We start from the raw sequence: 112716 nt of genomic DNA on the forward strand, positions 1-112716 counted from the left end.
AGAGGCGCGCAAGAAGGCCGACGCCCTGCTGGCTTTCCTGACCCCGATCGCCAAAGCGTTCATGACCGAAGTCGGCTTCGAGGCCGCCAACCACGGCGTGCAGATCTACGGCGGCCACGGCTTCATCGCCGAATGGGGCATGGAGCAGAACGTGCGCGACAGCCGCATCTCCATGCTGTACGAAGGCACCACCGGCATCCAGGCCCTCGACCTGCTCGGGCGCAAGGTGCTGATGACCCAGGGCGAGGCGCTCAAGGGCTTCACCAAGATCGTGCACAAGTTCTGCCAGGGCCAGGAAGGCAACGACGCCACCAAAGAGTTCGTCGAGCCACTGGCGGCGCTGAACAAGGAATGGGGCGAGCTGACCATGAAGATCGGCATGGCGGCCATGAAGGACCGCGAGGAAGTGGGGGCGGCGTCGGTGGATTACCTGATGTACTCCGGTTACGCCTGCCTGGCCTACTTCTGGGCCGACATTGCCCGTGTGGCCGCCGAGAAGCTCTCCGCCGGCACTGGCGAAGCGGCCTTCTACACCGCCAAGCTGCAGACCGCGCGCTTCTACTTCCAGCGCATCCTGCCGCGCACTCGTGCCCACGTGGCGGCGATCCTGTCCGGTGCCGACAACCTGATGGCGATGAAAGAGGAAGACTTCGGCCTGTCGTGCTGATAGCCGAATCGGCCTGAAACGAAAAGACCGCCTGCCGTTGATCGGCAGGGGGTCTTTTTTTAGTTCAGGTCTTCAACCCGCTTCGCTTTCAGCGGTTGAACCTCCGGGGCGCCGGGCTAGTCTGTGTTGAAGACTATTCAGGAGAGATTCCCATGGACTTCATTCGCATCATCATCGCTATTCTTCTGCCGCCACTGGGTGTTTTCCTGCAGGTCGGTTTCGCCGGTGCGTTCTGGCTGAACATCCTGCTGACCTTGCTCGGTTACATCCCTGGCATCGTGCATGCGGTGTACATCATCGCCAAGCGCTGAACGAAGCCGGGGCCGTCTTGCGGCCCCGGCGTGTTTTCAGCGTTGCAGCACCCGGCGATAGAACGCCCATTCCTGCTCCAGCGCATGGGCCAGGTTGACTGCCTGGCGAAAGCCATGACGCTCCCCAGGGTAAAAATGCCCGACCGCTTCCACGCCGTTGGCCTGCAAGGCCTCAAGCATGCTGCGGGTCTGTTCCGGCACCACCACCGCATCCAGTTCACCTTGGAAGAAAATCACCGGCGCTTTGATTCGCCTTGCATGCAGCAGCGGCGTGCGTGCGCGGTAACGGTCGGCGTCGGCCTGTGGGTCACCAATCAGCCAGTCCAGATAATCCCCTTCGAACTTGTGCGTGGCCTTGCCCAGGGCGATGGGATCGCTGACCCCATAGAGGCTCGCGCCTGCGCGGAACACGTCGGCGAAGGCCAATGCGCACAGGGTGGTGTAGCCACCGGCGCTGCCGCCGCGGATGAAGGCCTTGTGCGGATCGATCAATCCACGGCCGGCGAGATAGTCGACCACGGCGCAGGCATCCTGCACGTCGCTTTCGCCCCAGCGCAGGTGCAGGGCCTGGCGATAGGCGCGGCCATAGCCGCTGCTGCCGCGATAGTTGAGGTCGGCGACGGCGAAGCCACGCTGGGTCCAGTACTGGATACGGGGGTCGAGAACCGGGTAGCAGGCGGAGGTTGGGCCGCCATGGATGAAGACCACCAGCGGCGGCAGGGGGTCGCCGCCCTGGGCGGGGTAGAAGAAACCGTGGGCCTGGTCGTCCCCACTGGGATAGCTGATCGGTTGCGGCTGGCTGATGTGCGCATCGGGCAGTATCTGGCTGCCGCCGGCCAGTACCTGGCAGTCGGAGCCGTCGCGGGCGATGGCGAGCACCGCTGGAGGCCGCGTGGGTGAGGCGGCAATCGCGTAGACGTGCTGCGCATCCAGCGCCAGGCTGCGAAAACGGGTGTAGTGCTGGGCGAAGGTACGGACATCGTCGCCCTCGCGCAGGCCCAGCACGCCGAATCCGTTCTCGAACCAGGTGGCCACGTACTGCTGCGCGCCGAGCACCAGCCAAGTCGAGGCTCCCAGTTGCCAGGGCGCTGCGGCGTGGTCGGCGGCGAGCGCTGGAAGGGCTTGCCAGCGGCCGTCGATTTCGCCCCAGGGCTGCCAGAAGCCGTGGCGGTCCGACAGGCAGTACAAGCGACCTTCGGCGTCGAAGCGCGGCTGCTGCAAGGATTCGTCCAGGCCAGCGACACAGCGTGGCGTGCCCCAATGTCCGGCTTCTTGCCGTTCGCGGCACATCAGTCGCGTCACGGTCCAAGGCTGCGCGGGGCGGTCCCATTCGATCCAGGCCAGGCGTTTACCGTCGGCGCTCAGCGTCGGCGAGGCGTAGAAATCTGCGCCTTCGGCCAGCACCTCGCGGCCCTCGACCGTCAACGCCACCAGCCGATGCTCGACGCGCTCGGCATGCCGCTCCTCAACTGCCAAGAGTTGACCGTCGTGCCACAGCAGGTCGCCGTAGCGGCAGTCCGCCATGGAGGTGAGTGCCTGCGGCGCTGCGCCGTCGAGCGCCTGTCGGTAGACTTGCTGGTCCTGTTCATTGACGAAAAACACTGCGTCATGCGCCAGGCAGAAGCTGCCGCCGCCATATTCGTACACTCGGCTGCGCACGCTGAACCCGTCCGGCGTGAGGCATTGGGCCTGGTCCTGGTGCCAGCGCCAGATCCGGCAGGCGCCATCCGCCGGCCGAAACTCGTTCCAGAACAGCCCTTGCGCGCTCACCTTGAGCTCGGCGAAGTCGGTACCAGCGGCCACGGCCTGGGCGGCGCTGAACTCAGCCACGGGCGATGACCCGGGAGTTGCGCTCGTTGCGGAAGGTCATCTGCTCGATCTCCATTTGCGCGGTCTGCGCCTCTTCGCGCGCCTTGAGAATGATGCCGTGGTCCGGCGACTTGGCGCACACCGGATCGGCCTTGCTGGCATCACCCGTGAGCATGAAGGCTTGGCAGCGACAGCCGCCGAAGTCCTTTTCCTTTTCGTCGCACGACCGGCAAGGCTCGGGCATCCAGTCGTAGCCGCGGAAGCGGTTGAAACCGAAGGAGTCATACCAGATGTGGCGCAGGTCATGCTCGCGCACGTTGGGAAACTGCACCGGCAATTGCCGCGCGCCGTGGCAGGGCAGCGCGGTGCCATCCGGGGTGACGGTGAGAAACAGGCTGCCCCAGCCGTTCATGCAGGCCTTGGGGCGCTCTTCGTAGTAATCCGGGGTGACGAAGATCAGCTTGCACGGATGACCTTCGGCCTTGAGCCGCTCGCGGTACTCGTTGGTGATCCGCTCGGCGCGTTCGAGCTGTTCGCGGGTCGGCAGCAGGCCGAGGCGATTGAGGTGCGCCCAGCCATAGAACTGGCAGGTGGCGAGCTCGACGAAGTCGGCCTCCAGGGCCAGGCACAGCTCGATGATGCGGTCGATGCGGTCGATGTTGTGACGGTGGGTGACGAAGTTGAGCACCATCGGATACCCATGGGCCTTCACCGCCCGCGCCATCTCCAGCTTCTGCGCAAACGCCTTTTTCGAGCCGGCCAGCAGGTTGTTCACTTGCTCGTCGCTGGCCTGGAAGCTGATCTGGATGTGGTCCAGCCCGGCCTGGCGGAAGGCGGCGATCTTCTGTTCGGTCAAACCGATGCCGGAGGTGATCAGGTTGGTGTAGTAGCCCAGGCGCCGAGCTTCGCCGATCAGCTCGGCAAGGTCCTGGCGCACCAGCGGCTCACCGCCGGAGAAACCGATCTGCGCTGCGCCCATTTCGCGGGCTTCGGCCATCACCTTGAACCACTGTTCGGTACTCAGTTCCTTGCCTTGTTCGGCGAAGTCGAGCGGGTTCGAGCAATAGGGGCATTGCAGCGGGCAGCGGTAGGTCAGTTCCGCCAGCAGCCAGAGCGGCAGGCCCACCGGCACTTCAGGCGAGGACGATCCAGTGTTCGGCACGGGCCACCTCCATGAACTGCTCGATGTCCTCGGCCACCTGGGGAATGCCGGGGAACTGCTGTTCCAGCTCGGCGATGATCGCGGCGACAGAGCGCTGGCCATCGATCAACCCGCCGATGAGCCCGGCGCTGTCGTTGAGCTTGATCATGCCCTCGGGGTACAGCAGCACATGGCCTTGCTGGGCGGGCTCGTACTGGAAACGGTAGCCCGGGCGCCAGTTCGGCACCTGGTTGCGGTCGAGACTCATGGCGCGATCCCCTTGTGCCAGACACGTTCGCTTGTGACGCTGTGATACGGCGGGCGGTTCAGTTCGTAGGCCATGCTCATGGCATCGAGCATGCTCCAGAGAATATCCAGCTTGAATTGCAGAATTTCCAGCATGCGCGCCTGGCCCTCGGCGCTGGTGTAGTGCTGCAGGGTAATCGACAGGCCGTGCTCCACATCACGGCGGGCCTGGCCCAGGCGCGTGCGGAAGTACTCGTAGCCAGCCGGGTCGATCCACGGGTAGTGCTGCGGCCAACTGTCCAGGCGCGACTGGTGGATCTGCGGCGCGAACAGTTCGGTCAGCGAACTGCTGGCCGCTTCCTGCCAACTGGCGCGGCGGGCGAAGTTGACGTAGGCATCGACGGCGAAGCGCACGCCGGGCAGTACCAGTTCCTGGGACCGCAGTTGGTCTGGATCGAGGCCCACTGCCTGGCCCAGGCGCAGCCAGGCTTCGATGCCACCGTCCTCGCCGGGTGCGCCGTCGTGGTCGAGCAGGCGTTGAATCCACTCGCGGCGGACTTCACGGTCCGGGCAGTTGGCCAGGATCGCAGCATCCTTCATCGGGATGTTCACTTGGTAATAGAAGCGGTTGGCCACCCAGCCCTGAATCTGCTCGCGGGTGGCGCGGCCTTCGTACATGGCCACGTGATACGGGTGATGAATATGGTAGTAGGCGCCCTTGGCGCGCAGGGCCTGCTCGAACTCGGCAGGGGACATCGGCAATGCGTCGCTCATCGGGGCTCCTTACAACTCGATGCTCATGCCATCGTAGGCCACTTCCACGCCGCGGCGCAGGACTTCGGCGCGCTCGGGCGACGCCTCGTCGAGGATCGGGTTGGTGTTGTTGATGTGGATAAGCACCTTGCGCTGGCGCGCGAAGCCGTCGAGCACTTCGAGCATGCCGCCAGGGCCGTTCTGCGCCAGGTGACCCATCTCGCGGCCGGTACGGGTGCCGACGCCGCGACGTTGCATTTCATCGTCTTCCCACAGAGTGCCGTCCACCAGCAGGCAGTCGGCGCCGTGCATCATCTCCAGCAGCGCGGCATCGACCTGGCCCAGCCCTGGGGCATAGAACAGCTTGCCGCCGGTGCGGGTGTCCTCGACCAGCAGGCCGAGGTTGTCGCCCGGGTGCGGGTCGAAGCGGTGCGGCGAGTAGGGCGGTGCGGCGCTACGCAGCGGGAAGGGGGTGAACCTGAGGTTCGGGCAGGCCGGAATGACGAAGCTGCCCTGCAGTTCGATGCGGTTCCACTGCAACCCGCCGTTCCAGTGGCTGAGCATGGTGAACAGCGGGAAGCCGGTGCTCAGATCCTGGTGGACCATGTCGGTGCACCAGACCTGGTGCGGGCAGCCCTCGCGCAGGCTGAGCAACCCGGTGGTGTGGTCGATCTGGCTATCGAGCAGCACGATGGCGTCGATGCCGGTGTCGCGCAGGGCGCGCGCCGGTTGCATCGGCGCGAAGGCCTGGAGCTGGGCGCGGATGTCCGGCGAGGCGTTGCACAGGATCCAGTGTTCGCCGTCGTCGGACAGGGCGATGGACGACTGGGTGCGGGCGGTGGCGCGCAGGCTGCCGTCACGAAAACCCTTGCAGTTGACGCAGTTGCAATTCCACTGGGGGAAGCCGCCGCCGGCGGCGGAACCGAGAATCTGGATATACATGGCTACTCTCTTGCCGGACGACCCTGTCCATGAAACGAAAACGCCCCGGCGGGCCGAGGCGTTGCACTGCAGCGCTGCTTAACGGTTGGCGAAGTACATGGTGACTTCGAAGCCGATGCGCAGGTCGGTGTAGGCAGGTTTGGTCCAGGTGGTCATGGTGGTGCTCCTTCCGGATAGGGTTGGGGTGGTGTCAGCTATCTACTTGGGCGCCGCCTGGAGCAGGAGGTTCCATTGGCTGAGATTGCGCTATCTTACAAGAAAACTTTGTACGCAATGGTTAATTCTTGGAAAAGCGCCGTTGCGTTTGAGGTAACAATCCCGGCGTGGGTTGGGTTATTGCCAGCGCTCATCCGGGGGCTCGCCGTTAGCCAGGCAAAGCCAACCATAATCGGCGTCCAGCAGGCTTTTCAGCAGTTCATCCAGTAAAGGCTGAGTGGTGTTGAGAATAGACCGCTGGAGCTGGGAAAGGTCTGTCGGCTCTGTAGCCAGATATGTCTGCCAAGCCCAGTGCGCGACCTCGGCATTGGGCATCGCCGGTTCGTCGAACTGCGCCGCCAGGGCTGCCTGGGCGGCCGTGTCGAGCGTTACTCCTTCGTTCAGCACTGTGAAGAGATGATCGAGAATCTGCGCGGGGCTCGCCTTCGGCGATTGCACGCCGAACAGCAAGCCGCCTTGGCCCTGGATCTGACGAAAGGCACTGAACACCGCATAGCCCAATTGCAACTCCACGCGCAGACGCTGGTACACCGGCCCTTGCAGCGCTTGCGCCAGCAGCCGACCAGGGCCCTCGGCGGCGCTGGGCAGCGGGCAGAACAGCACAAGGGCATGCTCGCTGCCGCCTGTGGCGTGCCGCACCCAACGCCGGCCCGGCGAGCGTGTCGGGGCAGACGGCCGCACGCCAGGCTTTCCGGGCGCGTGCTTGAGCACAGCGCCGAGCGCGGCTTGCGCGGTGAGGTCGAAGCCGATGGCGAGGCCTTGCCGAGGGGCGCTGGCCCAGAGCCGGTCGAGCATCGACTGATCCAGCCGGCTCGCCGGTTGAGGCGGCGCGGCCCTGCCGTGCAGATGATCGGGCAGCGCGCTCAGCAGCGCTCGGATCGGCATCTGTGGCGCTTTGCTGGGCGCTGGAGTGCGTAACAGTTCAGCGCTCGGCTGGCGCAGAGCCTCCAGTGCCAGGGCGACGGTGCGAATCACTGCGCCTGGGCTGCCCGCGCAACGCAGTTGCCAGTGCTCGCCCTCCCGACTGAAGTCCAGTTGCAGCGAGGCGCGATGGGCACGTTCGAGCAAGGGTCGCAGGGTTTGCGACAGGACGTGATGGAAGCGCTCGCGCAGCGGCGAGGCGATCAACCAATGCAGGTAGAGCGTCGCCAGGCCACGCTCAGGTGGCAGCAACGCGCTGATCGCCACGTCGTCGGGCAGGCCGGCACGTGCGCGCGGCAGGTCAGCCCGCAGCAGCGGCTCATCCTCAGGTGGTGGCCAGTGGCCGTGGGCGCTGGCGGGAAGATCTGCGAGTAGTGCTTGGAAGGCCTCGAGCGCTTGTGCATCCAATGCCGCGAACGGGATGTCGGCGCTGTCTCGACGCGCCAGTTCCAGGGCGCTGGCGGCTTGCTCGCGGCGCTGTTGCAAGCGCCCGAATTCGTCATTGAGTCGCGTGGCGCTCGACTGACGCAGGCTGCCGAGCCAGCCGTGCAGCAGGTTGCGGACTTCTGCTGGCGGAGCGTCATCGCTCAGATGCAATCGAATGTGCCAGAGCACCTGTCCGGCGAAGGCGTACAACGTCTCGCTGTGGACGTCCAGCAGCCAGCCGCGTTGACGCAAGGCGTCGAGCCAGCCACCGGGGCGGCTGTCGTTCAAGCAGGACAGCAACAGTTCCAACGCCTGTGCGGCGCCCGGCGGCAGAGCGTCGTGGGCAAAGAGCAGCTCCAGACAGCCCGCCGTAGCCGGGTGTTCGACCCAGGGGGCGTCGAGCAGGGCAGGAGGCGGTTGCTGTGCCTGCGCTGGACCCTCGGCGAACAGGTTGGCGAACGGTCGTGCCAGTGCTTCGAGTGCGTCCAGCGATTGCGGGCCGCACAGGCTCAAGTGAATGTGGCTACCCCGGTAGAAACGGGCGTGGAAGTCGAGCAGCGCTCGTTGGAAGGCAGGATCCTGGACGGCCAGGCTGTATCGATTGCCTGCATGAAATCGACTCAACGGATGGCGCGGCGACACACGCTGCAACAGCGCAAACTGGCGCTGCGCCTGGTCGTCGCGCGACCAGGCGATGAACTCGGCGTGGATCACCTCACGCTCGCGGCGCTGGCGCTCGACGCTCAGATCCGGCTCGGCCAGCATCTGGCACAGGCGCTCCAGTGCCGAGCCTAGGGCGCTGACAGGCACTTCGAAGAAAAAATCGGTGGTGCGCTCGCGGGTGCTGGCATTCACCTGACCCCCGACCGCCTGCACATGACGCATCAGGCCGTCCTGCAAAGGAAAGCGGGCGGTGCCGAGGAAGAACAGGTGTTCGAGAAAATGCGCGAGGCCGGGCCATCTGGCCGGGGCATCGTGGCTACCGGCATGCACCCGCAGGGCGGCGGCAGCGCGCTTGAGGCGCGGCGCGTGGCGCAAGGTCAGGTGCAGGCCGTTGGCCAGGGTCAACGTGCGGATCGGGTCGGTCATGGGCGCATGCTAGCGTATTTGCGCCGCCGCAGCTCTGGCGGCTCAGCGCTGGACGCGATGCAGGTCGTGCCGCAGGTCGGCCAGATACGGAAAGGCCTCGCGTCCTTGCCTCAGCGTTTCATGTGACAGGTCTGCCAGCAGCAGGCTTTCCTCATCCTCGGCCAGGCTCAGTTGGCTGCCGTCCGGCGCGACGATGCTGCTCTGCCCGCAATACTGGATCTCACCTTCCGAGCCGCAGTAGTTGGCGTACACCAGGTAGCACTGGTTCTCCTGCGCCCGCGAACGCACGGTCACCTGGCAGACGAAATCGTAGGGCGCCATGTTGGCGGTCGGCACCAGGATCAGCTCGGCACCGTTCAACGCCAGGCGCCGGGCGTTCTCGGGGAACTCGATGTCGTAGCAGATCAGCAGCCCCAGCTTCCAGCCATTCAACGCCACCACCGGGAAATGCTCCTCGCCGGGGCTGAACATCGTGCGGTCCAGCTCACCGAACAGGTGCGTCTTACGGTAGTTGCACAGTCGGCGGCCGTGAGCGTCGATCAACTGCACGCTGTTGTAGACCGCGCCGTCTTCGCCCTCCTCCGGATAGCCATAGACGATGGCAATGTTCTGCGCCTGTGCAAGCTCGCCCACAGCCTGGGCCGATGGGCCATCGACGGGCTCGGCCAGGCGCTGCACGGCCTGGGCGCCGATGTTGTAGCCGCTCAGGAACATTTCCGGGCACACCAGCAACTGCGCACCTTGTGCCGCCGCCTGATGTACCCGTTCGCGCAACCGGTCTAGGTTGCCAGAGACGTCCAGTGGCCTGGGCGCGCCTTGGAACAGGGCGATGCGCATGGCGTTTCCTCGCGGTTTTCAGTCGGGCAGGGCGATGGGGCCGATGTCGGCGAACACGTCGCCAGGACCTGGATTGTCCGGATGTGTGCGGCCGCCAAAGTGGTTCATGATACCCCACACCGCATTCAGCGAAGTCTGCACCGCGCCTTCCACCCAAGCCGGCGTCCAGGACACATCGTCGCCGGCGATGAAGATGCCGCGCTGCTCGGCCGGCAGATCCTGCTGCATGAAGTGCGCGTACATGCGCTGGTTGTAGCGGTAATGGCCCGGCAGTGCGCCTTTGAAAGCGCCGAGGAAGTAAGGATCGGCTTCCCAGGAAATGGTGATCGGGTCGCCGATGATATGCCCGGCGATGTCGGTCTTCGGGTAGATCTTCTTCAGCGAGTCCAGGGCCAGTTGCACACGTTTCTCGGTGGGGTGCGGCAGCATCTTCAGGGCATCGCTCATCCATGCATAGGACAGGCAAATCACCCCCGGCTTGTCGTCGCCGTTGTCGAACAGGTAGGTGCCGCGCGTGAGGCGGTCGGTGAGGGTCATGCTCAGCAGGTCGCGGCCGGTTTCCGGGTCTTTGTCTTTCCAGAACGGCCGATCGACCATGACGAAGGTCTTCGACGACTGCATGTAGCGCGTGCGGTCCAGGGCCATCCACATCTTCTGCGAGAACAGCGCTTCCTCGCAGTCGATCTGCGTGGTCAGCAGCCAGCTCTGGCAGGTGGTCAGCACTGCCGCGTAGTGGCGGCAGTCGCCGTAGTTGTCGGTGACTGCCAGACGCCCGTCACTGGCCCGCGCGATGCGCTTGACCCCCGCGCGCGGTGCACCGCCGTGCAGCGACTTGAGGCTGGTACCGGCCGGCCAGTGCGCCGCCTGCGCCGGGGCGTGCCGCCAGATGCCCTGCGGCACCTGCTCGACGCCACCGACCACCAGGTGCTGGTGATCGTCGCAATTGGTCATCACCACGCGGAAGATTTCCAGCATCGAATTGGGGAAGTCCGAATCCCAGCCGCCGGTGCCGAAGCCCACTTGGCCGAATACTTCGCGGTGCTGGAAGCTCAACTGGGCAAAGGCCTTGGAGGTGGCGACGAAGTCATAGAAGGTGCGGTCGTCCCACAGCGGAACCAGCGTATTCCACAGCGCTTTCAGACGCGGCACGTCACGCTCGCGGATCGCCTGCTGGATCTCGCCGAAGGACGCGCGGTCCTCCAGCGCGTCGGCCCAGGCATCCGCCACTTCGCGGAAGATCGGTGGCAGGTCGCCAGGGTTTTCCGCGTAATAGGTCTGGCCCTCCAGGTCGATCACCGTGCTGGGTGAGGCCGGGGTCAGCGGGTTGGGGAAGGGGCGGGTTTCCAGCCCCAGCTTGTCGACATAGTGGTAGAAGGCGGTGGAGGACACTGGAAAGCGCATGCCGCCCAGTTCGGCGACGATGGCGTCGGTGCCGTTGAAGGCCTGCGAGCGCAACCGCCCCCCGAGTTTCGACGCCTCGTACACCACCGGCTTGAGGCCCAACTTCATTAACTCGTAGGCCGCCACCAGACCGGCGATCCCGGCGCCGACGATGGCGACTTCCTCGCCCTGCCGCTCGACGGGAATACTGCCGAGCCCGGCAGGATGCTCCAGCCAGTCATCGAACGCGAAAGGAAAGTCGGGGCCGAAGATGGTCACCGGGGGCTTGCCGTCGGCGGGATGGCGGTTTTTCTTGTTCATCTGATGACCTTGCCAGAGCGGCTGCGCAGAGGGCGGAGCCTGAGTATAGGAAATGCCTGGCGATCATTTTAGGGCTAGGGATGGTCGTTATTAAGAGCAAGAGTGGCGTCGAAATGCCTGTTTTTTCGTCATAACGACTTGAGCGTCGAACGTTATGACGAGCGTTCACACCGCCTGGCCACGATCCACCTTGTGGCTGAGGATGATCGACGTGGTGGTTTTCTCGACCCCTTCAAGGCTGCCGATCTGGTCGAGTAACTGGTCGAGCTGTTCGGGGGAGTCGCTGCGCAACCAGGCCACATAGTCGAACTCCCCACTCACCGCGCACAGTTGCTGCACCTGGCCCATGGCCGAGAGCCGGCGCACCACCTCGCGTCCGGCACGTGGCTGAACCTTGATCCCGACGTAGGCTTGCAGACCGCCGCCAGCCAGACGCTGACCCAGGCGCACGCCATAGCCGGTGATCACCTTGTGCTTTTCCAGCCGCGCCAGGCGCGAGGTGACCGTGGTGCGGGCGATACCCAATTGACGCGCCAGCGTCGCCACGCTTTCGCGGGCGTTGATTTGCAGCAGGGCGATGAGCTGGCGGTCGGTGTGGTCCAGGGGGAGGGTGTCTGGCATGGCGGGGCTCTTGGTGCGGTGGACTCAGGCGATGGTACGGGGGTTTGCGGAGAGCCGCTTGGGAAACTAAACCAAGTGGAGCTCATCAGAATTTTGTATATCCCGTTGACATATCCCTGAGTGCTTAGAATTATGTTGACCGAATGAATCAGCAGAAAAGGATGGAATATGGAACAGGGGTCAGTCTTCCAGAGTAATCGAAGCCAGGCTGTCAGGTTACCTAAGGCCGTCGCATTACCCGACGATGTAAAGCGTGTCGACGTTGTCGTGCTCGGTCGCGCCCGAATCATCACGCCCGCTGGCGAATCCTGGGATAGCTGGTTCGACTGCGAAGGTGTCACACACGATTTCATGGACGAACGTGAGCAGCCAGCAGATCAAGAGCGTGAGTCTTTCTAATGCTGAAGTTCATGCTCGATACCAACATGTGCATCTTCACCATAAAGAACCGCCCGGAAGAAGTCAGGGAGGCCTTCAAACGCCATGATGGTCAGATGTGCATCAGTACGCTAACGCTCATGGAGCTTATTTATGGTGCGGAAAAGTCGTCTAGCCCTGAGCGTAATTTGGTCAACGTCGAGGGCTTCGCTGCACGCCTTGATGTACTCGATTATGACCAGGCGGCCGCTGCTCATACCGGCCAGCTTCGTGCCGAGCTAGCCCGTATGGGGAAACCCATTGGACCGTACGATCAAATGATCGCTGGACATGCCCGCTCAAGAGGTCTGACCGTCGTCACCAATAATCGTAGGGAGTTCGACCGCGTTCCTGGGCTGCGGGTGGTGGATTGGGTCACTACGGCTGATTGAGGTTCCCAGTCTGATGTCCAGGCAGCTTTGCATTTGGCATCATTCCCCATCGGTTCACGTGTCTAATGTGCTGGTGTGGACAGTGAGCTCCAGTGCCATATGAAAACGGCCGCCGCCAGAAACGACAAAGCCGCGCAATGCGCGGCTTCTCACATGGTGGGCCCACACGGACTCGAACCGTGGACCAAAGGATTATGAGTTCGCCAATGACACCGCTACGCTAGGTTTCATTGGGTTACACGAGGAAACGGTACAGTACGCGAAAGCACAGGGCAATCAGTACGTTAGCGAACGGTAGGTTACAGATGAGGACCTTCGTACTGTACCGCTAGTGTACCTGTGCGAGTGGCTTGTTTTGTACCGTCGATCCGGCGTCCCTGCCGGCGCTGGTGTCCAGGCCCCGGGCAAAAAGCCGCCCGGGGCCTGGCTCGGCATCCATGCCTCACCAGCTCAAATTGGAACGCATTTCAATGGCCTGCTGCTAAGCTGGTCTGAGGTTGCCAACGACTGCCACCGGAGAGCTTAGCCACCGTGGTGATAGCAGCAAATATGTATGCGAGAGCTGATCGTACCATTACGAGACTATGCCTACTAACGTGGTTGGGCGCACCGTCACCGAAAGGTTGAGCCGCTGCCCTAAAGGTGTGGGAGCATGCATCTGAAAACTCGCTGTGTTCTGTCACTGAGCGCACTGATAGACTGTGTCGTCCAGCGACGACGTTATATAACCTGCCGTGTCAGGAACGAGAGCGTCTCGAAATGAGTTTTGTCATTTATCTGTAAGTTAAAGGTTTGACAGTTTGCGATGCTGAACTTATGAAAACGACACTAAATGAGAAAGACATAAAAGCTGCTGTTATCGAAAAAGTTCGAACTCGTGTCGAGAAAGAAAATGCAGTCCTGATTAACGAAATGGTTATTGGCGATGGAGATCGTCGTGCTGATCTGGTCATTGCTAATGGTCATATGAACGCTTTTGAAGTTAAAAGCGACGTAGATAACTTGAGTAGGCTTTCAGGTCAGCTTGAGAGCTACTTGTCAAGGTTTGATAAATTGACGTTAGTGGTATCCTCTAAATATATTGATGAGGCTTTGAAGACAGAAGATCGCATAGGCGTTTGGGAGGCTTTTGAAAAAAATGGAGCTGTAAAAATTAGAGTCCACAGGCCTGGGCGTTTGGAGCTAGTTTCAAATAGACAGGATATTTGTGGGTTTATGCTGAAAAGCGAGCTTGTTTCTTTTCTCCGTTCTAATGATGTAGTTATGAATTTCAAAGAAGCGGACCGGGATGAGCTGATTTTGCAGGCGAAACGATTTCCATTGTCGATTATCCGCAAGGCAGCTATAGATTTTGTAAAAGCTAGATATCGCACCCTTAGTTCTAATTTTTTAAATAGCTGCTCAACTGTGGTAGCACCTTCTGATCTTATGAACTTAAGTCGGTCTAAAGTCAATAGGCTACGTCTTGAGGAAGAACTGGGGTTGAATCAATGTCGAGCCCCCTCTAGTAAGCGTCGAGAGATAAATCTTTCTAGATTCTTCCCGGAGGGGGACATTCCAGACAGTATGCCTCGCTATATTCTAGTTCCGTCAGTTTAAAGAATCCAGTCATCATCCTCTTCTGTGGGGATGTCGTTATGTAGTAAGTCTAATTGATAATTGATGTGAAGATTAACACGGACGGCGATTGCTGTTACGGGGGCGTTAATGGTGCTTCCTTCTCGGCTTACCGTGTTTTTAAGCATTTGAGCTCCCCATGAGCTGCTATCCTTTATATCAGGATGCTCGTCTAGCAGTGTCCTTGCGGCGTCTATGTAACCTTCGCTTTTAGTCTTGGGTCGCCTTTCAAAGAACCAGAAACCATCGCTTGGAACGTCTAGCCGAGGTAGGAATGTCCCGCCTTCATCGTCATAAACCACGGAATGGATTGATACATGGTCTCCGTATTTAACTATATCGGAGCCTATCTCGTCATAAAGAATGTTTTCTAGTATTTCTATCTTTCCTGATGTTTCACTCCCCTCATTCAGTGACGGTATAACTGAGCGGGGGAAGCTAGTTCCGGCCAGGACTCGAGGCACTTGTGGTACTTCTTCAACGATCGTATTCAGAGTCCTAAGAATGCTTTCGAGTACTCCTGGTTTTATATTTTTTGTAGATAGATCTCGAATATATGCTGCATCTATGACTATTAGGGAGTCTTCTGGGTTCTCGAGGGCGTAAAGAGAATTTAGAGTGCTCTCCAGATCGCTTTTAAAATCTCTTATCCTAAATACTGGGGGGCGCCCTAGTTTTTCTAGTGCTAGGGCCTGTCGAACTATCTCTCGTCCTTTTGCTCCTGGAGTAAATTGGACGGTAGGTACTATTTTCTCGTTGTTCCTAACAAAGTCAACCCAGTTCTTAAAGTCGGATTGTGGGTCGAGAAAGTTACGCACAGCTTGGTTTTGATGCTGCAGGTCACGACTGAGGTCAAGTATGAAACTTCTGTCATTTACGCATTCACTAATTTTTGCGATCGCTTTATCGCAGTCCTCAGAATTTCTCCATTTTCCCAATGTTATTAGGGGTAGGAGCTTGTCTTTTGCTTCTGTGGATAAATTGGCATATCCGTTGAGTTCTGCTTGTCTGGTTCGAATTATGGGGAAGTAATTGAAGTCTTTGAAGTTAATAGTCATCACTCGTCCTTATGATCGTTTGTGTTGTCCATGTGGGCTGAGAGTTTACTGCGGATGGCTTCTTTGATTGGTTCGGGATTGATCATTGAAGAAAGCGCAGCGGAAATGTTTCGATATGATACAAGATCATTCTGCTGAGAAATAAAGTCATTCTGATGCTTTATTGAATCATCTTTTGCCCGCACAACTTCATTTCGCAGGGACTCGATTGTGCTAGATGAGTTTTGTTGCAGCCTTTGTATTGATATAAATGCACTTACGCTAAGTGTAATGGTGATCACCGCTGACGCAAGCCACCCTGAAAGAGAAACAACATTTGCATTGCTGTTGGGGTTGGAGAGGTAAATACTCAACCCTACGCTCGCGAGCCCAACGATCAGGCTGATAATGGACACAATTCTATCCAGGTTCATTGTATTCCGAGTCCGATTCGAATGTGATGGCTAGATGCTATACGATTTCCGTGTGTAATAGTAGTCAGGCGCACCTACAGCATTTACCGCAGGGACTACTCCGAATTTTTCAGAGATTTTGGAAGAGATCAGCTCATTCAAATCGTGCTGACTATTCCCACCTTTTTGGATGTCTAGCAAGGACGCACTTTTCCAATACTGAGCAGGATTATTTCCAACAAAATGTGGATTTTCTACAAGGTTTGCAAACTCAGAAATGACTCTAGCCTTGGAAAAATAACTTTTCTCTAAAACGCCCACCAATTCTTTCAGGACATTTAGAGCCGAATCCTCAGGAAATTGAGACAACCATTTTTCGACGTGCTCTACATCGGGTGGATGTCTATCATGTGCTCTGTAATCGCTAATAATGGCCAATAAACGCTGAATTAAAGCCGCTCGCTCATTCATGTAGATCTCACTTCCAGTTGTGATAAGAGCTACTATACTGCCATTATCTAGGCTTCCGTGGTAGCCAGGCTTTTGTACGAAAAGTGCCTGAGCGACGATCATGCTGCGTTGTAAACAGGCTCGAAATGCTCATTTACAGCCAGTACACTCCGCTTCCTCGCTTGTTTTAGCCATGCCTGATCGCCGCTCGGCGATTTTTCGTGCAAAGCATAGCAATAGATCCAGCAACTCTACCTGGTTGCAGTTCTGGGTAAAAATTGCTGACATTCATGTCGCTGGTCTCCGTTTCGGGAGGGCATCCAAATCTCTAACGAGATCTTCTCCTAGCAGGTGCGTGTAGCGCTTGGATCGTGTCCCGAGAAGTGGTGTAACTGAACCAACCGAAGGCGCCCTGTGGGCGAAAGAGAGTGGTCATCGTGGTTCTTGGCTAACGTTGAGTTTGCGAAGACCTAACACTCACCAGGAAAACCACGATGACCAAGCCCACTATCGCACTGACCGAGTTGGTTGAGAAAGGGGCAGACGCTGATCTGCTCAAGCAAATGATCCAGTTCGTTGCCCAGCGCATGATGGAATTCGATGTCGAAAGCCTGTGCGGCGCCGGCTTCGACGTTAAAAGCCCTGACCGGATCAACAGCCGCAACGGCTACCGGGATCGCCTCTGGCAAACCCGCGCTGGCGATGTCGATCTCAAGATCCCGAAACTGCGTCAGGGCAGCTATTTCCCCGGCTTTCTTGAGCCTCGTCGTACTGCCGAGAAGGCCATGGCGGCGGTGATCCAGGAAGCCTATATCCAAGGCGTTTCAACGCGTTCGGTGGACGAGCTGGCCAAGGCCATGGGCATGACCGGCATTTACAAGAGCCAGGTGTCACGGCTGGCTGGCGAGATCGATGAACGCGTCCACGCCTTCCTTGATCGCCCTTTGGAAGGCGACTGGCCTTACCTGTGGATCGACGCCACGTACGTCAAGGTGCGGGAGGCCGGACGCATCGTCTCGGTCGCCGTAATAATTGCCGTGGCCGTGAACACGGATGGTGGCCGCGAGTCTTGGGCATGCGGGTTGGGCCGTCGGAGGCCGAGCCGTTTTGGACGGACTTCCTGCGAAGCCTTATGCGGCGCGGCATGCGTGGCGTGAAGTTGGTCATCTCCGATGCCCACGAAGGTCTGAAGGCTGCGGTTTCCAAGGTCTTCAACGCGACCTGGCAGCGCTGTCGCGTGCATTTCATGCGTAACGCCATGGCCCATGTCGGCAAGGGCCAGCGCACCATGGTAGCGGCGCTTCTGCGCACGGTTTTCGCCCAAGATAGCCGCGCTGAATGCCACCAACAGTGGCGCTTGGTTGCAGACCAACTGCGCGAAAAGTACCCCAAGATCGCAACACTCATGGACGGGTGCGAGGACGAGGTGCTGGCGCACATGGCGTTTCCCAAAGCGCATCGACAGCAACTGCACAGCACCAATCCACTGGAGCGGCTCAACGCAGAGATCAAGCGCCGCACCGACGTCGTGGGCATCTTCCCCAACGATCCAGCGATCACAAGGCTGGTAGGGGCGATGCTGCTGGAGCAGAACGACGAATGGTGCCTGCAACGGCGATATATGCAGTTGGAGGCCTTTGAATCCGTCAGCGATAATCCACAGGCCAAGCTGTCGGCCGTAATCAACTAAACGGCAAACTCAGTGGCCAGCGCCATGATGAGTTACACCACTTCCTGGGACACGATCAGCGCTTGAGCTGCTGCATAGATTTATGTCCGCTCAAAGCCGCTAACTTTTGGGCCGACAGCCCGCGCTCTGCATACCTGCTGATACCCTCATGTCGGAAGTCGTGAAAGCGGAAATCAGACATACCCAGTTTTCGCTTCAGCAGTCCCCAGGTTTTTGTGAAAGCGTAAGGACGTCGCTTTCCGTCCTTGCCAGGTTCTCCAAAGAAAATCAGATCGCAATCGTTCGGACGAGTCGGGTTATCAAGGGCATCCCTGAAAGCTTCGGTAGCAATCTCATTGAGGGGCACTTCCCTAGGGCTGCCGTTCTTGGTGTCTGGGAGGAATGCTACACGCTTCTGAAGGTTGACTTGGTGACACCGCAGGCCAGTAATCTCCGACGAGCGCATTACGGTTTCCAGTGCAATAACGGCGATCCACCGCAGCATAGGATTGCTGTAGTCGTTTAACGCCGCAAAGAGCCGATGTTCTTCGTCACCAGCTAGCCGGCGATCACGTTCTGGGCCAGGGCGCGGCTTGCGGATATTCAGTACGGGATTGAACGTGAGCCCTAATCCTCATTCTTTGATCGCTACGGTGTAAAGGTGACTGAGTAGCGCCAGTTCGAGACGGACAGTATTGTTGCTTATTGGGCGGCCGTGCTTGCTAGTCGAAGCGAGCCGGCTGTCCCGATAGTAAGCGATAATCTCGGCAGAAAGGGCGGCTAACGAGTATTTGCCTAGATTCTGGATGAGTTGCTTTGCCTTGGTTGCCTCAGCTTTGCGAGTGCTAGGCTTCTTTGTCGGCGTGACATCCGCCAGATAACGCTGCAGGGCTTTCTCCAGCGTCATGCGCTCTGAGCCGCTGCGCTGGATATACACACCCCGCACCATTTCATCTTCGGTGCGTCGTGACCAGTCCTCGGCGTCGCGTTTGGTGCGGAAGGTTTTGGCGTTGGTCGGCCATCCGGTCTTGCGGATGACGGCCTTCCAGGTGCCGGCGGGGGTTTTGACGATTGTAGCCATCTGAAGGACTCCAAAGGCGTGCAAGCGAAGCCGCACTGTACCTAATTTGTACCTTTAGACCATAGGACTGTATCTGAGGTGGTTCCGCCAAAAACACGAAAGCCGCGCAGTGCGCGGCTTTGAGTATGGTGGGCCCACACGGACTCGAACCGTGGACCAAAGGATTATGAGTCCTCTGCTCTAACCAACTGAGCTATAGGCCCCAGAGGTCGGCGCGATTATAACGAGGGTTGGCCATGGGTGCCATCTGAAAGATCCGTTGGTGCTATGCGAAGAAAGCGCGCGGCGAACTGCTCGGCCGGCAGCGGCAGGCTGACGATGTAGCCCTGAATCTGCTCACACCCTTCGGCCGCCAGGAAGCGTTGCTGGGCCGGGGTTTCCACGCCTTCGGCAATGATCGTCAGTTGCATGCTGCGGCCCAGGGCGATGATGGCGCGGGCGATGGCGGCGTCGTGGGGGTCGTCCGGCAGGCCGCGGATGAATGACTGATCGATCTTGAGGATGTCCAGCGGTAGGCGCTTGAGGTAGCTGAGCGACGAGTAACCCGTGCCGAAGTCGTCGATCGCCAGTTGCACGCCCAGGCCCTTGAGTTGGTGCAGGATGGCCAGGGCCTCTTCGGCCTGGCTCATGATGAAGTTCTCGGTGATCTCCAACTGCAGGTCGCCGGCCTGGAGCTGGAAGGTGCCGAGCAGGTGTTCGATGCGCCGCGCCAGGCTCGGCTGGCGCAACTGCGCGCCGGCCAGGTTGATCGACAACGGGCCGAACGGTGCGTAGGCGTGCTTCCACTGGTGCATCTGCCGGCAGGCCTGCTCCAGTACCCAATCACCTAATTGCAGGATGCTGCCGTTCTCTTCGGCCAGGTGGATGAACTGTTCGGGCGGCACTTCGCCGAAAGTGGGGTGCGTCCAGCGTACCAGCGCTTCGGCGCCGACCAGGGCCTGGGTCTTGAGGCTGAACTTGGGTTGGTAGTACAGGCTCAGTTCGTTGCGCTCGATGGCCCGGCGCAGTTCGTGTTCGAGGAAGATCCGTTCGTTGGCCTGGGTGGTGAGGTCCAGGGTGTAGCTTTCTACGCGGTTGCGGCCTTTGGCTTTGGAGCGGTACATGGCGGCGTCGGCGTTGCGGATCAGGGTGGCGACGTCGGTGCCATCTTGCGGGTAGAGGCTGATGCCGATGCTGGCGCTGGTGAAGAACTCATGCTCGCCCGCCTGCACCGGGGCGTGGAAGCAGGTCAACAGTTTGTTGGCGATGGCACTGGCATCGCTGGGGCGGTGCAGGCCGGGCAGCAGAATGATGAACTCGTCGCCGCCCAGGCGTGCCACGGTGTCGACATCGCGCACCTGCTCCCTGAGGCGCTGGGCGATGCCTTTGAGCAGCAGGTCGCCGACGGGATGACCGAGGCTGTCGTTGATGTGCTTGAAGCGGTCGAGGTCGAGAAACAGCACGGCGCCCTGGCGGTTGGGGGCCTGGGCGCAGTTGAGGGTGGCTTGCAGGCGGTTCTCGAACAGGGTGCGGTTGGGCAGGCCGGTCAACGGGTCGTGGTGAGCCTGGTAGTCCAGTTCCGCCTGGGCGTGCTTGAGGCTGGAGATGTCGGCGAAGACCGCGACGAAGTGGCTGATCTCCCCCTCGCGGTTGCGCACGGCGCTGATGGTCAGCCAACTGGGATAGAGTTCACCGTTCTTGCGTCGATTGCAGATTTCGCCCTGCCAGTGGCCTTCGGCGCAGAGCTGATGCCAGAGAGCGGCGTAAAAAGCGCTGTCGTGCTGGCCCGAGGCGAGCAGGCGTGGCGTCTGGCCGAGGGCTTCGTGTTCGCTGTAGCCGGTGATCTCGCTGAAGGCACGGTTGACCGCACTGATGCGCTGCTCGGGATCGGTGATGAGCACGCCTTCGGCCGTGTTCTCGAATACCGTGGCGGCCAGTTGCAGCTTTTCCTGCATCAGGTGGCGTTCGGTGATATCGCGGGTAATGGTCAGCATGCAGTCGGTGTCGCCGATGGGCAGCGGTCGTGCAGACACTTCGCACAGCCGAATCTGACCATCGCTGCGGCGGATATGGCAGCTGAAATCGCGCACGAAGCCGTCGCGGCGCAAGCGCTCGACCAGGCGCGCGCGCTCGTCGAGGTCGGCCCAGATGCCCAGGTCCAGGCTGTTCTGATCGCGGTTGGGGTCGATGTCGTAGCCGGTCAGGCGGCAGAAGCCCTCGTTGACCTCCAGCAGCAAGCCGTCGCGCTGGCGTGACAGCAGCAGGCCGTCGGGCGAGGCATGGAAGGCCTTGGCGAACTTCTGTTCGGAAAGACGCAGCGCCTCTTCGGTGCGCTTGGTTTCGCTGATGTCGATCATCAGGCCGCGAATCAGCGGTTTATGACCGTGGCCGATCATGCTGACGATGTTGCGCACCCACAGTGTCTGGCCGTCGGCACGTATCACACGGTAGTCCAGGCTGTGGTCGCGGCCCGCTGCCGTTTCGCTGTCGCAGTAGTGCTGCACACGGAGGGCGTCATCGGGGTGCAGAATGCCCCGCCAGAAACCGGGCTTGAGCCACTCGCGCTGTGGATAACCGAGCAGATCCTCGGCGTGGGGGGAGACGTAGCTGTAGGTGAAGTCGTTGGCATCGGCTTCCCAGGCCACTGCCGACAGGCTCTCGATCAGGCCTCGATAGTGGTATTCGCTGCTGCGCAACTCCTGCTCAAGGGCGATTCGCCGAGAAATTTCCGAAGTCAGGCGGCGATTGATCCGCAACATGGCGATGAGAATCGCCCCTACGGCGGCAAGCGCTGGCAAGCCGAGCAGCAACAGGTTGTGCCACAGGACCACTTGCTGACGATCGACGACCTGCATTGGCGCATGACTGCGGGCATCCACGGTGAGGCTGGCGTTGGTAGGCCGAATCTGCGAAGACGATTCGGACGCAGGGGGTAGGGCGGCAGCAGTGTTCTGGTCGGTCAAAGCGCTGGCAGTTGTGTTCCAGATCAGCAGGAGCAACAGCACAAGTGCCGGCAGCAAGGGCATGGCGAACTCTCGATCAAAGGGGCTGATTCGAGTGTAGACGTGCCGGGATGAACGGTGCCGAGGAATGCGGCCAATGGCCTGCAGGTTTTTGTCGCCCAAGAAAAACCCCGGCCTGGGCCGGGGTTCGTCATCACTCGTCGAGGAAGGAGCGTAGATGCTCACTGCGCGTCGGATGACGCAGTTTGCGCAGCGCCTTGGCTTCGATCTGACGGATCCGCTCGCGGGTCACGTCGAACTGCTTGCCGACCTCTTCGAGGGTGTGGTCGGTGTTCATATCGATGCCGAAGCGCATGCGCAGCACTTTCGCTTCACGGGCGGTAAGGCCCGAGAGTACGTCGCGCGTGGCTTCCTTGAGGCTTTCGACCGTGGCCACATCGATCGGGGACTGCATGGTGGAGTCCTCGATGAAGTCGCCCAGGTGCGAGTCTTCGTCGTCGCCGATCGGGGTTTCCATGGAGATCGGCTCTTTGGCGATCTTCAACACCTTGCGGATCTTGTCCTCAGGCATTTCCATACGCTCGCCCAGCTCTTCCGGCGTCGGTTCGCGACCCATTTCCTGCAGCATCTGCCGGGAAATACGGTTGAGCTTGTTGATCGTCTCGATCATGTGCACCGGAATACGGATGGTGCGCGCCTGGTCGGCGATCGAGCGGGTGATCGCCTGGCGAATCCACCAGGTGGCGTAGGTCGAGAACTTGTAGCCACGACGGTATTCGAACTTGTCCACCGCCTTCATCAAGCCAATGTTGCCTTCCTGGATCAGATCGAGGAATTGCAGGCCACGGTTGGTGTACTTCTTGGCGATGGAAATCACCAGACGCAGGTTCGCCTCGACCATTTCTTTCTTGGCGCGACGGGCTTTCGCCTCGCCGATGGACATGCGGCGGTTGATTTCCTTGATTTCGGCAACGGTCAGACCGCTTTCGGTTTCGAGGTCGATCAACTTCTGCTGGCACGCGACGATGGCCGCGTCTTTCTCGCCCAGCGCGGCGGCCCACTTGGTGCTGCGCTTGGCCAGATCACCGCTCCAGGTCTGGTCGGTTTCGTTGCTGGGGAACAGGCGCAGGAAGTCGGCGCGAGGCATGCGGGCATCACGCACGCACAACTGCATGATGGCGCGTTCCTGTTGACGCAGGCGGTCGAGGGCACCGCGCACACGCTCGACGAGCGCGTCGAACTGCTTGGGTACCAGCTTGATCGGCATGAACAGGTCGGCCAGGGCTTGCAATGCCTGGACGCTTTCCTTGGCGCCGCGACCATGCTTCTTCACCACCTTGTTGGTGGCCTGCAGCTGGTCGGAGACCGCACCGAAACGCTGTGCGGCAACGACAGGGTCCGGACCGCTCTCGGTCTCTTCCTCTTCGTCGCCGTCGGCGCTCTCTTCTTCTTCCTCGTCGGACTCTTCCTTGGCGGCGGGCGCCTTGGCACCGATGACCGGCACTTCTTCGGTCGGTGCGGCGATGTTGTCGTCAGGGTCGATGTAGCCGCTTAGCACATCCGACAGGCGACCGCCTTCGGTGGTGACGCGGTCGTACTCGCCGAGAATGTGATCGACGGTGCCCGGGAAGTGGGCAATGGCGCCCATGACTTCACGGATGCCTTCCTCGATGCGCTTGGCGATTTCGATCTCGCCTTCGCGGGTCAGCAGCTCGACGGTACCCATTTCACGCATGTACATGCGCACCGGGTCGGTCGTGCGGCCGATATCGGTTTCGACTGCTGCCAACGCAGCGGCGGCTTCCTCGGCCGCGGCTTCGTCGGTGTCGGCTTCCGCCAACAGCAGGGCATCCGCATCCGGAGCACTCTCGAATACGTTGATCCCCATGTCGTTGATCATGCGGATGATGTCTTCCACCTGTTCCGGATCTGAAATATCCTCAGGCAGGTGGTCGTTGACCTCCGCGTAAGTCAGGTAGCCCTGCTCACGACCGCGGGTGATCAACTCTTTGATACGAGATTGCTGTTGCGCTTTTCCGGACATAACACCCTATCCACTGAAGGTCTTGGCGGGCAAAAAACAAGCCGAGGATTATACCCGAGCATGGACCTCACGCGCCAGATGAGGTCGGGGTTTGTGCGGGAACATTCCTGCTCAAAAGGGCGAGAAGCTGCGATTTTTCCTCGCCGCTCAGCTCACTCTGACGTGCTTTCCTGAGCAGATGTTCCAGGCTTCGCTCGCGCTGGCGAGCAGACAAGCTAGTAATGGTGTCGAAAAACTGTTGTTCAAGGTTATCGGCATCGATGAGCCATTCCTTCTCCGCCAGTGCCCGCAACAGGCGGCCTTGGTCGGTGCCGTGCCAGCGCGCGATCAACTGCATCGAGCTTAGACCAGGATTTTTCTGCACGGCTTCGATCAAGGCCACCAACAGCTGGCTGTAGAGGTGTTCCTCGGCAGCGAAATGGCTGGCATCTTCCACCTTGCCGGCCAGCAGCGGGTAGTGCAGCAAAGTGCGCAAGGCCGCGAGAGCCGGGGGTTCCACGGGGGCTGGGGTGCGTGGCGGAGCCTCATCGCGCTGCCAGCCTCTGCCGCCTTTGCGCTGCTTGTCCCAGGGCTTGCCCTTGCCCTCCCAGGGCTTTTTCGAGCCCCCCTTGGGGGGCGTCCAGGGCCGCTGTTCGGGCTGCGCCTGGCCATAGTCGTAGTGCTGTTCGGAAAAGTCCGGGGTGTAGCTGGCCATGGCGTCATAGTCATAGCCTGGATCGTAGTCCGGTACGTTGGGGGCTGCCGGCTGCTGGGCCAGTTGCTCCATTTGCTGCATGTCCAGGCCGGTAATTTCCTTCAGCCTGTTGCGCATCAACTGACGCAAATTGGCGCCCGGAATTTTTTCGATCAACGGTGCAGCCAGGGTCGCCATGTGCGCCTTGCCTTCCAGTGACCGCGGGTCGGCTTCGTTGCTCAGTTGCTCGAAGAAGTAGTCGGCGAGCGGTTGCGCATGCTGGTGGATTCGCGCCTGGAAGGCATCGGTGCCTTCGGCGCGTACCAGGGTGTCCGGGTCTTCGCCCTCGGGCAGGAACAGGAAGCGCGCGCGGCGGCCGTCCTGAAGTGTTGGCAGTGCGGCTTCCAAGGCGCGCCAGGCGGCTTTTCGTCCGGCCTGGTCGCCGTCGAAGCAGAACAGTACGTTGGGCACCACGCGAAACAGGCGCTTGAGGTGCTCCTCGCTGGTGGCGGTGCCGAGGGTCGCTACGGCATTGCGCAAGCCTTGCTGGGCCAGGGCGATGACGTCCATGTAGCCCTCGACCACGATGATTTCGTCGAGATTGCGGTTGTGCTTGCGCGCCTCGTACAGCCCGTAGAGTTCCTGGCCCTTGTGGAACACCGGGGTTTCCGGTGAGTTCAGGTACTTGGGCTTGTCGTCGCCCAGCACCCGACCACCGAAGGCGATCACGCGGCCGCGGCTGTCGCGGATGGGGAACATCACCCGGTCACGGAAGCGGTCGTAGCGCTTGCCACTTTCGGCGTTCTCGATGAGCAAGCCGGCGTCGATCATGACTTTTTGCTGCAGGGTGTCCGCGCCCAGGTGCTTGAACAGGTTGTCCCAGCCCGGCGGCGCGAAGCCCAGGCCGAAATCACGGGCGATTTCCCCGGACAGGCCTCGGCCTTTGAGGTATTCGACTGCCGCCTTGCGCGTCGGATGATTGCGCAAGGCCTGGCGATAGAACTCGGCCGCGGCTTCGAGCAGCGGATAAAGAGGCGAGTCGGTGGGCTGGCGCGGCTTCTGCCCGCGTCGGCCTTCCTCGCGGGGTACTTCCATGCCCGCGGCGCGGGCCAGTTCCTCGACCGCCTGGGGAAACTCCAGGTTGTCGTGGTCCATGATGAAGCCCAAGGCGTTGCCCCCGGCGCCGCAGCCGAAGCAGTAGTAGAACTGCTTGTCGGGACTGACGGTGAAGGACGGGGTCTTTTCCTTGTGGAACGGACAGCAGGCCGAATGATTCTTGCCGGTCTTCTTCAGCTGGATGCGCGAACTCACCACATCGACGATGTCGGTGCGGTTGAGAAGATCATCGATGAAGCTCTGGGGAATCAGCCCGGCCATGGCAGTCTCGTTATCTGGCTACGGCAAGTCTAATCGCAGAAGTGCAGCAAAGGAGATGCGAGTGCGCGGTTCACCTGCCGCATCGGGCGTTCGAGGGTGAAGCGCTGAATAGATGCCCGATGACCGGAGTCTGGGCGCCCGAAGCACAGGGCTTGGGATTTGCAGCTACAACTGCCATTAGCCCGGCACGAGGCCGGGCTGGGCAGAAGCCTTGCGTAGAACGTCTGTATTAGTACAGACGAACGGCGCGGCGCTGTTCGCGCTGGACTTTCTTAGCGTGACGCTTCACGGCAGCAGCGGCTTTGCGCTTACGCTCGGCGGTCGGCTTTTCGTAAAACTCGCGGCTACGAACTTCAGCCAATACACCGGCTTTTTCGCAGGAGCGCTTGAAACGACGCAGAGCTACGTCGAAGGGTTCGTTCTCTTTAACTTTGACGGCTGGCATCCAGGGCTACCTTAATTCATTACCGGGGTGGACGTGCTCCTGGCAAAACAAAGGTGTGCTGGAGAACGTCAGTTTTCAAGGGTTGCGGATGTTAACCCTTAGTGTGGCGGAATGCAAAGCCTCTGATCGAAAACCGCTGGTCGGCACTGGGTACGGCGACTAGAATGCGCGGCTTCGCATTCAGCCTCCACAAGGCACGGACCCATGCTAGTACTGGGATTGGAAACATCCTGCGACGAAACTGGCGTCGCATTATACGACAGCGAACGCGGCCTGTTGGCCGATGCGCTGTTCAGCCAGATCGACCTGCACCGCGTCTACGGCGGCGTGGTGCCCGAGCTCGCCTCGCGCGACCACGTCAAGCGCATGCTGCCGCTGATTCGTGAAGTGCTCGATGAGGCCGGCAAGGTTGCCCAGGATATCGACGCCATCGCCTACACCGCCGGCCCCGGCCTGGTCGGTGCGCTGCTGGTGGGCGCGTCCTGTGCGCAGGCGCTGGCGTTCGCCTGGGACATTCCGGCCATCGGTGTCCATCACATGGAAGGTCACCTGCTGGCGCCCATGCTCGAAGAGCAGCCGCCGCAGTTTCCGTTCGTCGCCTTGTTGGTGTCCGGCGGTCACACGCAGTTGGTGCAGGTCGATGGCATTGGCCAATACGCGCTCTTGGGTGAAAGCCTGGATGACGCTGCCGGCGAAGCGTTCGACAAGACCGCCAAGCTGATCGGCCTGAATTATCCGGGTGGTCCCGAAATCGCCCGCCTGGCTGAGCAGGGCACCCCCGGACGTTTCGTGTTCCCTCGGCCCATGACCGATCGCCCGGGCCTGGAATTCAGTTTCAGCGGCCTCAAGACCTTCGCCCTCAATACCTGGCAGCAGTGCCGCAATGCCGGGGACGACAGCGAGCAAACCCGTTGCGACCTGTCGCTGGCGTTCCAGCAGGCGGTGGTGGAGACTCTGACCATCAAGTGCAAGCGTGCGCTCAAGCAGACTGGCCTCAAGCGCCTGGTCATCGCTGGCGGCGTGAGTGCGAACAAGGCGTTGCGCACCTCGCTCGAAGGCATGTTGGCCAGCATGGGCGGCAATGTGTATTACGCGCGAGCGAAGTTTTGCACCGATAACGGCGCGATGATTGCCTACGCTGGGTGCCAGCGGCTATTGGCGGGCCAGCAGCAGGATCTGGCGATCAGCGTGCAGGCGCGCTGGCCGATGGAGCAACTGCCGCCGCTTTGACGGCGGGGCTCAGAAGTGGCGCTCGCGTCCGGCGAACAGGTCGCGCAGGTTGTTGCGGTGGCGCCAGACGATCAGCACGGTGAGCACGCTCATCGGCAGCAGCGCCGCAGGCTCGCGCCAGGCCAGCAGGGGCAGGGTCAAGGGTGTGGCGATCAGCGCGGCCAGCGAGCTGGTGCGGGTCAGGTAGAAGGTCAGCAGCCAGGCTGCCACCGCCAGTAGCGCCGCGGGAAAATACAAGCCCATGAGCATGCCGGCGGCAGTGGCCACGCCCTTGCCGCCCTTGAAACGGAAGTACAGCGGAAACAGGTGGCCGAGCACCGCGCACAGGCCGATCCAGGCTTGGTCTTGCAGGCTCAGGCCGACAAAGTCGGCCAACAGCACGGGCAGCAAACCCTTGCACAGGTCGCCGAGCAGGGTGAGGATGGCCAGCTTGCGCCCTGCCAGGCGCAGCATGTTGGTCGCACCGGCATTGCCTGATCCGCTGAAACGCGGGTCCGGGTGGCCGCCGAGGCGGCTCAGGACGATGGCGAAGGACAGCGAGCCGAGCAGGTAGGCGAGCAGCGCCAGTAACCAAAACATGCTAACTATTCCGGGCGGGGACGCCCTGATTCTAACGGCGCCCGTCGCCCTTGTCGTGCTGTGGAGAGAAGTGCTTGGACAGAGTGTTCATCGAAGGGCTGGAGGTCGATACGGTCATCGGCGCCTACGACTGGGAGCGCGACATTCGCCAGTGCCTGCGCCTGGACCTGAGTTTTGCCTGGGACAACCGTCCCGCCGCAGCCGGTGACGACCTCAGCCTGGCGCTCGACTACGCCAGTGTCTCGGCGCGTGTCCAGGCGTTCGCCGAGCAGTCGCGCTTCGAGTTGGTGGAAACCTTTGCCGAGCGCCTGGTGGCAACGCTGATGGCCGAGTTCGACATCCCCTGGGTGCGACTGAAGCTGACCAAGCCCGGAGCCGTACCGGCGGCGCGGGGTGGCGTAGGTGTGGAGATCGAGCGCGGATGTCTCTGAGCACCGTTTATCTGGGCCTGGGCAGCAACACCGAGCGCGAGCGCCATCTGTGCGCGGGACTCGACGCGCTGGCCGGGATCCTGAGTGACATGCGCTGCTCGGCAGTGTTCGAAAGCCAAGCCGTGGGCATCAAGAGCGGGCCGTTTTTCAATCTGGTGGTCAGCGGTCAGACCGACATGCCATTGCTGGAACTGGACCGCCGACTCAAGTTCATCGAAGCCGACAACGGCCGCTATGCGCCGGACCGAAAAGGCTTGCCGTTGGACATCGACGTGCTGATGTTCGATGACCTGAACGGCACCTTCGATGGCCTGGTACTGCCACGCGCCGAGATCCTGAAGAATGCGTTCGTGCTCTGGCCGCTGTCGCTGCTGGCGCCTGATCTGGTGCATCCGGGGCAGGGCAAGGTCATGGCGCAACTTTGGCGTGAGGCTGACATTCAGCAGGTGCTGGCGCCGGTGCCGTTCGAGTGGCGCGGGTTGCAGTTGACGCCAAGCGGCGCCTAGCGGCTATACGCAAGGCGCAGTGGCTTTGTGCTGGGCCAGCACGTGCAGCCGCTCCGCCTTGAGCGCCTCACCCAATGCCTGCCCGGTCAGCCCTCTGGCCACCAGCGGTTTCACATCCACGCCCCGTGCCTTCGATGCCGCGCCGCGCAGATAGTCGGCTTGTGCATAGCTGCGCGCGCCATGGGCGAAGGCTGCCATCTGGCACGCCGCGATGAACTCCTCGAAGCGCTGCGGCCGGCGGTACACATCGAATTTCTGCAGCAACGCCAGCAGCGCTGAAGGTTCGAGTTCGCGCGCGCGGTCGGCCAGCGGCAGGCAGTCACCCACCAACCCTGCCAATTCCTGGCAGTCGCGCGGTGCCTTGAAACGCTGGTTCACGGCGTTGATCTGCGTGGTGTCGTGGATGGCCAGCATCAGGCAGGCCCAGCGCACCGGCAGCGACTGGTCGTGCTCGGCCGCTTGACGCAACGGAGCGAGCGCCTGGCTGGAGCCATCGAGCTCTGGCATCAACTCATGCAGCGCGCCGCAATCGCGCAGCACCTCGATGAACACCTGAGGTTGGCTTTCCATCAGCGCCCGTTCGATTTCCTTCCACGCCCGCTCGGCTGTCAGTGCCTGTAGTTCCCCGCTGGCGCTGAGTTGCCGCATCAGCGCCAGCGTGTCGTCAGCGACGTTGAAGCCCAGCGGCGCATAGCGGGCAGCGAACCGAGCGACGCGCAGTACGCGCAGGGGATCTTCGGCGAACGCCGGTGAAACGTGACGAAGAATGCGGTTTTCCAGATCCGCCTTTCCGTTGTAGGGATCCAGCAGATTGCCCTGCGCGTCTTCGGCCATGGCATTGATGGTCAGGTCGCGACGGATGAGGTCTTCTTCGAGTGTCACCTCAGGGCTGGCGTGAAAGGTGAAGCCGCCGTAGCCACGACCGCTCTTGCGCTCGGTGCGCGCCAGGGCGTATTCCTCGCCGGTTTTCGGGTGGATGAACACGGGGAAATCGGCGCCGACCGGGCGAAAGCCCTGGGCGTGCATGTCCTCGACCGTGGCGCCGACCACCAGCCAGTCAACATCGCTGACCGGGCGCCCGAGCAGGCGGTCGCGTACGGCGCCGCCAACTTTGTAGATGTGCATATACAGCCTCCATGACAGCCGACAGCATACCCTGTCGGCAGTCGTCCGAGGCTAGAGGTGATGAATCACCGACATGTCCGAACGACTGTAGTCGCCCGTCTCGCCATGCTCGCCGCGAGGCGGCATATGGTGGGTCTTGACCACTTTGTCGCCCTGTACGGTCTCCAGGTGGATGTCGAAACCCCACAGGCGGTGCAGGTGCTTGAGCACCTCGTCGGTGGATTCACCCAGAGGTTTGCGATTGTGCTGTTGATGGCGCAGGGTCAGCGAGCGATCGCCGCGTCGATCGATGCTCCAGATTTGCACGTTGGGCTCACGGTTGCCGAGGTTGTACTGCGCGGCCAGTTGTTCGCGGATCAGGCGGTATCCGGCCTCGTCGTGGATGGCCGGCACCAGCAAGTCATCGCGTTGATCGTCATCGAGAATGCTGAACAGCTTGAGATCGCGGATCACCTTGGGCGAGAGGTACTGCAGGATGAAGCTCTCGTCCTTGAAGCTGGTCATGGCGAATTTGAGGGTCGACAGCCAGTCGCTGCCCGCGATGTCTGGGAACCAGCGGCGGTCTTCTTCGGTGGGGTGCTCGCACATGCGACGGATGTCGGTGTACATGGCAAAGCCCAGGGCGTAGGGGTTGATGCCGTTGTAATAGGGGCTGTCGTAGCCGGGCTGGAACACCACACTGGTATGCGACTGTAGGAATTCCATCATGAAGCCGTCGGTGACCAGGCCTTCGTCGTACAGGTCGTTCATCAAGGTGTAGTGCCAGAAAGTCGCCCAGCCTTCGTTCATCACCTGGGTCTGGCGTTGTGGGTAGAAGTACTGGGCGATCTTGCGCACGATTCGCACCACTTCGCGTTGCCAGGGCTCGAGCAGGGGTGCGTGTTTTTCGATGAAATAGAGGATGTTCTCCTGGGGTTCGGCCGGGAAGCGGGCATCGTCACGATCCCCGGCTTTATCTGCACTTTTGGGAATCGTGCGCCACAGGTCGTTGATCTGCCGCTGCAGGTGCTCTTCACGCTCTTTCTGGCGACGGCGCTCTTCCTCCGCCGAGATGGGGTAGGGGCGCTTGTAGCGGTCCACGCCGTAATTCATCAGCGCATGACAAGAGTCGATCAAGTCTTCCACGGCATCGATGCCGTGACGTTCCTCGCACTGGGCGATGTACTGCTTGGCGAAGACCAGGTAGTCGATGATCGAACTGGCGTCTGTCCAGGTGCGGAACAGGTAGTTGCCCTTGAAGAAGCTGTTGTGTCCATAGCATGCGTGGGCGATCACCAGCGCCTGCATGCAGATGGTGTTCTCTTCCATCAGATAGGCGATGCAAGGGTCGGAGTTGATCACGATTTCGTAAGCCAGACCCATCTGACCACGGCTATAGGATTTTTCAGTGCTCAGGAACTGCTTGCCGTAGGACCAATGGTGATAGCCCAGTGGCATGCCGACCGAGGCATAGGCGTCCATCATCTGCTCGGCCGTGATCACTTCGATCTGGTTGGGATAGGTGTCCAGCGCATAGCGCTCGGCCAGCCGACCGATCTCCCGGTCGTAGGTCTGGATCAGCTCGAAGGTCCACTCCGAGCCGGTGGAAATGGGTTGGCGTCGCTTTGCTCTGGCGGTCATGTGGCTAACCTGCGCTGGAAGAGTTCACGGAAGACCGGATAGATGTCACCGGCCGAAACCAACTGTTGCTGGGCGAAGGTGTCCGGGAAGGCGTCGCCGATGCGCTCGTACTCGTACCACAACGCCTGGTGCTCGCGAGGGGTGATCTCGACGTAAGTGTAGTACTGCACATGCGGCATGATCTGGCGGGTGAGAATGTCGCGGCAGATGGGGGAGTCGTCGTTCCAGTTGTCGCCGTCGGACGCCTGGGCCGCGTAGATGTTCCAGTCGCTGGCCGGATAACGCTCGGCCATGATTTCCTGCATCAGTTTCAATGCGCTGGACACGATGGTGCCGCCGGTTTCGCGGGAATAGAAGAACTCCTCTTCGTCCACCTCGCGGGCACTGGTGTGATGGCGGATGAACACCACTTCGATGCGGTCGTAGTTGCGCTTGAGGAACAGGTACAAAAGGATGAAGAAGCGCTTGGCGATGTCTTTGGTCGCCTGAGTCATGGAGCCGGAGACGTCCATCAGACAGAACATCACCGCCTTGGAACTGGGGTTGGGCTGTTTGACCAGCAGGTTGTACTTCAAGTCGAAGGTGTCGAGGAAGGGCAGTCGGTTGATGCGTGCCTTGAGCCGGACGATCTCGGCTTCCACTTCCTGAATGTCGGTGAAGTTGGCGGGCTCTTCGACCCTCAACCGCTCCAGCTCTTTCTGCGCTGCCCGCAACAGCGCGCGGCTGCTGCCGGTCAGGGCGATGCGGCGGGCATGGGCCGAACGCAGGGTACGTACGATGTTGATGCGTGACGGATTGCCTTCGCTGGCGATGCCTGCTCGCACGGTCTTGAAGGTGTCGGCGCCGGTCAGGTGACGCTTCACCAGATTCGGCAGTTCAAGGTCCTCGAACATGAACTCGAGAAACTCTTCCTGGGTGATCTGGAAGACGAACTCGTCCATGCCTTCGCCGGAGTTGCCGGCCTTGCCTTTGCCGCCTCCACCGCCGCCGCCCTGGGGGCGGGCGATGTGTTCACCGGCGGTGAATTCCTTGTTGCCTGGATGGACGACGGTCTGTTTGCCGCCGCGACCGTGATGCAGCACCGGTTCGTCGATGTCGCGACCGGGAATACTGATCTGCTCGCCATGCTCCATGTCCGTGATGGAGCGGCGGCTCACGGCCTCTTCGACCGCCTTCTTGATGTGCTCACGGTAGCGGCGCAGAAAGCGCTGCCGGTTCACCGTGCTCTTGTTCTTGCCGTTCAGGCGTCGGTCGATCACGTAGCTCATGGGGCCTCCGCTAAGCGCAGCTGCAAGCTTCGAGCGTCAAGCTGCTAGACAACGCAGCCACCATCACCGCAAGCCGACGCGCAGCCCCTGAGGGGCTACGCGACCGCTCGCAGCTTACGGCAGACGACTGGTCGCTTTATTGCGATTTCCTGACCCGCAGGTACCATTCCGACAACAGGCGAACCTGCTTGTCGGTGTAGCCACGTTCCACCATCCGGGTGACGAAGTCGTTGTGCTTCTTCTGGTCTTCCTTGCTGGCCTTGGCGTTGAAACTGATGACTGGCAGCAGATCCTCGGTGTTGGAGAACATTTTCTTCTCGATCACCACCCGCAGTTTTTCATAGCTCAGCCAGCTCGGGTTCTTGCCGTTGTTGTTGGCACGCGCACGCAGCACGAAGTTGACGATTTCGTTGCGGAAATCTTTCGGGTTGCTGATGCCCGCCGGTTTCTCGATCTTCTCCAGTTCTTCGTTGAGCGCGATGCGGTTGAGGATCTCGCCGGTTTCCGGGTCGCGGTACTCTTGGTCCTGAATCCAGAAGTCGGCGTACAGCACATAGCGATCGAAGATGTTCTGGCCGTACTCGCTGTACGACTCCAGATAAGCCGTCTGGATTTCCTTGCCGATGAACTCGATGTAGCGCGGCGCCAGGTACTCTTTCAGGTAGCGCAGGTAGCGCTCGCGAACTTCTGCAGGGAACTGCTCCTGCTCAATCTGTTGTTCGAGGACATACAGCAGGTGCACCGGGTTGGCGGCCACTTCATGGGGATCGAAGTTGAACACTTTCGACAGGATCTTGAACGCGAAGCGCGTGGAGAGGCCATTCATGCCTTCGTCGACGCCCGCGCTGTCACGGTACTCCTGAATCGACTTGGCCTTGGGATCGGTGTCCTTGAGATTCTCACCGTCGTAGACACGCATCTTCGAATAGATGTTGGAGTTTTCCGGCTCTTTCAAGCGCGACAGCACGGTGAACTGGGCCAGCATCTTGAGCGTGTCTGGCGCGCAATGGGCCTTGGCCAGCGAGCTGTTGACCAGCAGCTTGTCGTAGATGCGGATCTCGTCGCTGACGCGCAGGCAGTAGGGCACCTTGACGATGTAAATACGGTCGATGAAGGCTTCGTTGTTCTTGTTGTTGCGGAAGGTGTGCCACTCCGATTCGTTGGAGTGGGCCAACAAGATGCCGGAGTAGGGGATCGCGCCCAGACCCTCGGTGCTGTTGTAGTTGCCTTCCTGGGTGGCGGTCAGCAAAGGGTGCAAGACCTTGATCGGCGCCTTGAACATCTCGACGAATTCCATCAGGCCCTGGTTGGCGCGGCACAACGCGCCCGAATAGCTGTAGGCATCGGCGTCGTTCTGCGGGAATTCTTCGAGTTTGCGGATATCCACTTTACCCACCAGGGCCGAGATGTCCTGGTTGTTCTCGTCACCCGGCTCGGTCTTGGCGACGGCGATCTGGTTGAGGATCGAGGGATACAGCTTGACCACCTTGAACTTGCTGATGTCGCCGCCGAACTCCTGCAGACGCTTGGTTGCCCACGGCGACATGATGGTGTTCAGGTAACGCTTTGGAATGCCGAATTCTTCCTGGAGGATGTCGCCATCTTCGTTGGCATTGAACAAGCCCAGCGGTGTTTCGAAGACCGGTGACCCCTTGATGGCATAGAAGGGGACTTTCTCGATCAACTGCTTGAGTTTTTCGGCCAGGGACGATTTACCGCCACCGACCGGGCCCAGCAAGTAGAGGATCTGCTTCTTCTCTTCCAGGCCTTGGGCCGCATGGCGGAAGTAGGAAACGATCTGGTCGATGCACTCTTCCATGCCATGGAAGTCGGCAAAGGCCGGGTAGCGACGGATCACTTTGTTGGAAAAGATCCGCGACAGCCTGGAGTTGGTGGAGGTGTCGATCAGCTCCGGTTCGCCGATGGCCAGCAACAGCCGTTCAGCCGCCGAGGCGTAGGCACTGCGATCCTCTTTGCACAGATCGAGGTACTCCTGCAGCGAAAGTTCTTCCTGGCGGGTGGACTCGAAACGTTGTTGGAAGTGGCTAAAAATGCTCATGACGTCACCTCGCTCGATACGTGGAGACGACGCCGGATCAGTCAGCTGATGCTGGCATGCAAGCGGCTTTCGCCGAATGCCTTGTACCCCCCAGAACACCCTGAAACGCTACCGATGACCCGCACGCCGGTGTACCGGCTCTCCCCTGATTTGGATGGCCTGGGCTTAAGGATAGTTGGTAATCAGCAAGGTCAAGGTCGTGGTGGCAAGAAGTTGCCTGCGACCGTTCGTCAGGTGGGGCGCAAGCCCGCAGAGCGCGCGGGCTGCAGAGCAGATGAAAAAATTATTCGGGTTGGCTTTGCTCGGTTTCACCTGGGAAGGTGGCACGCCACAACTCGAAGCCGCCGTCGACGCTGTAGACGTCGGAAAATCCTTGGCCCACCAGGTAGGCGGCCGCGCTCTGGCTGGAGTTGCCGTGATAGCAGACCACCAGCGTCGGCGCATCCAGGTCCGCTTGGCGGATGAAATCGGCCACCGAATGGTTGTCCAGGTGGCGGGCACCGGTGACATGGCCGGCGGCATAGGCGGCGGCGTCACGAATGTCGACCACCACGGCCCCTTGCTCGCGCAGGGCCAGGGCCTGCTCCGGGGGGATGCGCTTGAATTCGCTCATGGGTACGCTTTCCTTCAGGTTTGATCGTCGATTCTAGTCGGTTCGCAGGTGACGCGGACGTCCCCTTCGTCGGTGCAGGCGCAGCGGTGATACGCCCCGCTGTCGAGGTCGTACAGGGTCATGGCACCGCCCCAGACGCAGCCGGTGTCCAGCGCGATGATGTCGGGTGTGTCCACCCGCCCTTCGAGGGCTGCCCAGTGCCCGAAGATGATCTTCACATGCCGCGAACGACGGTTCTTGTGTGCATACCAGGCTTTGTAGCCCTTCGGTGCGCTGTCCAGACCTTCCTTGCTCTTGAGATCGAGCTTGCCGGAGGCCGTGCAGAAACGCATGCGGGTGAAGTAGTTGGTGATCACCCGCAACCGTTCGATGCCGGTCAGGTCCTTGCTCCACTTGTTCGGCTCGTTGCCGTACATCCCGTCCAGGTAAGGCTGGAGCCGGTTGTCGTCGCGCAGCACCTGCTCGACCTCTGTCGCCAACTCCAGCGCCTTGCCCAAGGTCCATTGGGGCGGGATGCCGGCGTGGGCCATGGCGATACCGCGTGCTTCGTCGTAATGCAGCAACTTCTGCCGGCGCAGCCAGCCGAGCAGCGCATCGGCATCGGGTGCCTCGACGATTTCGCGCAGCGTGTCGCTCTTCTTCAAGCGCTCGGGGTTGTGCCAGGCGGCGAGCAGGTGCAGGTCGTGATTGCCCAGCACACAGACCAGCGAATCCCGCATCGAATAGAGATAGCGCAGGGTCTCGAGCGATTCCGGGCCACGGTTGACCAGGTCACCCACCAACCACAGGCGGTCGCTCGCTGGATTGAAATGCACCTGTTCGAGCAGGCACTTGAGCGGTTTCAGGCAGCCTTGAAGATCGCCGACGGCATAAGTAGCCATCAGTGCAGGGCCCCGGGCACCGCCAGACGGAAGGGCGCGATGGGTGCGTCGAAGCGTGTGCCATCTTCGGCGAACATCTGGTAGCTGCCCTGCATGGTGCCGACACGGGTTTTGATGACCGCGCCGCTGCTATAAGTGTGGCTCTGCCCAGGCGCGATAACCGGCTGCTGGCCGACCACGCCGTCGCCGCGCACTTCTTCGACTTCGCCGTCACCATTGGTGATCAACCAATGGCGTGCGGTCAGCTTGGCCTTGAGGGTGCCGTTGTTCGCCACCGTGATGGTATAGGCGAAGGCGAACCGGTTGTTTTCGGGGTCTGACTGGTCTTTGAGGAAGCGGGTGACGACGCTGACGTCGATCTGATAGCGGGGGTCGGACATGCAAGGGCCTTGGCGAACGGAGCATTAACGCGATTGTCGCAGTCTAGGCCATTGCGAGGGCAGAGGGCCAGCGGTGCGGGCTGGCCGTGCCTATCATGGGCGTGTTCTAGGCGCGATCAGGCACGCGCCACGAGCAAGGCGATCAGCCTTGCTGCGCCGCCAATTGATCGGCCAGGCGGACGAAGGCTGCCAGGTCGAGCTGTTCAGGGCGCAGGCTGCCGTCGACGCCTGCCGCTTCGATGGCTTGGCTGTCGAGCAGACCTTTGAGGGTATTGCGCAGGGTTTTGCGGCGCTGGTTGAACGCTTCGCGGACTACGCGTTCGAGTAGTGCTGGATCCTTGGCCGGATGCGGCAGCACTTCGTGTGGGACCAGACGCACGATTGCCGAGTCCACCTTCGGCGGTGGGTTGAATGCGCCGGGGCCGACATTGAACAAGTGCTCAACGCGGCAGTGGTACTGCACCATGATCGACAGACGACCCCAATCACCGCCACCGGGACCGGCCGCCATGCGCTCGACCACTTCCTTCTGCAGCATGAAGTGCATGTCGCGGATCAGCCCGGCGTGCGCCAGCAGGTGGAAAATCAGTGGGGTGGAGATGTTGTACGGCAGGTTGCCGACCACCTTGAGGCTGCGCGGTGGAACGCCCAGGGTGTTGAAGTCGAACTTCAGCGCGTCGCCCTGGTGCAGGCGGAAGTTGTCACGGCCAGCGAACTTGTGTTGCAGGATGGGCACCAGGTCTTTGTCCAACTCGACGACGTCGAGTTGCGCGCCGCTGCCCAGCAATCCTTCGGTGAGTGCGCCTTGGCCTGGACCGATTTCCAGCAGGTGCTCGCCCGCCTTGGCGTGAATGGCGCGCAGGATGCGGTCGATGATGCCGGCGTCGTGCAGGAAGTTCTGACCGAAGCGCTTGCGCGCCCGGTGTTGGTAATGCTCGTTCATGGTCGGTTCTCGGCCATCTGGTAGGCGGTGTGCAGGGCGACGCGCAAGCTGCCGGTGTCGACCTTGCCGCTGCCGGCCAGGTCCAGGGCGGTGCCGTGGTCCACCGAGGTGCGGATGATCGGCAGCCCCAGGGTGACGTTGACGGCGGCGCCGAAGCCTTTGTACTTGAGTACGGGCAGGCCCTGGTCGTGGTACATCGCCAGCACTGCGTCGCAATGCTCCAGATATTTGGGGGTAAAGAGGGTGTCGGCCGGCAATGGACCGCGCAGGTCCATGCCCTCGGCGCGCAGGCGCTCGAGGGTGGGCTCGATGATGTCGATTTCTTCGCGGCCGAGGTGGCCGCCTTCGCCGGCATGCGGATTGAGGCCGCAGACCAGAATGCGGGGCGTAGCGATGCCGAACTTGTACCGCAGATCGGCGTGCAGGATGCGTGTGACACGCTCCAGACGCTCGGCCGTGATGGCCTCGGCGACGTCACGCAGCGGCAAATGAGTGGTCACCAGGGCCACGCGCAGGCCGTGGGTAGCCAGCATCATCACGACCTGGGCGGTGTGGGTGAGTTCGGCAAGGAATTCGGTGTGTCCGGAGAATGCAATGCCGCTTTCATTGATCACGCCCTTATGCACGGGGGCGGTGATCATGCCGGCGAAATCGCCGTCCAGGCAGCCTTGACCGGCGCGGGTCAGGGTATGCAGCACGAAGGCAGCGTTGCGCGCATCGAGCTGGCCGGATTGCACGGGCGCCGCCAACGGCGTGTCCCAGACGTACAGGCTACCTGCAGGAGCGGGCTCGTCAGGCCAGGTGTGTGGCGAGACCTCAAGCAAACTGATCGCCAGCCCCAGTTGCGCGGCCCGCGTCAGGAGCAGGTCACGGCTGGTGATGGCGATCAGGGGGTGGGGTTGCTGCTCTGCGGCGAGCAGCAGGCAGAGGTCGGGACCTATGCCTGCGGGCTCGCCAGGCGTGACGGCGAAACGTAGGGGTTTCACTGCGCGGCCTGTTCGGCGCCAGGCAGCTTGATCTCAACGTAGGCTTCGTCGCGGATCTGACGCAACCAGCTTTGCAGCTCTTCGTCATACTTGCGGTTGCGCAGCACGCTCAGCGCTTGCTGCTCACGCGCCTGCTCGGTGCTGTCGGTGGCGCGGCGGCCCAGCACTTCCAGCACGTGCCAGCCGTACTGGGTCTTGAACGGCTTGGTGACCACACCTTGCTGGGCATTGGCCATCTGCTCGCGGAATTCCGGCACCAGGCTGTTCGGATCGACCCAGTTGAGGTCGCCCCCGTTGAGCGCGGAGCCCGGATCTTCCGAGAAGCTCTTCGCCAGCTCGGCGAAGTCTTCGCCATTCTGGATGCGATCATAGATGCGCTGAGCCAGTTGCTCGGTCGCGGCGTCGCTACGGATTTCGCTCGGCTTGATCAGGATATGGCGCACATGGACTTCGTCACGCAGCACGCTTTCGCTGCCGCCACGCTTTTCCTCGAGCTTGAGGATGATGAAGCCATTGGGGATACGAATCGGCTGAGTGATGTCGCCAATCGACATGCTGCTGAGCATCTTGGCGAAGTCAGGTGGCAATTGACCGGCTTTACGCCAGCCCATCTCGCCGCCTTCCAGGGCATTCTCGCTGGCCGAGCGGGCGATGGCCAGCTGGCCGAAGTCCGCGCCCTTGCGCAGTTGCTGGTAAACGTCGCCAGCCTGGCGCGCAGCGGCCTGGATCGCGTCGGAGTTGGCGCTTTCCGGGGTTGGGATGAGGATGTTGGCCAGGCGGTACTCTTCCGACATCTGCATCTTGCCCAGGTCGGAGTTGAGGAAGTTCTTCACTTCCTGCTCGGAAACCTGGATGCGCTCGGCCACGCGGCGCTGGCGAACGCGGCTGATGATCATCTCGCGCTTGACCTGCTCGCGGGCGTCATCGAACGACAGACCGTCGTGGGCCAGGGCTGCACGGAATTGATCCAGCGACATGCCATTGCGCTGGGCGATGGTGCCGATGGCCTGGTTGAGTTCCTCGTCGGTGATACGAATGCCGGAGCGTTCGCCGATCTGCAGTTGCAGGTTTTCGACGATCAGGCGCTCGAGCACCTGCTGCTGCAGCGCGCTGGCCGGTGGCACACCACCGCCGCGTTTGGCGATGGTCTGCTGCACTTCATGGACGCGTTGGTCCAGTTGGCTCTGCATGACCACGTCGTTGTCGACGATGGCCACAACACGGTCCAGGGGCTGTGGCGCGGCATACACCGCACCGCTCAGCATTACGGCGCCCAGCATCAGCGGGCGCAGACGATCAATAAGCTTGCTCTTCACGGGTACGGTAACCTTGAATGCCTTGGTCCAGGAACGATTCGACCTTGTTGCCGACGACGCCGCCGAGGCCTTTGAGGACGATCTGCAGGAATACGCCATGGTCGCCTTTTTCGTTCTGTGGCGTGGCTTGGCTGAAGTCGTCGGTGTCGAGCCAGTAACGGTTGATCAGGCGCACTTTCCAGCAGCAACTGTCGTACTCGAAACCACCCATCGCTTCGAGGGTGCGGTTGCGGTTGTAGTCGTGCTGCCAGCGAGCGATGACGCTCCACTGCGGAACAAGAGGCCAGATGACCGAGAAGTCGTGCTGCTGGATCTTGTAGTAGTCCTTGATGTAGTTCGCCTGGCCTGGCGTGCCATAGTCACCACCGCCGACTTTCCAGGTGCCAGTGAGCGAATCGTAGGCAATGGTGTCGTTACGGTAGCGATAGCCGAGGTTGACGATCTTGTTCGGGTTGTCTTCCGGCTGGTAGTGGAACATCGCGCTACCCGAGCGGGTGCTGCGGCTGTCCGGGTCCCAGTTGAAGTCCGAATTGAAGCGCCAGTCGCGGTTGAAGGCGTACTGATAAACCAGCGCGTAGGGCGAGACAGTCGACTTGGCGTCGTCGCGATCGCGATAGTTGATGCCTGGCAACTGGACCCGACGGTCCTCGAAGTAATAAGCCTGGCCGATACTGAAGCGCTGACGCTCGAAGCCATTGTCTTCGATCCAGCGGGTGGTCACACCCAGCGACAGCTTGTTCTCGTCACCGATCCGGTCCGTGCCGCTGAAGCGGTTGTCGCGGAACAGCGAGTCATAGCTGAAGAGATTTTCGCTCGTGTCGAACAGCGGGATGTCCTTCTGGTCCTTGTTCGGAACATACAGATAGAACAGACGCGGCTCGAGGGTCTGGCGGAAGTTGGTGCCAAACATCGAGGTATTACGATCAAAGTACAGGCCGCTGTCGACGCTGAAGACCGGGATATCGCGGTTGATCGAGCTGCTGTAGCTGCCGTAGGCAGGGTTGCTCGACTGGGCGAGGGCTTGTGCCTTGCCCTGACCGTCCAGATCCAGGTCATAGCTGGTGTAGACATATTTGAGTTTCGGCGTGACGTAGCCATAACTGGCTTCCATCGGCAGGCTTATCGCGGGCGCGAGGTTCAAGCGAGTGCCGTTGGCGCGGGCGATGCCGGAGACGCTCTCGTCCAGGCGCCGGCCTGCAATACCGGTGCTGATGTCCGGAAAACCATCCTTGTTTCGCACGAAGTCATTCTTCAAATCACGATCAAACCGAACAGCCTCGGTATCGTAAGTGAAGTCCATCCCGGCCGGATGATACGGCAGCATGCCGTTCACGGTGATCTGCGGCAGGCGGTCGTACGGCGTGATCTGCGAGATGGTCGCCATCTCGTAGGCGTGCACGTTCAACCGTGCGGTATAGCTGTCGCCGCGGTAGCTGATAGCGCCCTGCTGATTGACGAAGTCGCGCTTTTCGACACCGATCTGATCCGACTCCAGGTCCTGGAAGTAGAACGGATCACTGATGTCGGTGTAGTCCACCTCGGTCATGATGCGGTCGTCGAGACCACCTTTGTGCTGCCAGTTGACCATCCAGCGTTCTTTCTTGTAGTCCGTCTGCAGCTTGCGGTCGTCGTCCTCGTCGTTGAGGTAGGCGCCGCCGAACTGGCCTTCGCTGGACTTGGTGAGGTAGCGGAACTCGCCTTCCATCAGCAAGCCGCGCTTGGCCATGTAGCGCGGGTACAAGGTGGCGTCGTAGTTAGGCGCCAGGTTGAAGTAGTACGGCGTGACCAGCATGAAGCCAGTGTCGCTGCTGGTGCTGAACGACGGCGGCAGGAAGCCGGACTGGCGACGGTCGTCGATCGGGAAATAGATGTACGGTGTGTAGAAGACCGGAATGTCCTTGATCCGCAGCGTCGCGTTGGTCGCGGTACCAAAACCGGTGGCCGGGTTGAGCGTGATGTTGTTGCCCTTGAGCTGCCATGCGTTGCTGCCCGGCTCACAGGTGGTGTAGGTACCGTCCTTGAGGCGGATGATGGCGTTCTCGGCACGTTTGGCGTAGAGCGCATTGCCGCGGATGTGCGACTTGTGCATCACGTATTCGGCGTTGTCGATCTTGGCTGCGCCGGTGTCGAGCTGGACCTCGGCCTGATCGCCGACGACCAGGGTGCCGTTGTCGCGGATGCGCACGTTACCCTTGAGCTCGCCTCGGTTCTCGGCCTGGTACAGGTTGGCCTCGTCGGCCTGGGCCTGCATGCTGCCCTGGCGCATGACCACGTCACCGGCCAGGGTCGCGACCTGCTGCTCCTGCTGGTACTTGGAGACCTTGGCGTTGAGGTAGGTAGGCGATTCATCTTTGGGCGTGGAGTCGTTCATGCCAGGACGGATCGGCTCGACGTAGGCACCGCCGCAATAGGGGCCAGTCTCGGCCAACTGGGCGGCCGTGAGCTTGTCACGCGGCACCCAGTCCAAGTGACTGTAGTCTTCGCTGCGCGACTTCAGGCCACGGCCTTTGCTCTCGGTGACCAGCACCGGCTTGGCTTCGGCACCGCTGCCAGCCGCCTCGGCGGTCTGGGCCTCGGTGCCGCCACTGAGCGCGGCACCGTCGTGCACAGGGCGCGGCGGCAGCGTGTTGGCTGCAGTCTTGGGCTTGCAGTCCCAACCACCGGCGGCGGACACTTGGCAGTCGAACTGCTCGGCAGCCACCACGTACGAGGTGGCCAGAGGTTGCAGGGCCAGCAGACCGCCAGTGACCAGCAACGGAAACTTTCTACGAAACGCGGGGGATTTCAATGCCATCTTATTAGTCCGGGCTTCCTGCGTGCCATCTGCCCGCGTGTGGGGGCCGCACGCCTCTCGATGGTCTGAAAAAGATGCTGGATAATAAAGCATGACCCGCTTGACGGCTAGGGGCCGTCGGAGACCCTTGTAATGCCCGATCATGATGTACGCCTGCAACAGCTGACTGTGTGGCTCGAACGACAGTTACAGAATCTTTTTCGCGACAACGCCTGGGGCGAGGTGCCGACCGGTAGCCTGACCGCCGCCAGCAGCGACGCGAGCTTCCGCCGCTACTTCCGCTGGGAAGGCGGCGGCCGCAGTCTGGTGATCATGGATGCGCCGCCGCCCCAGGAAAACTGCGCACCGTTCGTCGCCATCGATCACTTGCTGGCCAGCGCCCAGGTCAACGTGCCGGTCATCCATGCCCAGGATCTGGAACGGGGCTTCCTGCTGCTGAGCGACCTGGGCCGTCAGACGTATCTGGAGGTGATCGACGGTGACAACGCGGATGCGCTGTTCGAGGCGGCCATCGAGACGCTGCTGGCCTTGCAGCGCCTGCCGATGAAGGCACCGCTGCCCAGCTATGACACGGCGCTGCTGCGCCGCGAGCTGGCGTTGTTCCCCGAGTGGTACGTCGGCCACGCGCTGAACACTGCCTTCGATGACGCTCAGCAGGCCCGCTGGCAACGCATCAGCCAACTGCTGATCGACAGTGCCCTGGCGCAGCCCAAGGTGCTGGTGCACCGCGACTACATGCCGCGCAACCTGATGCTCAGCACCCCCAATCCCGGCGTGCTGGACTTCCAGGATGCGGTCTACGGCCCGGTGACCTACGACATCACCTGCCTGTTCAAGGACGCTTTCCTCAGTTGGCCCCAAGCCCGCGTCGACGCCTGGCTGCACCGCTACTGGGACCAGGCGCGTGCGGTCGGCATCCCGGTGCAGGCAGACTTCGCCGACTTCCAGCGCGCCAGCGATCTGATGGGCGTTCAGCGTCACCTGAAAGTGATCGGCATCTTCGCCCGCATCTGCCACCGCGATGGCAAACCGCGCTACCTCGCCGACGTGCCACGGTTCTTCGCCTACCTGCACGAGGTGATCGCTCGCCGTCCGGAGCTGGCGGAGTTGGGTGAACTGCTGGCCGAACTCGACAGCGGAGCGCGCCCATGAAGGCCATGATCCTGGCGGCCGGCAAAGGCGAGCGCATGCGCCCGCTGACCTTGCATACCCCTAAACCCCTGGTGCCGGCCGCCGGCAAACCGCTGATCGAGTATCACCTCCAGGCCCTGGCCAGCGCGGGCATCACCGAGGTGGTGATCAATCACGCTTGGCTGGGCCAGCAGATCGAAGATCACTTGGGTGATGGCAGCCGCTTCGCCCTGCATATCCATTACTCCCCCGAAGGCGAGCCGCTGGAGACCGGTGGCGGTATCTTCAAGGCGTTGCCGCTGCTGGGCGAGGCGCCGTTCCTGCTGGTCAACGGCGATATCTGGACCGACTACGACTTCACCCGCCTGCGCCAACCGCTGCAGGGCCTGGCACACCTGGTGCTGGTGGATAACCCCGGGCATCACGGTCGTGGCGACTTCCGCCTCGACGGCGTGCATGTGCTCGACGGTGACGACAGTCCAGGCACCCTGACCTTCAGCGGCCTGTCGCTGCTGCACCCGCACCTGTTCGACGGCTGCCAGCCCGGCGCCTTCAAGCTGGCGCCGCTGCTGCGTCGGGCGATGGCGGACGGGCAGGTGACCGGTGAGCACTATCGGGGGCAGTGGGTGGATGTCGGTACGCTCGAGCGCCTGGCCGAGGTCGAGCGCCTGATCGGCGAGCGTGCCTGAGATGTGGTGGCCGAGCACAGTGATCGGTGCCGGGGCCGGTTTTGCCGTGGCCAGTATTCCGGGCGCGCTGTTGGGCGCCTTGCTGGGCCAGGCCATGGATCGGCGTCTGCGCATACAGGGGTGGGAGGATGCGCGCGAGCGTTTGGGTGGACGTCCGGCGCTGCGCGACGAGGAGTTGCTGTTCCTGCTGCTGGGACGGTTGGCCAAGAGCGATGGGCGCGTCGCCGAGGGGCACATTCACCAGGCGCGGCAGGAGATGACCCGTCTGGATCTTGGCGAACCCGCCCGCCTGCGGGCCATTTCGGCCTTCAATCGTGGCAAGGCGGGCAAGGGTCGTCTGGACCGTTACCTGCGCCGCATCGGTCATCAGCCGCACGGTGCGGAAGGCGCATTGCGCGCCTGTTGGCGCATGGTCTGGGCCGATGGCAAGGCAGGGCATCATGAGCGCGAACTGCTGCTCAACTGGGGCCGGCAGTTGGGCATGACCCGCACTCAGGTGCAGGCGCTGTCGCAGGAGTACGAGCCGAGCCGTACGGCGGTGGCGAGCGGGGCGATGACCTATGCCGCCGCCCTGCGCGTACTGGGGGTCGAGCCCGACACCGACGCGGACCAGGTCAAGCAGGCCTATCGACGTTTGGTCAGTCGTCATCACCCGGACAAGCTGGTGGGCAGCGGCGCGAGCGAGGCGCAGGTGCGCGAAGCCACCGAGCGGACCCGCGAACTGCACCAGGCCTATGCGCTGATTCGCACGCGGCGGGGGATCTGAGCGATCGGTCCCCGGCCGCCGTGGCGTCTCAAGGTGCCTCTAGCGGATCTTGCGGCATCATCCAGCCCCGCACCCGACGGAACAATTGCTCCTGCTCTGCCGAGCGGTCGCCCGGCATGGCGATCAGCGAGAGTTGCCGGTACTGGCTGTCCTTCTCGCGCTTGCTGGCCTGCAAGCGCAATTGGGCGGCGTTCTGGTCGCGGGTACGGGTGACGAAATAGATATCGGCAGTCGGCACCTTGAGCGTTGGTACCAGGCTTTCCAGGTCGTGCTCGACCCGCGCCGGTGTCTGCGCGGAAATCAGCGCCAGCTTCTGCACCTGCGGTGGCTGCTTTTCGCTGACATAGCGCGCCGCCCAGTACGCGCCGCTGCCATGACCGATCAGCACGATGCTGTGGGCGTTCTGCTGCTGGGCGAACGCCACGGCAGCGTCCAGGCGGGCGAAGATGCGCGCCGCATCGGCCTGGTCGCTGTGTTCGCTGGCCTGCGCCGCGTCGGTGCCCTGGGCGGTATCCGGATCGGGCGCGGTCGCCTGGGCCACATTGGCGTTGGCGTCGTCCGGGGTGTCCTTGGCGGGGGCGCTGGTGCCTTCGCCCTTGTCCTTGGCCACGGGGGCTGGCGTATCAGCCGCGCGCGGCTGCGGGCTGTCGGCCAGCAGGTCGGGCAGGCTGACGCTCAGGCTGTGCCAGCCGACATCGGGAAAGCGATTGCGCAGCGGGGCGACGGTGACAGGCCAGTCGGCGCTTTCGCCGGCACCCGGCACGATGATCACCGCGCCTTTGGGGTTGCTGTCATTGGCGGGTTTCCACAGGGCCAGGAAGCTCTCGCCATCGGCCTGCAAGGTCTGCTGCTGCGCCTTGGGTACCAAGCGCTCCAGCGCCAGGGCATCTTCCTGGCTGCGCTCGAGCAGCGGCGCACGCACCGCCGCGGCCTCGGCGAGGGCGGCCGGCGTCTCGGCCTCAGCGGCGTGGGCGGTCAGGGGAAGGGCTGCAGCCAGGCAGAACAGGGCCAGCGACGTGCGATAAAGTGTGAACATGGATCAACCCAAGGCCAGAATATACCGGCAGCCTAATAGTAAATGCCCGCGACGGCCACGCAGTTGGCCATCATTGCCAGGACGAGCCCCCGATGAAGCGATTGCGTTGCCTGTTGGTTATCGGCTGGTTGTGCCTGCCCTTGATCGCGCTGGCCAAGGAGGCGACGCCGCTGGCGCAACTGGAGCCTGCACAGCAGCAGTGGCTCGATGGCCATCGCCACCTGCGCGTAGGCCTGGTGTTGCAGGCGCCCTACGCGCAGTTCGACCGTCGATTGCAGCAACTGTACGGGGCCAATGTCGAGTTGGTCAGCGAGCTGGCACGTGCCCTGGACCTGGACCTCTCCTGGCGCAACTACCCGGACCAGGCCGGCCTGGAGCATGCGCTGCAAATCGGCGAGATCGACTTCGCGCCTGGCCTCACCCAGACCCCGGCGAGCCTGCGCCTGTGGTTGTTCAGCGACCCCTACATGCGGGTGCCGCAGCTTGTGGTGGGCCTGCGCGGCAGCACGCGGGCGGTGGATCTGGAGAAGCTCGGGGCCGCTGACGGCGTTGCGGTGCGCTTGCCCGGTGTGCTGGCCGATTACCTGCGCAGTAATTACCCCCGGCTCGACCTGCAAGGTGCGGCCAACGACCGCGAGGCGCTGCAACGGGTGCTCAGCGGCCAGGCGCGTTTTGCCGTACTGGACGAAGCGCAACTGAGCCGGTTGTCGCGCGAAAGCGAGTTCAGCGACCTGGCCGTGGTGGCCGATATCGGCCTGCCGCAGTTGCTGCGCATCGGCTCGCGGCGTGACTGGCCACTGCTGGCCGAAGTGTTGCAACGTGGCCTGCAGGCGCTGCCGGCCAAGACCCTGGAGCAACTGCATCAGCGCTGGCTGCAGCCGCAGTATCCACGCGGTGGCGAGTCGGCAGGTTTCTGGCAGAACCTGGCGCTGCTGTTGGGCTTGCTGTTGCTGGGGGCCTTGGCGACGTTGGCCCTGCAACGGCGTCAGCAGCGACGTCTGGAGCGCGGACTGCTGGCCGCGCGCGAGGCGCTGGTGGAGCGCCAAGGCCGTGAGGAGGCGCTGCGCCTGAGCCAGTTCTCCATCGATCAGAGCACCGTGGGCATTCTCTGGGTGCATTGGGACAGCCACGTGCGCTACGCCAACCCTGCGGCCGAACACATGCTCGGGCAGGGTGAAGGGCAGTTGCTGGAGCGGCCATTGGGCGACATCGAACCGAGCCTCGATATGGACCGCTGGCGCGTGCTGTGGAACCGCGTGCGCACCGGCGACAGCGGCGCCCAGGCGTTCGAGAGCCTGTGCCGTTGCGCCGATGGCCGTCTGCTACCGGTCGAGTTGTCCTTGAGCTTTCTGCGCTTTCGCGACGCCGAGTACCTGGTGGTGTACCTCACCGACATCACCGATCGCCGTCGCGTCCTGGCCGAACTGCGCGAGCGCGAGGCGCGGCTCAAGGGCATCGCCGGCAACGTGCCGGGACTGGTGTTTCGTCTGGAGCGCGATCCCGCCGAGGGTGAGCCGGAGTTTCCCTATATCAGCGAAGGCAGCCAGGCGCTGGTCGGCTACGCGCCGGTCGAGATCCAGCAGCCGGACATGGGGCTGCGCTCGCTGGTGCATCCCGATGACCGCGCCGACTATCACCGCGTGCAAAACCTGGCATTGGCCAGCGACCGTGACTGGTCCTGGCAGGGTCGCATGGTCACCCGCCAGGGCGCCGAGCGCTGGGCCGACATCAAGGCCCGCGCCCGGCGCCAGGCCGACGGGCGGGTGGTGTGGGACGGTATCGTCTGGGACATCACCCAGAGCAAGCGCGCCGAGCTGGCACTGGCCAGTTCCCAGGAGCAACTGCGTGAATTGGCGGCGCACCTGGAGAGCGTGCGCGAGGAAGAGAAAGCGCGCATCGCCCGTGAGGTCCACGACGAGCTGGGGCAGATGCTCACCGTGCTCAAGCTCGAAGTGTCGATGTGCGAGTTGGCCTTCGCCGATCTCGACCCGGCCCTGCACGAGCGTCTGGCCAGCATGAAGCGCTCGATCGCCCAGCTGTTCCAACTGGTGCGCGATGTGGCCACGGCGTTGCGCCCGCCCATTCTCGATGCCGGTATCGCCTCGGCCGTCGAGTGGCAGGCCCGACGCTTCGAGGCACGTACGCAGATTCCCTGTCTGGTGCAGGTACCGGATAATCTGCCACCCTTGAGCGATGCCAAGGCCACCGGCCTGTTCCGTATCCTTCAGGAAGCCCTGACCAACGTCATGCGCCATGCCCAGGCGCACACCGTGCAGATCGAGCTCAGGCGCGACGGCGACCTGCTGCGCATGACGGTGATCGACGATGGCGTCGGTTTCGAGCCTGAACAGTCGCGTCCTACCTCGTTCGGTCTGGTCGGTCTGCGCGAGCGGGTGTTGATACTCGGCGGCAGCGTGACCGTGGACAGTGAGCCGGGCGAGGGCACCAGCCTGAGCGTGGCCGTCCCCCTTTCATGACAGGAGAAGCAGCGTGATCCGAGTGCTGGTAGCCGAAGACCACACCATCGTGCGCGAAGGCATCAAGCAATTGATCGGCCTGGCCAAGGACCTGCAGGTGGTGGGCGAGGCGGGCAATGGCGAGCAGTTGCTCGATGCCTTGCGCCACACGCCCTGCGACGTGGTGCTGGTGGACATCTCGATGCCGGGTATCAGCGGTCTGGAAGCGATCCCGCGTATCCGTGCACTGGCCAATGCACCGGCGATCCTGGTGCTGTCGATGCACGACGAAGCGCAGATGGCCGCACGCGCGCTCAAGGCCGGGGCGGCGGGTTATGCCACCAAGGACAGCGACCCGGCGCTGCTGCTCACCGCCATTCGCCGGGTGGCCGGTGGCGGTCGTTATATCGACCCGGCGCTGGCCGACCGCATGGTCTTCGAAGTGGGGCTGACCGAAACCCGGCCGTTGCACACGCTGTTGTCCGAGCGGGAGTTTTCCGTGTTCGAGCGCCTGGCTCAGGGCGCCAACGTCAACGACATCGCCCAGCAACTGGCGCTGTCGAGCAAGACCATCAGCACGCACAAGGCGCGGCTGATGCAGAAGCTCCAAGTCCACTCGCTGGCTGAGCTGGTGAAGTACGCCATGGCGCACAAGCTGATCTGATTGCGACAGCCATCGGCCTGACAACGATTTCTCGTCCTGCAAGGGGGCCATCGCGGCACCAGGCTCGCCCTGCAAACGTGCGAGTAGCGGCCGATGTCCCGAGTGAATGAGCATTCCATTTGCGTCATTCATGTAGGGCGATCCCTACAACGAATCTTCCATCTGGATGATGGCATTCTCTCAGCACCGCCGATTTCGGCGAGGTAACCGTTCTTCTAGTCTTTCGCCCACGCAGTCATTCCAACAAGAAGGTGCAGGGCATGAGCGAGGCGAAATCGAACGAGACGCTGGTCAGCTTTCGGGGCGTGCAGAAGAGCTACGACGGCGAATCGCTGATCGTCAAAGACCTCAACCTGGACATCCGCAAAGGCGAGTTTCTGACCCTGCTCGGCCCCTCGGGCTCCGGTAAGACCACCAGCCTGATGATGCTGGCCGGCTTCGAGACCCCCACCGCCGGCGAGATCCAACTGGCAGGCCGCTCGATCAACAATGTGCCGCCGCACAAGCGCGACATCGGCATGGTGTTCCAGAACTACGCCCTGTTCCCGCACATGACCGTGGCCGAGAACCTGGCCTTCCCCCTGACCGTACGCAACCTGAGCAAGACCGACATCAGCGAACGGGTCAAGCGCGTGCTCAACATGGTCCAGCTCGACAGCTTCGCCAAGCGCTACCCCGGCCAGCTCTCCGGGGGCCAGCAGCAGCGCGTGGCGCTGGCCCGCGCCCTGGTGTTCGAGCCGCAACTGGTGCTGATGGACGAGCCGCTCGGTGCACTCGACAAGCAGTTGCGCGAGCACATGCAGATGGAGATCAAGCACATTCACCAGCGCCTGGGCGTGACCGTGGTGTACGTGACCCACGACCAGGGCGAAGCGCTGACCATGTCCGATCGCGTGGCCGTGTTCCACCAGGGGCAGATCCAGCAGATCGCCGATCCGCGCACGCTCTACGAAGCCCCGGCCAACACCTTCGTGGCCAACTTCATCGGCGAGAACAACCGCCTCAACGGCACCCTGCTGTCGCGTCAGGGTGAGCGCTGCCAGGTGCAACTGGCGCGTGGCGAGCAGGTCGAGGCGCTGGCGGTGAACGTCGGTGCGCCCGGCGAGCCGGTGACCTTGTCGGTGCGGCCCGAGCGGGTGCGCCTCAACGGCCACAGCGCACATTGCGCCAATCGGTTTTCCGGCCGGGTGGCCGAGTTCATCTATCTGGGCGACCACGTACGGGTTCGCCTGGAGGTGTGCGGCAAGAGCGATTTCTTCGTCAAGCAGCCGATTGCCGAGCTCGACCCGGCGCTGGCCGTGGGCGACGTAGTGCCGCTGGGCTGGGCGGTGGAGCACGCACGCGCGCTCGACCCGGTCGTCGAAGCCCACTGATGGTTCGTTTCACCAACCCTGTACTGTGGAGAGAATAATAATGCGCAAGCAGTTGAAACTGACCGCCCTGGCCCTGGGGCTGTTCACCGCCGGCCAGGTGCTGGCCGCGGACCTCACCGTGGTGTCCTTCGGTGGTGCCAACAAGGCCGCCCAGGTCAAGGCGTTCTATGAGCCGTGGGAACAGGCAGGCAAGGGCAAGATCGTCGCCGGGGAATACAACGGTGAAATGGCCAAGGTGAAGGCCATGGTCGACACCAAGAGCGTGTCCTGGGATCTGGTGGAGGTCGAGTCCCCAGAGTTGGCCCGTGGCTGTGACGAGGACATGTTCGAGCCGCTCGATCCCGCGTTGTTCGGCAACGAGTCCGACTACGTCAAAGGCGCCATCCAGCCGTGCGGCGTGGGCTTCTTCGTGTGGTCCACGGTGCTGGCCTACAACGCCGACAAGCTCAAGTCCGCCCCCACCAGCTGGGCCGATTTCTGGGACACGAAGAAATTCCCCGGCAAACGCGGCTTGCGCAAGGGCGCCAAGTACACGCTGGAATTCGCCCTGATGGCCGACGGCGTGGCGCCCAAGGATGTCTACTCGGTGCTGTCCACCAAGGCCGGTGTAGACCGCGCCTTCAAGAAACTCGACGAGCTCAAGCCGAGCATCCAGTGGTGGGAAGCCGGCGCCCAGCCGCCGCAGTACCTGGCCTCCGGCGACGTGGTCATGAGCTCGGCCTACAACGGGCGTATCGCGGCAGTGCAGAAGGAGAGCAACCTGAAGGTGGTGTGGAACGGCGGTATCTACGACTTCGATGCCTGGGCCATTCCGCGTGGCGCGAAGAACGTCGAGGAGGCCAAGAAATTCATTGCCTACAGCGTCCAGCCTGAGCAGCAGACGATCTACTCCGAGAACATCGCCTACGGCCCGGCCAACGCCAAGGCCGTCGCCCTGCTCAGCGACGAGGTCAAGCAGAACATGCCGACCACGCCGGAGAACATCGCCAACCAGGTGCAGATCGACGTGGCCTTCTGGGCTGACAACAGCGAGCAACTGGAGCAACGCTTCAACGCCTGGGCGGCGAAGAAGTAACGCGTGTCGCTGGAGCGCCGGGCCGTTGGCCGGCGCTCCCCCGTTTTCCTGTTTGCGGAGTTCGTCATGGCCACTGCAGTGCCCCTCAATGAAGGCGCAGGTCCAAGTCTCAAGCAGCGCCTCAAGCGTGCCGAGCGGGTCAACCGCTGGAAGGCGCAGGCGCTGATCGCACCGCTGGTGGCGTTTCTGCTGCTGGTATTTCTGGTGCCGATCGCCGCGCTGCTGTTCAAGAGCGTCGGTAACCCCGAAGTGGTGGCCGGCCTGCCGCGCACCGTCGAGGCGGTGGCGCAGTGGGATGGCAAGAGCCTGCCCGGCGAAGCGGTGTACCGTGCCCTGAGCGACGACCTGGCGCAGTCGCGCAAGAACCAGACCTTGGGCGAGCTCTCCAAGCGCCTGAACATGGAACTGGCCGGCTACCGCAGCCTGCTGTCGAAGACGGCCCGCGCCTTGCCGTTCAAGACCGAGCCGGCTTCCTATAAAGAGGCGCTGCAGAGCCTCGACGAGCGCTGGGGTGACCCGGCCTACTGGCAAGCGATCCGCCGCAATACCAGCTCGGTGACGCCGTTCTACCTGCTGGCCGCGCTGGACCACCGCATCGACGACCTGGGCGAGTTGGCCAAGACCACGCCCGACCAGGCCATCTACCTGGACATCTTCGCCCGCACCCTGTGGATGGGCGTTGTGATCACTGCGATCTGCCTGCTGCTGGCCTATCCATTGGCCTACCTGCTGGCCAACTTGCCGACCCGCCAAAGCAACCTGCTGATGATCCTGGTGCTGCTGCCATTCTGGACATCGATTCTGGTGCGGGTGGCCGCGTGGATCGTGTTGCTGCAATCGGGCGGCCTGATCAACAGTGCACTCATGGCCATGGGCGTCATCGATCAACCGCTGGAGTTGGTGTTCAACCGCACCGGCGTGTACATCTCCATGGTCCACATTTTGCTGCCCTTCATGATCTTGCCGTTGTACAGCGTGATGAAGGGCATTTCGCCAAGCTACATGCGTGCGGCGATTTCCCTGGGCTGTCATCCGTTCGCCAGCTTCTGGCGCGTGTACTTCCCGCAGACTTACGCCGGTGTCGGCGCCGGTTGCCTGCTGGTGTTCATTCTCGCCATCGGCTACTACATCACGCCGGCGCTGCTGGGTAGCCCGAACGACCAGATGGTCAGCTACTTCGTCGCGTTCTATACCAACACCAGCATCAACTGGGGCATGGCCACCGCCTTGGGCGGGTTGTTGCTGCTGGCCACGGTGCTGCTGTACCTGATCTATAGCTGGCTGGTCGGCGCCAGCCGCCTGCGCTTGAGCTGAGGAGCCTTGTCATGTTGAGCCCTTACATGTCGCCGGTGGAGCGGGTCTGGTTCTACGGCCTGCGCATTCTCTGCGGCCTGATCCTGCTGTTCCTGGTGCTGCCGGTGCTGGTCATCATTCCGCTGTCGTTCAACAGCGGCAGTTTCCTGGTCTACCCGCTGCAAGGCTTTTCGCTGCAGTGGTACCAGGACTTCTTCGCCTCGGCCGAGTGGATGCGCGCGCTCAGGAACAGCATCATCGTCGCCCCGGCGGCCACGGTGCTGGCGATGGTGTTCGGCACTCTGGCCGCAATCGGCCTGACCCGTGGCGATTTTCCCGGCAAGTCGCTGGTGATGGCGCTGGTGATTTCGCCAATGGTGGTGCCTGTGGTGATCATCGGGGTGGCCAGCTACCTGTTCTTCGCGCCGCTGGGGCTGGGCAACAGTTTTCTCTCGCTGATTCTGGTGCACGCGGTGCTGGGTGTGCCGTTCGTGATCATCACCGTGTCGGCGACGCTTCAGGGGTTCAACTACAACTTGGTTCGCGCGGCGGCCAGCCTTGGCGCCTCGCCGCTGCTGGCGTTCCGTCGGGTGACCTTGCCGCTGATCGCGCCCGGGGTGATTTCCGGGGCGCTGTTCGCCTTCGCCACGTCGTTCGATGAAGTGGTGGTGACCCTGTTCCTCGCCGGTCCCGAGCAGGCCACCCTGCCGCGCCAGATGTTCAGCGGCATTCGCGAGAACCTCAGCCCGACCATCGCCGCCGCTGCGACGCTGCTGATCGGTTTTTCGGTAGTGTTGCTGCTGACCCTGGAGTGGCTGCGCGGGCGCAGCGAGAAGCTGCGGACCCAGCAACCTGGCTGACTCTGCGACGGCTGTGTCGGCCTTGTCGCGGGGCAAGCCCGCTCCACAGGTAGAGCACTGCACTCATGAACAGTGGGATCCCTGTGGGAGCGGGCTCGTCCCGCGATGAGGCCGGTACAGGCAACTGCGGTCTTGATACCAATCAGCCCCGATCCATTCGCCTGAGTTACAATGCGCGCCACCGTGATTCTGCCAACAGGTGCGCCATGCAGCCCTACGCTATTGCCCCCTCCATTCTTTCCGCCGACTTCGCCCGCCTGGGCGAGGACGTGGACAAGGTTCTGGCCGCAGGGGCCGACATCGTCCACTTCGATGTCATGGACAACCACTACGTGCCCAACCTGACCATCGGCCCGATGGTCTGCAGCGCGCTGCGCAAGTACGGCGTGACCGCACCCATCGACGTGCACCTGATGGTCAGCCCGGTCGATCGCATCATCGGCGATTTCATCGAGGCCGGTGCCACCTTCATCACCTTCCATCCCGAAGCGACCCAGCACATCGACCGTTCGCTGCAACTGATCCGTGACGGCGGTTGCAAGGCCGGCCTGGTGTTCAACCCGGCCACTGGTTTGGACGTGCTCAAGTACGTGATGGACAAAGTCGACATGGTCCTGCTGATGAGTGTCAACCCAGGTTTTGGCGGACAGAAGTTCATTCCCGGCACCCTCGACAAACTGCGCGAAGCACGCGCGCTGATCGACGCCAGCGGCCGTGATATCCGCCTGGAGATCGATGGCGGGGTCAATGTCGGCAATATCCGTGAGATCGCCGCCGCAGGCGCTGACACCTTCGTCGCCGGATCGGCGATCTTCAACGCGCCGGATTACGCCGAAGTCATCGCCAAGATGCATGCCGAGCTCGCCCAGGCGCGCCCATGAGCGGCTTCGAGCAGTTGTTCCCGGGGACGCTGCCCAAGCTGGTCATGTTCGACCTGGACGGCACCCTGATCGACTCGGTGCCGGACCTGGCTGCCGCCGTCGACCACATGCTGGTGGCCCTGGGTCGCCCGCCTGCGGGCCTCGAGGCCGTGCGTCAGTGGGTCGGCAATGGCGCCGAGGTGCTGGTACGCCGCGCCTTGGCCGGCAGTCTCGAGCATGCCGACGTGGACCCCGAACTGGCCGAGCGAGGCTTGGCGTTGTTCATGCAAGCCTATGGCGAAAGCCATGAGCTGACGGTGGTCTATCCCGGCGTGCGCGACACCCTGCGCTGGCTGCACAAGCAGGGTGTGGAGATGGCGCTGATCACCAACAAGCCCGAACGCTTCGTCGCGCCCTTGCTCGACCAGATGAAGATCGGTCGCTACTTCCGCTGGATCATCGGCGGCGACACCCTGCCTCAGAAGAAACCCGACCCGGCCGCGCTGCTGTTCGTCATGCAGATGGCGGGCATCGCACCGGAGCACGCGTTGTTCGTCGGCGACTCGCGCAACGATGTGCTGGCGGCCACGGCAGCGGGGGTCAAGAGCGTCGGCCTGACCTACGGCTATAACCACGGGCGGCCGATCGAAGAGGAATCGCCAAGCCTGGTGCTGGATGATTTGCGTCTGCTGTTGCCCGGTTGCGTCGTCACCGACACTGGGATAACGTGGGCAAACCTTCACGCCTCCAAAGACAGAGATCGCACTGTGGGTGTCACCGGCAAATTCTGGATGAAAGTCATCAAGGCCCTGGCCCGCTGGCGCTGGCGCGCCTGACTCCTGCCCGCCGGCGCCTGCCGGCTCGTCCGCTCGTCCGACCCCATTGCTGCTTGCCCCGAGGCTACCCATGACCCGCGAAGAATTCCTGCGCCTGGCCGCTGCCGGCTACAACCGCATTCCCCTGGCCTGTGAAACCCTGGCCGACTTCGACACACCGCTGTCGATCTACCTCAAGCTGGCCGACCAGCCCAACACCTACTTGCTCGAGTCCGTGCAGGGCGGTGAGAAGTGGGGCCGTTATTCGATGATCGGCCTGCCGTCGCGCACGGTGCTGCGGGTTCACGGCTACCGGGTGAGCATCCTGGAAGACGGGGTCGAAGTGGAAAGCCATGAGGTCGAGGATCCGCTGGCCTTCGTCGAGTCGTTCAAGCAGCGCTACAAGGTCGCCGACATCGCCGGTCTGCCGCGCTTCAACGGCGGTCTGGTCGGCTACTTCGGCTATGACTGCGTGCGCTACGTCGAGAAACGCCTGGGAGCCAGCCCGAACCCTGATCCACTGGGCGTGCCGGACATTCTGCTGATGGTGTCCGACGCGGTGGTGGTGTTCGATAACCTGGCCGGCAAGATGCACGCCATCGTGCTGGTCGATCCGGAGGATACGCAGGCCTTCGAGCAGGGCCAGGCGCGGCTGGCCGGGTTGCTCGACACGTTGCGCCAGCCGATCACCCCACGCCGTGGCCTGGATCTCGGCGGCCCGATGCCCGCAGAACCGGCGTTCCGCTCCAGCTACACCCGCGACGATTACGAGAAGGCCGTGGGCCGAATCAAGGAGTACATCCTGGCCGGCGATTGCATGCAGGTGGTGCCGTCGCAGCGCATGTCCATCGATTTCAAGGCTGCGCCCATCGACTTGTACCGTGCGCTGCGCTGCTTCAACCCGACGCCCTACATGTACTTCTTCAATTTCGGCGACTTCCACGTGGTCGGCAGTTCGCCGGAAGTGCTGGTGCGGGTCGAGGACAATCTGGTCACGGTCCGTCCCATCGCCGGCACCCGCCCGCGCGGTGCCACCGAGGAAGCGGACCGGGCGCTGGAAGACGACTTGCTATCGGACGACAAGGAAATCGCCGAGCACCTGATGCTGATCGACCTGGGGCGCAACGATGTGGGGCGGGTGTCGTCCACCGGCAGCGTGCGGCTGACCGAGAAGATGGTGATCGAACGCTACTCCAACGTGATGCACATCGTCTCCAACGTCACCGGCGAACTCGCCGAGGGCCTCACGGCGATGGATGCCTTGCGTGCGATCCTGCCGGCCGGCACCTTGTCGGGTGCGCCGAAAATCCGCGCGATGGAAATCATCGACGAACTGGAGCCAGTCAAGCGCGGCGTCTACGGTGGCGCGGTGGGCTATTTCGCCTGGAACGGCAATATGGATACCGCCATCGCCATTCGCACGGCGGTGATCAAGGACGGCGAACTGCACGTACAGGCCGGTGGCGGCATCGTCGCCGACTCGGTGCCGGCGCTGGAGTGGGAAGAAACCATCAACAAGCGCCGCGCCATGTTCCGCGCGGTGGCGCTGGCCGAGCAGACCACGCTCAAGTGAACCCTTCGCATCGGGGCTGTTGCGCAGCCCCGCTCAGGCCACGCCTGCAAGACGATCAGTCTGTCTGCAGGAGCGGCCTTGCGCCGACTTGAAGCGTTAGAAGTCCACGCTTACGCCCACGCTCACCCCTTGCTGGCGCAGTTCGTCGCTCTTGCGCCAGTTGTAGTTCCCCGCCAGCTTCACCCCCGGCACCAGCTCATGGCTGATGCCCAGGCTCGCCCGCGTCAGGTTGCTGTGGGGCGTGTACCCGGCGAGGGTGAAGTCGTTGGCTGGAAGGCTGGTCAGGTGCAGGGTCAGGTCCTGACGATCGTCTTCGAACTCGTGCTCGCGTGCCACCTCGGCGAACAACCGCGTATTGGCCATCACCTGCACACTGCCCAGCACGCCTGCCCCCAGCCGCCGTGACGTGCGGTCCTGGTCGTCGAAGCCCAGCGCCGTCGAACGTCCGCTCTTCTCGTCATAGCCGTCCACCTTCACCCGCGCGTAATCCGCGCTGATGAATGGCGCCAACTGCCAGGCGCTGTCGTCGGTCGCCAGGTTGTAGCCCAGTCGGCCGCTGAGCGCCCAGGCCTCGCCGTCGGTACTGCCTTTCTCGCTACGCTCGCCTGCGCCGAGGGCGAAGTTGCGCTTGAGATTGTCGTAGTTCAGGTGCCCGGCGGTCAGCGCCGCATCGGCCCACCAGCGGTTCTGACGGAACTGGGCGAAGGCGCTGGCCAAGTAACTGTCGAGCGCGTAGTCCGAATCCCGTGGCCCTGCTTCGAGCTTCTGCCGATAGGCGCCCGCTGCAATGCCTACGCGCCAAGCGTCGTCGAGCCGGTAGCTGCCGCCCAGGGTCAGGTTATAGCCGCGCCCGTCGCCGCTGGCGGCGCTACGCTGGCTGCCGAAATCCAGGTCCTGGGCACCGGTGGCGACGAACGCCTGCCACTGGCCGACCGGCTGCCAGGGCGAGCGCCATTGAGTGCGCAGTTCGTCCTGATGTGCGCGCAGGCTGGCGTGAGCCATTTCCGGTAACAGTGTCAGCTCCCAGGGCGCGGCGAGAATGGAATAGGCGTAGTCAGCGATCAATTGCTGACCGGCGATGGTTGGGTGTACCGAATCGTTGAACAGCAGCCGTGAGGGATCGGGATTGCTGCCGTTCACGCCGTACACCGGATTGGCGGTGCAGCCGTCGCCGCTGTAGCAGGTGCCGACCAGGTTCTGGTCGACGGCCAGGCCGAATTGCGCCGGGCTGCGCAGCGCTTCGCCGAGCAGCGTGGGAATGTTCAGCGGGATGACTTCGGCGTCCACCTGGCGCAGTTGGCCGAGCAACGACTGATTGAACACGCCTGAAAGCTGCGACAGCGGCGCTTGCTGCGGCGTGCCGCTGAAGTTCGGTGTCTGGCCCAGGTCCGGCAGCAGCCAGACCATGATGTAGCGCGCTCCACCCTGCTGCAGGGCCTGGGCGCTGGCCGCCAGGCGGGCACCGGCTGCGGCGGCGCTGGCGGGGCTGTTCACCAGGCCTTGGAGAAAATCATTGCCGCCGCCGGTGAGGTAGTACAGTGCGTTGGGGTCGGCGCGCAGTCCGCCGGCCAGATAGCCGGGACGCTCGCGCAGCACCAGGCCGGCGCCCAGGCGCCCGGGCGGAATCACTGCCTGGGAGGTTTCGGTGATCGAGTCGAGGACTTGCTGCGTGGTGTAGCCGCCGACCGCCCAGTTATTGCCGTCGGGCCGACCTTGCAGCAGGTTGCTCAGCGAAGTCGAAGGCCCCAATGACGTGGCGGAAAAGCCTAGTTTGGTGCCGAGGATCATCGGTGACACGGGCGCGTAGTAGCCATTGCCCTGGCGATTGGTGAAGCGCAGGCCCTGCGCGCTGCCGGTCAGGTCCGGGAACTGTCCCGCATCGCTGAGGCTGTCGCCGAAAACCAATAGGGAAGAATAAGGGGAGGGCGCTGCCATGGCCTGGCTGCAGACCAGGCTGAGCAGGCACAGGGTAGTACGCAGGAACGGCGGCTGGCGCATGGATGAAATTCCGTTTCGTTGTTGTTTTGAGGAGCAGCTCGCAGACCTTAGCAAAAAAACCGCCGGTAGGTTCCAGGCCTCTGCGTTTGCCGGGGTTTGCCGCGTATTGCGCCCGTTGTCGCGGTAGGCTACTGTGCCGGGACGTATGAGCGAGAACTACCCCGTGTTGATCGTCAGCAAACTCCTGATGCGCGTTATCAAGGCTCACGCCCGTTGGCGTTGGCGCGCCTGACACTTTCCCCTGCCGGCCTTGCCCGGCCCGTCCCGTTTGCCTCCTGCCGTTCCACATCGCCGTCGCGGTATCGCCGCGCCCATGAACGACGCAGGCAGGTCCGAAAGTACAGTCAGTAAGTTCAAGAGGTTGCCCCGATGTTACTGATGATCGACAACTACGATTCCTTTACCTACAACGTGGTGCAGTACCTTGGCGAGTTGGGTGCCGAGGTCAAGGTCATTCGCAACGATGAAATGACCATCGCCCAGATCGAAGCCTTGAATCCGGAACGCATCGTCGTGTCTCCCGGCCCCTGCACGCCGAGCGAGGCTGGGGTGTCCATCGAAGCCATCCTGCATTTTGCCGGCAAACTGCCGATCCTCGGCGTGTGCCTGGGGCACCAGTCCATCGGCCAGGCCTATGGGGGCGAGGTGGTGCGCGCGCGCCAGGTGATGCATGGCAAGACCAGTCCGGTGTTGCACCGTGACCTGGGTGTGTTCGCCGGATTGAACAATCCCCTGACCGTAACCCGCTATCACTCGCTGGTGGTCAAGCGCGATACCCTGCCGGACTGTCTGGAAGTCACCGCCTGGACGGCGCACGAAGATGGCTCGGTCGACGAAATCATGGGCCTGCGTCACAAGACCCTGAACATCGAAGGCGTACAGTTCCATCCGGAGTCAATCCTCACCGAACAGGGCCACGAGCTGTTCGCCAATTTCCTCAAGCAGACCGGCGGCCGCCGTTAAGGAACGACATGGATATCAAGAACGCGCTGAGTCGCATCGTTGGCCACCTCGACCTCACCACCGACGAGATGCGCGATGTCATGCGCCAGATCATGACTGGCCAATGCAGCGAGGCGCAGATCGGCGCCTTCCTCATGGGCATGCGCATGAAGAGCGAGAGCATCGATGAGATCGTCGGTGCCGTGTCGGTCATGCGCGAGCTGGCCGAGAAGGTCGAACTGCAGAGCCTCGACGGCGTGGTCGACATCGTCGGCACCGGTGGCGATGGCGCCAATATCTTCAACGTATCCACGGCCTCGGCTTTCGTGCTCGCGGCCGCTGGCTGCCCGGTGGCCAAGCACGGCAACCGCGCGGTGTCCGGCAAGAGCGGCAGCGCCGACTTGCTGGAAGCGGCCGGCATCTACCTGAACCTGACGCCGGTCCAGGTCGCGCGCTGCATCGACAGCCTGGGCATCGGCTTCATGTTCGCCCAGACTCACCACAGCGCCATGAAGCACGCCGCCGGCCCGCGCCGCGACCTCAGCCTGCGCACCCTGTTCAACATGCTCGGCCCGCTTACGAATCCGGCCGGGGTGAAGCATCAGGTGGTGGGGGTGTTCACCCAGGCGCTGTGCCGCCCGCTGGCCGAGGTGCTGCAGCGACTGGGCAGCAAGCACGTGCTGGTGGTGCACTCCAAGGATGGCCTGGACGAATTCAGCCTGGCCGCGCCGACCTTCGTGGCTGAACTGAAGAACGGCGAGATCAGCGAATACTGGGTCGAGCCTGAAGACCTCGGCATGAAAAGCCAGAGCCTGCATGGGCTGGCGGTCGAAGATCCACAGGCGTCGCTGGCGCTGATCCGCGACGCGTTGGGCCGGCGCAAGACCGAGAATGGCCAGAAGGCCGCTGAGATGATCGTGCTCAACGCGGGCGCCGCGCTGTATGCCGCCGACCATGCCATGAGCTTGAAGTCGGGCGTCGAACTGGCCCACGATGTGCTGCACACCGGCCTTGCCTGGGAAAAACTCCAGGAACTGGGCGCCTTTACCGCGGTATTCAAGCAGGAGAACGGAGCATGAGCGTACCGACGGTGCTGGAGCGGATCATCGTCCGCAAATTCCAGGAAGTGGCCGAGCGCAGTGCTCGCGTCAGCCTGGCCGAACTGGAGCGACTGGCAAAGGCGGCCGATGCCCCGCGTGGCTTTGCCGATGCCTTGATCAAGCAGGCCCGGGCCAAGCAGCCGGCGGTCATCGCCGAGATCAAGAAGGCGTCGCCGAGCAAGGGTGTGATTCGCGAGCTCTTCGAGCCCGCGGACATTGCCGTGAGCTATGAGAAGGGGGGGGCTACCTGCCTGTCGGTGCTCACCGATGTGGACTACTTCCAAGGCGCCGACCAGTACTTGCAACAGGCCCGGGCGGCGGTGTCGCTGCCGGTGATTCGCAAGGACTTCATGGTCGACCCTTACCAGATCGTCGAAGCCCGAGCCTTGGGCGCCGACTGCGTACTGCTGATCGTCTCAGCGCTGGACGACGTGAAGATGGCCGAGCTTGCCGCCACGGCCAAAGACGTCGGCCTCGACGTGCTGGTGGAAGTCCATGATGGCGACGAGCTGGAGCGGGCGCTGAAAACCCTGGATACGCCGCTGGTGGGGGTCAACAACCGTAACCTGCACACCTTCGAGGTCAGCTTGGACACCACCCTGGACCTGCTGCCCCGCATTCCCCGCGACCGTTTGGCCATCACCGAGAGCGGCATCCTCAACCGCGCCGACGTGGAACTGATGGAAATCAACGAGGTGTATTCCTTCCTGGTCGGCGAAGCGTTCATGCGCGCCGAGCAACCGGGCCTGGAACTGCAGCGGCTGTTTTTCCCCGACCAGGTGAAGAAAACCGTTCAGTCGCTGGACTGAACGCAACGAAGCCGGCGCGATGCCGGCTTTTTTGTGTTTGCTTGCGGCCTTTGGAAGCGGATTCACCTGCGCCAAGGCCCCACATTCTCGAAGGTGCACCATGACCGAGCAACCCCTGGCCCTTACCGTCGAACAAGGTCTGCATGCCGAGCAGGATCTGCTTGCTGCCGTCTGCCGTGGCGAACGCGAGTCCGGTGTGCTGTTCTGGCGACCTACCGACCACGCACTGGTCATGCCGCGCCGCATGAGCCGTCTCGAGCACTTCGAAACGGCATGCGCGGAGTTGGCGATCGCCGGCTGGCCGGTGCTGCTGCGCGAAACAGGGGGCGAGCCGGTGCCGCAATCCCACGCCACGGTCAACGTAGCGCTGATTTACGTGGCGCCGCGAAGCGAAGGCGATCATGGGCGTATCGAGAAGGCCTACGAGCGGCTGTGCCTGCCCCTGTGCGAGGTGCTGCGTGAATGGGGTGGGGTGGCGTCGGTCGGCGAGATCGACGGCGCGTTCTGCGACGGGCGTTACAACGTCAATCTCGAGGGCCGCAAGCTGGTCGGGACCGCCCAACGCTGGCGCCAGGGACTGGGCGGCAAGCGGCCGGTAGTGCTGGTTCACGGTGCACTGCTGTTGGACAACGAGCGCGAATCGATGGTGGCTGCGGTCAATCGCTTCAATGAGTGCTGCGCACTTGAGCAGCGCTGCCGCGCCGACAGCCATATCGCGCTGCACGAAGTGGCGCCGGCGGCGCCTTGGTTCGAGCGCCTGTCCAAGGCGTACGCCGAGGTACTCGGCGCACTGCCCAAGGATTAACGGGTGCCGAAGACCACCATGGTCTTGCCTTTGACGTGCACCAGGCTGCGTTCTTCCAGGTCCTTGAGGACGCGGCCGACCATCTCTCGCGAGCAGCCGACGATCCGCCCAATTTCCTGACGGGTGATCTTGATCTGCATGCCATCAGGATGGGTCATGGCGTCCGGCTGCTTGCACAGATCGAGCAGGCAGCGGGCCACCCGGCCGGTAACGTCGAAGAACGCCAGATCGCCGACTTTACGTGTGGTGTTACGAAGGCGCTGGGCCATCTGGCTGCCAAGGGCGTAGAGGATGTCCGGATCGTGGCGGGCCAGTTCGCGGAATTTCTCGTAGCTGATTTCGGCGACCTCGCATTCGGTCTTGGCGCGAACCCAAGCGCTGCGCTGCTGCTGCGGCCCGTCCGGCTCGAACAGGCCCAGTTCGCCGAAAAAGTCGCCACTGTTGAGGTAGGCGATGATCATTTCGTGGCCTTCGTCATCCTCGATCAGGATGGTCACCGAGCCCTTCACGATATACGACAGGGTCTGTGCCCGGTCGCCCGCGCAGATGATGTTGCTCTTGGCGGCATAGCGGCGGCGTTGGCAGTGCACCAGCAGCTTGTCGATATTCTTGATCTTGCCCGGAAGGGTCGAAGCTACCATCACGAAATCCTGTTCAAGGTACGCAGAGGCTCTTGCTAGGAGGGAGCTGGCATGTGCGCCAGTGATTTGGCGCCAGCTTATCAGACGCTTCTGACTTATCGGCATCAACCGCCAACTTCTTGAGCTTTTCCGAATACGTCACAAGGTCTAAGCTGACGGCCTTTTCCACAGTCAGGAGTCCGTATAGATGAAGGCACGCATCCAGTGGGCCGGTGAGGCCATGTTCCTCGGTGAATCGGGGAGTGGGCATGTCGTGGTCATGGACGGTCCTCCCGAAGCGGGCGGTCGCAACCTGGGCGTTCGGCCGATGGAAATGCTGCTGCTGGGTCTCGGCGGCTGCAGCAGTTTCGATGTGGTCAGCATCCTGAAGAAGTCCCGGCAGGCCGTTGAAAGTTGCGAGGCTTTCCTGGAGGCCGAGCGCGCTGGCGAGGACCCGAAGGTCTTCACCAAGATCCATCTGCAATTCGTGGTCAAAGGTCGAGGCCTGAAGGAAGCACAGGTCAAGCGGGCCGTTGAGTTGTCGGCCGAGAAATACTGCTCGGCCTCGATCATGCTCGACCGCGCTGGCGTTGAAATCACCCACGGTTACGAGATCGTCGAACTGGGTTGAGCCAGGTGGCCCGTTTTTCAGTCGCGCAGCGCAGGCATTGTCTGTAGCAGCCAATGTGGCAAGCGGGCCCGTACTGCTGCGCTCAATTGTTCCTGGCGTTTCTGGTAGGCCAGGCCCAAGCCGATGGCTGCCAGTCCGATCAGCGTCAACACCACTGGGAACAGCAGTGAGTCGGCGAACACTTCGTAAGACAGGTAGCCCAGGTACGCGGCCACACCCAGTGCGCCGAAGACCATGAAGACCGGACGGCGCAGCAGCACCGCGAAGCCCATCAACGCCAGGTTGATCAGGCAATACAAGGCCTTGTTCACCTCGCTGTCGCTGTTCATCGACGTCAGGCCACACCAGAAAGCCAGAAGTCCTGCCAGGTAACCCCACTCGGCGTAATCGCGTCGAGTTCGCCCATCGATCACCACGAACGCCACCAGCACAGCGAGCCCGAACCACACCGACACCTGTTCTCGTTGCGCCCAGGTCAAAGCATCGCCGTAGAGCCATTCGCTCAGATCCATCGACATGAACCACAGCGCTAAGGCGATCGGCATGACGATGAACGGAAAGGGTACCAGGCGCAACATCAGCAGCCCGGCCAGCACCGTGGCTGCTTCCATCCACAGCCAACTGGCCTGCACATAGGTGTAGTAGGTGTGGTACTCGCCCTGCGCCTCACCCATGGGCCACCAGCCGATCAGCAGTTCCACCGCGAACACGGCCAGGGGCACGATGCTCACGGCGACCGCTGCCAGCACCCCAGCGGGGACGATCTGCTCGCGACGTTGCAAGGTGAGCGCCAATCCAGTGAGGACGGCAATGTAGAGTACGGCCACTGCCAGCAGCGCCCAGTCGCCAATGCGCATCCAGGCTTCGGTCAGCAGCCAGCCCATGGCGCCCATGATCAGCAGGCCGCCGAAGTAGAAGGCGACATTGGCCAACTGGAACTGGCCCTGCTGCTGCGGTCGACGGCGCAGGAACTCGAGCAGGGCTCGATCCTGGCCAGGTTGCAGGATGCCAGCGCTTACGGCATTGGCCAGGTCCTTGGTATCGAAGCGCTCGGTCATCGTGTTTCCTAGGCTTTGTCTGAAAAGCCTTGATACTCGGTGATGCTGCGTTGAAAACCGCCTGGATCGCCAGCCCGGTCGGAATGCTCATTTACAACCCGTAAAGTCGAGCGCGACTCCGACCGTTCCTCGGCGGTTTTCGCCTTGCCTGACCTTCGTCTCAAGGCTTTTCACACAAAGCCTAGATTCGGTAAGTGCTCTTGGTCATCACCTTGGCCAGCACGCTCATGCCGAACCTCACCGGAGCAGGGAAGCGATAGCCGCCGGCCTGCAGAGCCGATTCGGCGTGGTGTTCTTCATCGACGCGCATCTGTTCGAGAATGGCGCGCGACTTTTCGTCCTGCTCCGGAAGCTGCTCCAGGTGCTCGTCCAGGTGCTTGCATACCTGCTGCTCGGTGGCCGCGACGAAACCCAGGCTGACTTTGTCGCTCACCAGCCCGGCCAGCGCGCCGATGCCGAACGACATGCCGTAGAACAGTGGGTTGAGGACGCTGGGATGACTGCCCAGTTGGCGAATACGCTGCTCGCACCAGGCCAGGTGGTCGATTTCTTCCTCGGCTGCATGCTCCATGGCCTTGCGAACCTGTGGCAGTTTGGCGGTCAGGGCCTGACCCTGGTACAGCGCCTGGGCGCATACCTCACCGGTATGGTTGATGCGCATGAGGCCGGCGATGTGACGCGTTTGCGAGTCGTCCAGCTCGGCATCCGGCTGGATGATGGCCGGCGAGGGGCGGGAAGGTTGGCCGCTGAAGGGCAGCAAGGTGCGCATGGCGGTATCGGCCTGCAGCAACAAGCGGTCGAGCGGCGAATAGTGACGTTCGGTAGCCATCGGGCACCTCCGCTGAAGTGGTGCCCGACAGTCTACCGCAATCCCCAGGGCGGGGCTTGCCTTGAGTCAGCCCGGCGGCCAGTTCATCTGGCGCTGCCCGAGCACATGCATATGGATGTGATAGACCGTCTGCCCGCCTTGCGGGTTGCAGTTCATCACCACCCGAAAGCCCTCCTCGCAACCTTGCTCGACCGCCAGGCGCTGTGCGGTGAACAGGATGTGCCCGGCCAGGGCCTTGTCCTCTTCGGTGAGGTGATTCAGCGTGGGGATGTGTTTTTTCGGAATGACCAGAAAGTGCACCGGGGCCGCAGGTGCGATGTCCTTGAACGCCAGGATCTGGTCGTCTTCATAAATGATATCCGCCGGGATTTCCCGGTTGATGATCTTGAGGAATAGATCGTCCACTTCACTTGCTCCTTGGTGAGGGTCGAAGCGCAGTGTACTGAGCGCGGCGTCGCTCGGACAGGGCCTACTCGGCTTCGATCGGGCAGTAGCGACGATGGATCATTCCCGCCAGCTTGCGGCTGAGCCAGCGCGGCAGCAGCCGAGGGGCGAAGGCGAGCCAGCGATTGCGCCGGCCCGGCATGATCAGCGCGCGATTGCGGTCCAGCGCGCGCACGGTGTGCAGCGCCACTTCCTCTGGGCTCAGGCAGCGGGTGCTGCCCTCGAGCCGTGGGATGCGTCGGCGCGCCGAGCGGATCGGTCCGGGGCACAGTACCGAGACTTTTATTCCGGTGCGCCGCAGTTCTTCGCGCAGGGCCTGCGAAAAGCTCAGCACGTAGGCCTTGCTGGCGCTGTAGCACGCCATCCAGGGCCCAGGCGCGACACCGGCCAGCGAGGCGACATTGAGGATCTGGCCGCCGCCCTGAACCGCCATCAGGTTGCCGATCGCATGACACAGGCGGGTGAGGGCCAGGACGTTGACTTCCAGTAGATCCTGCTCGTCGGCCCATTCATGAGCCAGGAAGGGGCCGTAGGTGCGCTGCCCGGCGCAATTGACCAGCAGGTCGATGCGCCGCTCGCCCTCCTCGAGTTCCAGTACGAAGCCCGACAGGCGCAATGGCTGGCTGAGATCGCACGCACGCAGCAACACCTCGACGCCGAAGCGCTGGTTCAACTCCATGGCGATGGGCTCCAGCGTCTCGCGATGCCGTGCCACCAGGATCAGATTGCGCCCGCGGCGCGCCAGGGCCTCCGCCAGGGCCAGTCCCAGGCCGCTGGAAGCTCCGGTGATCATGGCGTAACGGGTCATGCAAGGCTCCTGGCGGCTGAAGAGGGGCGCTAGTGTACAGCGTGGTTGGCCGACTTGTTGGCTTTTGCGCAGGTCTCAGAGCGCCAGGTCGGGGCCTTTGGAAAGAGCGCTCAGGTACTCTTGGCGCAGGCGTTCGATCAGCGTCGCAGCGGATGGCAGGTCGTCGATTGCGCCGACGCCTTGTCCCGCAGACCACACGGTTTTCCAAGCCTTGGCTTCTTCATCCATCGGTTTGAGCCGGGTCGCCTCGGCTGTGGACTTGAGCGCGGTCATGTCGTAGCCGGCCTGCTCCAGACTTTGGCGCAGAAAGCTGGCCGGCACGCCCGAAACGGCAGGGGTGTGCACGATGTCTGCTGCGTGGGCATCCAGCAGCATCTGTTTGTATGCCGCTTGGGCATGGCTTTCGGCGGTGGCGATGAAGCGTGTGCCGATGTACGCGAGGTCGGCGCCCAGCAGGCGGGCGGCGAGGATCTCGTGGCCATGATTGATGCAACCCGCCAGCAGCAGGGTTTTGTCGAAGAACTGGCGAATTTCGGCGACCAGGGCGAATGGACTCCAGGTTCCCGCATGCCCTCCAGCGCCGGCTGCCACAGCGATCAAACCATCTACGCCGGCCTCGGCGGCCTTTTCCGCATGCCGGCGGGTGGTGACATCGTGGAAGACCACCCCGCCATAGCTGTGCACGGCATCCACCACCTCCTTGGCTGCGCCGAGACTGGTGATCACAATCGGCACCCGGTGCTCAACGCACAGCGCCAGATCTGCCTGCAGGCGAGGATTGCTCGGGTGCACGATCAGGTTGACCGCGTAGGGTGCAGGGGCGTGCAGTTGCGCCAGCCCCGTCTCGATCTCTTCCAGCCATGCCTTGAACCCGGCACTGTCGCGCTGATTCAGCGCCGGAAAGCTGCCCACCACGCCCTCGGCACAACATGCCAGCACCAACTGTGGATTGGAGATGAGAAACATTGGCGCTGCGACCGCTGGCAAACGCAGGCGCTGCTGGAGAACCGTGGGCAGGGACATGGCGAGACTCCTTCGCTCAGGTGCGGCTTAAAACGGTTTCACGACCACCAGGATGACGATGGCCAGCAGGAAAAGCACAGGCACTTCGTTGAACCAGCGGTAGTACACATGGCTACGGGTGTTCTGCCCGGCAGCGAAGCGTTTGCGCTGCGCGCCGCAGATGTGATGGTAGCCGGTGAGCAGGAGCACCAGTGTCAGCTTGGCGTGCAGCCAGCCCTGGCTCAGCCACCCCGGCGTCAGATAGAGCATCCACAGGCCAAACACGTAAGTGGCGATCATGGCCGGATTCATGATGCCGCGGTACAGCTTGCGCTCCATGGTGACGAAGCGTTCCTGGCTGATGCTGTCCTGGCTTTGTGCGTGGTAGACGAACAGGCGCGGCAAGTAGAAAAGGCCAGCGAACCAGCAGACCACGCTGACGATGTGCAGGGCCTTGATCCAGAGATAGAGCATGGGGTGTTCCTTCAGGTTTTCACGGTGGTCAGAGAGTAGTGGCCCGGTACTGCCATGGGCTAGCCAAGAGTTGTTACAGGCGCCACGTCACCCTATCATCGTGCGCTTTCCAGTGGTCTCGTTGATGAGGGGCAAGCATTATGATCAAGGTCGGTATCGTCGGCGGCACGGGCTACACCGGTGTCGAACTGTTGCGCCTGCTGGCACAGCACCCCCAGGCCGAGGTGGCGGTCATCACCTCGCGTTCCGAGGCCGGTGTGGCGGTGGCCGACATGTACCCGAACCTGCGCGGCCACTATGACGGCCTGCAGTTCAGCGTGCCGGACAGCAAGACCCTGGGCGCCTGCGATGTGGTGTTCTTCGCTACCCCTCACGGTGTTGCCCACGCGCTGGCCGGTGAGTTGCTGGCGGCCGGCACTCGGGTCATTGACCTGTCTGCGGACTTCCGTCTGCAGGATGCCGAGCAATGGGGCAAATGGTATGGCCAGCCCCATGGCGCGCCGCAGTTGTTGGGGGAAGCGGTCTACGGGCTGCCCGAAGTCAACCGCGACAAGATCCGCCAAGCGCGCCTGATCGCCGTTCCGGGCTGCTACCCGACCGCGACCCAGCTCGGTTTCCTGCCGCTGCTCGAAGCCGGACTGGCAGACCCGTCGCGCCTGATCGCCGACTGCAAGTCGGGCGTCAGTGGCGCCGGTCGCGGTGCTGCGGTGGGTTCGCTGTTCTGCGAAGCGGGTGAAAGCATGAAAGCCTATGCGGTCAAGGGGCATCGCCACCTGCCGGAAATCAGTCAGGGGCTGCGTCTGGCGGCGGGCAAGGACATCGGGCTGACCTTCGTGCCTCATCTCACGCCCATGATTCGTGGCATTCACGCGACGCTCTATGCCAACGTGGTCGACACCTCGGTCGATCTGCAAGCGCTGTTCGAGAAACGTTATGCCGATGAACCGTTCGTCGATGTCATGCCGGCGGGCAGCCACCCGGAAACCCGCAGCGTGCGCGGCGCCAACGTGTGCCGAATTGCCGTGCATCGTCCGCAGGGCGGTGATCTGGTGGTGGTCCTATCGGTCATCGACAACTTGGTCAAAGGCGCCTCCGGCCAGGCCGTGCAAAACCTGAACATCCTGTTCGGCCTGGATGAACGCCTGGGCTTGAGCCACGCCGGCTTGCTGCCATAAGTGGCACAGGCAGCCGAGCTGCTGCCTTGAGCTTGCCGCTTGCCGTTCGCCTCATGCCTAATTGTTGACCAATTTTCTCGGAGAAGCGGATAATGCGCGTCATCGAGTGTTATGGCGGCTTACGCCGGGAGAACCAACATGAGCGTCGAAACCTTCACCCCCACCGCCCTGGAGTTCACCCAGGGTGCTGCGCACAAGGTGAAGACCCTGGTGTCCGAAGAGGGCAATGACCGCCTCAAGCTGCGCGTGTTCGTGACCGGCGGTGGCTGCTCGGGATTCCAGTACGGCTTCACTTTCGATGAGGACGTGGCCGAGGACGACACCATCGTCGAGCGCGAAGGCGTGTCGCTGGTGGTCGATCCGATGAGCTTCCAGTACCTGGCAGGTGCCGAAGTCGATTACCAGGAAGGTCTGGAGGGCTCGCGCTTCGTGATCAAGAATCCGAATGCCGCCACCACGTGCGGCTGCGGATCGTCGTTCTCGATCTGAGTCCGCTGCCACTCACGAAAACGCCGCGCTCGTGCGCGGCGTTTTCGTTTCTTTCGATCAGGCGGGGTAGATCGCGCCGAGCACACGCGAGCCTCTGGCTGCCGTGACACTTGGGCGATTGGCCGGAATTCCTTCGAGGCAGCAATGGGCCAGCCATGCAAACGCCATGGCCTCGACCCAATCCGGATCGATCCCTTGTGCCTGCGTGCTGGTCACCGTGGTGCCGTTCAACAATGCGGTCAGGCGTTGCATCAGCGCACCATTGCGCGCACCGCCTCCGCAGACCATCAGTGCATCGGTGCGCGGCTGGGCTTCAACCAGCGCATCTACGATGCTGCGTGCGGTCAGTTCCAGAAGGGTGGCTTGCACGTCTTCGTCACGGTAGCGCGGAAACCGCATCAGGTGACCGTCCAACCAAGGCAGGTTGAAGACTTCCCGTCCTGTGCTTTTCGGGCCACTGCCGGCGAAGAAGGTATCGCCCAGCAGCGCGGTAAGCAGGTCGCTCTGTACCTTGCCACTGGCTGCCCAAGCGCCATCTGCGTCGAAGACTTCACCGCGTTTGCGCTCGATCCACGCATCGAGCAGGACATTGCCTGGCCCGCAATCGAAGCCGCGAACTGGCGTGTTCTGCGCAATCAGGCTGAGGTTGCTGAAGCCACCCACGTTGAGCACGGCCAGGTGCTGGCCCAGATGGCCGAACAAGGCTTCATGGAAGGCCGGTACCAAGGGAGCGCCCTGGCCCCCAGCGGCGACATCGCGACGACGGAAGTCGCCGACCACGCAAATGTTCGTCAGCTCGGCGAGCAGGGCCGGGTTGCCGATTTGCACCGTGAAGCCTCGGGTCGGCTCATGGCGAATGGTCTGGCCATGGCTGCCGATGGCACGGATCGCCTCGGGGGCGAGACCTTGCTCTTTCAGTAACTGCTGTATGCCTTGTGCAGCCAGCTTGGCCCAGCGATTCTCTGCCAGTGCAGCACGGGCGATCTCGTCAGGGCCGCTGGCGCACAGGCTCAGCAAGTCCTGGCGCAGATCGGCAGGCATGGGCAGATAGCAGGTGGCGAGCAGCCGTGGCTGATCCAACTGTTCGATCAAGGCAATGTCCAGTCCGTCGAGACTGGTGCCGGACATCACCCCCAGGTAAAGCGTCATCTCAGCGCTTGTTCGCGGCGAGCAAGGTGGCTTTTTCCTGATCCATGCGGGCCACCAACGGCTGGCTCTGCTGCAGGAATCGCTGACGCTCGGCCTTGGCGATCGGGTCGGCCATCGGCACTTTCTGGCTCAGCGGATCGACGTGTACACCGTTGACCTGGAACTCATAGTGCAGGTGCGGCCCAGTGGACAGACCGGTGGTGCCGATGTAGCCGATGATCTGACCCTGTTTGACGCTGCTGCCGGTCTTGATGCCCTTGGCGAAGCCCTGCATGTGACCGTACAAGGTCTTGTAGCTGTTGCCGTGGGCAATGATCACGGTGTTGCCGTAACCACCACGCCGGCCCGCCAGTTCGATGCGTCCGTCACCTGCAGCCTTGATGGGCGTACCGCGTGGCGCCGCATAGTCCACGCCTTTGTGCGCGCGGATCTTGTTCAGGATTGGATGCTTGCGTCCGGCAGAAAAGCGCGAGCTGATGCGGGCGAAGTCGACTGGTGTGCGAATGAATGCCTTGCGAAGGCTATTGCCGTCGGCGGTGTAGTAACTGGTATTGCCCTGCTTGTTGGTATAGCGCACGGCGGTGTAGGTCTTGCCGCGGTTGGTGAAGCGTGCAGAGAGAATATTGCCGGTGCCGACCACCTTGCCGTCCATCACCTTCTGTTCGTAGACCACATCGAATTCGTCACCTGGGCGGATGTCCTGGGCGAAGTCGATGTCGTAGCCGAGCACGCGGGCCATATCCATGGTCATGCTGTGGGACAGCCCGGCGCGTTGGGCCGAAGCGGACAGCGAGCTCTTGATCACGCCATGGGCGTAGGCGGTACGCACCACCGGTTTGCTGATCTCGCGAGCGAAGGCGTAACCCTTGTCGGTCTTGTTCAGACGGATGCTTTCGAGCTTGCTGACCTGGCTGTGCAGGCTGGTCAGTTGACCCTCTTTGTCCAGTTCAAACTGCAGCACCTGGCCGTGTTTGAGCTGACTGAACTGCTTGGCCTGCTTGTCACTGGCCAGAACGTCGTGGACCGCGTTGGCGGGCAGGCCCACCTTGGCGAAGAGTGTGGAGAGGGTGTCGCCACGGGCTACGATCACTTCCCGATGGCCTGGGGCTTTGTCTTCAGGTTTTTCTTGTGCGACCGGCTGAGCGCGCTCGGCGGCCTGCTCGGTGTTGCTGTCGTCACCTTCGATTTGCGCGAAGGGCGATCCGCTGTTTTCGGTGGATTGCACCAGGGGGGCAGCCCGGGATTCGTCGTTGAGTTGCTCGGCCGGGGTATCGAGCTCGAGGCTGAGGGTGGTTTTCTTCGCTTCTACGTCGCTGGAGGGGAATACCAGCAAGGCCAGGCTGAGCAGGGCGGCGATGCCGCTGGCGGCCAACAGGTGGCTCTTCGGATAAAGCGGCGGCGCTTTAGGCGTGTCGTTGGTCATAGGTGAGGTGACTTTGAAAAAGTGAATGAAAAAGGTGACTGAGATCGCTGCAAGACACGGTGGAAAAGATGAATGACATGATGAAGATGAAATAACTGTATAAAATATAACCAAAACCGTTTTCGCGCAAGGGCGCGTAGACGCCTCAATCCTTGCTTCAGGTCACATCCGGTCGTCAAACTTGTATTTGATGGGCGATCTTGTATCGTTGTTCCCCTTTGAATCTGAGCCTTGCGGGTCTGTCTATGAAGTCGGTTGAAGAGCAGCTGGCGCTAATCAAGCGCGGTGCGGAAGAAGTGTTGGTCGAGTCGGAGCTGGTCGAGAAACTCAAGCGCGGCCAGCCATTGCGCATCAAGGCGGGCTTCGATCCGACCGCGCCCGACCTGCACCTGGGGCATACCGTGCTGATCAACAAGCTGCGCCAGTTCCAAGAGCTGGGACATCAGGTGATCTTCCTGATCGGCGACTTCACCGGCATGATCGGCGATCCGAGCGGCAAGAGCGCCACCCGCCCGCCGCTCACCCGCGAGCAGGTATTGGATAACGCCGAGACCTATAAGCAGCAGGTGTTCAAGATCCTCGACCCGGCCAAGACCGAGGTTGCCTTCAACTCCACCTGGATGGACTCCCTGACCCCGGCTGATTTCATTCGCCTTGCCTCGCAGTACACGGTGGCGCGCATGCTCGAGCGTGACGACTTCGACAAGCGTTACAGCAGCCAGCAGCCGATCGCGATTCATGAGTTCCTCTACCCTCTGGTGCAGGGTTATGACTCCGTGGCGCTCAAGGCCGATGTGGAGCTGGGCGGCACCGACCAGCGCTTCAACCTGCTGATGGGGCGCGAGTTGCAGCGCGCGTATGGGCAGGAGGCTCAGAACATCGTCACCATGCCGCTGCTCGAAGGCTTGGATGGCGTCAAGAAGATGTCCAAGTCGCTGGGCAATTATGTGGGTATCCAGGAAGCGCCGGGTGTGATGTACAGCAAGCTCGTGTCGATTCCTGACACCCTGATGTGGCGCTACTTCGAGCTGCTGAGCTTCCGCTCGATGGCGGAAATCGACGCGTTCCGTGCTGATGTGGAGAAGGGGGCGAATCCGCGCGACATCAAGATCAAGCTCGCCGAAGAAATTGTGGCACGTTTCCATGGTGAGGAGGCTGCAGCCAATGCTCACCGTGCTGCCGGTAATCGAATGAAGGAGGGTGAGCTGCCTGAGGATCTGCCGGAGATCGAGGTGGTTGCAGATGCCGACTTGCCGATTGCCGCCGTGCTCAACCGGGCGGGTCTTGTTAAGAATTCGGCGCAGGCGCGCGACTTGCTTAGCGGTGGCGCGGTGAAAGTAGATGGCGTGGTGGTTGAGAAGGACTTTATGTTTGTCCTGGGAGCCATACATGTTTGCCAGGCTGGCAAGAAGGCCTTTGCTCGAGTGACGTTGAAGGCTGAGTGATGGCACATGGTTGTGTAGCTATATAGAAGCGGGGCGGCCGACAGGCCGCCCCGCTTTGTTTCAACTATTTGAATTTATTTGAAATTAAGCCTTGACCGCCGTTCAGATCCCCTTATAATGCGCCCCACTTCCGCAGCAAACGGAACGCGAAACTCCTTGAGAATCAACGAGTTAAGCGAGTTCGGCGCGGTGCGAATGGCTTCGATCCTCGGGTTGAAAGCGGTGAAAAAGGCAGTTGACAGCATCGTTTGGTGCTGTATGATTCGCCTCCCGCTACGAGAGATCGCAGCGAGTCAAGTGTTTGAAGCTAAACGAGTTTCTCGGAAAAAACTTCACAATAAACGCTTGACACGAAGTAAGGCTGCTGTAGAATGCGCGGCCTCGGTTGAGACGAAACGCTCTTAGCCAAACGCTCTTTAACAAATCGAATCAAGCAATTCGTGTGGGTGCTTGTGAGTACGGACTGATTGTCGCATAGATTATCAGCATCACAAGTGGCCATGCGAGAAATCACATAGTCATTTGAGATTGCTGAGCCAAGTTTAGGGTTTCTTAAAAACCCAAGCAGTATTGAACTGAAGAGTTTGATCATGGCTCAGATTGAACGCTGGCGGCAGGCCTAACACATGCAAGTCGAGCGGATGAGAGGAGCTTGCTTCTCGATTCAGCGGCGGACGGGTGAGTAATGCCTAGGAATCTGCCTGGTAGTGGGGGACAACGTTTCGAAAGGAACGCTAATACCGCATACGTCCTACGGGAGAAAGCAGGGGACCTTCGGGCCTTGCGCTATCAGATGAGCCTAGGTCGGATTAGCTAGTTGGTGAGGTAATGGCTCACCAAGGCGACGATCCGTAACTGGTCTGAGAGGATGATCAGTCACACTGGAACTGAGACACGGTCCAGACTCCTACGGGAGGCAGCAGTGGGGAATATTGGACAATGGGCGAAAGCCTGATCCAGCCATGCCGCGTGTGTGAAGAAGGTCTTCGGATTGTAAAGCACTTTAAGTTGGGAGGAAGGGTTGTAGATTAATACTCTGCAATTTTGACGTTACCGACAGAATAAGCACCGGCTAACTCTGTGCCAGCAGCCGCGGTAATACAGAGGGTGCAAGCGTTAATCGGAATTACTGGGCGTAAAGCGCGCGTAGGTGGTTTGTTAAGTTGGATGTGAAAGCCCCGGGCTCAACCTGGGAACTGCATCCAAAACTGGCAAGCTAGAGTACGGTAGAGGGTGGTGGAATTTCCTGTGTAGCGGTGAAATGCGTAGATATAGGAAGGAACACCAGTGGCGAAGGCGACCACCTGGACTGATACTGACACTGAGGTGCGAAAGCGTGGGGAGCAAACAGGATTAGATACCCTGGTAGTCCACGCCGTAAACGATGTCAACTAGCCGTTGGAATCCTTGAGATTTTAGTGGCGCAGCTAACGCATTAAGTTGACCGCCTGGGGAGTACGGCCGCAAGGTTAAAACTCAAATGAATTGACGGGGGCCCGCACAAGCGGTGGAGCATGTGGTTTAATTCGAAGCAACGCGAAGAACCTTACCAGGCCTTGACATGCAGAGAACTTTCCAGAGATGGATTGGTGCCTTCGGGAACTCTGACACAGGTGCTGCATGGCTGTCGTCAGCTCGTGTCGTGAGATGTTGGGTTAAGTCCCGTAACGAGCGCAACCCTTGTCCTTAGTTACCAGCACGTCATGGTGGGCACTCTAAGGAGACTGCCGGTGACAAACCGGAGGAAGGTGGGGATGACGTCAAGTCATCATGGCCCTTACGGCCTGGGCTACACACGTGCTACAATGGTCGGTACAGAGGGTTGCCAAGCCGCGAGGTGGAGCTAATCTCACAAAACCGATCGTAGTCCGGATCGCAGTCTGCAACTCGACTGCGTGAAGTCGGAATCGCTAGTAATCGCGAATCAGAATGTCGCGGTGAATACGTTCCCGGGCCTTGTACACACCGCCCGTCACACCATGGGAGTGGGTTGCACCAGAAGTAGCTAGTCTAACCTTCGGGGGGACGGTTACCACGGTGTGATTCATGACTGGGGTGAAGTCGTAACAAGGTAGCCGTAGGGGAACCTGCGGCTGGATCACCTCCTTAATCGAAGACATCAGCCTGCTGATGAGCTCCCACACGAATTGCTTGATTCATTGTGAAAAGACGATGCTGTAACGCGACCCTGTTATAGGTCTGTAGCTCAGTTGGTTAGAGCGCACCCCTGATAAGGGTGAGGTCGGCAGTTCAAATCTGCCCAGACCTACCAATTACTTGGTGCGGCCTACGAGATGTAGCAGATACACGGGGCCATAGCTCAGCTGGGAGAGCGCCTGCCTTGCACGCAGGAGGTCAGCGGTTCGATCCCGCTTGGCTCCACCACCTTTGTACAGCACTGTTAGAACTCAGAAATGAGCATTCGCGCGTCGCGTTGACGCCGCGTTGGAATGTTGATTTCTGGCTTTTGCCAGATCGTTCTTTAAAAATTCGGATATGTGATAGATACAGACTGATGACCAGTTTCACTGCTGGAAATCAGGCTGAGGTAAAATTTGTGAGTTCTGCTCGAAAGAGCGACGTGCGAATTTTCGGCGAATGTCGTCTTCACAGTATAACCAGATTGCTTGGGGTTATATGGTCAAGTGAAGAAGCGCATACGGTGGATGCCTTGGCAGTCAGAGGCGATGAAAGACGTGGTAGCCTGCGATAAGCTTTGGGGAGTCGGCAAACAGACTGTGATCCAGAGATCTCTGAATGGGGGAACCCACCTAGGATAACCTAGGTATCTTGTACTGAATCCATAGGTGCAAGAGGCGAACCAGGGGAACTGAAACATCTAAGTACCCTGAGGAATAGAAATCAACCGAGATTCCCTTAGTAGTGGCGAGCGAACGGGGACCAGCCCTTAAGTTGATTTGAGATTAGTGGAACGCTCTGGAAAGTGCGGCCATAGTGGGTGATAGCCCCGTACACGAAAATCTCTTTTCAATGAAATCGAGTAGGACGGAGCACGAGAAACTTTGTCTGAACATGGGGGGACCATCCTCCAAGGCTAAATACTACTGACTGACCGATAGTGAACCAGTACCGTGAGGGAAAGGCGAAAAGAACCCCGGAGAGGGGAGTGAAATAGAACCTGAAACCGTATGCGTACAAGCAGTGGGAGCCTACTTTGTTAGGTGACTGCGTACCTTTTGTATAATGGGTCAGCGACTTATATTCAGTGGCGAGCTTAACCGAATAGGGGAGGCGTAGCGAAAGCGAGTCTTAATAGGGCGCTTAGTCGCTGGGTATAGACCCGAAACCGGGCGATCTATCCATGGGCAGGTTGAAGGTTAGGTAACACTGACTGGAGGACCGAACCGACTACCGTTGAAAAGTTAGCGGATGACCTGTGGATCGGAGTGAAAGGCTAATCAAGCTCGGAGATAGCTGGTTCTCCTCGAAAGCTATTTAGGTAGCGCCTCATGTATCACTGCTGGGGGTAGAGCACTGTTTCGGCTAGGGGGTCATCCCGACTTACCAAACCGATGCAAACTCCGAATACCAGCAAGTGCCGAGCATGGGAGACACACGGCGGGTGCTAACGTCCGTCGTGAAAAGGGAAACAACCCAGACCGTCAGCTAAGGTCCCAAAGTCATGGTTAAGTGGGAAACGATGTGGGAAGGCTTAGACAGCTAGGAGGTTGGCTTAGAAGCAGCCATCCTTTAAAGAAAGCGTAATAGCTCACTAGTCGAGTCGGCCTGCGCGGAAGATGTAACGGGGCTCAAACCATGCACCGAAGCTACGGGTATCACCTTTGGTGATGCGGTAGAGGAGCGTTCTGTAAGCCTGTGAAGGTGAGTTGAGAAGCTTGCTGGAGGTATCAGAAGTGCGAATGCTGACATGAGTAACGACAATGCGAGTGAAAAACTCGCACGCCGAAAGACCAAGGTTTCCTGCGCAACGTTAATCGACGCAGGGTTAGTCGGTCCCTAAGGCGAGGCTGAAAAGCGTAGTCGATGGAAAACAGGTTAATATTCCTGTACTTGCAGTTATTGCGATGGAGGGACGGAGAAGGCTAGGCCAGCCTGGCGTTGGTTGTCCAGGTTTAAGGTGGTAGGCTGAAATCTTAGGCAAATCCGGGATTTCAAGGCCGAGAGCTGATGACGAGTTGCCTTTAGGCGACGAAGTGGTTGATGCCATGCTTCCAAGAAAAGCTCCTAAGCTTCAGATAACTGGGAACCGTACCCCAAACCGACACAGGTGGTTAGGTAGAGAATACCAAGGCGCTTGAGAGAACTCGGGTGAAGGAACTAGGCAAAATGGCACCGTAACTTCGGGAGAAGGTGCGCCGGCGAGGGTGAAGGACTTGCTCCGTAAGCCCATGCCGGTCGAAGATACCAGGCCGCTGCGACTGTTTATTAAAAACACAGCACTCTGCAAACACGAAAGTGGACGTATAGGGTGTGACGCCTGCCCGGTGCCGGAAGGTTAATTGATGGGGTTAGCGCAAGCGAAGCTCTTGATCGAAGCCCCGGTAAACGGCGGCCGTAACTATAACGGTCCTAAGGTAGCGAAATTCCTTGTCGGGTAAGTTCCGACCTGCACGAATGGCGTAACGATGGCGGCGCTGTCTCCACCCGAGACTCAGTGAAATTGAAATCGCTGTGAAGATGCAGTGTATCCGCGGCTAGACGGAAAGACCCCGTGAACCTTTACTATAGCTTTGCACTGGACTTTGAGCTTGCTTGTGTAGGATAGGTGGGAGGCTTTGAAGTGGGGACGCCAGTTCTCATGGAGCCATCCTTGAAATACCACCCTGGCAACCTTGAGGTTCTAACTCAGGTCCGTGATCCGGATCGAGGACAGTGTATGGTGGGTAGTTTGACTGGGGCGGTCTCCTCCCAAAGAGTAACGGAGGAGTACGAAGGTGCGCTCAGACCGGTCGGAAATCGGTCGTAGAGTATAAAGGCAAAAGCGCGCTTGACTGCGAGACAGACACGTCGAGCAGGTACGAAAGTAGGTCTTAGTGATCCGGTGGTTCTGTATGGAAGGGCCATCGCTCAACGGATAAAAGGTACTCCGGGGATAACAGGCTGATACCGCCCAAGAGTTCATATCGACGGCGGTGTTTGGCACCTCGATGTCGGCTCATCACATCCTGGGGCTGAAGCCGGTCCCAAGGGTATGGCTGTTCGCCATTTAAAGTGGTACGCGAGCTGGGTTTAGAACGTCGTGAGACAGTTCGGTCCCTATCTGCCGTGGACGTTTGAGATTTGAGAGGGGCTGCTCCTAGTACGAGAGGACCGGAGTGGACGAACCTCTGGTGTTCCGGTTGTCACGCCAGTGGCATTGCCGGGTAGCTATGTTCGGAAGAGATAACCGCTGAAAGCATCTAAGCGGGAAACTTGCCTCAAGATGAGATCTCACTGGGATCTAGAATCCCCTGAAGGGCCGTCGAAGACTACGACGTTGATAGGTGGGGTGTGTAAGCGCTGTGAGGCGTTGAGCTAACCCATACTAATTGCCCGTGAGGCTTGACCATATAACACCCAAGCAATTTGAGCGTGAGCGCCGAATTGTGGTGGTGAAGACGAGAGAACCGAAAGTTCGCGACGAACCACAGAATCACATATCCGAATAGGCTGGGGTGTCCGTAAGGGCGCACTGGCAACCGAATTTCTTGACGACCATAGAGCATTGGAACCACCTGATCCCATCCCGAACTCAGCAGTGAAACGATGCATCGCCGATGGTAGTGTGGGGTTTCCCCATGTGAGAGTAGGTCATCGTCAAGATTCATTTCGCAAAACCCCTATCTGCGCGAGCAGGTAGGGGTTTTGTCTTTTTGGTGTTTTCAAAATCAGCGCTGCCCTCACAAGTCGGTGCCTCATAGCTACCCTGTCTGGAGTGTGTCGGCTGGGCTCGGCCCTTTCCCTATGCAATCCAGCAACCCGTGGCTATCATGCCTGCCTTATTACAAGTCGAGACTGGCATGCTGAAGTTGTTGAATCTCCTTAAGGATGGGCGGTTTCATTCCGGCCAGGCTTTAGGGCAATCCATGGGGGTAAGCCGCAGTGCGGTTTGGAAGCAGCTTCAGCACCTGGAGGCCGAGCTGGATTTGGTTATCCACAAGGTGCGTGGGCGCGGTTACCAGCTGGCAACGCCGCTGAGCCTTCTCGACTCAACGGCGATTGCGGCCTACGCCGAAAGTGAGGCATGGCCAGTTCAGGTTCACGACATCATCGACTCCACCAATGCCGAGGCTTTGCGCTGTGTAGCACAGGGTCAGGCCGCGCCTTTTGTCATTATTGCCGAGCGCCAGAAAGCCGGCCGTGGTCGACGTGGCAGGCAGTGGGTCAGTCCGTTCGCTGAAAACCTTTACTACAGCCTGGTGATACGCGTCGAAGGCGGCATGCGTCAGCTTGAAGGTCTAAGTCTGGTGGTCGGACTTGCCGTGATGCGTACTCTGCAGGAGTTTGGGGTGGCGGAGGCGGGGCTCAAATGGCCGAATGACGTGTTAGTCGGTCCCCGGAAGATCTCTGGCATTCTGCTCGAGCTGGTCGGCGATCCTGCAGATGTCTGCCATGTGGTACTGGGGATTGGTATCAACGTGAACATGCAGAATAACAACCAGGTTGATCAACAATGGACTTCGATACGGCGTGAGACGGGCGAGCTTATCGACCGCAACCAGCTGGTTGCTCGGCTCAACGGAAATTTACAGCATGTGCTTGCACGTCATCATCACGAAGGCTTCCTCGGATTCCAGCATGAATGGGAGCAGGCGCATGTATGGCAGGGCAGAAGCGTCTCGCTGATAGCCGGCAATCATACGGTGGATGGTGTCGTTTTGGGTGTGGACGGGCAGGGTGGTCTGCGTATGAACGTCAACGGCGTCGAGAAGAGCTTCAGCGGCGGAGAGCTTGGGTTGAGGTTGCGGAATGATTCTTGAGCTCGACTGTGGTAACAGCTTTATCAAATGGCGGGTGATCCATGCTGATGACGCCATCATTGTGGGTGGCGGTATCGTTGACTCGGACCAGGCCTTGATCGCGCAGGTAGCAAAACTGCCTAATGCGCATCTTCGTGGGGCCAGAATGGTCAGCGTGCGCAGTGAAGAGGAAACCGATGCGCTGATGAGGGCGATCACTCGTGATTTCGGTGTGATCGTTCAGGCTGCGCATCCGGCCACTGAAATGGCGGGCGTGCGCAATGGCTACACAGATCATCAGCGCTTGGGAATGGACCGTTGGCTTGCTGCTGTGGGTGCTTTTCATCTGGCCAAGGGCGCCTGCTTGGTAATGGATTTTGGTACAGCTGCCAAAGCCGATTTCGTGGCGGCCGATGGACAGCATCTAGGCGGGTACATCTGTCCGGGTATGCCTTTGATGCGCAGCCAGCTACGTACCCATACGCGCCGAATTCGCTACGATGATGCCTCAGCAGAGCGCGCATTGACCAGTTTGCTCCCCGGCCGCTCGACGGTCGAAGCGGTAGAGCGCGGGTGCGTGTTGATGTTGCAGGGCTTCGCTCGCACGCAGATTGATCAGGCTCGCGCCTTGTGGGGTGAAGAATTCAGCATATTCCTCACCGGTGGGGATGCGCCTCTCGTGGAAGTTTCGGCACCTGGAGCGCGGGTTGTTCCCGACTTGGTCTTTGTCGGCCTTGCGATGGCCTGCCCCTTGAATTGAGGTGCCTATGCGTTGGTTGTTCCTGTTGTTGCTGGTGCTGAATGTCGTCTACTACGTGTGGCACCAGCAGGAGGCGCCATTGCGTATCAAGGAAATAGCTCCGCTCTCGCTGTACAAGGGAAGCCAGCAGGAGATTCGGCTGCTGCGCGAGACAGCCGCTCAAGCACCTGCTCGACGACAGGACGAATGCTTGGTGGTGGGTGGATTGCGAAGTCAGGATGATGTCGACGCTCTGCGCCAACGCCTGCTGAGTCTTGATATCAGTGCCCGCCAAGTCCAGGGGCTACTACCTGGCGCGGAAGGGTTCTGGCTCAAGATTGCGGCTGAGAGCGAGCGGTTGCTGGATGGCAACGTGCTGGCCACTCTTTCCAGTGATTTCAAAGAGTTGAAGCACAAAATTATTTTCTGCCAAGGTATTGCAACTGCTGAATAGATTGATAGAATGGCGCCCGCTTCGCAGGGAACACCGCTCATACGGTTCAACTGCAAGTGTCGTCAAAGCAGCTAACTTTCAGATTTAATTGAAAAAAAATGCTTGACGATGGTGCGGCAGCCAACTAAGATGCCGGCCACATCTGGAGGGATTCCCGAGCGGCCAAAGGGGACGGACTGTAAATCCGTTGCGAGAGCTTCGAAGGTTCGAATCCTTCTCCCTCCACCAGTTTTAGCGAGAGCTGCAAGCTCGCGGGTATAGTTTAGTGGTAGAACCTCAGCCTTCCAAGCTGATGATGCGGGTTCGATTCCCGCTACCCGCTCCAAGTTTGCTGTTGTTGCACAAAGAGTTTCGCTCTTGTAGCTCAGTTGGTAGAGCACACCCTTGGTAAGGGTGAGGTCAGCGGTTCAAGTCCGCTCAAGAGCTCCATTTAAACAAGGCAGATATGAAAATATCTGCCTTTGTTTTATCAGTGTAGTGACCATTTTTCTTCTGCGGAGGATTGTATCGATGGCTAAGGAAAAGTTTGATCGTTCCCTTCCCCACGTTAACGTCGGCACCATCGGCCACGTTGACCACGGTAAGACCACTCTGACCGCAGCTCTGACTCGCGTTTGCTCCGAAGTTTTCGGTTCGGCAATCGTTGAGTTCGACAAGATCGACTCGGCTCCGGAAGAAAAAGCGCGCGGTATCACCATCAACACCGCTCACGTTGAGTACAACTCGACCATTCGTCACTACGCTCACGTTGACTGCCCAGGTCACGCTGACTACGTGAAGAACATGATCACCGGTGCTGCCCAGATGGACGGCGCGATCCTGGTGTGCTCGGCCGCTGATGGTCCGATGCCACAAACCCGTGAGCACATCCTGCTGTCCCGTCAGGTTGGCGTTCCGTACATCGTGGTCTTCCTGAACAAGGCTGACCTGGTAGACGACGCTGAGCTGCTGGAACTGGTCGAGATGGAAGTTCGCGACCTGCTGTCCACCTACGACTTCCCAGGCGACGACACCCCGATCATCATCGGTTCGGCTCGTATGGCGCTGGAAGGCAAAGACGACAACGAAATGGGCACTACCGCTGTCAAGAAGCTGGTAGAGACTCTGGACAGCTACATTCCTGAGCCAGTTCGTGCCATCGACCAGCCGTTCCTGATGCCGATCGAAGACGTATTCTCGATCTCGGGCCGTGGTACCGTTGTGACCGGTCGTATCGAGCGTGGTATCGTCCGCGTTCAGGATCCGCTGGAAATCGTTGGTCTGCGTGACACCACCACCACCACCTGCACCGGCGTTGAGATGTTCCGCAAGCTGCTGGACGAAGGTCGTGCTGGCGAGAACTGCGGCGTTCTGCTGCGTGGTACCAAGCGTGACGACGTTGAGCGTGGCCAGGTTCTGGTCAAGCCAGGTTCGGTCAAGCCGCACACCAAGTTCACCGCAGAAGTCTACGTTCTGTCGAAAGAAGAAGGCGGCCGTCACACGCCGTTCTTCAAAGGCTACCGTCCTCAGTTCTACTTCCGTACCACTGACGTGACCGGTAACTGCGAACTGCCGGAAGGCGTTGAAATGGTAATGCCAGGTGACAACATTCAGATGACTGTCACTCTGATCAAGACCATCGCAATGGAAGACGGTCTGCGCTTCGCCATCCGTGAAGGCGGTCGTACCGTCGGCGCCGGCGTCGTAGCTAAAATTATTGAATAAGTAGTTGATTTATCTCGATCAGGTCGGCATAATGGCCGGCCTGATACAGCGTTAAAGGTCAGTAGCTCAATTGGCAGAGCGACGGTCTCCAAAACCGTAGGTTGGGGGTTCGATTCCCTCCTGACCTGCCATTCACCTCGGCGTGATTGGCTTTCTTCTTACAGGATCCTCCCCGATGACTCCCAAAACTGAAGCCCAAGAATCGCGTTTCGATCTGATCAAGTGGCTGGCTGTAGTTGCATTGGTTGTCGTAGGCGTTGTGGGTAACCAGTATTACTCCGCTGCTCCTATCCTGTACCGCGTTCTGGCGCTCCTTGCCCTGGCTGCTGCTGCAGGTTTCGTTGCTCTGCAGACCGCGAAGGGCAAATCGTTCTTTACGCTTGCGAAGGAAGCACGTGCCGAGATTCGTAAAGTCGTGTGGCCGACCCGCCAAGAGACTACGCAGACCACGTTGATCGTTGTCGCTGTCGTGCTCGTTATGGCACTGCTGTTGTGGGGTCTTGATTCCCTGCTCGGTTGGTTGGTTTCCTTGATTGTTGGCTAAGGGTGTCTCGTGGCTAAGCGTTGGTATGTTGTGCATGCTTACTCGGGTTACGAGAAGCATGTCATGCGCTCCCTCACCGAGCGCGTAAAGCTGGCAGGCATGGAAGACGGGTTTGGCGAGATTCTCGTCCCGACCGAAGAAGTCGTCGAAATGCGCAACGGCCAGAAGCGCAAGAGTGAGCGTAAATTCTTCCCAGGTTATGTCCTGGTGCAGATGGAAATGAACGAAGGGACTTGGCACTTGGTCAAGGATACCCCTCGCGTCATGGGTTTCATTGGTGGTACCGCAGACAAGCCTGCGCCGATCACCGATAAAGAGGCCGAAGCTATTCTGCGTCGCGTTGCCGATGGTAGCGACAAGCCTAAGCCGAAGACGTTGTTCGAGCCCGGTGAAGTGGTTCGTGTCATTGATGGTCCGTTTGCCGACTTCAATGGCAACGTCGAAGAAGTTAATTACGAAAAGAGTCGTCTGCAGGTTGCGGTGCTCATTTTCGGTCGCTCCACTCCGGTGGAGCTCGAGTTCAGTCAGGTCGAAAAGGTCTAACTGGACGGCGCATCCCTTACCCCGCAGCTCTACGTGCTGCGGGGTTTTGTCGTCACTGGGATAAAACGCAAGTTATCCGGGGAGCCACCAGGCGTTCGAACCCGATTTTGGAGTAGCTCATGGCTAAGAAGATTCAGGCTTACATCAAGCTGCAAGTAAAGGCCGGCCAGGCCAACCCAAGCCCACCCGTTGGTCCAGCACTGGGTCAACACGGTGTGAACATCATGGAGTTCTGCAAGGCCTTCAACGCCCGTACTCAGGGTCAAGAAGCTGGTCTGCCGACTCCAGTGATCATCACCGTCTACAGTGACCGTAGCTTCACCTTCGAGACCAAGAGCACGCCTGCCTCGGTTCTGCTGAAGAAAGCAGCCGGCCTGACCAGCGGTTCGGCTCGTCCGAACACCGTTAAAGTCGGTACTGTCACCCGTGCTCAGTTGGAAGAGATCGCCAAGACCAAGCAGGCCGATCTGACTTCCGCTGACCTGGACGCAGCTGTACGCACCATCGCTGGCTCTGCCCGCAGCATGGGCCTGAACGTGGAGGGTGTGTAATGGCTAAGCTGACCAAGCGCCAAAAGGCTATCGCCGAAAAAATCGAAGCTGGCAAAGCCTACAACTTCGAAGAAGCTGCAACGCTGCTGGCCTCGCTGCCTGCTGCCAAGTTCGTAGAGTCCTACGACATCGCCGTAAACCTGGGTGTTGACCCACGTAAATCCGACCAGGTCGTTCGTAGCGCTACCGTGCTGCCACACGGCACTGGCAAGACCGTACGTGTTGCCGTCTTCACCCAAGGTCCTGCTGCTGAAGCCGCTCTGGCCGCCGGTGCAGATCGCGTTGGTATGGACGACTTGGCTGCTGAAATGAAAGGTGGCGATCTGAACTACGACGTGGTGATCGCATCCCCTGATGCCATGCGTGTCGTTGGTCAGTTGGGTCAGGTTCTCGGCCCTCGCGGCCTGATGCCTAACCCGAAAGTCGGTACTGTTACCCCAGACGTAGCCACTGCCGTGAAAAACGCCAAGGCTGGTCAGGTTCGCTACCGTACCGACAAGAACGGTATCATCCACACCTCCGTTGGCAAGGTCGGCTTCGAAGCTGGCAAGCTGAAGGAAAACGTTGAGGCCCTGATCGCTGACCTGAAGCGCATCAAGCCGGCTTCTTCGAAAGGTATCTATGTCAAGCGCGTTACCCTGAGCACCACTATGGGCCCGGGTCTGGTCATCGATCAGAGCTCGCTGGACGTGTAATACAGCGTCGGTGCGCTCTCTAGAGCGCGCCGACGGCAACAAGATTGGGGTCCCTGCCTGGCGGGGGCTATCCAAGACCGTAGGCGACGCAAGTCTTAAAACCCAAGCCTACGCAGATGGTGCTCCCGATTCGCTCGCGAATCAGACACCAAAACGACATCCGGCCTCGGCCAGATGAAACGGTAGAAACCAGGAGTAAACCCGTGGCAATTAAACTCGAAGACAAGAAGGCCATCGTCGCTGAAGTCAACGAGGCTGCCAAAGTCGCTCTGTCCGCTGTCGTGGCTGATGCCCGTGGTGTGACTGTAGGCGCAATGACCGGACTCCGTAAAGAGGCTCGTGAAGCTGGTGTTTATGTACGTGTCGTACGTAACACCCTGCTCAAGCGTGCTGTTGCTGACACTGAATTCAGTGTTCTCAACGACGCATTCACCGGCCCGACCCTGATCGCGTTCTCCAATGAGCACCCGGGCGCCGCTGCCCGTCTGTTCAAGGAATTCGCCAAGGGTCAGGACAAGTTCGAGATCAAGGCAGCTGCGTTCGACGGCAAGTTCCTTGCCGCTAACCAGATCGACGTGCTGGCAACTCTGCCAACTCGCGACGAGGCTATCGCACAGCTGATGAGCGTGATCCAAGGTGCAACCAGCAAGCTGGCACGTACCCTGGCTGCTCTGCGCGACCAGAAAGAAGCAGCGGCTGCCTGAGGCAGCGTAGTTTCTCTCGAAATCAAACGTTTAATTTGATGGCCGCGTAGGCTGTCACCCCAATACAGGAATTCATAGTCATGTCTCTGACTAACGAGCAAATCATCGAAGCGATCGGCCAGAAAACCGTTCTGGAAATTGTTGAACTGATCAAAGCGATGGAAGAAACCTTCGGCGTTACCGCTGCTGCCGCTGTTGCCGCTGGCCCAGCTGCTGCCGCTCCTGCTGCCGAAGAGCAGACCGAGTTCAACGTTGTCCTGCTCGAAGCTGGCGACAAGAAAGTGAACGTCATTAAAGCCGTTCGCGAACTGACCGGTCTGGGCCTGAAAGAAGCCAAAGAGAAAGTCGATGGCGCTCCTCAGGTCGTAGCTGAAGGCGTTTCGAAAGAAGCCGCTGAAGACGCTAAGAAGAAGCTGGAAGAAGCTGGCGCTAAAGTCGAGCTGAAGTAATTTCGACTTTGCGACTGCAGCCTGAGCGTCAAGCGTAGGGCTGATGGCTGGTGGCCTGTGCCACCGGCCTTTTTCCGTTATTGGTGGCCGATCCTGTCGGCCCCGATAACGAGCTGCAAGACACCCATGTGGGTGGCGCAAACCAAGGGGTTTGCACGATTTTCTGGCTGCTCCCGCCGGGAGAAGCCAAACAAGCAGGTGACCAAGCTGGGGAACGCTGATGGCTTACTCATACACTGAGAAAAAACGTATCCGCAAGGACTTTAGCAAGTTGCCGGACGTCATGGATGTGCCGTACCTCCTGGCCATCCAGCTGGATTCGTATCGCGAATTCCTGCAGGCGGGAGCATCCAAGGATCAGTTCCGCGACGTCGGTCTGCATGCGGCCTTCAAATCGGTATTCCCGATCATCAGCTACTCCGGCAATGCTGCCCTGGAGTACGTAGGCTATCGCCTGGGCGAGCCTGCCTTCGATGTGAAGGAATGTGTCCTGCGTGGCGTGACCTTCGCGGTCCCACTGCGGGTCAAGGTGCGCCTGATCATCTTCGACAAAGAGTCGTCGAACAAAGCGATCAAGGACATCAAAGAGCAAGAAGTCTACATGGGTGAAATCCCCCTGATGACTGAGAACGGTACCTTCGTTATCAACGGTACCGAGCGTGTGATCGTTTCCCAGTTGCACCGTTCGCCAGGTGTGTTCTTCGACCACGACCGTGGCAAGACTCACAGCTCCGGCAAGCTGCTGTACTCCGCTCGCATCATTCCTTACCGCGGCTCGTGGTTGGACTTCGAGTTCGATCCGAAGGACTGCGTGTTCGTGCGTATCGACCGTCGTCGCAAGCTGCCGGCGTCCGTCCTGCTGCGCGCGCTGGGCTACAGCACCGAAGAGATCCTGGACACCTTCTACACCACCAACGTATTCCACGTTTCCGGCGAGAAGTTGAGCCTGGAGCTGGTTGCCCAGCGTTTGCGTGGTGAAGTCGCGGTGATGGATATCACCGACGAAACCGGCAAGGTCATCGTCGAGCAGGGGCGCCGGATCACCGCGCGTCACATCAACCAGATCGAGAAGTCCGGCGTCAAACAGCTGGAAGTCCCCCTGGAATATGTCATTGGTCGCACCACTGCCAAGGCCATCGTGCATCCGGCAACGGGTGAGATCCTGGCTGAGTGCAATACTGAGCTGACTACCGATCTGCTGGTCAAGATCGCCAAAGCTCAGGTCGTGCGCATCGAGACGCTGTACACCAACGACATTGACTGCGGTCCGTTCATTGCCGATACGCTGAAGATCGACACTACCAGCAACCAGCTGGAAGCACTGGTCGAAATCTATCGCATGATGCGTCCAGGCGAGCCGCCGACCAAGGACGCTGCCGAAACCCTGTTCAACAACCTGTTCTTCAGCGCTGAGCGTTACGATCTGTCGGCCGTAGGCCGCATGAAGTTCAACCGTCGTATCGGCCGGACCGAGATCGAAGGTTCGGGCGTGCTGAGCAAGGAAGACATCGTTGACGTGCTGAAGACGCTGGTCGACATCCGTAACGGCAAGGGCATCGTCGACGACATCGACCACCTGGGTAACCGTCGCGTACGTTGCGTTGGCGAGATGGCCGAGAACCAGTTCCGTGTTGGCCTGGTGCGCGTAGAGCGTGCAGTCAAGGAGCGTCTGTCGATGGCTGAAAGCGAAGGCTTGATGCCGCAGGACCTGATCAACGCCAAGCCGGTTGCGGCGGCGGTGAAGGAGTTCTTCGGTTCCAGCCAGCTTTCCCAGTTCATGGACCAGAACAACCCGCTCTCCGAGATCACTCACAAGCGCCGCGTTTCCGCGCTCGGCCCAGGTGGTCTGACCCGTGAGCGTGCTGGCTTCGAAGTGCGTGACGTACACCCGACCCATTATGGCCGCGTGTGCCCGATCGAAACGCCGGAAGGTCCGAACATCGGTCTGATCAACTCCCTGGCGGCCTATGCCCGCACCAACCAGTACGGCTTCCTGGAAAGCCCGTACCGCGTGGTGAAAGAAGGTGTGGTCAGCGACGACATCGTGTTCCTGTCGGCAATCGAAGAGGCCGATCATGTGATCGCCCAGGCTTCGGCTGCGATGAACGACAAGAAGCAGCTCATCGATGAGCTGGTTGCTGTTCGTCACCTGAACGAGTTCACCGTCAAGGCGCCGGAAGACGTCACCCTGATGGACGTTTCGCCGAAGCAGGTCGTTTCCGTTGCAGCCTCGCTGATTCCGTTCCTCGAGCACGACGACGCCAACCGTGCATTGATGGGCTCGAACATGCAGCGCCAGGCTGTACCCACCCTGCGTGCCGACAAGCCGCTGGTAGGTACCGGCATGGAGCGCAACGTTGCCCGTGACTCCGGTGTTTGTGTAGTCGCTCGTCGTGGCGGTGTAATCGACTCGGTCGATGCCAGCCGGATCGTGGTTCGCGTCGCGGATGATGAAGTCGAGACCGGCGAAGCCGGTGTGGATATCTACAACCTGACCAAGTACACCCGCTCGAACCAGAACACCTGCATCAACCAGCGTCCGCTGGTCAGCAAAGGTGACGTGGTCGCGCGCGGTGACATCATGGCCGATGGTCCGTCCACCGATATGGGTGAGCTGGCTTTGGGCCAGAACATGCGCATCGCATTCATGGCGTGGAACGGCTTCAACTTCGAAGACTCCATCTGCCTCTCCGAGCGTGTGGTTCAGGAAGACCGTTTCACCACGATCCACATTCAGGAACTGACCTGTGTGGCGCGTGACACCAAGCTTGGCCCAGAGGAAATCACTGCGGACATCCCGAACGTGGGTGAAGCTGCGCTGAACAAGCTGGACGAAGCCGGTATCGTCTACGTAGGTGCCGAGGTCGGGGCTGGCGACATTCTGGTCGGCAAGGTCACTCCGAAAGGCGAGACCCAATTGACGCCAGAAGAGAAACTGCTGCGGGCGATCTTCGGTGAGAAAGCCAGCGACGTCAAAGATACCTCCCTGCGTGTGCCAACTGGCACCAAGGGCACCGTTATCGACGTTCAGGTCTTCACCCGTGATGGCGTCGAGCGCGACAGCCGAGCCCTGGCCATCGAGAAGATGCAGCTGGACGAGATCCGCAAGGACCTCAACGAAGAGTTCCGTATCGTTGAGGGCGCGACCTTTGAGCGTCTGCGCTCTGCGCTGAACGGCCAAGTGGTCGACGGCGGCGCGGGCCTGAAGAAAGGCACCGTGATCTCCGACGAAGTGCTGGGCGGTCTGGAGCACGGTCAGTGGTTCAAGCTGCGCATGGCCGAAGATGCACTGAACGAGCAGTTGGAAAAGGCTCAGCAGTACATCGTCGATCGCCGTCGTCTGCTCGACGACAAGTTCGAAGACAAGAAGCGCAAGCTGCAGCAGGGCGATGACCTGGCTCCAGGCGTACTGAAGATCGTCAAGGTCTACCTGGCTATCCGCCGTCGCATCCAACCGGGTGACAAGATGGCCGGTCGTCACGGTAACAAGGGTGTCGTCTCGGTGATCATGCCGGTCGAAGACATGCCGCATGACGCCAACGGTACACCGGTCGATGTCGTACTGAACCCGCTGGGCGTACCTTCGCGTATGAACGTCGGTCAGATTCTCGAAACCCACCTGGGCCTCGCGGCCAAAGGGCTAGGCGAGAAGATCGACCGCATGATCGAAGAGCAACGCAAGGCTGCCGAACTGCGTAGCTTCCTGACCGAGATCTACAACGAGATCGGTGGTCGTCAGGAAAACCTCGACGAGTTCTCCGATCAAGAGATCTTCGCCCTGGCCAACAACCTGAAGAAAGGCGTGCCAATGGCCACTCCAGTCTTCGACGGTGCCAAGGAGCGCGAGATCAAGGCCATGCTGAAGCTGGCCGATCTGCCAGAGAGCGGCCAGATGGTGCTGTTCGATGGTCGTACCGGCAACAAGTTCGAGCGTCCAGTGACCGTTGGTTACATGTACATGCTCAAGCTGAACCACTTGGTGGACGACAAGATGCACGCGCGTTCCACTGGTTCTTACAGCCTGGTTACCCAGCAGCCGCTGGGTGGTAAGGCGCAGTTCGGTGGTCAGCGTTTCGGGGAGATGGAAGTGTGGGCGCTGGAAGCATACGGCGCGGCATACACCCTGCAAGAAATGCTCACAGTGAAGTCGGACGACGTGAACGGCCGTACCAAGATGTACAAGAACATCGTGGATGGCGATCACCGTATGGAGCCGGGCATGCCCGAGTCCTTCAACGTGTTGATCAAAGAGATCCGTTCGCTCGGTATCGATATCGATCTGGAAACCGAATAACACGTGACGCGAAGGGGAGTGGGGCTGGCACAGCCCGCTTCCTGCTCCGCCAGGAGGAAAGGCCTTGAAAGACCTACTGAATCTGCTGAAAAACCAGGGTCAAGTCGAAGAGTTCGACGCCATCCGCATCGGTCTGGCGTCGCCTGAAATGATCCGTTCGTGGTCGTTCGGTGAAGTCAAGAAACCGGAGACCATCAACTACCGTACGTTCAAGCCTGAGCGTGACGGTCTGTTCTGCGCCAAGATCTTTGGCCCAGTCAAGGACTACGAGTGCCTGTGCGGCAAGTACAAGCGCCTCAAGCACCGCGGCGTGATCTGCGAGAAGTGCGGCGTTGAAGTTGCCCTGGCCAAAGTTCGTCGTGAGCGCATGGCGCACATCGAACTGGCCTCGCCGGTCGCCCACATCTGGTTCCTGAAGTCGCTGCCGTCCCGTATCGGCCTGCTGATGGACATGACCCTGCGTGACATCGAGCGCGTGCTCTACTTCGAGAGCTACGTCGTCATCGATCCGGGCATGACCACCCTCGAAAAGGGTCAGTTGCTGAACGACGAGCAGTACTTCGAAGCGCTGGAAGAGTTCGGTGACGACTTCGACGCCCGCATGGGTGCCGAGGCTGTCCGCGAGCTGCTGCACGCGATCGACCTGGAGCACGAGATTGGCCGCCTGCGTGAAGAAATTCCGCAGACCAACTCCGAAACCAAGATCAAGAAGCTGTCCAAGCGCCTGAAGCTGATGGAAGCATTCCAGGGCTCGGGCAACCTGCCTGAGTGGATGGTTCTGACCGTCCTGCCAGTACTGCCGCCGGACCTGCGTCCGCTGGTGCCGCTGGATGGTGGCCGCTTCGCGACCTCCGACCTGAACGACCTGTATCGTCGGGTGATCAACCGTAACAACCGTCTGAAGCGCCTGCTCGATCTGTCGGCGCCGGACATCATCGTGCGCAACGAAAAGCGCATGCTGCAGGAGGCGGTCGACGCCCTGCTGGACAACGGCCGTCGCGGTCGCGCCATCACTGGCTCGAACAAGCGTCCGCTGAAGTCCCTGGCCGACATGATCAAAGGTAAGCAGGGTCGCTTCCGTCAGAACTTGCTCGGCAAGCGTGTGGACTACTCCGGCCGTTCGGTTATTACCGTAGGCCCGACCCTGCGTCTGCACCAGTGCGGTCTGCCGAAGAAGATGGCCCTCGAGCTGTTCAAGCCGTTCATTTTCGGCAAGCTGGAAATGCGTGGTCTGGCGACCACCATCAAGGCTGCCAAGAAGATGGTCGAGCGCGAGCTGCCTGAGGTGTGGGACGTGCTCGCCGAGGTTATCCGCGAACATCCCGTACTGCTCAACCGTGCACCGACCCTGCACCGTCTGGGTATCCAGGCGTTCGAGCCGGTTCTGATCGAAGGCAAGGCTATCCAGCTGCACCCGCTGGTTTGTGCTGCGTACAACGCCGACTTCGACGGTGACCAGATGGCCGTTCACGTGCCGCTGACGCTGGAAGCCCAGCTCGAAGCGCGTGCGCTGATGATGTCGACCAACAACATTCTGTCGCCAGCCAACGGTGAGCCAATCATCGTTCCGTCGCAGGACGTTGTACTGGGTCTGTACTACATGACCCGTGAGGCCATCAATGCCAAGGGTGAAGGTCGTGTATTCGCTGACCTGCAGGAAGTCGACCGCGTATTCCGCGCCGGCGAAGCAGCTCTGCACGCGAAAATCAAGGTTCGTATCAACGAAACCGTGAAAGAGCGTGACGGTTCTGTGGTCAAGAACACTCGCATCGTCGATACCACTGTCGGCCGTGCCCTGTTGTTCCAAGTCGTTCCGGCAGGTCTGCCGTACGACGTGGTCAACCAGCCGATGAAGAAAAAGGCCATTTCCAAGCTGATCAACCAGTGCTACCGCGTGGTTGGTTTGAAGGAAACCGTCATCTTTGCCGACCAGTTGATGTACACCGGCTTTGCCTACTCGACCATTTCCGGCGTTTCGATCGGTGTTAACGACTTCGTTATCCCTGACGAAAAAGCCCGCATCATTGGCTCGGCCACTGATGAAGTTAAAGAAATCGAGAGTCAGTACGCCTCCGGCCTGGTCACTCAGGGCGAGAAGTACAACAAGGTCATCGACTTGTGGTCGAAGGCGAACGACGAAGTGTCCAAGGCGATGATGGCCAACCTCTCGAAAGAGAAAGTCATCGACCGCGAAGGTAACGAAGTCGATCAGGAATCCTTCAACTCGATGTACATGATGGCTGACTCCGGTGCGCGGGGTTCCGCTGCACAGATCCGTCAGTTGGCCGGTATGCGTGGTCTGATGGCCAAGCCGGATGGCTCGATCATCGAGACGCCAATCACTGCGAACTTCCGTGAAGGTCTGAGCGTACTGCAGTACTTCATCTCGACCCACGGTGCTCGTAAGGGTCTGGCGGATACCGCACTGAAGACTGCGAACTCCGGTTATCTGACGCGTCGTCTGGTGGACGTCGCCCAAGATCTGGTGGTGACCGAGATCGACTGCGGTACCGACCACGGTCTGCTGATGACTCCGCACATCGAAGGCGGCGACGTCGTAGAGCCGTTGGGCGAGCGCGTATTGGGTCGTGTCATTGCCCGTGACGTGTTCAAGCCGGGTACCGAAGACGTCATCGTTCCAGCCGGCACCCTGGTCGACGAGAAGTGGGTCGAATTCATCGAGCTGAACAGCATCGACGAAGTGATCGTGCGTTCGCCGATCAGCTGCGAAACCCGCTTCGGCATCTGCGCCAAGTGCTACGGTCGCGATCTGGCCCGTGGTCACCAGGTGAACATCGGTGAAGCTGTCGGCGTCATCGCCGCGCAGTCGATCGGTGAGCCGGGTACCCAGCTGACCATGCGTACCTTCCACATCGGTGGTGCTGCAAGCCGTACTTCGGCTGCCGACAGCGTTCAGGTGAAGAATGGCGGCATGGTGCGTCTGCACAACCTGAAGCAGGTCGAGCGTGCCGATGGCAATCTGGTCGCGGTATCGCGTTCCGGTGAACTGGCCATTGCCGACGAGTTCGGTCGTGAGCGTGAGCGCTACAAACTGCCGTACGGTGCCGTGATTTCGGTGAAGGAAGGCGACAAGGTCGAAGCTGGCGCCATCGTCGCCAAGTGGGACCCGCACACCCACCCGATCGTCACCGAACTGAAAGGTACCGTGACCTTCGTGGGCATGGAAGAGAACATCACCATCAAGCGCCAGACCGACGAACTGACCGGTCTGACCAACATTGAAGTGATGGACGTGAAGGATCGCCCGGCTGCTGGCAAGGAAATCCGTCCAGCGATCAAGATGGTCGATGCCAATGGCAAGGATCTGTACCTGCCAGGTACCGACGTACCGGCTCAGTACTTCCTGCCAGCCAACGCCCTCGTCGGTGTGGCTGACGGTGCTCAGATCGGTGTCGGTGACGTTATCGCGCGTATTCCGCAAGAAACGTCCAAGACCCGCGACATCACCGGTGGTCTGCCGCGCGTTGCCGACTTGTTCGAAGCGCGTCGTCCGAAGGAAGCGTCGATCCTGGCGGAAGTCAGCGGTACCATCGCGTTCGGTAAAGAGACCAAGGGCAAGCGCCGTCTGGTCATTACCCCGACCGACGGCAGCGATCCGTACGAAGAGCTGATTCCGAAGTGGCGCCACCTGAACGTCTTCGAAGGCGAACAGGTCAACCGCGGTGAGGTGATCTCGGACGGTCCGAGCGATCCGCATGACATTCTGCGTCTGCTGGGTGTGAGCGCGCTGGCGAAGTACATCGTCAACGAGATCCAGGACGTGTACCGTCTGCAGGGCGTGAAGATCAACGACAAGCACATCGAGACCATCCTGCGTCAGATGCTGCGCAAGGTCGAGATCAGCGAGTCGGGCGACTCCAGCTTCATCAAGGGTGACCAGATGGAACTGACTCAGGTGCTGGTGGAGAACGAGCGCCTGGCCAGTGAAGACAAGTTCATCTCGAAGTTCTCGCGTGTGCTGCTGGGTATCACCAAGGCCTCGCTGTCCACCGAATCGTTCATCTCGGCGGCTTCCTTCCAGGAAACCACCCGTGTACTGACCGAGGCGGCGGTAACCGGCAAGCGGGACTATCTGCGCGGTCTGAAAGAGAACGTGGTCGTGGGTCGTCTGATCCCGGCGGGTACCGGTCTGGCTTACCACAGCGAGCGCAAGCGTCGCCGTGATGCCGACAAACCGCTGCGTGTGAGCGCCAGTGAGGTGGAAGCCGCACTGACCGAAGCGCTGAATTCCAGCGGTAACTAAGGTAGAGGTGGGGCCCCGGCCCCTTCCTCCCCGTATCGACGACATGAATTGTTGCCGATGACCGGGCAGGAAGGGTCGGGGCCTTGTCTTGACTGGGTGCAAGATCCTCTTTAGACTTTTGTACCCTTAAATTTGGTGAGGCTCCGTCTCGCCAATTTTTGGCTTTCTTGCAAGACAATAGCGTCGCAAGACATTCAGTGGAGCTAGTAGATGGCAACTATCAACCAGCTGGTACGTCAGCCGCGCAAGCGTACCGTCGAGAAATCCGACGTACCTGCGCTGCAGAACTGCCCGCAGCGTCGTGGCGTGTGCACCCGTGTGTACACCACCACGCCGAAAAAACCTAACTCGGCACTGCGTAAAGTATGCCGTGTGCGTCTGACCAACGGTTTCGAGGTTTCCTCGTACATCGGTGGTGAAGGCCACAACCTGCAAGAGCACAGCGTCGTCCTGATCCGTGGCGGCCGTGTAAAAGACTTGCCAGGTGTTCGTTACCACACCGTTCGCGGCTCTCTGGATACTTCGGGCGTCAAAGGCCGTAACCAGGGTCGTTCGAAGTACGGTACCAAGCGTCCGAAGTAATCGGCCGTTTGCAGACATCCATTTATTTGAGTCGATAAGAGTAAGGTCGGGCAGGGGTCGAAGACCCAAGTCCCGGGCTAACCTGAAGACCGTTTGAGGGCTTATCATGCCAAGACGTCGTGTAGCAGCAAAACGTGAGATCCTGGACGATCCGAAGTACGGATCGCAGATCCTCGCCAAGTTCATGAACCACGTGATGGAAAGCGGCAAGAAGGCCGTAGCCGAGCGCATCGTTTACGGTGCTCTGGATACCGTCAAAGCACGCAAGAACAGCGACCCCCTGGAAATCTTCGAGAAAGCTCTCGACGCCATCGCTCCGCTGGTCGAAGTCAAGTCCCGCCGTGTCGGCGGTGCCACTTACCAGGTTCCGGTTGAAGTTCGTCCATCCCGTCGTAACGCTCTGGCAATGCGCTGGCTCGTAGACTACGCCCGCAAGCGCGGCGAGAAGTCGATGGCTCTGCGCCTGGCTGGCGAGCTGCTGGATGCTGCTGAAGGCAAGGGTGCTGCAGTCAAGAAGCGTGAAGACGTGCACCGTATGGCCGAGGCCAACAAAGCGTTCTCGCACTACCGCTTCTAATTCAAGCATCAATCATTTTGCGAGGGCTTTATGGCTCGTACTACAGCAATTAACCGCTACCGTAACATCGGTATCTGCGCGCACGTTGATGCGGGTAAGACTACCACTACCGAGCGGATCCTGTTCTACACAGGTCTGAGCCACAAAATGGGCGAGGTGCACGACGGCGCCGCGACCACCGACTGGATGGTGCAGGAGCAGGAGCGGGGCATCACCATTACCTCCGCTGCCGTTACCACCTTCTGGAAAGGTTCCCGTGGTCAGTACGACAACTACCGCGTAAACGTCATCGATACCCCCGGCCACGTTGACTTCACCATTGAAGTTGAACGTTCGCTGCGCGTACTCGACGGCGCGGTCGTCGTATTCTGCGGTACTTCCGGCGTTGAGCCGCAGTCCGAAACCGTATGGCGCCAGGCCAACAAGTACGGTGTTCCACGTGTTGTCTACGTGAACAAGATGGACCGCGCGGGTGCCAACTTCCTGCGCGTTGTCGGTCAGATCAAGAACCGTCTGGGTCATACCCCGGTTCCGGTTCAGCTGGCTATCGGTGCAGAAGATGACTTCCAGGGTCAGGTTGACCTGATCAAGATGAAGGCCATCTACTGGAACGATGACGACAAAGGCACCTCCTATCGTGAGGAAGAAATTCCTGCCGATATGCTGGAGTTGGCTGAAGAGTGGCGCAGCAACATGGTTGAAGCCGCCGCTGAAGCCAACGAAGAGCTGATGAACAAGTACCTTGAAGAAGGTGAGCTGACCGCCGAAGAGATCAAGGCAGGCCTGCGTGCGCGCACCCTGGCCAGCGAGATCGTTCCGGCTGTCTGCGGTTCTTCGTTCAAGAACAAGGGTGTTCCTCTGGTTCTCGACGCTGTCATCGACTTCCTGCCTGCTCCGACCGAAATCCCGGCGATCAAGGGTATCCATCCCGATCTGATCGACGTGCCGAAGGACGAAGTCAAGCCAGAACAGTATGACGAGCGTCCTGCTGACGACAACGAGCCGTTCTCGGCTCTGGCGTTCAAGATTGCCACCGACCCGTTCGTGGGTACTCTGACCTTCGTTCGCGTCTACTCGGGCTTCCTGACCTCCGGTGACTCCGTCATCAACTCGGTCAAGGGCAAGAAAGAGCGCGTTGGTCGTATGGTGCAGATGCACGCCAACCAGCGTGAAGAGATCAAAGAAGTACGCGCTGGCGACATCGCTGCTCTGATCGGCATGAAGGACGTCACCACCGGTGACACCCTGTGCAACGCCGACAAGCCGATCATCCTCGAGCGTATGGACTTCCCTGAGCCGGTCATTTCGCTCTCCGTTGAGCCGAAAACCAAGGCTGACCAGGAGAAGATGGGTATCGCTCTGGGCAAGCTGGCCCAGGAAGACCCGTCGTTCCGCGTCAAGACCGACGAAGAAACCGGTCAAACCATCATCTCTGGTATGGGTGAGCTGCACCTGGACATCCTCGTTGACCGCATGAAGCGCGAGTTCAACGTCGAGTGCAACGTCGGCAAGCCGCAGGTTTCGTACCGCGAGAAGATCACCAAGTCCAACGTTGAGATCGAAGGTAAGTTCGTTCGTCAGTCCGGTGGTCGTGGTCAGTTCGGTCACTGCTGGATCCGTTTCTCGGAGCCGGACGTCGACGAGAAGGGCAACATCACCGAAGGTCTGGTGTTCAGCAACGAAGTCGTTGGTGGTGTGATTCCTAAGGAATTCATCGCCCCGATCCAGAAGGGTATCGAAGAACAGATGAAGAACGGCGTTGTCGCCGGTTATCCTCTGCTCGGCCTGAAGGCCACGGTATTCGACGGTTCGTACCACGACGTCGACTCCAACGAAATGGCGTTCAAAATCGCTGCTTCGATGGCCACCAAGCAACTGGCCCAGAAGGGCGGTGGCGTGGTTCTCGAGCCGATCATGAAGGTCGAGGTTGTAACCCCGGAAGACTACCTGGGTGACGTGATGGGTGACCTGAGCCGTCGTCGCGGGATGATCCAGGGTAATGAAGACTCGGTGTCCGGCAAGGTAATCACTGCTGAGGTGCCGCTGGGAGAGATGTTCGGTTACGCAACCGATGTTCGTTCCATGTCTCAGGGTCGCGCAAGCTACTCCATGGAATTCTCCAAATACGCCGAAGCTCCGTCGAACATCGTCGAAGCACTCGTTAAAAAACAAGGCTAATCCCCTTTAGGCAAGAGGTTCACTGTCGTGGCTAAAGAAAAATTTGATCGTTCCCTTCCCCACGTTAACGTCGGCACCATCGGCCACGTTGACCACGGTAAGACCACTCTGACCGCAGCTCTGACTCGCGTTTGCTCCGAAGTTTTCGGTTCGGCAATCGTTGAGTTCGACAAGATCGACTCGGCTCCGGAAGAAAAAGCGCGCGGTATCACCATCAACACCGCTCACGTTGAGTACAACTCGACCATTCGTCACTACGCTCACGTTGACTGCCCAGGTCACGCTGACTACGTGAAGAACATGATCACCGGTGCTGCCCAGATGGACGGCGCGATCCTGGTGTGCTCGGCCGCTGATGGTCCGATGCCACAAACCCGTGAGCACATCCTGCTGTCCCGTCAGGTTGGCGTTCCGTACATCGTGGTCTTCCTGAACAAGGCTGACCTGGTAGACGACGCTGAGCTGCTGGAACTGGTCGAGATGGAAGTTCGCGACCTGCTGTCCACCTACGACTTCCCAGGCGACGACACCCCGATCATCATCGGTTCGGCTCGTATGGCGCTGGAAGGCAAAGACGACAACGAAATGGGCACTACCGCTGTCAAGAAGCTGGTAGAGACTCTGGACAGCTACATTCCTGAGCCAGTTCGTGCCATCGACCAGCCGTTCCTGATGCCGATCGAAGACGTATTCTCGATCTCGGGCCGTGGTACCGTTGTGACCGGTCGTATCGAGCGTGGTATCGTCCGCGTTCAGGATCCGCTGGAAATCGTTGGTCTGCGTGACACCACCACCACCACCTGCACCGGCGTTGAGATGTTCCGCAAGCTGCTGGACGAAGGTCGTGCTGGCGAGAACTGCGGCGTTCTGCTGCGTGGTACCAAGCGTGACGACGTTGAGCGTGGCCAGGTTCTGGTCAAGCCAGGTTCGGTCAAGCCGCACACCAAGTTCACCGCAGAAGTCTACGTTCTGTCGAAAGAAGAAGGCGGCCGTCACACGCCGTTCTTCAAAGGCTACCGTCCTCAGTTCTACTTCCGTACCACTGACGTGACCGGTAACTGCGAACTGCCGGAAGGCGTTGAAATGGTAATGCCAGGTGACAACATTCAGATGACTGTCACTCTGATCAAGACCATCGCAATGGAAGACGGTCTGCGCTTCGCCATCCGTGAAGGCGGTCGTACCGTCGGCGCCGGCGTCGTAGCAAAAATCATCGAGTAATCACTCGACCGATTGAAAAAGCCCCCGCTCAGCGGGGGCTTTTTTTATTGGGTTGACACTAAATGGGGGCGTCTATAGAATCACGCCTCCTTTTAGCGGGCGTAGTGCGTCCGTTGGGAACAGCCTGGAGTCTGAAATCCAATGCAAAATCAGCAAATCCGTATCAGGTTGAAGGCTTTCGACCATCGCCTGATCGACCAATCCACCCAGGAAATCGTGGAAACCGCGAAACGTACTGGTGCACAAGTGCGTGGTCCAATTCCACTGCCTACTCGCAAAGAGCGTTTCACCGTTCTGGTCTCCCCGCACGTCAACAAAGACGCGCGTGACCAGTACGAGATTCGCACTCATAAGCGCGTTCTGGACATCGTCCAGCCGACGGATAAAACCGTTGATGCGCTGATGAAGCTTGATCTTGCGGCAGGTGTGGAAGTGCAGATCAGCCTCGGCTAAGACTTCGGTCCTAGTCGTGTAACGCTCTGAAATGGGCGGCCATAGCGGGTGAAAGCCCCGTACACTCATGAGGTTTACAACATGACTATTGGTGTAGTCGGTCGCAAATGCGGTATGACCCGCGTTTTCACCGAAGAAGGTGTCTCCATTCCGGTCACGGTCATTGAGATCGAGCCGAATCGCGTCACCCAGTTCAAAACTGAAGAATCCGATGGCTACCGTGCAGTGCAAGTCACTGTCGGCGAGCGTCGTGCTTCGCGTGTGACTGCCGCTCAGGCAGGTCACTTCGCCAAGGCTAACGTTGCCGCTGGTCGCGGTGTCTGGGAGTTCCGTCTTGAAGAAGGCGATTTCCAGGCTGGCGATCTGATCAAAGCTGAACTCTTCACTGCAGGCCAGCTGGTAGACGTAACCGGTCAGTCCAAGGGTAAAGGCTTCGCCGGTACCATCAAGCGTTGGAACTTCCGTGGTCAGGACAACACCCACGGTAACTCCGTATCGCACCGTGTCCCTGGCTCCATCGGCCAGTGCCAGACTCCTGGTCGTGTATTCAAGGGCAAGAAGATGTCCGGTCACATGGGCGCCGAGCGCGTGACTGTTCAGTCCCTGGAAGTAGTACGCGTAGACGCTGAACGCAACCTTCTGCTGATCAAGGGTGCCGTTCCAGGCGCTACTGGCGGCGACGTGGTTGTGCGTCCAGCTGTCAAGGCTCGCGGTTAAGGGGAAACTGACATGCAACTTAATGTAAATGACGCTCAGGCGATCGAAGTTTCCGAACTGACTTTCGGTGGCGAATTCAACGAGACGCTGGTACACCAAGCGGTCGTGGCCTACATGGCCGGCGGCCGTCAGGGCACCAAGCAGCAAAAGACCCGTTCCGACGTGGCCGGTGGCGGTAAGCGCCCATGGCGTCAGAAGGGTACTGGCCGTGCTCGTGCCGGTACCACTCGTGGTCCGATCTGGCGTGGCGGTGGTGTCACCTTCGCAGCTCGCCCTCAAGATCACTCGCAGAAGCTCAACAAGAAGATGTACCGCGCAGCTCTGCGCTCCATCCTCTCCGAGCTGGTGCGTAGCGATCGTCTGGTCGTGGTTCAGGACTTCGCTGTCGAAGCGCCGAAAACCAAAGACTTGCTGAACAAGCTGAACGGCATGGGCCTGAACGATGTTCTGATCGTTTCGGACACAGTTGATCAGAATCTGTACCTGGCTGCTCGTAACCTGCCGCACGTCGACGTACGTGACGTACAAGGTTCCGACCCGGTAAGCCTGATCGCCTACGAGAAAGTGTTGATCACTGTCTCCGCCGTGAAGAAATTCGAGGAGCTGCTGGGATGAACCAGGAACGCGTATTCAAAGTCCTCCTTGGCCCGCACGTTTCCGAGAAGGCTACCGTTCTGGCTGAGAAAAAAGGCCAGTTCGTATTCAAGGTTGCTACCGATGCAACCAAGCTGGAAATCAAGAAAGCTGTCGAAGGCCTGTTCAACGTAAAAGTTGAAAACGTGTCGACTGTCAACGTGATGGGTAAAACCAAGCGTACCGCACGTGGTCTGGGCAAGCGCAATGACTGGAAGAAGGCGATCGTATCCCTTCAGCCAGGCCAAGATCTCGATTTCAGCAGCAGTGCTGAGTAAGGAAGGGGTGCATCATGGCAATCGTTAAATGCAAACCGACTTCCCCTGGCCGCCGTTTCGTGGTCAAGGTGGTCAACAAGGAGCTGCACAAAGGCGCTCCTCACGCACCGCTGCTCGAGAAGAAATCGAAGTCTGGTGGTCGTAACAACAATGGCCGCATTACTACCCGTCATGTGGGTGGTGGTCATAAGCAGCACTACCGTCTGGTCGACTTCCGTCGCAACGACAAAGATGGCATCCCTGCCACTGTCGAGCGCGTCGAATATGACCCGAACCGTACTGCTCACATCGCACTGCTGTGCTACGCAGACGGCGAGCGTCGCTACATCATCGCCCCTAAAGGCGTGAGCGCTGGCGATCAGCTGATCGCAGGTGCACTGGCCCCAATCAAGGCTGGTAACTCCCTGCAGCTGCGCAACATCCCAGTAGGTAGCACCATTCACGGCATCGAGCTGAAGCCGGGTAAAGGTGCACAGATCGCTCGTTCCGCTGGCGCTTCGGCTCAGCTGATCGCTCGTGAAGGTGCCTATGTGACTCTGCGTCTGCGCTCCGGTGAGATGCGCAAAGTACTGGCTGAATGCCGTGCGACCCTGGGTGAAGTCTCGAACTCCGAGCACAGCCTGCGTTCGCTGGGTAAAGCAGGTGCTAAACGCTGGCGCGGCGTTCGCCCAACCGTTCGTGGTGTTGCCATGAACCCGGTTGACCACCCACATGGTGGTGGTGAAGGTCGTACCTCCGGTGGTCGTCATCCGGTATCGCCATGGGGCTTCCCAACCAAGGGTGCGAAGACCCGCGGTAATAAGCGTACCGACAACATGATCGTCCGTCGTCGCAAGTAACTAGAGGGATACGACAGTGCCACGTTCTCTGAAAAAAGGTCCTTTTATCGATCTTCACCTGCTGAAGAAGATCGAAGTGGCGGTGGAAAAGAACGATCGCAAGCCGGTGAAAACCTGGTCGCGCCGTTCGATGATCCTGCCACAAATGGTCGGTCTGACCATCGCGGTACACAACGGTCGCCAACACGTCCCCGTTCTCGTGAACGAAGACATGGTCGGCCACAAACTGGGCGAGTTCGCCGGTACCCGCACCTATCGCGGGCACGTGGCTGACAAGAAAGCCAAGCGTTAAGGGGTAAGGAAATGGAAGTAGCCGCTAAGTTGTCGGGCGCTCGAATCTCCGCCCAGAAAGCCCGCTTGGTCGCCGACCAGATCCGCGGGAAGAAGGTGGGCGAAGCGCTCAACCTGTTGGCCTTCAGCAGCAAAAAAGCCGCTGAAATCATGAAGAAAGTCCTCGAGTCGGCCGTTGCCAACGCCGAACACAACGAAGGCGCAGACGTTGATGACCTGAAGGTCTCCACCGTTTTCGTCAACGAAGGGCGTTCGCTTAAGCGCATCATGCCGCGTGCCAAAGGCCGCGCTGATCGCATCGTCAAGCGGTCTTGCCATATCACTGTCAAGGTTGCGGACAAGTAACGGAGTCGATCAGATGGGTCAGAAAGTACATCCCACTGGCATTCGCCTGGGAATCGTCAAGGAGCACACCTCCGTCTGGTACGCAGACGGTGCTACTTACGCAGATTACCTGTTGAAGGATCTGAAAACGCGTGAGTACCTCCAAGACAAACTAAAAAGCGCGTCCGTAAGCCGTATCGATATTCATCGTCCGGCTCAAACTGCACGCATCACCATCCACACTGCTCGTCCCGGTATCGTTATCGGCAAGAAAGGTGAGGATGTCGAGAAGCTGCGTCAGGACCTGACCAAGCAGATGGGTGTGCCTGTGCACATCAACATCGAAGAGATCCGCAAGCCGGAGCTCGACGCCATGCTGGTTGCTCAAAGCGTTGCCCAGCAGCTGGAGCGCCGCGTTATGTTCCGTCGCGCCATGAAGCGCGCAGTACAGAACGCCATGCGTATTGGTGCCAAGGGCATCAAGATCCAGGTGAGCGGTCGTCTCGGCGGTGCCGAGATCGCCCGTACTGAGTGGTATCGGGAAGGTCGTGTGCCACTGCACACCCTGCGTGCCGATATCGACTACAACACCTACGAAGCTCACACCACCTACGGTGTGATCGGTGTGAAGGTTTGGATCTTCAAAGGCGAAGTGATTGGTGGTCGCCAGGAAGAGCTGAAGCCGCAAGCACCAGCGCCTCGTAAAAAAGCTGCTAAGTAAGGGGTACGCCAAATGTTGCAACCAAAGCGTACAAAATTCCGCAAGCAGATGACTGGCCACAACCGTGGTCTGGCACTGCGCGGTAGCAAGGTCAGCTTCGGCGAGTTCGCCCTGAAAGCTGTTGCTCGCGGTCGCCTCACCGCCCGTCAGATCGAGTCGGCACGTCGTGCACTGACCCGTCACGTTAAGCGTGGCGGCAAGATCTGGATCCGCGTCTTCCCGGACAAGCCAGTTACCAAGAAGCCTCTCGAAGTGCGGATGGGTAAAGGTAAGGGTTCCGTGGAGTACTGGGTTGCCCAGATCCAGCCAGGCAAAGTCCTGTACGAGATCGAGGGTGTTTCTGAAGAGCTGGCGCGCGAAGCTTTCGCTCTGGCCGCTGCAAAGCTGCCTCTCGCCACCTCCTTTGTTAAGCGGACGGTGATGTGATGAAAGCGAATGAACTTCGTGAAAAATCGGCACAGCAACTGAACGAGCAACTGCTCGGCTTGCTGCGCGACCAGTTCAATCTGCGTATGCAGAAAGCAACTGGCCAGTTGGGGCAGTCGCACCTGCTCTCGCAAGTTAAGCGTGACATCGCTCGCGTGAAAACTGTGCTCAACCAGCAGGCAGGTAAGTGATCATGGCTGAAGCTGAAAAAACCGTCCGTACGCTGACTGGCCGTGTCGTCAGCGACAAAATGGACAAGACCATCACCGTTCTGATCGAGCGTCGCGTCAAGCACCCGATCTACGGTAAATACGTTAAGCGTTCGACTAAGCTGCACGCGCACGACGAAACCAACCAGTGCAAAATCGGCGACAAGGTTTCCATCACCGAAACCCGTCCGCTGGCCAAGACCAAGTCCTGGGCACTGGTTGAAGTCCTCGAACGCGCTGTTGAAGTCTAAGGGCTAGGGGTCGGAGAAATTTTATGATTCAGACTCAATCCATGCTCGATGTGGCCGATAACAGCGGCGCTCGTCGCGTCATGTGCATCAAGGTGCTCGGCGGTTCGCACCGCCGTTACGCTGGCATCGGTGACATCATCAAAGTAACCGTCAAGGAAGCGATTCCTCGCGGTAAGGTCAAAAAAGGCCAGGTGATGACCGCTGTTGTCGTCCGTACCCGTCACGGTGTACGTCGCGCTGACGGTTCCATCATTCGTTTCGACGGCAACGCTGCTGTTCTGCTGAACAACAAGCAAGAGCCGATCGGTACTCGCATCTTCGGGCCAGTGACCCGTGAACTTCGTAACGAGAAGTTCATGAAGATCGTCTCGCTCGCCCCTGAAGTGCTGTAAGGAGATCCGACATGCAAAAGATTCGTCGTGACGACGAGATCATCGTGATCGCCGGCAAAGACAAGGGCAAGCGCGGTAAGGTGCTGAAGGTGCTCGCTGACGACCGTCTGGTCGTTGGTGGTGTCAACCTGGTCAAGCGTCATACCAAGCCGAACCCGATGGCAGGCGTTCAGGGCGGTATCGTCGAGAAAGAAGCGCCTCTGCACGCTTCCAACGTGGCCATCTTCAATGGCGAAACCAACAAGGCTGACCGTGTTGGTTTCAAAGTAGAAGACGGTAAGAAAATTCGTGTCTTCAAGTCGACCCAAAAAGCGGTTGATGCTTGAACACTGCTAGGTAGAAGACCATGGCACGACTGAAAGAGATTTACCGGAACGAAATCGCTCCCAAGCTTAAGGAAGAACTTAAGCTGTCGAACGTAATGGAAGTTCCGCGCGTTACCAAGATCACCCTGAACATGGGTCTGGGCGAAGCGATCGGTGACAAGAAAGTCATCGAGCACGCGGTTGCCGATCTCGAAAAGATCACCGGCCAAAAGCCGGTCGTGACCTTCGCTCGTAAATCCATCGCGGGCTTCAAAGTCCGTGAGGGCTGGCCGATCGGTGTCAAGGTGACCCTGCGTCGCGAAAAAATGTACGAGTTCCTGGACCGCCTGCTGGCGATCTCCCTGCCTCGGGTTCGCGACTTCCGCGGCCTGAATGCCAAGTCCTTCGACGGTCGTGGCAACTACAGCATGGGCGTGAAAGAGCAGATCATCTTCCCGGAAATCGATTACGACAAGATCGATGCTCTGCGCGGTTTGGACATCACCCTGACCACCACTGCTCGTTCGGACGACGAAGGCCGCGCTTTGCTGCGTGCTTTCAAGTTCCCGTTCCGCAACTGATTGGAGTAGGAAAATGGCCAAGAAGAGCATGAAAAACCGCGAGCTGAAGCGTCAGCTCACGGTAGCCAAGTACGCTAAAAAGCGTGCGGAGCTGAAAGCGACCATCGTCAACCTGAACGCTTCTCCTGAAGAGCGTTTCGCTGCCGTTGTCGCGCTGCAGAAGCAACCGCGTGATGCCAGCGCTGCACGTCTGCGCAACCGTTGCCGCCTGACCGGTCGTCCTCACGGTGTTTACCGTAAGTTCGGCCTGGGCCGTAACATGCTGCGCCAGGCTGCAATGCGCGGCGACGTACCAGGTCTGGTCAAGGCCAGCTGGTAAGCGCTACTGGTGTGATTTCCGGTGGAAGGGGAGAAATCTCCGACCACCGGTGGCCTCGCCAACGAACAAGCCCCTTCATGGGGCTTGTTTCGTTTCTGTCTTGTGTCTAGAATGACCGGCTCACCTGGGCCTGGGTATTTTGCCCTGCCTGCTTAGGTGGTTGTGATAGCCGCAAGGCTAATAATTCTTGTATCAGGAGCATCTAGCCCATGAGTATGCAGGACCCGTTAGCGGACATGCTAACTCGCATCCGTAATGCCCAGATGGCTGAAAAGTCCGTCGTAAGCATGCCTTCCTCCACCCTGAAGGTCGCGGTTGCCAAAGTTCTGAAAGATGAAGGTTACATCGCCGGCTACCAGGTAACTGGTGAGGCCAAGCCTTCCCTGTCGATCGAACTGAAGTACTTCGAAGGCCGTCCGGTCATCGAGGAACTGAAGCGCTCCAGCCGTCCAGGCCTGCGCCAGTACAAGTCCGTCACCGATCTGCCGAAAGTACGTGGCGGTCTGGGCGTGTCTATCGTCTCCACCAACAAAGGTGTGATGACTGATCGCGCTGCGCGCGCTGCCGGTGTCGGTGGCGAAGTTCTGTGCACAGTGTTCTAAGGGGAGATAGGCATGTCTCGCGTTGCTAAGAACCCCGTTAAGCTGCCTGCCGGTGTCGAAGTCAAATTCGCCGGCCAGCAGCTTTCGGTGAAGGGTGCCAAGGGCACTCTCGAACTGAACGTTCACTCGTCTGTTGAAGTTACCGAAGAGTCCGGCGAACTGCGCTTCGTCGCTCGCAATGGTGACCAGCAAGCTCGCGCCATGGCCGGGACCACCCGTGCTCTGGTGAACAACATGGTCCAGGGCGTAAGCCAAGGCTTCGAGCGCAAGCTCCAGCTGGTCGGTGTTGGTTACAAGGCACAGGCCAAGGGCACTGTCCTGAACCTGGCTCTGGGCTTCTCGCATCCAGTGGACTACGAACTGCCAGCCGGTATCACCGCAGAAACCCCAAGCCAGACCGATATCCTGATCAAGGGTATCGACAAGCAGCTGGTGGGTCAGGTGGCCGCTGAAATCCGCGACTTCCGTCCGCCAGAGCCTTACAAAGGCAAGGGTGTGCGTTACGCGGACGAAGTAGTCCGTCGTAAAGAAGCCAAGAAGAAGTAGGGCCTAGCAAATGACCGACAAAAAAGTTACTCGACTGCGTCGCGCTCGCAAAGCACGCCTGAAAATGCACGAGCTCGAAGCCGTGCGTCTGTGCGTGTTCCGCTCCTCGCAGCACATCTATGCCCAGGTCATTTCGGCCGACGGCAGCAAGGTTCTGGCAAGCGCCTCGACCTTGGACAAAGACCTGCGTGATGGCGCCACCGGCAACATCGACGCGGCCACTAAGGTTGGCAAGCTGGTTGCTGAGCGTGCGAAAGCCGCCGGTGTATCTCAAGTTGCCTTTGACCGTTCCGGCTTCAAGTACCATGGCCGCGTCAAAGCGCTGGCCGATGCTGCTCGTGAAGGCGGGCTGGAGTTCTAAGTTATGGCAAATAACGATCAAAAGCGCGACGAAGGCTACATCGAGAAGCTGGTTCAAGTTAACCGCGTTGCTAAAACCGTCAAAGGTGGCCGTATCTTCACCTTCACCGCGCTGACCGTGGTTGGTGATGGTAAAGGCCGCGTCGGCTTCGGCCGTGGCAAGTCGCGCGAAGTACCTGCTGCGATTCAGAAAGCCATGGAAGCTGCACGTCGCAACATGATCCAGGTCGACCTGAAGGGCACCACCCTGCAGTACGCCACCAAGGCTGCCCACGGCGCCTCGAAGGTTTACATGCAGCCTGCTTCGGAAGGTACCGGTATCATCGCCGGTGGCGCAATGCGTGCTGTCCTGGAAGTTGCTGGTGTCCAGAACGTTCTGGCCAAGTGCTACGGTTCGACCAACCCAGTGAACGTGGTCTACGCCACCTTCAAGGGTCTGAAAGCCATGCAATCTCCTGAATCCATTGCTGCCAAGCGCGGCAAGAGCGTCGAGGAGATCTTCTGATCATGGCAACCGTAAAAGTAACGCTGATCAAGAGCACCGCTGGCCGTCTGCCTAACCACATTCTGTGCGTTAAAGGCCTGGGTCTGCGTCGCATCGGTCACACTGTAGAAGTCCAGGATACTCCCGAGAATCGCGGGATGATCAACAAGGCTTACTACATGCTGCGCGTCGAGGGTTAATCGATGAAACTCAATGATCTGAGTCCAGCGCCGGGTTCCCGTCGCGAGAAGCATCGTCCGGGTCGTGGTATCGGTAGCGGTTTGGGCAAGACTGGTGGCCGCGGCCACAAAGGTCAGACCTCCCGTTCCGGTGGCACCATCGCTCCGGGCTTCGAAGGCGGTCAACAACCGCTGCACCGTCGTCTGCCGAAGTTCGGCTTCGTCTCCCTGAAGGCTATGGACCGCGCCGAAGTGCGTCTGTCCGAGCTGGCCAAGGTGGAAGGTGACGTGGTTACCGTACAGTCCCTGAAGGACGCCAACGTGATTGGCCAGAACGTTCAGCGTGTGAAAATCATGCTGTCGGGCGAAGTCACTCGCGCTGTCACCATCAAGGGCATCGCAGCCACCAAAGGTGCGCGTGCGGCTATCGAAGCAGCTGGCGGCAAGTTCGAGGAATAAATGGCTAAGCAAGGTGCTCTCTCTTCGCTCGGTAAGGGCGGGATGTCGGAACTCTGGGCTCGTCTGCGCTTTCTGTTCATGGCGATCATCGTCTACCGGATCGGCGCGCACATCCCGGTGCCCGGCATCAATCCAGACCGTCTGGCGGATCTGTTTCGGCAGAATGAGGGGACCATTCTTAGCTTGTTCAACATGTTTTCCGGTGGTGCGCTGGAGCGCATGAGTATTTTTGCATTGGGGATCATGCCGTACATTTCGGCGTCGATCATCATGCAGCTCATGACCGCGGTCAGCCCACAACTGGAGCAGTTGAAGAAGGAAGGTGAAGCTGGCCGTCGCAAGATCAGCCAGTACACCCGCTACGGCACCGTTATCCTGGCGCTGGTTCAAGCCATTGGCATGTCCATTGGCCTGGCCAACCAGGGCGTGGCGTTTTCTGTAGGCTTGGGCTTCCATGTCGTTGCCGTCTCCACGTTCGTGGCCGGCGCAATGTTCATGATGTGGCTCGGCGAGCAGATCACCGAGCGCGGTGTAGGCAACGGTATCTCGATGTTGATCTTCGCAGGTATCGTTGCCGGTCTTCCGAGAGCAATCGGGCAGTCTTTCGAGTCTGCGCGCACAGGCGATATCAATATTTTCGCCCTGGTCGCTATCGGTTTGCTTGCAGTAGCGATCATCGGTTTCGTGGTGTTCATCGAGCGTGGTCAGCGTCGTATCGCCGTTCACTACGCCAAGCGTCAGCAGGGCCGTAAGGTTTTCGCTGCGCAGACCAGCCACTTGCCGTTGAAGGTAAACATGGCGGGCGTCATTCCCGCCATTTTTGCCAGCAGCATCCTGCTGTTCCCGGCTTCGTTGGGTGCCTGGTTCGGTCAGTCTGAAGGTATGGGCTGGCTGCAGGACATCTCGCAGTCGATCGCTCCTGGTCAGCCGTTGAACATTCTGCTGTTTAGTGCAGGGATCATCTTCTTCTGCTTCTTCTATACAGCGTTGATGTTCAACCCGAAGGACGTAGCGGAAAACCTGAAGAAGTCCGGTGCCTTTATTCCGGGTATCCGTCCTGGTGAGCAGTCGGCGCGCTACATTGATGGCGTTCTGACTCGTCTGACCATGTTCGGTGCTCTTTACATGATGGCCGTCTGCCTTCTACCCCAGTTCCTGGTGGTGGCTGCAAACGTGCCGTTCTACCTTGGCGGGACCTCGTTGCTGATTGTGGTGGTGGTTGTGATGGACTTCATGTCCCAAGTACAATCGCACCTCGTTTCGCACCAGTACGAATCCCTGATGAAGAAAGCCAACCTGAAAGGCTACGGTGGCAGCGGTCTGCTGCGCTGATAGACCCCCTAAGGTTCGAGGAGTCGGTAATGAAAGTTCGTGCATCGGTGAAAAAGCTGTGCCGTAACTGCAAGATCATTCGTCGCGAAGGTATCGTGCGCGTGATCTGCAGCGCGGAACCGCGTCACAAGCAGCGCCAAGGCTGAGTGTGATCTGCGCTTCAAACCCAGCAGCTAGTGCGCTGCTGGGTTGATTATTCGTTTCTACAGCGATATTATCTCGCGCCCTATTTCTTGGCTTCCGGGGCGTAGGTAGCTGTCAATTGGAGTCCCACTGAATGGCCCGTATTGCAGGCGTCAACATTCCAGATAACAAGCATACTGTTATCTCGCTGACCTACATCTATGGTGTCGGTCGCACTACTGCACAGAAAATCTGTGCAGACGCTGGTGTAAATCCAGCCGCTAAGATCAAGGATCTGAGCGACGAGCAAATCGAAACCCTGCGTGGCGAAGTTGCGAAGTTCACCACCGAAGGTGACCTGCGTCGTGACATCAACATGAAGATCAAGCGCTTGATGGACCTGGGTTGCTATCGCGGCCTGCGCCATCGTAAAGGTCTGCCGGTTCGCGGTCAGCGCACCAAGACCAACGCACGCACCCGTAAGGGCCCGCGTAAGCCGATCCGCAAGTAATCGCCCAGGAATATAGACATGGCAAAACCTGCTGCTCGTCCTCGTAAGAAAGTCAAAAAGACAGTGGTTGATGGCATCGCCCACATCCACGCTTCTTTCAACAACACCATCGTGACCATCACCGATCGTCAGGGCAACGCATTGTCCTGGGCGACTTCCGGTGGTTCGGGTTTCCGTGGTTCGCGCAAATCCACCCCGTTCG

Annotated in this window: 108 protein-coding genes, 7 tRNA genes, 3 rRNA genes and 3 pseudogenes (2 of these 121 cut by a window edge); 79 read left to right on the forward strand and 42 right to left on the reverse strand. The window is 60.2% G+C overall.

The features are described 5' to 3' along the window. Both ACK2SD_RS02280 and ACK2SD_RS02285 read left to right on the forward strand, forming a co-directional pair. Positions 1 to 667, forward strand: partial view of a phenylacyl-CoA dehydrogenase gene (locus tag ACK2SD_RS02280; RefSeq protein ID WP_412461266.1) — the 3' end only. It extends 1139 nt beyond the left edge of the window; only the last 667 of its 1806 coding nucleotides appear in the window; its start codon lies off the left edge, out of view; the stop codon is at positions 665 to 667. A 152-nt stretch (positions 668 to 819) separates the two neighbouring features. Then, a complete protein-coding gene (locus ACK2SD_RS02285) occupies positions 820 to 978 on the forward strand; it encodes a YqaE/Pmp3 family membrane protein (protein ID WP_033727371.1) in 159 nt (52 codons plus the stop codon). A gap of 36 nt (positions 979 to 1014) precedes the next feature. On the opposite strand, the gene ACK2SD_RS02290 is transcribed toward ACK2SD_RS02285, so the two are convergent. The 10 genes from ACK2SD_RS02290 to ACK2SD_RS02335 all read right to left on the reverse strand — a co-directional run bounded on the left by ACK2SD_RS02290 (position 1015) and on the right by ACK2SD_RS02335 (position 11680). Next, on the reverse strand, positions 1015 to 2808 hold the full coding sequence (locus tag ACK2SD_RS02290; RefSeq protein ID WP_412461267.1) for an alpha/beta hydrolase family protein: 1794 nt from the start codon (positions 2806 to 2808) through the stop codon (positions 1015 to 1017). After that, positions 2801 to 3949 (reverse strand): pyrroloquinoline quinone biosynthesis protein PqqE, encoded by a 1149-nt coding sequence (gene pqqE, locus ACK2SD_RS02295; RefSeq protein ID WP_295488324.1) that lies wholly within the window; start codon positions 3947 to 3949, stop codon positions 2801 to 2803. Before pqqE ends, ACK2SD_RS02290 begins: the two co-directional genes overlap by 8 nt. Then, positions 3921 to 4196: a pyrroloquinoline quinone biosynthesis peptide chaperone PqqD gene (pqqD, locus tag ACK2SD_RS02300; RefSeq protein WP_029614024.1), complete on the reverse strand. Its 276-nt coding sequence runs from the start codon at positions 4194 to 4196 to the stop codon at positions 3921 to 3923. Before pqqD ends, pqqE begins: the two co-directional genes overlap by 29 nt. Then, on the reverse strand, positions 4193 to 4948 hold the full coding sequence (gene pqqC / locus ACK2SD_RS02305) for a pyrroloquinoline-quinone synthase PqqC (protein WP_342650320.1): 756 nt from the start codon (positions 4946 to 4948) through the stop codon (positions 4193 to 4195). Before pqqC ends, pqqD begins: the two co-directional genes overlap by 4 nt. A 9-nt stretch (positions 4949 to 4957) precedes the next feature. After that, complete coding sequence (pqqB, locus tag ACK2SD_RS02310; RefSeq protein WP_029614026.1) at positions 4958 to 5869, reverse strand: pyrroloquinoline quinone biosynthesis protein PqqB; 912 nt, start codon at positions 5867 to 5869, stop codon at positions 4958 to 4960. Positions 5870 to 5947: 78 nt separating this feature from the next. Beyond that, positions 5948 to 6025, reverse strand: a complete 78-nt coding sequence (pqqA, locus tag ACK2SD_RS02315) for a pyrroloquinoline quinone precursor peptide PqqA (protein ID WP_080754815.1) — start codon at positions 6023 to 6025, stop codon at positions 5948 to 5950. A gap of 177 nt (positions 6026 to 6202) precedes the next feature. Then, positions 6203 to 8521, reverse strand: a complete 2319-nt coding sequence (gene pqqF, locus ACK2SD_RS02320; RefSeq protein ID WP_412461268.1) for a pyrroloquinoline quinone biosynthesis protein PqqF — start codon at positions 8519 to 8521, stop codon at positions 6203 to 6205. Positions 8522 to 8563: 42 nt separating this feature from the next. Then, a complete protein-coding gene (locus ACK2SD_RS02325; RefSeq protein WP_412461269.1) occupies positions 8564 to 9358 on the reverse strand; it encodes a carbon-nitrogen hydrolase family protein in 795 nt (264 codons plus the stop codon). A gap of 18 nt (positions 9359 to 9376) precedes the next feature. Then, positions 9377 to 11059, reverse strand: coding sequence for a flavin monoamine oxidase family protein (locus ACK2SD_RS02330; RefSeq protein WP_304485363.1), 1683 nt, complete (start codon positions 11057 to 11059; stop codon positions 9377 to 9379). 165 nt (positions 11060 to 11224) lie between these two features. Further along, on the reverse strand, positions 11225 to 11680 hold the full coding sequence (locus tag ACK2SD_RS02335; RefSeq protein WP_029614028.1) for an Lrp/AsnC family transcriptional regulator: 456 nt from the start codon (positions 11678 to 11680) through the stop codon (positions 11225 to 11227). A 168-nt stretch (positions 11681 to 11848) separates the two neighbouring features. Here ACK2SD_RS02335 and vapB point away from each other — a divergent pair, with 168 nt between their 5' ends. The 3 genes from vapB to ACK2SD_RS02350 all read left to right on the forward strand — a co-directional run bounded on the left by vapB (position 11849) and on the right by ACK2SD_RS02350 (position 14088). After that, positions 11849 to 12079, forward strand: a complete 231-nt coding sequence (gene vapB / locus ACK2SD_RS02340) for a type II toxin-antitoxin system VapB family antitoxin (protein WP_412461270.1) — start codon at positions 11849 to 11851, stop codon at positions 12077 to 12079. Next, positions 12079 to 12489, forward strand: coding sequence for a type II toxin-antitoxin system tRNA(fMet)-specific endonuclease VapC (gene vapC, locus ACK2SD_RS02345; RefSeq protein WP_412461271.1), 411 nt, complete (start codon positions 12079 to 12081; stop codon positions 12487 to 12489). The genes vapB and vapC overlap by 1 nt, the downstream gene beginning before the upstream one ends. Positions 12490 to 13305: 816 nt before the next feature. Then, the gene (locus ACK2SD_RS02350) at positions 13306 to 14088 is read left to right on the forward strand and encodes a sce7726 family protein (protein WP_412461272.1); all 783 of its coding nucleotides are present in this window, start codon (positions 13306 to 13308) and stop codon (positions 14086 to 14088) included. Here the strand turns inward: ACK2SD_RS02350 and ACK2SD_RS02355 are convergent. The 3 genes from ACK2SD_RS02355 to ACK2SD_RS02365 are packed head-to-tail and all read right to left on the reverse strand — an operon-like array spanning position 14085 to position 16129. Beyond that, positions 14085 to 15164 carry a beta family protein gene (locus tag ACK2SD_RS02355; protein ID WP_412461273.1) on the reverse strand — a complete coding sequence of 360 codons (1080 nt, stop codon included), beginning with the start codon at positions 15162 to 15164 and terminating at the stop codon, positions 14085 to 14087. The two genes, ACK2SD_RS02350 and ACK2SD_RS02355, sit on opposite strands and share 4 nt — an antisense overlap. Then, complete coding sequence (locus tag ACK2SD_RS02360; RefSeq protein WP_412461274.1) at positions 15164 to 15559, reverse strand: hypothetical protein; 396 nt, start codon at positions 15557 to 15559, stop codon at positions 15164 to 15166. Before ACK2SD_RS02360 ends, ACK2SD_RS02355 begins: the two co-directional genes overlap by 1 nt. Before the next feature lie 48 nt (positions 15560 to 15607). Continuing rightward, positions 15608 to 16129: a hypothetical protein gene (locus ACK2SD_RS02365; RefSeq protein WP_412461275.1), complete on the reverse strand. Its 522-nt coding sequence runs from the start codon at positions 16127 to 16129 to the stop codon at positions 15608 to 15610. Positions 16130 to 16500: 371 nt separating this feature from the next. On the opposite strand from ACK2SD_RS02365, the pseudogene ACK2SD_RS02370 reads away from it, so the two are divergent. Continuing rightward, positions 16501 to 17696, forward strand: a pseudogene (locus tag ACK2SD_RS02370) (IS256 family transposase). Between the two features lie 55 nt (positions 17697 to 17751). Here ACK2SD_RS02370 and ACK2SD_RS02375 read toward each other — a convergent pair. The 6 genes and pseudogenes from ACK2SD_RS02375 to rpsU form a co-directional block, all read right to left on the reverse strand. Continuing rightward, positions 17752 to 18756, reverse strand: a pseudogene (locus tag ACK2SD_RS02375) (site-specific integrase). 126 nt (positions 18757 to 18882) lie between these two features. Beyond that, positions 18883 to 18959, reverse strand: a tRNA-Ile gene (locus tag ACK2SD_RS02380). A gap of 15 nt (positions 18960 to 18974) precedes the next feature. After that, a pseudogene (locus tag ACK2SD_RS02385) lies at positions 18975 to 21542 on the reverse strand (EAL domain-containing protein); the annotation flags it as partial. A gap of 349 nt (positions 21543 to 21891) precedes the next feature. Then, the gene (gene rpoD, locus ACK2SD_RS02390) at positions 21892 to 23742 is read right to left on the reverse strand and encodes an RNA polymerase sigma factor RpoD (protein WP_116889516.1); all 1851 of its coding nucleotides are present in this window, start codon (positions 23740 to 23742) and stop codon (positions 21892 to 21894) included. Positions 23743 to 23809: 67 nt separating this feature from the next. Continuing rightward, the gene (gene dnaG, locus ACK2SD_RS02395; protein WP_116889514.1) at positions 23810 to 25792 is read right to left on the reverse strand and encodes a DNA primase; all 1983 of its coding nucleotides are present in this window, start codon (positions 25790 to 25792) and stop codon (positions 23810 to 23812) included. A 229-nt stretch (positions 25793 to 26021) separates the two neighbouring features. Next, on the reverse strand, positions 26022 to 26237 hold the full coding sequence (gene rpsU, locus ACK2SD_RS02400; protein ID WP_003255575.1) for a 30S ribosomal protein S21: 216 nt from the start codon (positions 26235 to 26237) through the stop codon (positions 26022 to 26024). A 204-nt stretch (positions 26238 to 26441) separates the two neighbouring features. On the opposite strand from rpsU, the gene tsaD reads away from it, so the two are divergent. Beyond that, a complete protein-coding gene (gene tsaD / locus ACK2SD_RS02405; RefSeq protein ID WP_039581164.1) occupies positions 26442 to 27467 on the forward strand; it encodes a tRNA (adenosine(37)-N6)-threonylcarbamoyltransferase complex transferase subunit TsaD in 1026 nt (341 codons plus the stop codon). A gap of 9 nt (positions 27468 to 27476) precedes the next feature. Here the strand turns inward: tsaD and plsY are convergent, their stop codons facing one another. Beyond that, positions 27477 to 28046, reverse strand: a complete 570-nt coding sequence (gene plsY / locus ACK2SD_RS02410) for a glycerol-3-phosphate 1-O-acyltransferase PlsY (RefSeq protein WP_039581162.1) — start codon at positions 28044 to 28046, stop codon at positions 27477 to 27479. A 74-nt stretch (positions 28047 to 28120) separates the two neighbouring features. Between plsY and folB the strand changes: the two genes are divergently transcribed. Then, positions 28121 to 28477, forward strand: a complete 357-nt coding sequence (gene folB, locus ACK2SD_RS02415; protein ID WP_412461276.1) for a dihydroneopterin aldolase — start codon at positions 28121 to 28123, stop codon at positions 28475 to 28477. Beyond that, a complete protein-coding gene (folK, locus tag ACK2SD_RS02420) occupies positions 28468 to 28983 on the forward strand; it encodes a 2-amino-4-hydroxy-6-hydroxymethyldihydropteridine diphosphokinase (RefSeq protein ID WP_029614038.1) in 516 nt (171 codons plus the stop codon). Before folB ends, folK begins: the two co-directional genes overlap by 10 nt. 3 nt (positions 28984 to 28986) lie before the next feature. Here folK and ACK2SD_RS02425 read toward each other — a convergent pair whose 3' ends face one another. From ACK2SD_RS02425 to ACK2SD_RS02475, 11 genes are all read right to left on the reverse strand, one after another. Then, positions 28987 to 30108, reverse strand: a complete 1122-nt coding sequence (locus ACK2SD_RS02425) for a multifunctional CCA addition/repair protein (RefSeq protein ID WP_412461277.1) — start codon at positions 30106 to 30108, stop codon at positions 28987 to 28989. A gap of 51 nt (positions 30109 to 30159) precedes the next feature. Continuing rightward, the gene (locus tag ACK2SD_RS02430; protein WP_412461278.1) at positions 30160 to 31728 is read right to left on the reverse strand and encodes a SpoVR family protein; all 1569 of its coding nucleotides are present in this window, start codon (positions 31726 to 31728) and stop codon (positions 30160 to 30162) included. Then, a complete protein-coding gene (locus ACK2SD_RS02435; RefSeq protein WP_116889510.1) occupies positions 31725 to 32996 on the reverse strand; it encodes a YeaH/YhbH family protein in 1272 nt (423 codons plus the stop codon). Before ACK2SD_RS02435 ends, ACK2SD_RS02430 begins: the two co-directional genes overlap by 4 nt. Before the next feature lie 136 nt (positions 32997 to 33132). Beyond that, positions 33133 to 35055 (reverse strand): PrkA family serine protein kinase, encoded by a 1923-nt coding sequence (locus ACK2SD_RS02440; protein ID WP_412461279.1) that lies wholly within the window; start codon positions 35053 to 35055, stop codon positions 33133 to 33135. Between the two features lie 283 nt (positions 35056 to 35338). Then, positions 35339 to 35668: a thiosulfate sulfurtransferase GlpE gene (gene glpE, locus ACK2SD_RS02445; protein WP_029614042.1), complete on the reverse strand. Its 330-nt coding sequence runs from the start codon at positions 35666 to 35668 to the stop codon at positions 35339 to 35341. Between the two features lie 14 nt (positions 35669 to 35682). After that, entirely contained in the window at positions 35683 to 36549 is an 867-nt protein-coding gene (locus ACK2SD_RS02450) for a symmetrical bis(5'-nucleosyl)-tetraphosphatase (RefSeq protein ID WP_412461280.1), read from the reverse strand. Then, entirely contained in the window at positions 36549 to 36929 is a 381-nt protein-coding gene (gene apaG, locus ACK2SD_RS02455; RefSeq protein ID WP_029614044.1) for a Co2+/Mg2+ efflux protein ApaG, read from the reverse strand. The genes ACK2SD_RS02450 and apaG overlap by 1 nt, the downstream gene beginning before the upstream one ends. A 142-nt stretch (positions 36930 to 37071) precedes the next feature. Further along, positions 37072 to 37872, reverse strand: a complete 801-nt coding sequence (gene rsmA / locus ACK2SD_RS02460) for a 16S rRNA (adenine(1518)-N(6)/adenine(1519)-N(6))-dimethyltransferase RsmA (protein WP_029614045.1) — start codon at positions 37870 to 37872, stop codon at positions 37072 to 37074. Beyond that, positions 37869 to 38858 (reverse strand): 4-hydroxythreonine-4-phosphate dehydrogenase PdxA, encoded by a 990-nt coding sequence (pdxA, locus tag ACK2SD_RS02465; RefSeq protein ID WP_412461281.1) that lies wholly within the window; start codon positions 38856 to 38858, stop codon positions 37869 to 37871. Before pdxA ends, rsmA begins: the two co-directional genes overlap by 4 nt. Continuing rightward, positions 38855 to 40174 (reverse strand): peptidylprolyl isomerase SurA, encoded by a 1320-nt coding sequence (surA, locus tag ACK2SD_RS02470; RefSeq protein WP_039581146.1) that lies wholly within the window; start codon positions 40172 to 40174, stop codon positions 38855 to 38857. Before surA ends, pdxA begins: the two co-directional genes overlap by 4 nt. Further along, positions 40155 to 42968 (reverse strand): LPS-assembly protein LptD, encoded by a 2814-nt coding sequence (locus ACK2SD_RS02475; protein ID WP_412461282.1) that lies wholly within the window; start codon positions 42966 to 42968, stop codon positions 40155 to 40157. The genes surA and ACK2SD_RS02475 overlap by 20 nt, the downstream gene beginning before the upstream one ends. Positions 42969 to 43100: 132 nt before the next feature. On the opposite strand from ACK2SD_RS02475, the gene ACK2SD_RS02480 reads away from it, so the two are divergent. From ACK2SD_RS02480 to ACK2SD_RS02490, 3 genes are read left to right on the forward strand one after another with little or no spacing between them, the layout of a single operon-like run. Next, the gene (locus tag ACK2SD_RS02480; RefSeq protein ID WP_412461283.1) at positions 43101 to 44120 is read left to right on the forward strand and encodes an aminoglycoside phosphotransferase family protein; all 1020 of its coding nucleotides are present in this window, start codon (positions 43101 to 43103) and stop codon (positions 44118 to 44120) included. Further along, positions 44117 to 44788, forward strand: a complete 672-nt coding sequence (gene murU / locus ACK2SD_RS02485; protein WP_412461284.1) for an N-acetylmuramate alpha-1-phosphate uridylyltransferase MurU — start codon at positions 44117 to 44119, stop codon at positions 44786 to 44788. Before ACK2SD_RS02480 ends, murU begins: the two co-directional genes overlap by 4 nt. Before the next feature lies 1 nt (position 44789). Continuing rightward, on the forward strand, positions 44790 to 45554 hold the full coding sequence (locus tag ACK2SD_RS02490; protein WP_412462376.1) for a TerB family tellurite resistance protein: 765 nt from the start codon (positions 44790 to 44792) through the stop codon (positions 45552 to 45554). A 28-nt stretch (positions 45555 to 45582) separates the two neighbouring features. On the opposite strand, the gene ACK2SD_RS02495 is transcribed toward ACK2SD_RS02490, so the two are convergent. After that, on the reverse strand, positions 45583 to 46590 hold the full coding sequence (locus ACK2SD_RS02495) for an alpha/beta hydrolase family protein (RefSeq protein ID WP_412461285.1): 1008 nt from the start codon (positions 46588 to 46590) through the stop codon (positions 45583 to 45585). Between the two features lie 92 nt (positions 46591 to 46682). Between ACK2SD_RS02495 and ACK2SD_RS02500 the strand changes: the two genes are divergently transcribed. The 9 genes from ACK2SD_RS02500 (at position 46683) to trpE (ending at position 57559) form a co-directional block, all read left to right on the forward strand. Continuing rightward, positions 46683 to 49067, forward strand: a complete 2385-nt coding sequence (locus tag ACK2SD_RS02500; protein ID WP_412461286.1) for a PAS domain S-box protein — start codon at positions 46683 to 46685, stop codon at positions 49065 to 49067. Between the two features lie 13 nt (positions 49068 to 49080). Next, on the forward strand, positions 49081 to 49710 hold the full coding sequence (locus ACK2SD_RS02505; protein WP_039581131.1) for a response regulator transcription factor: 630 nt from the start codon (positions 49081 to 49083) through the stop codon (positions 49708 to 49710). A gap of 260 nt (positions 49711 to 49970) precedes the next feature. Next, positions 49971 to 51083, forward strand: coding sequence for an ABC transporter ATP-binding protein (locus tag ACK2SD_RS02510; RefSeq protein WP_342650335.1), 1113 nt, complete (start codon positions 49971 to 49973; stop codon positions 51081 to 51083). A gap of 40 nt (positions 51084 to 51123) precedes the next feature. Next, positions 51124 to 52158, forward strand: coding sequence for an ABC transporter substrate-binding protein (locus ACK2SD_RS02515; RefSeq protein ID WP_412461287.1), 1035 nt, complete (start codon positions 51124 to 51126; stop codon positions 52156 to 52158). A gap of 66 nt (positions 52159 to 52224) precedes the next feature. After that, positions 52225 to 53472: an ABC transporter permease gene (locus tag ACK2SD_RS02520; protein ID WP_039581125.1), complete on the forward strand. Its 1248-nt coding sequence runs from the start codon at positions 52225 to 52227 to the stop codon at positions 53470 to 53472. 11 nt (positions 53473 to 53483) lie between these two features. Further along, entirely contained in the window at positions 53484 to 54311 is an 828-nt protein-coding gene (locus tag ACK2SD_RS02525; RefSeq protein ID WP_029615070.1) for an ABC transporter permease, read from the forward strand. Between the two features lie 206 nt (positions 54312 to 54517). Further along, positions 54518 to 55192, forward strand: coding sequence for a ribulose-phosphate 3-epimerase (rpe, locus tag ACK2SD_RS02530; protein ID WP_295485157.1), 675 nt, complete (start codon positions 54518 to 54520; stop codon positions 55190 to 55192). Beyond that, the gene (locus ACK2SD_RS02535) at positions 55189 to 56007 is read left to right on the forward strand and encodes a phosphoglycolate phosphatase (protein WP_039581120.1); all 819 of its coding nucleotides are present in this window, start codon (positions 55189 to 55191) and stop codon (positions 56005 to 56007) included. Before rpe ends, ACK2SD_RS02535 begins: the two co-directional genes overlap by 4 nt. 70 nt (positions 56008 to 56077) lie before the next feature. Next, entirely contained in the window at positions 56078 to 57559 is a 1482-nt protein-coding gene (gene trpE, locus ACK2SD_RS02540) for an anthranilate synthase component I (RefSeq protein WP_317871002.1), read from the forward strand. Positions 57560 to 57655: 96 nt separating this feature from the next. Here trpE and estP read toward each other — a convergent pair whose 3' ends face one another. Beyond that, on the reverse strand, positions 57656 to 59557 hold the full coding sequence (gene estP / locus ACK2SD_RS02545; protein WP_412461288.1) for an esterase EstP: 1902 nt from the start codon (positions 59555 to 59557) through the stop codon (positions 57656 to 57658). Positions 59558 to 59926: 369 nt separating this feature from the next. Here estP and ACK2SD_RS02550 point away from each other — a divergent pair, with 369 nt between their 5' ends. The 4 genes from ACK2SD_RS02550 to ACK2SD_RS02565 all read left to right on the forward strand — a co-directional run bounded on the left by ACK2SD_RS02550 (position 59927) and on the right by ACK2SD_RS02565 (position 63213). Further along, on the forward strand, positions 59927 to 60520 hold the full coding sequence (locus ACK2SD_RS02550) for an aminodeoxychorismate/anthranilate synthase component II (RefSeq protein ID WP_029615069.1): 594 nt from the start codon (positions 59927 to 59929) through the stop codon (positions 60518 to 60520). A gap of 8 nt (positions 60521 to 60528) precedes the next feature. Next, complete coding sequence (gene trpD, locus ACK2SD_RS02555; RefSeq protein ID WP_039581110.1) at positions 60529 to 61578, forward strand: anthranilate phosphoribosyltransferase; 1050 nt, start codon at positions 60529 to 60531, stop codon at positions 61576 to 61578. Next, positions 61575 to 62408, forward strand: coding sequence for an indole-3-glycerol phosphate synthase TrpC (gene trpC / locus ACK2SD_RS02560; RefSeq protein WP_039581107.1), 834 nt, complete (start codon positions 61575 to 61577; stop codon positions 62406 to 62408). The genes trpD and trpC overlap by 4 nt, the downstream gene beginning before the upstream one ends. A 100-nt stretch (positions 62409 to 62508) precedes the next feature. Next, the gene (locus tag ACK2SD_RS02565) at positions 62509 to 63213 is read left to right on the forward strand and encodes a biotin/lipoate A/B protein ligase family protein (protein WP_412461289.1); all 705 of its coding nucleotides are present in this window, start codon (positions 62509 to 62511) and stop codon (positions 63211 to 63213) included. Here the strand turns inward: ACK2SD_RS02565 and crp are convergent. Further along, positions 63210 to 63854: a cAMP-activated global transcriptional regulator CRP gene (crp, locus tag ACK2SD_RS02570; protein ID WP_039581101.1), complete on the reverse strand. Its 645-nt coding sequence runs from the start codon at positions 63852 to 63854 to the stop codon at positions 63210 to 63212. The genes ACK2SD_RS02565 and crp overlap by 4 nt on opposite strands. A 187-nt stretch (positions 63855 to 64041) precedes the next feature. Here crp and ACK2SD_RS02575 point away from each other — a divergent pair, with 187 nt between their 5' ends. Then, entirely contained in the window at positions 64042 to 64464 is a 423-nt protein-coding gene (locus ACK2SD_RS02575; RefSeq protein ID WP_029615067.1) for an OsmC family protein, read from the forward strand. Between the two features lie 17 nt (positions 64465 to 64481). Here the strand turns inward: ACK2SD_RS02575 and ACK2SD_RS02580 are convergent, their stop codons facing one another. The 6 genes from ACK2SD_RS02580 to hemJ all read right to left on the reverse strand — a co-directional run bounded on the left by ACK2SD_RS02580 (position 64482) and on the right by hemJ (position 69079). Next, positions 64482 to 65522: a DUF2157 domain-containing protein gene (locus ACK2SD_RS02580; protein WP_412461290.1), complete on the reverse strand. Its 1041-nt coding sequence runs from the start codon at positions 65520 to 65522 to the stop codon at positions 64482 to 64484. 181 nt (positions 65523 to 65703) lie between these two features. Next, positions 65704 to 66351 (reverse strand): 2-polyprenyl-3-methyl-6-methoxy-1,4-benzoquinone monooxygenase, encoded by a 648-nt coding sequence (coq7, locus tag ACK2SD_RS02585; protein WP_029615066.1) that lies wholly within the window; start codon positions 66349 to 66351, stop codon positions 65704 to 65706. 66 nt (positions 66352 to 66417) lie between these two features. Next, entirely contained in the window at positions 66418 to 66756 is a 339-nt protein-coding gene (locus ACK2SD_RS02590; protein ID WP_029615065.1) for a histidine triad nucleotide-binding protein, read from the reverse strand. Between the two features lie 64 nt (positions 66757 to 66820). Beyond that, positions 66821 to 67603, reverse strand: coding sequence for an SDR family oxidoreductase (locus ACK2SD_RS02595; RefSeq protein WP_317870997.1), 783 nt, complete (start codon positions 67601 to 67603; stop codon positions 66821 to 66823). A gap of 75 nt (positions 67604 to 67678) precedes the next feature. Next, positions 67679 to 68626, reverse strand: coding sequence for an NAD(P)H-dependent flavin oxidoreductase (locus ACK2SD_RS02600; protein ID WP_412461291.1), 948 nt, complete (start codon positions 68624 to 68626; stop codon positions 67679 to 67681). Positions 68627 to 68653: 27 nt separating this feature from the next. Beyond that, positions 68654 to 69079 carry a protoporphyrinogen oxidase HemJ gene (gene hemJ / locus ACK2SD_RS02605; RefSeq protein ID WP_029615064.1) on the reverse strand — a complete coding sequence of 142 codons (426 nt, stop codon included), beginning with the start codon at positions 69077 to 69079 and terminating at the stop codon, positions 68654 to 68656. 140 nt (positions 69080 to 69219) lie between these two features. On the opposite strand from hemJ, the gene argC reads away from it, so the two are divergent. Both argC and erpA read left to right on the forward strand, forming a co-directional pair. Then, positions 69220 to 70254 carry an N-acetyl-gamma-glutamyl-phosphate reductase gene (gene argC / locus ACK2SD_RS02610; RefSeq protein ID WP_412461292.1) on the forward strand — a complete coding sequence of 345 codons (1035 nt, stop codon included), beginning with the start codon at positions 69220 to 69222 and terminating at the stop codon, positions 70252 to 70254. 138 nt (positions 70255 to 70392) lie between these two features. Further along, positions 70393 to 70743, forward strand: coding sequence for an iron-sulfur cluster insertion protein ErpA (gene erpA / locus ACK2SD_RS02615; protein ID WP_029615063.1), 351 nt, complete (start codon positions 70393 to 70395; stop codon positions 70741 to 70743). Positions 70744 to 70800: 57 nt separating this feature from the next. Here erpA and ACK2SD_RS02620 read toward each other — a convergent pair whose 3' ends face one another. After that, positions 70801 to 71892, reverse strand: a complete 1092-nt coding sequence (locus ACK2SD_RS02620) for an anhydro-N-acetylmuramic acid kinase (protein ID WP_412461293.1) — start codon at positions 71890 to 71892, stop codon at positions 70801 to 70803. Between the two features lies 1 nt (position 71893). Next, positions 71894 to 73315: a peptidoglycan DD-metalloendopeptidase family protein gene (locus ACK2SD_RS02625; protein ID WP_412461294.1), complete on the reverse strand. Its 1422-nt coding sequence runs from the start codon at positions 73313 to 73315 to the stop codon at positions 71894 to 71896. A 245-nt stretch (positions 73316 to 73560) separates the two neighbouring features. On the opposite strand from ACK2SD_RS02625, the gene tyrS reads away from it, so the two are divergent. From tyrS to rpsK, 51 genes are all read left to right on the forward strand, one after another. Next, the gene (gene tyrS, locus ACK2SD_RS02630) at positions 73561 to 74760 is read left to right on the forward strand and encodes a tyrosine--tRNA ligase (RefSeq protein ID WP_412461295.1); all 1200 of its coding nucleotides are present in this window, start codon (positions 73561 to 73563) and stop codon (positions 74758 to 74760) included. A 572-nt stretch (positions 74761 to 75332) separates the two neighbouring features. Next, a 16S ribosomal RNA gene (locus tag ACK2SD_RS02635) occupies positions 75333 to 76869 on the forward strand. A gap of 86 nt (positions 76870 to 76955) precedes the next feature. Next, positions 76956 to 77032, forward strand: a tRNA-Ile gene (locus ACK2SD_RS02640). A gap of 37 nt (positions 77033 to 77069) precedes the next feature. Continuing rightward, positions 77070 to 77145: transfer RNA gene (locus tag ACK2SD_RS02645), tRNA-Ala, on the forward strand. A gap of 254 nt (positions 77146 to 77399) precedes the next feature. Further along, a 23S ribosomal RNA gene (locus ACK2SD_RS02650) occupies positions 77400 to 80291 on the forward strand. 137 nt (positions 80292 to 80428) lie between these two features. Further along, positions 80429 to 80544, forward strand: a 5S ribosomal RNA gene (gene rrf / locus ACK2SD_RS02655). Together the 16S, 23S and 5S rRNA genes with 2 tRNA genes alongside form the textbook arrangement of a ribosomal RNA operon. Before the next feature lie 197 nt (positions 80545 to 80741). After that, on the forward strand, positions 80742 to 81701 hold the full coding sequence (birA, locus tag ACK2SD_RS02660; RefSeq protein ID WP_412461296.1) for a bifunctional biotin--[acetyl-CoA-carboxylase] ligase/biotin operon repressor BirA: 960 nt from the start codon (positions 80742 to 80744) through the stop codon (positions 81699 to 81701). Beyond that, complete coding sequence (locus ACK2SD_RS02665; RefSeq protein ID WP_412461297.1) at positions 81691 to 82440, forward strand: pantothenate kinase; 750 nt, start codon at positions 81691 to 81693, stop codon at positions 82438 to 82440. The genes birA and ACK2SD_RS02665 overlap by 11 nt, the downstream gene beginning before the upstream one ends. A 7-nt stretch (positions 82441 to 82447) precedes the next feature. Beyond that, positions 82448 to 82873, forward strand: a complete 426-nt coding sequence (locus ACK2SD_RS02670; protein WP_412461298.1) for a hypothetical protein — start codon at positions 82448 to 82450, stop codon at positions 82871 to 82873. A gap of 144 nt (positions 82874 to 83017) precedes the next feature. Further along, positions 83018 to 83101: transfer RNA gene (locus ACK2SD_RS02675), tRNA-Tyr, on the forward strand. Between the two features lie 23 nt (positions 83102 to 83124). Next, positions 83125 to 83198: transfer RNA gene (locus tag ACK2SD_RS02680), tRNA-Gly, on the forward strand. 28 nt (positions 83199 to 83226) lie between these two features. After that, positions 83227 to 83302: transfer RNA gene (locus tag ACK2SD_RS02685), tRNA-Thr, on the forward strand. Positions 83303 to 83383: 81 nt separating this feature from the next. Further along, positions 83384 to 84577 (forward strand): elongation factor Tu, encoded by a 1194-nt coding sequence (gene tuf, locus ACK2SD_RS02690; RefSeq protein ID WP_003255489.1) that lies wholly within the window; start codon positions 83384 to 83386, stop codon positions 84575 to 84577. A gap of 55 nt (positions 84578 to 84632) precedes the next feature. After that, positions 84633 to 84708 (forward strand) — tRNA-Trp (locus ACK2SD_RS02695). 44 nt (positions 84709 to 84752) lie between these two features. Then, a complete protein-coding gene (gene secE, locus ACK2SD_RS02700) occupies positions 84753 to 85121 on the forward strand; it encodes a preprotein translocase subunit SecE (protein WP_029614623.1) in 369 nt (122 codons plus the stop codon). Between the two features lie 9 nt (positions 85122 to 85130). Continuing rightward, positions 85131 to 85664, forward strand: coding sequence for a transcription termination/antitermination protein NusG (gene nusG / locus ACK2SD_RS02705; protein WP_029614622.1), 534 nt, complete (start codon positions 85131 to 85133; stop codon positions 85662 to 85664). A 119-nt stretch (positions 85665 to 85783) separates the two neighbouring features. Beyond that, on the forward strand, positions 85784 to 86215 hold the full coding sequence (gene rplK / locus ACK2SD_RS02710) for a 50S ribosomal protein L11 (RefSeq protein ID WP_028633698.1): 432 nt from the start codon (positions 85784 to 85786) through the stop codon (positions 86213 to 86215). After that, complete coding sequence (gene rplA, locus ACK2SD_RS02715) at positions 86215 to 86910, forward strand: 50S ribosomal protein L1 (protein ID WP_029614621.1); 696 nt, start codon at positions 86215 to 86217, stop codon at positions 86908 to 86910. The genes rplK and rplA overlap by 1 nt, the downstream gene beginning before the upstream one ends. 203 nt (positions 86911 to 87113) lie before the next feature. Then, entirely contained in the window at positions 87114 to 87614 is a 501-nt protein-coding gene (rplJ, locus tag ACK2SD_RS02720; protein ID WP_029614620.1) for a 50S ribosomal protein L10, read from the forward strand. A gap of 80 nt (positions 87615 to 87694) precedes the next feature. Further along, complete coding sequence (rplL, locus tag ACK2SD_RS02725) at positions 87695 to 88063, forward strand: 50S ribosomal protein L7/L12 (protein ID WP_029614619.1); 369 nt, start codon at positions 87695 to 87697, stop codon at positions 88061 to 88063. Positions 88064 to 88283: 220 nt separating this feature from the next. Further along, complete coding sequence (gene rpoB, locus ACK2SD_RS02730) at positions 88284 to 92357, forward strand: DNA-directed RNA polymerase subunit beta (RefSeq protein ID WP_039581072.1); 4074 nt, start codon at positions 88284 to 88286, stop codon at positions 92355 to 92357. A 64-nt stretch (positions 92358 to 92421) separates the two neighbouring features. Continuing rightward, positions 92422 to 96621, forward strand: coding sequence for a DNA-directed RNA polymerase subunit beta' (gene rpoC / locus ACK2SD_RS02735; protein WP_029614354.1), 4200 nt, complete (start codon positions 92422 to 92424; stop codon positions 96619 to 96621). A gap of 210 nt (positions 96622 to 96831) precedes the next feature. Further along, positions 96832 to 97203: a 30S ribosomal protein S12 gene (gene rpsL, locus ACK2SD_RS02740; protein ID WP_003257088.1), complete on the forward strand. Its 372-nt coding sequence runs from the start codon at positions 96832 to 96834 to the stop codon at positions 97201 to 97203. A 106-nt stretch (positions 97204 to 97309) separates the two neighbouring features. Next, on the forward strand, positions 97310 to 97780 hold the full coding sequence (gene rpsG / locus ACK2SD_RS02745) for a 30S ribosomal protein S7 (protein ID WP_003246741.1): 471 nt from the start codon (positions 97310 to 97312) through the stop codon (positions 97778 to 97780). A gap of 30 nt (positions 97781 to 97810) precedes the next feature. After that, the gene (gene fusA, locus ACK2SD_RS02750; protein ID WP_412461299.1) at positions 97811 to 99958 is read left to right on the forward strand and encodes an elongation factor G; all 2148 of its coding nucleotides are present in this window, start codon (positions 97811 to 97813) and stop codon (positions 99956 to 99958) included. 27 nt (positions 99959 to 99985) lie between these two features. After that, positions 99986 to 101179, forward strand: a complete 1194-nt coding sequence (gene tuf, locus ACK2SD_RS02755; RefSeq protein WP_003255489.1) for an elongation factor Tu — start codon at positions 99986 to 99988, stop codon at positions 101177 to 101179. 141 nt (positions 101180 to 101320) lie between these two features. Then, positions 101321 to 101632 (forward strand): 30S ribosomal protein S10, encoded by a 312-nt coding sequence (gene rpsJ / locus ACK2SD_RS02760; protein ID WP_003186070.1) that lies wholly within the window; start codon positions 101321 to 101323, stop codon positions 101630 to 101632. An 81-nt stretch (positions 101633 to 101713) separates the two neighbouring features. After that, positions 101714 to 102349 (forward strand): 50S ribosomal protein L3, encoded by a 636-nt coding sequence (gene rplC / locus ACK2SD_RS02765; protein WP_039581041.1) that lies wholly within the window; start codon positions 101714 to 101716, stop codon positions 102347 to 102349. A 12-nt stretch (positions 102350 to 102361) separates the two neighbouring features. After that, on the forward strand, positions 102362 to 102964 hold the full coding sequence (gene rplD / locus ACK2SD_RS02770; RefSeq protein ID WP_412461300.1) for a 50S ribosomal protein L4: 603 nt from the start codon (positions 102362 to 102364) through the stop codon (positions 102962 to 102964). Then, on the forward strand, positions 102961 to 103260 hold the full coding sequence (rplW, locus tag ACK2SD_RS02775) for a 50S ribosomal protein L23 (RefSeq protein ID WP_029614574.1): 300 nt from the start codon (positions 102961 to 102963) through the stop codon (positions 103258 to 103260). The genes rplD and rplW overlap by 4 nt, the downstream gene beginning before the upstream one ends. Before the next feature lie 14 nt (positions 103261 to 103274). Beyond that, positions 103275 to 104099 (forward strand): 50S ribosomal protein L2, encoded by an 825-nt coding sequence (rplB, locus tag ACK2SD_RS02780; protein ID WP_029614573.1) that lies wholly within the window; start codon positions 103275 to 103277, stop codon positions 104097 to 104099. A gap of 16 nt (positions 104100 to 104115) precedes the next feature. Beyond that, positions 104116 to 104391: a 30S ribosomal protein S19 gene (gene rpsS, locus ACK2SD_RS02785; RefSeq protein ID WP_010486981.1), complete on the forward strand. Its 276-nt coding sequence runs from the start codon at positions 104116 to 104118 to the stop codon at positions 104389 to 104391. An 11-nt stretch (positions 104392 to 104402) separates the two neighbouring features. Further along, positions 104403 to 104735, forward strand: a complete 333-nt coding sequence (gene rplV / locus ACK2SD_RS02790) for a 50S ribosomal protein L22 (protein ID WP_003103908.1) — start codon at positions 104403 to 104405, stop codon at positions 104733 to 104735. Between the two features lie 13 nt (positions 104736 to 104748). Further along, a complete protein-coding gene (gene rpsC, locus ACK2SD_RS02795) occupies positions 104749 to 105435 on the forward strand; it encodes a 30S ribosomal protein S3 (RefSeq protein WP_003255481.1) in 687 nt (228 codons plus the stop codon). A gap of 12 nt (positions 105436 to 105447) precedes the next feature. Continuing rightward, positions 105448 to 105861: a 50S ribosomal protein L16 gene (gene rplP, locus ACK2SD_RS02800; protein WP_009397508.1), complete on the forward strand. Its 414-nt coding sequence runs from the start codon at positions 105448 to 105450 to the stop codon at positions 105859 to 105861. Then, complete coding sequence (rpmC, locus tag ACK2SD_RS02805; RefSeq protein WP_002555481.1) at positions 105861 to 106052, forward strand: 50S ribosomal protein L29; 192 nt, start codon at positions 105861 to 105863, stop codon at positions 106050 to 106052. The genes rplP and rpmC overlap by 1 nt, the downstream gene beginning before the upstream one ends. A gap of 2 nt (positions 106053 to 106054) precedes the next feature. Beyond that, positions 106055 to 106321 carry a 30S ribosomal protein S17 gene (gene rpsQ / locus ACK2SD_RS02810; protein ID WP_023534981.1) on the forward strand — a complete coding sequence of 89 codons (267 nt, stop codon included), beginning with the start codon at positions 106055 to 106057 and terminating at the stop codon, positions 106319 to 106321. A gap of 23 nt (positions 106322 to 106344) precedes the next feature. Next, entirely contained in the window at positions 106345 to 106713 is a 369-nt protein-coding gene (rplN, locus tag ACK2SD_RS02815) for a 50S ribosomal protein L14 (protein WP_011063774.1), read from the forward strand. 11 nt (positions 106714 to 106724) lie between these two features. Further along, positions 106725 to 107039: a 50S ribosomal protein L24 gene (rplX, locus tag ACK2SD_RS02820; protein WP_016715319.1), complete on the forward strand. Its 315-nt coding sequence runs from the start codon at positions 106725 to 106727 to the stop codon at positions 107037 to 107039. Positions 107040 to 107059: 20 nt separating this feature from the next. Further along, positions 107060 to 107599, forward strand: coding sequence for a 50S ribosomal protein L5 (rplE, locus tag ACK2SD_RS02825; RefSeq protein WP_012316517.1), 540 nt, complete (start codon positions 107060 to 107062; stop codon positions 107597 to 107599). Positions 107600 to 107612: 13 nt separating this feature from the next. After that, positions 107613 to 107918: a 30S ribosomal protein S14 gene (gene rpsN / locus ACK2SD_RS02830; protein ID WP_009397499.1), complete on the forward strand. Its 306-nt coding sequence runs from the start codon at positions 107613 to 107615 to the stop codon at positions 107916 to 107918. A 209-nt stretch (positions 107919 to 108127) separates the two neighbouring features. Beyond that, on the forward strand, positions 108128 to 108520 hold the full coding sequence (gene rpsH / locus ACK2SD_RS02835) for a 30S ribosomal protein S8 (protein WP_008089805.1): 393 nt from the start codon (positions 108128 to 108130) through the stop codon (positions 108518 to 108520). Between the two features lie 12 nt (positions 108521 to 108532). Continuing rightward, entirely contained in the window at positions 108533 to 109066 is a 534-nt protein-coding gene (rplF, locus tag ACK2SD_RS02840) for a 50S ribosomal protein L6 (protein WP_009681972.1), read from the forward strand. Positions 109067 to 109076: 10 nt separating this feature from the next. Beyond that, the gene (rplR, locus tag ACK2SD_RS02845) at positions 109077 to 109427 is read left to right on the forward strand and encodes a 50S ribosomal protein L18 (protein ID WP_029614571.1); all 351 of its coding nucleotides are present in this window, start codon (positions 109077 to 109079) and stop codon (positions 109425 to 109427) included. A gap of 3 nt (positions 109428 to 109430) precedes the next feature. Next, entirely contained in the window at positions 109431 to 109931 is a 501-nt protein-coding gene (rpsE, locus tag ACK2SD_RS02850) for a 30S ribosomal protein S5 (RefSeq protein ID WP_003255465.1), read from the forward strand. A gap of 2 nt (positions 109932 to 109933) precedes the next feature. Beyond that, positions 109934 to 110110, forward strand: coding sequence for a 50S ribosomal protein L30 (gene rpmD, locus ACK2SD_RS02855; RefSeq protein ID WP_029614570.1), 177 nt, complete (start codon positions 109934 to 109936; stop codon positions 110108 to 110110). 3 nt (positions 110111 to 110113) lie between these two features. Next, positions 110114 to 110548, forward strand: coding sequence for a 50S ribosomal protein L15 (gene rplO / locus ACK2SD_RS02860; protein WP_039580851.1), 435 nt, complete (start codon positions 110114 to 110116; stop codon positions 110546 to 110548). Continuing rightward, a complete protein-coding gene (secY, locus tag ACK2SD_RS02865; protein WP_003257108.1) occupies positions 110549 to 111880 on the forward strand; it encodes a preprotein translocase subunit SecY in 1332 nt (443 codons plus the stop codon). A gap of 29 nt (positions 111881 to 111909) precedes the next feature. Continuing rightward, the gene (rpmJ, locus tag ACK2SD_RS02870; protein ID WP_011531897.1) at positions 111910 to 112026 is read left to right on the forward strand and encodes a 50S ribosomal protein L36; all 117 of its coding nucleotides are present in this window, start codon (positions 111910 to 111912) and stop codon (positions 112024 to 112026) included. Between the two features lie 131 nt (positions 112027 to 112157). Then, positions 112158 to 112514 (forward strand): 30S ribosomal protein S13, encoded by a 357-nt coding sequence (gene rpsM / locus ACK2SD_RS02875; protein ID WP_003255457.1) that lies wholly within the window; start codon positions 112158 to 112160, stop codon positions 112512 to 112514. Positions 112515 to 112532: 18 nt separating this feature from the next. Beyond that, positions 112533 to 112716, forward strand: partial view of a 30S ribosomal protein S11 gene (rpsK, locus tag ACK2SD_RS02880; protein WP_003255454.1) — the start only. It continues 206 nt past the right edge of the window; only the first 184 of its 390 coding nucleotides appear in the window; it begins with the start codon at positions 112533 to 112535; its stop codon lies off the right edge, out of view.

Source organism: Pseudomonas sp. SC11 (assembly GCF_047039205.1).
Lineage (GTDB): Bacteria > Pseudomonadota > Gammaproteobacteria > Pseudomonadales > Pseudomonadaceae > Aquipseudomonas > Aquipseudomonas boreofloridensis.

Coding starts and splice junctions, on each gene's coding strand:
- ACK2SD_RS02285 (WP_033727371.1), top strand. CDS start 820: ATGGACTTCATTCGCATCATCATCGCTATTCTTCTGCCGCCACTGGGT.
- pqqD (WP_029614024.1), bottom strand. CDS start 4,196: ATGAGTCTCGACCGCAACCAGGTGCCGAACTGGCGCCCGGGCTACCGT.
- pqqC (WP_342650320.1), bottom strand. CDS start 4,948: ATGAGCGACGCATTGCCGATGTCCCCTGCCGAGTTCGAGCAGGCCCTG.
- pqqB (WP_029614026.1), bottom strand. CDS start 5,869: ATGTATATCCAGATTCTCGGTTCCGCCGCCGGCGGCGGCTTCCCCCAG.
- pqqA (WP_080754815.1), bottom strand. CDS start 6,025: ATGACCACCTGGACCAAACCTGCCTACACCGACCTGCGCATCGGCTTC.
- pqqF (WP_412461268.1), bottom strand. CDS start 8,521: ATGACCGACCCGATCCGCACGTTGACCCTGGCCAACGGCCTGCACCTG.
- ACK2SD_RS02325 (WP_412461269.1), bottom strand. CDS start 9,358: ATGCGCATCGCCCTGTTCCAAGGCGCGCCCAGGCCACTGGACGTCTCT.
- ACK2SD_RS02330 (WP_304485363.1), bottom strand. CDS start 11,059: ATGAACAAGAAAAACCGCCATCCCGCCGACGGCAAGCCCCCGGTGACC.
- ACK2SD_RS02335 (WP_029614028.1), bottom strand. CDS start 11,680: ATGCCAGACACCCTCCCCCTGGACCACACCGACCGCCAGCTCATCGCC.
- vapB (WP_412461270.1), top strand. CDS start 11,849: ATGGAACAGGGGTCAGTCTTCCAGAGTAATCGAAGCCAGGCTGTCAGG.
- vapC (WP_412461271.1), top strand. CDS start 12,079: ATGCTGAAGTTCATGCTCGATACCAACATGTGCATCTTCACCATAAAG.
- ACK2SD_RS02350 (WP_412461272.1), top strand. CDS start 13,306: ATGAAAACGACACTAAATGAGAAAGACATAAAAGCTGCTGTTATCGAA.
- ACK2SD_RS02355 (WP_412461273.1), bottom strand. CDS start 15,164: ATGACTATTAACTTCAAAGACTTCAATTACTTCCCCATAATTCGAACC.
- ACK2SD_RS02365 (WP_412461275.1), bottom strand. CDS start 16,129: ATGATCGTCGCTCAGGCACTTTTCGTACAAAAGCCTGGCTACCACGGA.
- rpoD (WP_116889516.1), bottom strand. CDS start 23,742: ATGTCCGGAAAAGCGCAACAGCAATCTCGTATCAAAGAGTTGATCACC.
- dnaG (WP_116889514.1), bottom strand. CDS start 25,792: ATGGCCGGGCTGATTCCCCAGAGCTTCATCGATGATCTTCTCAACCGC.
- rpsU (WP_003255575.1), bottom strand. CDS start 26,237: ATGCCAGCCGTCAAAGTTAAAGAGAACGAACCCTTCGACGTAGCTCTG.
- tsaD (WP_039581164.1), top strand. CDS start 26,442: ATGCTAGTACTGGGATTGGAAACATCCTGCGACGAAACTGGCGTCGCA.
- plsY (WP_039581162.1), bottom strand. CDS start 28,046: ATGTTTTGGTTACTGGCGCTGCTCGCCTACCTGCTCGGCTCGCTGTCC.
- folK (WP_029614038.1), top strand. CDS start 28,468: ATGTCTCTGAGCACCGTTTATCTGGGCCTGGGCAGCAACACCGAGCGC.
- ACK2SD_RS02425 (WP_412461277.1), bottom strand. CDS start 30,108: ATGCACATCTACAAAGTTGGCGGCGCCGTACGCGACCGCCTGCTCGGG.
- ACK2SD_RS02430 (WP_412461278.1), bottom strand. CDS start 31,728: ATGACCGCCAGAGCAAAGCGACGCCAACCCATTTCCACCGGCTCGGAG.
- ACK2SD_RS02435 (WP_116889510.1), bottom strand. CDS start 32,996: ATGAGCTACGTGATCGACCGACGCCTGAACGGCAAGAACAAGAGCACG.
- ACK2SD_RS02440 (WP_412461279.1), bottom strand. CDS start 35,055: ATGAGCATTTTTAGCCACTTCCAACAACGTTTCGAGTCCACCCGCCAG.
- glpE (WP_029614042.1), bottom strand. CDS start 35,668: ATGAGCGAATTCAAGCGCATCCCCCCGGAGCAGGCCCTGGCCCTGCGC.
- ACK2SD_RS02450 (WP_412461280.1), bottom strand. CDS start 36,549: ATGGCTACTTATGCCGTCGGCGATCTTCAAGGCTGCCTGAAACCGCTC.
- apaG (WP_029614044.1), bottom strand. CDS start 36,929: ATGTCCGACCCCCGCTATCAGATCGACGTCAGCGTCGTCACCCGCTTC.
- rsmA (WP_029614045.1), bottom strand. CDS start 37,872: ATGAACGAGCATTACCAACACCGGGCGCGCAAGCGCTTCGGTCAGAAC.
- ACK2SD_RS02475 (WP_412461282.1), bottom strand. CDS start 42,968: ATGGCATTGAAATCCCCCGCGTTTCGTAGAAAGTTTCCGTTGCTGGTC.
- ACK2SD_RS02480 (WP_412461283.1), top strand. CDS start 43,101: ATGCCCGATCATGATGTACGCCTGCAACAGCTGACTGTGTGGCTCGAA.
- murU (WP_412461284.1), top strand. CDS start 44,117: ATGAAGGCCATGATCCTGGCGGCCGGCAAAGGCGAGCGCATGCGCCCG.
- ACK2SD_RS02490 (WP_412462376.1), top strand. CDS start 44,790: ATGTGGTGGCCGAGCACAGTGATCGGTGCCGGGGCCGGTTTTGCCGTG.
- ACK2SD_RS02495 (WP_412461285.1), bottom strand. CDS start 46,590: ATGTTCACACTTTATCGCACGTCGCTGGCCCTGTTCTGCCTGGCTGCA.
- ACK2SD_RS02500 (WP_412461286.1), top strand. CDS start 46,683: ATGAAGCGATTGCGTTGCCTGTTGGTTATCGGCTGGTTGTGCCTGCCC.
- ACK2SD_RS02510 (WP_342650335.1), top strand. CDS start 49,971: ATGAGCGAGGCGAAATCGAACGAGACGCTGGTCAGCTTTCGGGGCGTG.
- ACK2SD_RS02515 (WP_412461287.1), top strand. CDS start 51,124: ATGCGCAAGCAGTTGAAACTGACCGCCCTGGCCCTGGGGCTGTTCACC.
- ACK2SD_RS02520 (WP_039581125.1), top strand. CDS start 52,225: ATGGCCACTGCAGTGCCCCTCAATGAAGGCGCAGGTCCAAGTCTCAAG.
- ACK2SD_RS02525 (WP_029615070.1), top strand. CDS start 53,484: ATGTTGAGCCCTTACATGTCGCCGGTGGAGCGGGTCTGGTTCTACGGC.
- rpe (WP_295485157.1), top strand. CDS start 54,518: ATGCAGCCCTACGCTATTGCCCCCTCCATTCTTTCCGCCGACTTCGCC.
- ACK2SD_RS02535 (WP_039581120.1), top strand. CDS start 55,189: ATGAGCGGCTTCGAGCAGTTGTTCCCGGGGACGCTGCCCAAGCTGGTC.
- trpE (WP_317871002.1), top strand. CDS start 56,078: ATGACCCGCGAAGAATTCCTGCGCCTGGCCGCTGCCGGCTACAACCGC.
- estP (WP_412461288.1), bottom strand. CDS start 59,557: ATGCGCCAGCCGCCGTTCCTGCGTACTACCCTGTGCCTGCTCAGCCTG.
- ACK2SD_RS02550 (WP_029615069.1), top strand. CDS start 59,927: ATGTTACTGATGATCGACAACTACGATTCCTTTACCTACAACGTGGTG.
- trpD (WP_039581110.1), top strand. CDS start 60,529: ATGGATATCAAGAACGCGCTGAGTCGCATCGTTGGCCACCTCGACCTC.
- trpC (WP_039581107.1), top strand. CDS start 61,575: ATGAGCGTACCGACGGTGCTGGAGCGGATCATCGTCCGCAAATTCCAG.
- ACK2SD_RS02565 (WP_412461289.1), top strand. CDS start 62,509: ATGACCGAGCAACCCCTGGCCCTTACCGTCGAACAAGGTCTGCATGCC.
- crp (WP_039581101.1), bottom strand. CDS start 63,854: ATGGTAGCTTCGACCCTTCCGGGCAAGATCAAGAATATCGACAAGCTG.
- ACK2SD_RS02575 (WP_029615067.1), top strand. CDS start 64,042: ATGAAGGCACGCATCCAGTGGGCCGGTGAGGCCATGTTCCTCGGTGAA.
- ACK2SD_RS02580 (WP_412461290.1), bottom strand. CDS start 65,522: ATGACCGAGCGCTTCGATACCAAGGACCTGGCCAATGCCGTAAGCGCT.
- coq7 (WP_029615066.1), bottom strand. CDS start 66,351: ATGGCTACCGAACGTCACTATTCGCCGCTCGACCGCTTGTTGCTGCAG.
- ACK2SD_RS02595 (WP_317870997.1), bottom strand. CDS start 67,603: ATGACCCGTTACGCCATGATCACCGGAGCTTCCAGCGGCCTGGGACTG.
- ACK2SD_RS02600 (WP_412461291.1), bottom strand. CDS start 68,626: ATGTCCCTGCCCACGGTTCTCCAGCAGCGCCTGCGTTTGCCAGCGGTC.
- hemJ (WP_029615064.1), bottom strand. CDS start 69,079: ATGCTCTATCTCTGGATCAAGGCCCTGCACATCGTCAGCGTGGTCTGC.
- argC (WP_412461292.1), top strand. CDS start 69,220: ATGATCAAGGTCGGTATCGTCGGCGGCACGGGCTACACCGGTGTCGAA.
- erpA (WP_029615063.1), top strand. CDS start 70,393: ATGAGCGTCGAAACCTTCACCCCCACCGCCCTGGAGTTCACCCAGGGT.
- ACK2SD_RS02620 (WP_412461293.1), bottom strand. CDS start 71,892: ATGACGCTTTACCTGGGGGTGATGTCCGGCACCAGTCTCGACGGACTG.
- ACK2SD_RS02625 (WP_412461294.1), bottom strand. CDS start 73,315: ATGACCAACGACACGCCTAAAGCGCCGCCGCTTTATCCGAAGAGCCAC.
- tyrS (WP_412461295.1), top strand. CDS start 73,561: ATGAAGTCGGTTGAAGAGCAGCTGGCGCTAATCAAGCGCGGTGCGGAA.
- birA (WP_412461296.1), top strand. CDS start 80,742: ATGCTGAAGTTGTTGAATCTCCTTAAGGATGGGCGGTTTCATTCCGGC.
- ACK2SD_RS02665 (WP_412461297.1), top strand. CDS start 81,691: ATGATTCTTGAGCTCGACTGTGGTAACAGCTTTATCAAATGGCGGGTG.
- ACK2SD_RS02670 (WP_412461298.1), top strand. CDS start 82,448: ATGCGTTGGTTGTTCCTGTTGTTGCTGGTGCTGAATGTCGTCTACTAC.
- tuf (WP_003255489.1), top strand. CDS start 83,384: ATGGCTAAGGAAAAGTTTGATCGTTCCCTTCCCCACGTTAACGTCGGC.
- secE (WP_029614623.1), top strand. CDS start 84,753: ATGACTCCCAAAACTGAAGCCCAAGAATCGCGTTTCGATCTGATCAAG.
- rplK (WP_028633698.1), top strand. CDS start 85,784: ATGGCTAAGAAGATTCAGGCTTACATCAAGCTGCAAGTAAAGGCCGGC.
- rplA (WP_029614621.1), top strand. CDS start 86,215: ATGGCTAAGCTGACCAAGCGCCAAAAGGCTATCGCCGAAAAAATCGAA.
- rplL (WP_029614619.1), top strand. CDS start 87,695: ATGTCTCTGACTAACGAGCAAATCATCGAAGCGATCGGCCAGAAAACC.
- rpoB (WP_039581072.1), top strand. CDS start 88,284: ATGGCTTACTCATACACTGAGAAAAAACGTATCCGCAAGGACTTTAGC.
- rpsL (WP_003257088.1), top strand. CDS start 96,832: ATGGCAACTATCAACCAGCTGGTACGTCAGCCGCGCAAGCGTACCGTC.
- rpsG (WP_003246741.1), top strand. CDS start 97,310: ATGCCAAGACGTCGTGTAGCAGCAAAACGTGAGATCCTGGACGATCCG.
- fusA (WP_412461299.1), top strand. CDS start 97,811: ATGGCTCGTACTACAGCAATTAACCGCTACCGTAACATCGGTATCTGC.
- rpsJ (WP_003186070.1), top strand. CDS start 101,321: ATGCAAAATCAGCAAATCCGTATCAGGTTGAAGGCTTTCGACCATCGC.
- rplC (WP_039581041.1), top strand. CDS start 101,714: ATGACTATTGGTGTAGTCGGTCGCAAATGCGGTATGACCCGCGTTTTC.
- rplD (WP_412461300.1), top strand. CDS start 102,362: ATGCAACTTAATGTAAATGACGCTCAGGCGATCGAAGTTTCCGAACTG.
- rplW (WP_029614574.1), top strand. CDS start 102,961: ATGAACCAGGAACGCGTATTCAAAGTCCTCCTTGGCCCGCACGTTTCC.
- rplB (WP_029614573.1), top strand. CDS start 103,275: ATGGCAATCGTTAAATGCAAACCGACTTCCCCTGGCCGCCGTTTCGTG.
- rplV (WP_003103908.1), top strand. CDS start 104,403: ATGGAAGTAGCCGCTAAGTTGTCGGGCGCTCGAATCTCCGCCCAGAAA.
- rpsC (WP_003255481.1), top strand. CDS start 104,749: ATGGGTCAGAAAGTACATCCCACTGGCATTCGCCTGGGAATCGTCAAG.
- rplP (WP_009397508.1), top strand. CDS start 105,448: ATGTTGCAACCAAAGCGTACAAAATTCCGCAAGCAGATGACTGGCCAC.
- rpmC (WP_002555481.1), top strand. CDS start 105,861: ATGAAAGCGAATGAACTTCGTGAAAAATCGGCACAGCAACTGAACGAG.
- rpsQ (WP_023534981.1), top strand. CDS start 106,055: ATGGCTGAAGCTGAAAAAACCGTCCGTACGCTGACTGGCCGTGTCGTC.
- rplN (WP_011063774.1), top strand. CDS start 106,345: ATGATTCAGACTCAATCCATGCTCGATGTGGCCGATAACAGCGGCGCT.
- rplX (WP_016715319.1), top strand. CDS start 106,725: ATGCAAAAGATTCGTCGTGACGACGAGATCATCGTGATCGCCGGCAAA.
- rplE (WP_012316517.1), top strand. CDS start 107,060: ATGGCACGACTGAAAGAGATTTACCGGAACGAAATCGCTCCCAAGCTT.
- rpsN (WP_009397499.1), top strand. CDS start 107,613: ATGGCCAAGAAGAGCATGAAAAACCGCGAGCTGAAGCGTCAGCTCACG.
- rpsH (WP_008089805.1), top strand. CDS start 108,128: ATGAGTATGCAGGACCCGTTAGCGGACATGCTAACTCGCATCCGTAAT.
- rplF (WP_009681972.1), top strand. CDS start 108,533: ATGTCTCGCGTTGCTAAGAACCCCGTTAAGCTGCCTGCCGGTGTCGAA.
- rplR (WP_029614571.1), top strand. CDS start 109,077: ATGACCGACAAAAAAGTTACTCGACTGCGTCGCGCTCGCAAAGCACGC.
- rpsE (WP_003255465.1), top strand. CDS start 109,431: ATGGCAAATAACGATCAAAAGCGCGACGAAGGCTACATCGAGAAGCTG.
- rpmD (WP_029614570.1), top strand. CDS start 109,934: ATGGCAACCGTAAAAGTAACGCTGATCAAGAGCACCGCTGGCCGTCTG.
- rplO (WP_039580851.1), top strand. CDS start 110,114: ATGAAACTCAATGATCTGAGTCCAGCGCCGGGTTCCCGTCGCGAGAAG.
- secY (WP_003257108.1), top strand. CDS start 110,549: ATGGCTAAGCAAGGTGCTCTCTCTTCGCTCGGTAAGGGCGGGATGTCG.
- rpmJ (WP_011531897.1), top strand. CDS start 111,910: ATGAAAGTTCGTGCATCGGTGAAAAAGCTGTGCCGTAACTGCAAGATC.
- rpsM (WP_003255457.1), top strand. CDS start 112,158: ATGGCCCGTATTGCAGGCGTCAACATTCCAGATAACAAGCATACTGTT.